The 115,031-nt window shown below is 71.0% G+C and carries 95 protein-coding genes, 2 pseudogenes and 1 riboswitch (2 of these 98 running past the window's edge); of the genes and pseudogenes, 32 read left to right on the plus strand and 65 right to left on the minus strand.

The window, feature by feature from the left end; genetic code table 11:
• Positions 1-796, plus strand: the 3' portion of a protein-coding gene (locus tag ABT057_RS07650; RefSeq protein ID WP_352341546.1) for a phosphotransferase. The gene continues 47 nt to the left of window position 1, outside the view; 796 of the gene's 843 nt are visible here — the last part of the coding sequence; its start codon lies beyond the left edge, outside the window; the stop codon is at positions 794-796.
• Between the two features lie 364 nt (positions 797-1,160).
• Here ABT057_RS07650 and ABT057_RS07655 read toward each other — a convergent pair whose 3' ends face one another.
• On the minus strand, positions 1,161-2,027 hold the full coding sequence (locus ABT057_RS07655) for a helix-turn-helix domain-containing protein (protein WP_352341547.1): 867 nt from the start codon (positions 2,025-2,027) through the stop codon (positions 1,161-1,163).
• A 364-nt stretch (positions 2,028-2,391) separates the two neighbouring features.
• Here ABT057_RS07655 and ABT057_RS07660 point away from each other — a divergent pair.
• The 3 genes and pseudogenes from ABT057_RS07660 to ABT057_RS07670 form a co-directional block, all read left to right on the plus strand.
• Positions 2,392-2,670, plus strand: a pseudogene (locus ABT057_RS07660) (ABC transporter ATP-binding protein); the annotation flags it as partial.
• 23 nt (positions 2,671-2,693) lie between these two features.
• Entirely contained in the window at positions 2,694-4,835 is a 2,142-nt protein-coding gene (fxlM, locus tag ABT057_RS07665; protein WP_352341548.1) for a methyltransferase, FxLD system, read from the plus strand.
• Between the two features lie 162 nt (positions 4,836-4,997).
• Positions 4,998-5,588 carry a hypothetical protein gene (locus ABT057_RS07670; protein WP_352341549.1) on the plus strand — a complete coding sequence of 197 codons (591 nt, stop codon included), beginning with the start codon at positions 4,998-5,000 and terminating at the stop codon, positions 5,586-5,588.
• Here the strand turns inward: ABT057_RS07670 and ABT057_RS07675 are convergent.
• Positions 5,585-5,941 (minus strand): ArsR/SmtB family transcription factor, encoded by a 357-nt coding sequence (locus ABT057_RS07675; RefSeq protein WP_352341550.1) that lies wholly within the window; start codon positions 5,939-5,941, stop codon positions 5,585-5,587. The two genes, ABT057_RS07670 and ABT057_RS07675, sit on opposite strands and share 4 nt — an antisense overlap.
• A 182-nt stretch (positions 5,942-6,123) precedes the next feature.
• On the opposite strand from ABT057_RS07675, the gene ABT057_RS07680 reads away from it, so the two are divergent.
• The gene (locus ABT057_RS07680; protein WP_352341551.1) at positions 6,124-7,572 is read left to right on the plus strand and encodes an MFS transporter; all 1,449 of its coding nucleotides are present in this window, start codon (positions 6,124-6,126) and stop codon (positions 7,570-7,572) included.
• Positions 7,573-7,593: 21 nt separating this feature from the next.
• Positions 7,594-7,761: pseudogene (locus tag ABT057_RS07685) on the plus strand (SDR family oxidoreductase); the annotation flags it as partial.
• 338 nt (positions 7,762-8,099) lie between these two features.
• Here ABT057_RS07685 and ABT057_RS07690 read toward each other — a convergent pair.
• Together ABT057_RS07690 and ABT057_RS07695 are read right to left on the minus strand one after the other, a co-directional pair.
• A complete protein-coding gene (locus tag ABT057_RS07690) occupies positions 8,100-9,428 on the minus strand; it encodes a class I SAM-dependent RNA methyltransferase (protein WP_352341552.1) in 1,329 nt (442 codons plus the stop codon).
• Positions 9,429-9,526: 98 nt separating this feature from the next.
• The gene (locus ABT057_RS07695) at positions 9,527-11,599 is read right to left on the minus strand and encodes an APC family permease (protein ID WP_352341553.1); all 2,073 of its coding nucleotides are present in this window, start codon (positions 11,597-11,599) and stop codon (positions 9,527-9,529) included.
• Positions 11,600-12,014: 415 nt separating this feature from the next.
• Between ABT057_RS07695 and ABT057_RS07700 the strand changes: the two genes are divergently transcribed.
• Positions 12,015-12,683 (plus strand): potassium channel family protein, encoded by a 669-nt coding sequence (locus ABT057_RS07700; protein ID WP_352341554.1) that lies wholly within the window; start codon positions 12,015-12,017, stop codon positions 12,681-12,683.
• The gene (locus ABT057_RS07705; protein WP_352341555.1) at positions 12,683-13,360 is read left to right on the plus strand and encodes a potassium channel family protein; all 678 of its coding nucleotides are present in this window, start codon (positions 12,683-12,685) and stop codon (positions 13,358-13,360) included. The genes ABT057_RS07700 and ABT057_RS07705 overlap by 1 nt, the downstream gene beginning before the upstream one ends.
• A 101-nt stretch (positions 13,361-13,461) precedes the next feature.
• On the opposite strand, the gene ABT057_RS07710 is transcribed toward ABT057_RS07705, so the two are convergent.
• The 7 genes from ABT057_RS07710 to ABT057_RS07740 form a co-directional block, all read right to left on the minus strand.
• Entirely contained in the window at positions 13,462-14,217 is a 756-nt protein-coding gene (locus ABT057_RS07710; protein ID WP_352341556.1) for a DUF3159 domain-containing protein, read from the minus strand.
• Positions 14,218-14,220: 3 nt separating this feature from the next.
• Positions 14,221-14,619, minus strand: a complete 399-nt coding sequence (locus ABT057_RS07715; RefSeq protein ID WP_352341557.1) for an OB-fold nucleic acid binding domain-containing protein — start codon at positions 14,617-14,619, stop codon at positions 14,221-14,223.
• A gap of 88 nt (positions 14,620-14,707) precedes the next feature.
• Complete coding sequence (locus ABT057_RS07720; protein WP_352341558.1) at positions 14,708-15,424, minus strand: response regulator; 717 nt, start codon at positions 15,422-15,424, stop codon at positions 14,708-14,710.
• A complete protein-coding gene (locus tag ABT057_RS07725; RefSeq protein ID WP_352341559.1) occupies positions 15,418-18,006 on the minus strand; it encodes an ATP-binding protein in 2,589 nt (862 codons plus the stop codon). The genes ABT057_RS07720 and ABT057_RS07725 overlap by 7 nt, the downstream gene beginning before the upstream one ends.
• Positions 18,007-18,210: 204 nt before the next feature.
• The gene (locus ABT057_RS07730; RefSeq protein WP_352341560.1) at positions 18,211-18,978 is read right to left on the minus strand and encodes a DUF3710 domain-containing protein; all 768 of its coding nucleotides are present in this window, start codon (positions 18,976-18,978) and stop codon (positions 18,211-18,213) included.
• Position 18,979: 1 nt separating this feature from the next.
• A complete protein-coding gene (dut, locus tag ABT057_RS07735; protein ID WP_352341561.1) occupies positions 18,980-19,531 on the minus strand; it encodes a dUTP diphosphatase in 552 nt (183 codons plus the stop codon).
• The gene (locus tag ABT057_RS07740; RefSeq protein WP_352341562.1) at positions 19,528-20,112 is read right to left on the minus strand and encodes a PaaI family thioesterase; all 585 of its coding nucleotides are present in this window, start codon (positions 20,110-20,112) and stop codon (positions 19,528-19,530) included. The genes dut and ABT057_RS07740 overlap by 4 nt, the downstream gene beginning before the upstream one ends.
• Positions 20,113-20,170: 58 nt before the next feature.
• Here ABT057_RS07740 and ABT057_RS07745 point away from each other — a divergent pair, with 58 nt between their 5' ends.
• Positions 20,171-20,635 (plus strand): DUF3093 domain-containing protein, encoded by a 465-nt coding sequence (locus ABT057_RS07745; protein ID WP_352341563.1) that lies wholly within the window; start codon positions 20,171-20,173, stop codon positions 20,633-20,635.
• Between the two features lie 15 nt (positions 20,636-20,650).
• Here the strand turns inward: ABT057_RS07745 and ABT057_RS07750 are convergent, their stop codons facing one another.
• From ABT057_RS07750 to ABT057_RS07765, 4 genes are all read right to left on the minus strand, one after another.
• Entirely contained in the window at positions 20,651-21,598 is a 948-nt protein-coding gene (locus ABT057_RS07750; protein ID WP_352341564.1) for a hypothetical protein, read from the minus strand.
• A gap of 13 nt (positions 21,599-21,611) precedes the next feature.
• On the minus strand, positions 21,612-21,908 hold the full coding sequence (locus ABT057_RS07755) for a DUF4193 domain-containing protein (protein ID WP_003993510.1): 297 nt from the start codon (positions 21,906-21,908) through the stop codon (positions 21,612-21,614).
• Between the two features lie 396 nt (positions 21,909-22,304).
• Complete coding sequence (locus ABT057_RS07760) at positions 22,305-23,552, minus strand: sensor histidine kinase (RefSeq protein WP_352341565.1); 1,248 nt, start codon at positions 23,550-23,552, stop codon at positions 22,305-22,307.
• A gap of 5 nt (positions 23,553-23,557) precedes the next feature.
• Positions 23,558-24,211: a response regulator transcription factor gene (locus tag ABT057_RS07765; RefSeq protein WP_003993508.1), complete on the minus strand. Its 654-nt coding sequence runs from the start codon at positions 24,209-24,211 to the stop codon at positions 23,558-23,560.
• A gap of 416 nt (positions 24,212-24,627) precedes the next feature.
• Here ABT057_RS07765 and ABT057_RS07770 point away from each other — a divergent pair, with 416 nt between their 5' ends.
• Positions 24,628-24,801 (plus strand): hypothetical protein, encoded by a 174-nt coding sequence (locus tag ABT057_RS07770; protein ID WP_352341566.1) that lies wholly within the window; start codon positions 24,628-24,630, stop codon positions 24,799-24,801.
• A 75-nt stretch (positions 24,802-24,876) separates the two neighbouring features.
• Here the strand turns inward: ABT057_RS07770 and ABT057_RS07775 are convergent, their stop codons facing one another.
• A complete protein-coding gene (locus ABT057_RS07775; protein ID WP_352341567.1) occupies positions 24,877-25,692 on the minus strand; it encodes an inositol monophosphatase family protein in 816 nt (271 codons plus the stop codon).
• An 8-nt stretch (positions 25,693-25,700) separates the two neighbouring features.
• Positions 25,701-26,828, minus strand: coding sequence for a ferrochelatase (locus ABT057_RS07780; RefSeq protein ID WP_352341568.1), 1,128 nt, complete (start codon positions 26,826-26,828; stop codon positions 25,701-25,703).
• Between the two features lie 222 nt (positions 26,829-27,050).
• Here ABT057_RS07780 and ABT057_RS07785 point away from each other — a divergent pair, with 222 nt between their 5' ends.
• The 3 genes from ABT057_RS07785 (at position 27,051) to sepH (ending at position 31,046) form a co-directional block, all read left to right on the plus strand.
• Positions 27,051-28,289 carry an MFS transporter gene (locus ABT057_RS07785; RefSeq protein WP_352341668.1) on the plus strand — a complete coding sequence of 413 codons (1,239 nt, stop codon included), beginning with the start codon at positions 27,051-27,053 and terminating at the stop codon, positions 28,287-28,289.
• Positions 28,249-29,568 (plus strand): D-arabinono-1,4-lactone oxidase, encoded by a 1,320-nt coding sequence (locus ABT057_RS07790; protein ID WP_352341569.1) that lies wholly within the window; start codon positions 28,249-28,251, stop codon positions 29,566-29,568. The genes ABT057_RS07785 and ABT057_RS07790 overlap by 41 nt, the downstream gene beginning before the upstream one ends.
• A gap of 437 nt (positions 29,569-30,005) precedes the next feature.
• Positions 30,006-31,046: a septation protein SepH gene (gene sepH, locus ABT057_RS07795; RefSeq protein WP_352341570.1), complete on the plus strand. Its 1,041-nt coding sequence runs from the start codon at positions 30,006-30,008 to the stop codon at positions 31,044-31,046.
• A 128-nt stretch (positions 31,047-31,174) separates the two neighbouring features.
• Here the strand turns inward: sepH and ABT057_RS07800 are convergent, their stop codons facing one another.
• Complete coding sequence (locus tag ABT057_RS07800) at positions 31,175-32,026, minus strand: sulfurtransferase (protein ID WP_352341571.1); 852 nt, start codon at positions 32,024-32,026, stop codon at positions 31,175-31,177.
• 220 nt (positions 32,027-32,246) lie between these two features.
• Between ABT057_RS07800 and ABT057_RS07805 the strand changes: the two genes are divergently transcribed.
• A complete protein-coding gene (locus ABT057_RS07805; RefSeq protein WP_352341572.1) occupies positions 32,247-33,050 on the plus strand; it encodes a VOC family protein in 804 nt (267 codons plus the stop codon).
• Between the two features lie 52 nt (positions 33,051-33,102).
• On the opposite strand, the gene ABT057_RS07810 is transcribed toward ABT057_RS07805, so the two are convergent.
• The 4 genes from ABT057_RS07810 to ABT057_RS07825 form a co-directional block, all read right to left on the minus strand.
• Positions 33,103-33,744 carry a thymidine kinase gene (locus ABT057_RS07810; RefSeq protein ID WP_352341573.1) on the minus strand — a complete coding sequence of 214 codons (642 nt, stop codon included), beginning with the start codon at positions 33,742-33,744 and terminating at the stop codon, positions 33,103-33,105.
• Between the two features lie 80 nt (positions 33,745-33,824).
• A complete protein-coding gene (locus tag ABT057_RS07815) occupies positions 33,825-35,012 on the minus strand; it encodes an alkaline phosphatase family protein (protein WP_352341574.1) in 1,188 nt (395 codons plus the stop codon).
• Entirely contained in the window at positions 35,012-35,608 is a 597-nt protein-coding gene (locus tag ABT057_RS07820) for a DUF5998 family protein (RefSeq protein ID WP_352341575.1), read from the minus strand. The genes ABT057_RS07815 and ABT057_RS07820 overlap by 1 nt, the downstream gene beginning before the upstream one ends.
• Positions 35,609-35,696: 88 nt before the next feature.
• Positions 35,697-38,516 (minus strand): bifunctional acetate--CoA ligase family protein/GNAT family N-acetyltransferase, encoded by a 2,820-nt coding sequence (locus ABT057_RS07825; RefSeq protein WP_352341576.1) that lies wholly within the window; start codon positions 38,514-38,516, stop codon positions 35,697-35,699.
• 177 nt (positions 38,517-38,693) lie between these two features.
• On the opposite strand from ABT057_RS07825, the gene ABT057_RS07830 reads away from it, so the two are divergent.
• Entirely contained in the window at positions 38,694-38,975 is a 282-nt protein-coding gene (locus ABT057_RS07830) for an HPr family phosphocarrier protein (RefSeq protein ID WP_053655224.1), read from the plus strand.
• A 217-nt stretch (positions 38,976-39,192) separates the two neighbouring features.
• Here ABT057_RS07830 and ABT057_RS07835 read toward each other — a convergent pair whose 3' ends face one another.
• The 4 genes from ABT057_RS07835 to ABT057_RS07850 form a co-directional block, all read right to left on the minus strand.
• On the minus strand, positions 39,193-39,888 hold the full coding sequence (locus tag ABT057_RS07835) for a GntR family transcriptional regulator (protein WP_352341577.1): 696 nt from the start codon (positions 39,886-39,888) through the stop codon (positions 39,193-39,195).
• Positions 39,889-40,075: 187 nt separating this feature from the next.
• Positions 40,076-40,819 carry a M23 family metallopeptidase gene (locus ABT057_RS07840; RefSeq protein ID WP_352341578.1) on the minus strand — a complete coding sequence of 248 codons (744 nt, stop codon included), beginning with the start codon at positions 40,817-40,819 and terminating at the stop codon, positions 40,076-40,078.
• A 13-nt stretch (positions 40,820-40,832) separates the two neighbouring features.
• Positions 40,833-41,032, minus strand: a riboswitch (cyclic di-AMP (ydaO/yuaA leader).
• A 200-nt stretch (positions 41,033-41,232) separates the two neighbouring features.
• Positions 41,233-42,621, minus strand: coding sequence for a M16 family metallopeptidase (locus ABT057_RS07845; protein ID WP_352341579.1), 1,389 nt, complete (start codon positions 42,619-42,621; stop codon positions 41,233-41,235).
• Positions 42,618-43,967, minus strand: coding sequence for a M16 family metallopeptidase (locus ABT057_RS07850; protein WP_352341580.1), 1,350 nt, complete (start codon positions 43,965-43,967; stop codon positions 42,618-42,620). The genes ABT057_RS07845 and ABT057_RS07850 overlap by 4 nt, the downstream gene beginning before the upstream one ends.
• 324 nt (positions 43,968-44,291) lie before the next feature.
• Here ABT057_RS07850 and ABT057_RS07855 point away from each other — a divergent pair, with 324 nt between their 5' ends.
• Positions 44,292-46,748 carry a DNA gyrase/topoisomerase IV subunit A gene (locus ABT057_RS07855; protein WP_352341581.1) on the plus strand — a complete coding sequence of 819 codons (2,457 nt, stop codon included), beginning with the start codon at positions 44,292-44,294 and terminating at the stop codon, positions 46,746-46,748.
• Between the two features lie 173 nt (positions 46,749-46,921).
• On the opposite strand, the gene ABT057_RS07860 is transcribed toward ABT057_RS07855, so the two are convergent.
• Complete coding sequence (locus ABT057_RS07860) at positions 46,922-48,025, minus strand: CobW family GTP-binding protein (RefSeq protein ID WP_352341582.1); 1,104 nt, start codon at positions 48,023-48,025, stop codon at positions 46,922-46,924.
• Positions 48,026-48,349: 324 nt separating this feature from the next.
• Between ABT057_RS07860 and ABT057_RS07865 the strand changes: the two genes are divergently transcribed.
• The gene (locus ABT057_RS07865) at positions 48,350-48,907 is read left to right on the plus strand and encodes a DUF6082 family protein (RefSeq protein ID WP_352341583.1); all 558 of its coding nucleotides are present in this window, start codon (positions 48,350-48,352) and stop codon (positions 48,905-48,907) included.
• A gap of 244 nt (positions 48,908-49,151) precedes the next feature.
• The gene (locus tag ABT057_RS07870) at positions 49,152-49,391 is read left to right on the plus strand and encodes a hypothetical protein (protein WP_352341584.1); all 240 of its coding nucleotides are present in this window, start codon (positions 49,152-49,154) and stop codon (positions 49,389-49,391) included.
• Between the two features lie 110 nt (positions 49,392-49,501).
• On the opposite strand, the gene ABT057_RS07875 is transcribed toward ABT057_RS07870, so the two are convergent.
• Positions 49,502-50,692 carry a citrate synthase/methylcitrate synthase gene (locus ABT057_RS07875; RefSeq protein ID WP_352341585.1) on the minus strand — a complete coding sequence of 397 codons (1,191 nt, stop codon included), beginning with the start codon at positions 50,690-50,692 and terminating at the stop codon, positions 49,502-49,504.
• A 98-nt stretch (positions 50,693-50,790) separates the two neighbouring features.
• Between ABT057_RS07875 and ABT057_RS07880 the strand changes: the two genes are divergently transcribed.
• The 4 genes from ABT057_RS07880 to ABT057_RS07895 all read left to right on the plus strand — a co-directional run bounded on the left by ABT057_RS07880 (position 50,791) and on the right by ABT057_RS07895 (position 55,622).
• Complete coding sequence (locus tag ABT057_RS07880; RefSeq protein WP_352341586.1) at positions 50,791-52,047, plus strand: citrate/2-methylcitrate synthase; 1,257 nt, start codon at positions 50,791-50,793, stop codon at positions 52,045-52,047.
• Between the two features lie 143 nt (positions 52,048-52,190).
• A complete protein-coding gene (locus ABT057_RS07885; RefSeq protein ID WP_352341587.1) occupies positions 52,191-53,132 on the plus strand; it encodes a ferredoxin family protein in 942 nt (313 codons plus the stop codon).
• Between the two features lie 130 nt (positions 53,133-53,262).
• Positions 53,263-54,945: an ATP-binding protein gene (locus ABT057_RS07890; RefSeq protein ID WP_352341588.1), complete on the plus strand. Its 1,683-nt coding sequence runs from the start codon at positions 53,263-53,265 to the stop codon at positions 54,943-54,945.
• Complete coding sequence (locus tag ABT057_RS07895; RefSeq protein ID WP_352341589.1) at positions 54,942-55,622, plus strand: response regulator; 681 nt, start codon at positions 54,942-54,944, stop codon at positions 55,620-55,622. The genes ABT057_RS07890 and ABT057_RS07895 overlap by 4 nt, the downstream gene beginning before the upstream one ends.
• 21 nt (positions 55,623-55,643) lie before the next feature.
• Here ABT057_RS07895 and ABT057_RS07900 read toward each other — a convergent pair whose 3' ends face one another.
• Genes ABT057_RS07900 through ABT057_RS07910 form a run of 3 tightly spaced genes read right to left on the minus strand, consistent with a single transcriptional unit; the run spans position 55,644 to position 58,428 of the window.
• Positions 55,644-56,699, minus strand: a complete 1,056-nt coding sequence (locus tag ABT057_RS07900) for an ABC transporter substrate-binding protein (RefSeq protein ID WP_352341590.1) — start codon at positions 56,697-56,699, stop codon at positions 55,644-55,646.
• Positions 56,700-56,759: 60 nt separating this feature from the next.
• Positions 56,760-57,623 (minus strand): ABC transporter permease, encoded by an 864-nt coding sequence (locus ABT057_RS07905; RefSeq protein WP_352341591.1) that lies wholly within the window; start codon positions 57,621-57,623, stop codon positions 56,760-56,762.
• Positions 57,613-58,428, minus strand: coding sequence for an ABC transporter ATP-binding protein (locus tag ABT057_RS07910; protein WP_352341592.1), 816 nt, complete (start codon positions 58,426-58,428; stop codon positions 57,613-57,615). Before ABT057_RS07910 ends, ABT057_RS07905 begins: the two co-directional genes overlap by 11 nt.
• Positions 58,429-58,589: 161 nt before the next feature.
• Here ABT057_RS07910 and ABT057_RS07915 point away from each other — a divergent pair, with 161 nt between their 5' ends.
• Positions 58,590-59,282 carry a response regulator gene (locus tag ABT057_RS07915; protein ID WP_352341593.1) on the plus strand — a complete coding sequence of 231 codons (693 nt, stop codon included), beginning with the start codon at positions 58,590-58,592 and terminating at the stop codon, positions 59,280-59,282.
• 112 nt (positions 59,283-59,394) lie between these two features.
• Here the strand turns inward: ABT057_RS07915 and ABT057_RS07920 are convergent, their stop codons facing one another.
• From ABT057_RS07920 to ABT057_RS07945, 6 genes are all read right to left on the minus strand, one after another.
• On the minus strand, positions 59,395-60,987 hold the full coding sequence (locus tag ABT057_RS07920) for a monocarboxylic acid transporter (RefSeq protein ID WP_352341594.1): 1,593 nt from the start codon (positions 60,985-60,987) through the stop codon (positions 59,395-59,397).
• Positions 60,984-61,544 (minus strand): DUF485 domain-containing protein, encoded by a 561-nt coding sequence (locus ABT057_RS07925; RefSeq protein WP_502973817.1) that lies wholly within the window; start codon positions 61,542-61,544, stop codon positions 60,984-60,986. The genes ABT057_RS07920 and ABT057_RS07925 overlap by 4 nt, the downstream gene beginning before the upstream one ends.
• Positions 61,545-61,626: 82 nt before the next feature.
• On the minus strand, positions 61,627-62,316 hold the full coding sequence (locus tag ABT057_RS07930) for a response regulator transcription factor (protein ID WP_352341595.1): 690 nt from the start codon (positions 62,314-62,316) through the stop codon (positions 61,627-61,629).
• A complete protein-coding gene (locus ABT057_RS07935) occupies positions 62,313-63,470 on the minus strand; it encodes a sensor histidine kinase (RefSeq protein ID WP_352341596.1) in 1,158 nt (385 codons plus the stop codon). Before ABT057_RS07935 ends, ABT057_RS07930 begins: the two co-directional genes overlap by 4 nt.
• Entirely contained in the window at positions 63,467-63,991 is a 525-nt protein-coding gene (locus ABT057_RS07940) for a DUF1453 domain-containing protein (RefSeq protein WP_352341597.1), read from the minus strand. The genes ABT057_RS07935 and ABT057_RS07940 overlap by 4 nt, the downstream gene beginning before the upstream one ends.
• A 283-nt stretch (positions 63,992-64,274) precedes the next feature.
• On the minus strand, positions 64,275-66,398 hold the full coding sequence (locus ABT057_RS07945; RefSeq protein ID WP_352341598.1) for a DNA gyrase/topoisomerase IV subunit B: 2,124 nt from the start codon (positions 66,396-66,398) through the stop codon (positions 64,275-64,277).
• Positions 66,399-66,842: 444 nt separating this feature from the next.
• Here ABT057_RS07945 and ABT057_RS07950 point away from each other — a divergent pair, with 444 nt between their 5' ends.
• Positions 66,843-67,067 carry a DUF7455 domain-containing protein gene (locus ABT057_RS07950; RefSeq protein WP_352341599.1) on the plus strand — a complete coding sequence of 75 codons (225 nt, stop codon included), beginning with the start codon at positions 66,843-66,845 and terminating at the stop codon, positions 67,065-67,067.
• A gap of 126 nt (positions 67,068-67,193) precedes the next feature.
• Here ABT057_RS07950 and ABT057_RS07955 read toward each other — a convergent pair whose 3' ends face one another.
• From ABT057_RS07955 to ABT057_RS07985, 7 genes are all read right to left on the minus strand, one after another.
• The gene (locus ABT057_RS07955; protein WP_352341600.1) at positions 67,194-68,057 is read right to left on the minus strand and encodes a serine protease; all 864 of its coding nucleotides are present in this window, start codon (positions 68,055-68,057) and stop codon (positions 67,194-67,196) included.
• 172 nt (positions 68,058-68,229) lie between these two features.
• A complete protein-coding gene (locus ABT057_RS07960; protein ID WP_352341601.1) occupies positions 68,230-69,783 on the minus strand; it encodes an RNA polymerase sigma factor in 1,554 nt (517 codons plus the stop codon).
• A gap of 428 nt (positions 69,784-70,211) precedes the next feature.
• Positions 70,212-71,099, minus strand: coding sequence for a FadR/GntR family transcriptional regulator (locus tag ABT057_RS07965; protein ID WP_352341602.1), 888 nt, complete (start codon positions 71,097-71,099; stop codon positions 70,212-70,214).
• 162 nt (positions 71,100-71,261) lie between these two features.
• Positions 71,262-73,586, minus strand: coding sequence for an ATP-binding cassette domain-containing protein (locus ABT057_RS07970; RefSeq protein ID WP_352341603.1), 2,325 nt, complete (start codon positions 73,584-73,586; stop codon positions 71,262-71,264).
• 143 nt (positions 73,587-73,729) lie between these two features.
• A complete protein-coding gene (locus tag ABT057_RS07975; protein WP_352341604.1) occupies positions 73,730-74,488 on the minus strand; it encodes an NUDIX hydrolase in 759 nt (252 codons plus the stop codon).
• Positions 74,489-74,685: 197 nt separating this feature from the next.
• Positions 74,686-76,605, minus strand: a complete 1,920-nt coding sequence (locus ABT057_RS07980) for a glycogen debranching N-terminal domain-containing protein (protein ID WP_352341670.1) — start codon at positions 76,603-76,605, stop codon at positions 74,686-74,688.
• Positions 76,606-77,238: 633 nt separating this feature from the next.
• Entirely contained in the window at positions 77,239-78,963 is a 1,725-nt protein-coding gene (locus ABT057_RS07985) for a DUF4192 domain-containing protein (RefSeq protein ID WP_352341605.1), read from the minus strand.
• A 140-nt stretch (positions 78,964-79,103) separates the two neighbouring features.
• On the opposite strand from ABT057_RS07985, the gene ABT057_RS07990 reads away from it, so the two are divergent.
• Positions 79,104-79,499: a TOBE domain-containing protein gene (locus ABT057_RS07990; protein WP_352341606.1), complete on the plus strand. Its 396-nt coding sequence runs from the start codon at positions 79,104-79,106 to the stop codon at positions 79,497-79,499.
• A 91-nt stretch (positions 79,500-79,590) separates the two neighbouring features.
• Here ABT057_RS07990 and ABT057_RS07995 read toward each other — a convergent pair whose 3' ends face one another.
• Positions 79,591-81,750, minus strand: a complete 2,160-nt coding sequence (locus ABT057_RS07995; RefSeq protein ID WP_352341607.1) for a RecQ family ATP-dependent DNA helicase — start codon at positions 81,748-81,750, stop codon at positions 79,591-79,593.
• 379 nt (positions 81,751-82,129) lie between these two features.
• On the opposite strand from ABT057_RS07995, the gene ABT057_RS08000 reads away from it, so the two are divergent.
• Positions 82,130-82,750, plus strand: a complete 621-nt coding sequence (locus tag ABT057_RS08000) for a hypothetical protein (RefSeq protein WP_352341608.1) — start codon at positions 82,130-82,132, stop codon at positions 82,748-82,750.
• Positions 82,751-83,236: 486 nt separating this feature from the next.
• Here the strand turns inward: ABT057_RS08000 and ABT057_RS08005 are convergent, their stop codons facing one another.
• The 3 genes from ABT057_RS08005 to ABT057_RS08015 form a co-directional block, all read right to left on the minus strand.
• Entirely contained in the window at positions 83,237-83,857 is a 621-nt protein-coding gene (locus ABT057_RS08005; RefSeq protein WP_352341609.1) for a hypothetical protein, read from the minus strand.
• Between the two features lie 68 nt (positions 83,858-83,925).
• Complete coding sequence (gene rnhB, locus ABT057_RS08010) at positions 83,926-84,627, minus strand: ribonuclease HII (protein WP_352341610.1); 702 nt, start codon at positions 84,625-84,627, stop codon at positions 83,926-83,928.
• Between the two features lie 92 nt (positions 84,628-84,719).
• The gene (locus ABT057_RS08015; protein ID WP_352341611.1) at positions 84,720-85,343 is read right to left on the minus strand and encodes a TetR/AcrR family transcriptional regulator; all 624 of its coding nucleotides are present in this window, start codon (positions 85,341-85,343) and stop codon (positions 84,720-84,722) included.
• Between the two features lie 188 nt (positions 85,344-85,531).
• Here ABT057_RS08015 and ABT057_RS08020 point away from each other — a divergent pair, with 188 nt between their 5' ends.
• A complete protein-coding gene (locus tag ABT057_RS08020; protein WP_352341612.1) occupies positions 85,532-87,079 on the plus strand; it encodes an MFS transporter in 1,548 nt (515 codons plus the stop codon).
• 423 nt (positions 87,080-87,502) lie between these two features.
• Here the strand turns inward: ABT057_RS08020 and ABT057_RS08025 are convergent, their stop codons facing one another.
• From ABT057_RS08025 to ABT057_RS08035, 3 genes are all read right to left on the minus strand, one after another.
• Positions 87,503-88,408, minus strand: coding sequence for an ADP-ribosylglycohydrolase family protein (locus tag ABT057_RS08025; protein ID WP_352341613.1), 906 nt, complete (start codon positions 88,406-88,408; stop codon positions 87,503-87,505).
• 222 nt (positions 88,409-88,630) lie between these two features.
• Positions 88,631-89,290: a histidine phosphatase family protein gene (locus ABT057_RS08030; protein ID WP_352341614.1), complete on the minus strand. Its 660-nt coding sequence runs from the start codon at positions 89,288-89,290 to the stop codon at positions 88,631-88,633.
• 149 nt (positions 89,291-89,439) lie between these two features.
• Complete coding sequence (locus tag ABT057_RS08035) at positions 89,440-90,045, minus strand: YdbC family protein (protein WP_352341615.1); 606 nt, start codon at positions 90,043-90,045, stop codon at positions 89,440-89,442.
• A gap of 163 nt (positions 90,046-90,208) precedes the next feature.
• Between ABT057_RS08035 and ABT057_RS08040 the strand changes: the two genes are divergently transcribed.
• Positions 90,209-90,742, plus strand: coding sequence for a TerD family protein (locus tag ABT057_RS08040; RefSeq protein WP_352341616.1), 534 nt, complete (start codon positions 90,209-90,211; stop codon positions 90,740-90,742).
• Between the two features lie 219 nt (positions 90,743-90,961).
• On the opposite strand, the gene ABT057_RS08045 is transcribed toward ABT057_RS08040, so the two are convergent.
• Positions 90,962-93,880: a vitamin B12-dependent ribonucleotide reductase gene (locus tag ABT057_RS08045; RefSeq protein WP_352341617.1), complete on the minus strand. Its 2,919-nt coding sequence runs from the start codon at positions 93,878-93,880 to the stop codon at positions 90,962-90,964.
• 165 nt (positions 93,881-94,045) lie between these two features.
• Positions 94,046-94,621, minus strand: coding sequence for a transcriptional regulator NrdR (gene nrdR / locus ABT057_RS08050; protein ID WP_352341618.1), 576 nt, complete (start codon positions 94,619-94,621; stop codon positions 94,046-94,048).
• 584 nt (positions 94,622-95,205) lie between these two features.
• Between nrdR and lexA the strand changes: the two genes are divergently transcribed.
• On the plus strand, positions 95,206-95,985 hold the full coding sequence (lexA, locus tag ABT057_RS08055) for a transcriptional repressor LexA (RefSeq protein WP_057575372.1): 780 nt from the start codon (positions 95,206-95,208) through the stop codon (positions 95,983-95,985).
• A 152-nt stretch (positions 95,986-96,137) separates the two neighbouring features.
• Here the strand turns inward: lexA and ABT057_RS08060 are convergent, their stop codons facing one another.
• The 4 genes from ABT057_RS08060 to ABT057_RS08075 all read right to left on the minus strand — a co-directional run bounded on the left by ABT057_RS08060 (position 96,138) and on the right by ABT057_RS08075 (position 102,775).
• On the minus strand, positions 96,138-98,132 hold the full coding sequence (locus ABT057_RS08060) for an ATP-dependent DNA helicase (RefSeq protein ID WP_352341619.1): 1,995 nt from the start codon (positions 98,130-98,132) through the stop codon (positions 96,138-96,140).
• A gap of 274 nt (positions 98,133-98,406) precedes the next feature.
• Positions 98,407-99,204, minus strand: a complete 798-nt coding sequence (locus ABT057_RS08065) for a GNAT family N-acetyltransferase (RefSeq protein ID WP_352341671.1) — start codon at positions 99,202-99,204, stop codon at positions 98,407-98,409.
• Positions 99,099-101,105, minus strand: coding sequence for an IucA/IucC family protein (locus tag ABT057_RS08070; RefSeq protein WP_502973818.1), 2,007 nt, complete (start codon positions 101,103-101,105; stop codon positions 99,099-99,101). Before ABT057_RS08070 ends, ABT057_RS08065 begins: the two co-directional genes overlap by 106 nt.
• A 149-nt stretch (positions 101,106-101,254) precedes the next feature.
• Positions 101,255-102,775: a diaminobutyrate--2-oxoglutarate transaminase family protein gene (locus ABT057_RS08075; RefSeq protein WP_352341620.1), complete on the minus strand. Its 1,521-nt coding sequence runs from the start codon at positions 102,773-102,775 to the stop codon at positions 101,255-101,257.
• Positions 102,776-103,055: 280 nt separating this feature from the next.
• On the opposite strand from ABT057_RS08075, the gene ABT057_RS08080 reads away from it, so the two are divergent.
• A complete protein-coding gene (locus ABT057_RS08080) occupies positions 103,056-104,279 on the plus strand; it encodes a trypsin-like serine peptidase (protein ID WP_352341621.1) in 1,224 nt (407 codons plus the stop codon).
• An 80-nt stretch (positions 104,280-104,359) separates the two neighbouring features.
• On the opposite strand, the gene hflX is transcribed toward ABT057_RS08080, so the two are convergent.
• The 6 genes from hflX to miaA all read right to left on the minus strand — a co-directional run bounded on the left by hflX (position 104,360) and on the right by miaA (position 112,704).
• Positions 104,360-105,853 carry a GTPase HflX gene (gene hflX / locus ABT057_RS08085; RefSeq protein ID WP_352341622.1) on the minus strand — a complete coding sequence of 498 codons (1,494 nt, stop codon included), beginning with the start codon at positions 105,851-105,853 and terminating at the stop codon, positions 104,360-104,362.
• A gap of 137 nt (positions 105,854-105,990) precedes the next feature.
• On the minus strand, positions 105,991-107,502 hold the full coding sequence (locus ABT057_RS08090) for a M1 family metallopeptidase (protein WP_352341623.1): 1,512 nt from the start codon (positions 107,500-107,502) through the stop codon (positions 105,991-105,993).
• A 107-nt stretch (positions 107,503-107,609) separates the two neighbouring features.
• A complete protein-coding gene (locus ABT057_RS08095; RefSeq protein WP_352341624.1) occupies positions 107,610-109,835 on the minus strand; it encodes a RelA/SpoT family protein in 2,226 nt (741 codons plus the stop codon).
• Positions 109,836-110,134: 299 nt separating this feature from the next.
• Complete coding sequence (gene dapF / locus ABT057_RS08100) at positions 110,135-111,004, minus strand: diaminopimelate epimerase (RefSeq protein ID WP_352341625.1); 870 nt, start codon at positions 111,002-111,004, stop codon at positions 110,135-110,137.
• A 110-nt stretch (positions 111,005-111,114) separates the two neighbouring features.
• On the minus strand, positions 111,115-111,657 hold the full coding sequence (locus ABT057_RS08105; protein ID WP_352341673.1) for a hypothetical protein: 543 nt from the start codon (positions 111,655-111,657) through the stop codon (positions 111,115-111,117).
• Positions 111,658-111,765: 108 nt separating this feature from the next.
• The gene (miaA, locus tag ABT057_RS08110; RefSeq protein WP_352341626.1) at positions 111,766-112,704 is read right to left on the minus strand and encodes a tRNA (adenosine(37)-N6)-dimethylallyltransferase MiaA; all 939 of its coding nucleotides are present in this window, start codon (positions 112,702-112,704) and stop codon (positions 111,766-111,768) included.
• A gap of 182 nt (positions 112,705-112,886) precedes the next feature.
• Here miaA and ABT057_RS08115 point away from each other — a divergent pair, with 182 nt between their 5' ends.
• Complete coding sequence (locus ABT057_RS08115; RefSeq protein WP_352341627.1) at positions 112,887-113,219, plus strand: hypothetical protein; 333 nt, start codon at positions 112,887-112,889, stop codon at positions 113,217-113,219.
• Positions 113,220-113,243: 24 nt separating this feature from the next.
• The gene (locus ABT057_RS08120; RefSeq protein ID WP_352341628.1) at positions 113,244-113,516 is read left to right on the plus strand and encodes an antitoxin; all 273 of its coding nucleotides are present in this window, start codon (positions 113,244-113,246) and stop codon (positions 113,514-113,516) included.
• 170 nt (positions 113,517-113,686) lie between these two features.
• On the opposite strand, the gene ABT057_RS08125 is transcribed toward ABT057_RS08120, so the two are convergent.
• Entirely contained in the window at positions 113,687-114,403 is a 717-nt protein-coding gene (locus ABT057_RS08125; RefSeq protein WP_352341629.1) for a class III extradiol dioxygenase subunit B-like domain-containing protein, read from the minus strand.
• Between the two features lie 145 nt (positions 114,404-114,548).
• Positions 114,549-115,031: the 3' end of a tRNA (N6-isopentenyl adenosine(37)-C2)-methylthiotransferase MiaB gene (gene miaB / locus ABT057_RS08130; RefSeq protein WP_352341630.1), read on the minus strand. 1,047 nt of this gene lie beyond the right edge of the window; the window shows 483 of its 1,530 coding nt (coding positions 1,048-1,530); the start codon falls outside the window, past its right edge — the gene reads right to left on this strand; its stop codon occupies positions 114,549-114,551.

The following is a 115,031-nucleotide window of genomic DNA, read 5'->3' on the forward strand; positions in this document are numbered from 1 at the left end:
CGCTTCTGAGCTGGGTCTTCAGGTCGACGACGTGATCGTCGTCCACAACTCGGATCGCGTCGCGCTGCGCCTGGTCCCTTGCGAAGTTCTGGCTCGGGTCGCACCTGTGGGGCATCTGGCTGGTTCCGAGTTCGAAGTAGCGGTTGCTCGCCGTCTTGCCGACGTCGACGCTCCGGTGGCCGAGCTCGATCCTCGGGTGGAACCGCGCGTCTTTCTGCGTGACGCCTTCGCCGTCTCGCTCTGGACCTACTACGAACCTGCGGAATCAGAGATCGCGCCGGCCGAGTACGCAGACGTGTTCCTGCGGCATCATGCCGCCCTGCGGCAGATCGATCTGGACGCACCGCATTTCACCGATCGAGTCGCCGTGGCACTCGGAGAGGTGCACGACCCGGAGCGGTCCCCCGAGCTGACCGAGTCCGACCGGGAACTCCTCAGCGGCACACTCCATGGATTGAGCGCCGCGATCAGCACCGAGAACGCCAACGACCAGCTGTTGCACGGCGAGCCGCATCCCGGCAACCTCCTCAACACGCGGAGAGGGCCGCTCTTCGTAGACCTCGCTACGTGTTGCCGCGGGCCGATCGAGTTCGACCTCGCCCATGCGCCCGAAGAAGTGGGGAAGCACTACGAGGGGGCCGACCACGGCCTGATTCACCAGTGCCGCGCCCTGAACTGGGCGATGTTCTCGGCCTGGCGCTGGCGCCAGGCCGACCAGATGCCTGACCGGGACCACTGGAGAGTGGCGGGGCTCAACCATGTTCGCGCTGCACTCGATCGCTGCGGGCCGGGCTGAACTCGAGACAGAGGACTGCTGATTCCCGATCCGCTGCACCGGTGCAGCATCCCGGCACGGTGCGGCGGTCGAGCGCGGCGTCGTGCGGGGTGCCGCGTCCGATGGACCAAGGTGGCCTGCACCCGGTCGGTGAAGGCCAGTTCATACTTCGGCCCGGCTCCCCGGTGCCGTCACGGGCGCCCCGGCGCCGCCCGTGACGTCCGGACTCACAGCGAGCCTGCCGGCGTGGCGCGCGTTCTTCGAAGAACCCGCACGGTCCTCCTCATGTCACGGCCGAACCGCGATCAATCGCGGGGCCGTAAGCAGAACAAGCGGCTGTACGCATACGGCGGGCTGCTCCGCAAGCCGTAGCCGGCGTAGGGGTTCAGCCGCCGACCCGCTCCACCGGAATCCACACCTCCGCGTCCGCGTGCGTACCGTCCGCGGACACCCGCGTGCGCGAGAGCGACGGACCCGGCCGGCTCCGGTACGGGTTCGACGGGAACCACTGCGTGTACACATCCCGCCAGAGGTACTGGACCGCCAGCGGAAACTCGCCCGAGGACTCGAACACCGCCCACATCCCCGGCTCGACGTCGAGGCTCTCCGAAGCCCCGGGCACCTCCGCGTCGCTCACCACCCCGTGGAAGTAGTCGAGTTCGGTGCCTTCCGCATCGTCCGCGGAGTGGTTGCTGACGGCGGCCACGACACCGCCGGGCTCCCCGGCCATATTCTCCTCCCAGCGCTTCAGCGTCTCCTTGCCGATGCTTTTGACGAACTCCACGATGGCCGGGTTCATCCCTTCGTAGACCAGCGGGACCCGTGTCCCCCTGCCCACGAGCCTGAACCTGTCCTTCTCCACTACCCGGTACCGCATGCTGCTGCTCCCTTCGACAATCAGCCGGAAGGACATCCGCGGCTGGGAGTGCAGCGCGGCACCCGTCCGCCGCGCCTCGCCGGGACCGACCCCGTGCACGGCGCGAAAAGCACGCGCGAACGCCTCGCCCGAGCTGTACCCGTACCGCACCGCGACATCGAGCAGCGTCCGCTCGCCGGCGAGCACTTCGGCCCCGGAGAGCGTCAGTCGCCGGCGGCGGATGTACTCGGAGAGCGGGATGCCCGCCAGCGCGGAGAACATCCGCCGGAAGTGGTACTCCGACGTCATGGCGATACGGGCCAGCTCGGCCGCGTCGATGGGCTCATCGAGGTGGTCCTCGATGTAGTCCATGGCCTGATTCAGCCGCTCCAGCACTCCTGGCCGTCCTTCCTTTACCGATCTCCACGCTAGGGAAGTCCCACTGTGCCGGACCCGACATCCTGTGCCCGGTGCGGTCGGGTCGGCTCGCCGCCTGTGTGTCCCGCGCGTCCTCATCACGCAGCGCCAGAGGGCCGAGGTCACGCAGGCCCGACGGCTCCGGCTCCGGCTTTGTCGTCGTCGGTGCCGGGGTGGCCGACGCCACAACCGCCCTCACGCTGCGGGCCGAGGGTCCCACCGGCCGGCTCACGCTGATCGGGGCCGACGACGAGGCGCCGTACCGGGGTCCGCCCCGCGATCAATCGCGGGGCAGGTCGTTAGGCCAGTGACCTGCGCATGAGCTTGACAACACTGGATGGAGATGGACCTTGAAGCCGAGATCGAAGACTTCGACCGCATCCGCCGCCTCACCACCCCGAACCGGGCCGTCGTCCTGGTCACCCACCGCAAGTCCGGCGTCCGTCACGCCGACCGCGTCTACGTCCTCAACCATGGGCGCCTCGCCGAACACGGCACCCACGACGAACTCATGACCGCCCGGGGCCGCTACGCCGCCATGTTCGACGCGCGGGCAGCCCAGTACGCCCCCAACACCGGCGTCCCGAAACCCGCCGCGCCCACCGTCGGGGATCCCGCATGACCCGATCGACCGGAAGGCCCGCCGTGACGACACCTCCCACCACCGAACTCGACGAGGCAGGCGCCCTGCGCCACCGGCTGGCCGACCAGCTCGTCGACTCCGGCCACATTCGCACCCCCGCGGTCGAAGACGCCATGCGCACCGTGCCACGGCACGCCTTCGCCCCCGAGGTACCGGCCGAGAAGGCGTACGCCAACGACGTCATCGTCACCCGACATACCGACGACGGCCGCGTCACCAGCTCCATCTCCGCACCCTGGCTGCAGGCCGACATGCTCGAAGCAGCCCGCATCCAGCCCGGCCACCGTGTCCTGGAGATCGGCTCCGGCGGCTACAACGCCGCCCTGATCGCCGAACTCGTCGGCCCCATGGGCAGCGTCACCACCGTCGACATCGATCCGGACGTCACCGACCGTGCCACCCGCTTCCTGACCCGGTCCGGATACGCCCGCGTTCGCGTGGTCACCGCGGATGCCGAGCACCTGCCCGCCGACATCGTCCCGGACGGCGGCTTCGACGCCATCGTGGTCACCGTCGACACCTGGGACCTACCGTGGATCGGCGCCCTCGCCGACGGCGGACGCCTCGTAGCTCCCCTGCGCCTGCACCAGTACACCTGGGCCATCGGCTTCACCGAGCGCGATGGTGCCCTCCACAGCGACGAGCCGCTCATCGTCTGCGGCTTCGTCCCCATGCAGGGCGCCGGTGCCCGGGACGCGAACCGCCGCACCGTCCCAGGCACCGGCGTCCACCTCATTTGGGAGGACGGCACCCCGCTGCCCGTCGACCGGCTCGGCCCCGCCCTCACCCGCGAGCCGTTCGTGGCTCATACCCACGTGACCGTCGGAGGTCAGGAACCTTTCGACGCCCTCACCCTCTACCTGGCCGGCGCCCTGCCCGGCTTCTGCCGCCCTTCAGTCGACCCCGACGGCGACAGCGGGATCCTGAAGCCGCCGCCCCGGCACTGGCCCGGCGCCGCCATCGTGCGCGGCACCTCCCTCGCGCGGCTGACCACCGAGCGCATCGCAGACGGCGACGACGGCAACGGCGTGTACGAGCTGGTCGTCCACGGCTACGGTGCCACGGGCCACCTGGCCGCCCAGGAGATGGCCGACCAGGTCCAGCACTGGCAGCGCAACCACCGCGCCGCTCTCTGCCCACGGATCAGCATCGAGCCCCTGTCCGACGGTGCCCCCGCCCCCGACGTCCGCGCTGCGCACGTCCTCGTAAAGAAGCACACCCGTATCACGATCGACTGGCCGGTCGTTCCCGGCACGGCTGCCCTCCTCACGGACGACGAAGGCCGCTACCTGCTCCACCTGCGCTCCGCGAACAAACCGATCTGGCGACCGGGACAGTGGGCCCTCCTCGGCGGCAGCACCGAAAAGGGCGAGACGTGCGACGAGGCGATCGTCAGAGAACTCGCCGAAGAGATCGGGCTCACCGTCCCGGACCTGACCGGCTTCGTCACCCTGGACACCCTCGACGCGAACGGGTCCTTCAAGGACCGCGTCCGTGTCTACCAGGGCACGCTGAACGTGCCCGCGCACGAGATCGAACTGCGCGAGGGCATTCAGCTGCGCTGGACCCGGATCGAGGAGACAGCGGAGATGACCATGGACCCCGGCACCGCCTCGGTCCTCCAAGCCCATCAGAACGCTCCGCACCCGAGCCACAGCCGCAACAGCACGCTGCCCACCGTGGAAGTACGGGAGCCGAGCGATCACCGCGGCCGCAGTATCGTCGGCGCCCACCTGGTCCTCATCCGCGACGGGGCCGTCCTCCTGGGCAAACGCCACCCGCGCTGTGCCTTCGCGCCCTCGACCTGGCACCTTCCCGCCGGCCACCGAGAGGACATGGAAGCCGCCGTCTCCTGCATGGTCCGGGAGGCGGAGGAAGAGACCGGACTCGCCCTCGCCGAGAACGACTTGTCGCTCGTCCACGTCATCGACCTGCTCGACCCGGGCAGCACGATCCCGCGTATCGGGTTCTTCTTCGCCCCCTCCCGCTGGGAGGGCGAGCCATCCGTCCGCGAACCGGAGCGCTGCACCGAATGGCGCTGGTGGCCGCTGGACGCACTGCCCGAGCCGATCGTGGACTACACCCGCGCTGCCCTGGAGGCCATGTCCCGCGGCACCCTCTACACCTCGATGGGCTGGACCTGAAACCGCCGCCCCCGGAGCCGGCCGGATCCGCACGTGCCGTCGCCCGGGCCGCTGCCGTTCGCGGCCCACCGGCCGTGGAGCGAGCGGATGGCGGACTTCGTCCCCCTGACCCTCGGCCGAGCGGAGAGCCATTCCCTCAAGTCCTGGTGCAGGAGGAACGGATTGACGGTGAATCAATTCTTCGCGGCGGCGCTGGCCGAATCGTTCGCCGAGGTCACCGGGCATTCGGAAGTCTCCCTGTTCACCGCCGTGTCGCTGAGGCGGCGGTACGCGGAGAGCCCCTCGCTGCCGGACGTGGGCTGTTTCATCGACGTACTGAACGTGCCCCTTCGTCTGGACCGGGACGACCTGCCCGGCCACGCGCGCGACTACGCGGCGGCACTGGCCCGGATCGACGCCGCGTGGCGGCCGCCGGTCCGGGAGCACGCCGCGATCCGCTGGGCGGTCGAGGAAGCCGCGGCGGCCCGGTCGGCCCCCGGGATCTGCATCACCGACGTCGGGGTCGCCGACCCGGCGCTCGGCCCGCACGCGGACCCGGTCACCGGTTACCGGACGGTGGTCAACCGGACGGGAGCCAACTACGGCGTGGTTCTCCATCTCGGCAGCCTCGGTGGGACGTTCAGGACTGCCCTCGCTTTCGGCGCCCCGAGCACGGATCGAGCCACCGTGCGAGCGGTGGCGAAAGCCCTGCACGACCGGGCCGTACGCCCCGGCGTGACCCGGCCGAGGGCCGCCATGGCCGACCGCACCTAGGCGGTCTCGTCGTGGCGCAGGACCAGGTCGAGAAGGCCCGGGAAACGGGCGTCGAACTCGGCCCGCCGCAAGCGGTTGAGCCGCCTGGGTCCGGCGTCACGCTGCTCCAGGAGGCCGGCCTCGCGCAGTACCGCGAAGTGACGGCTGAGGGTCGCCTTGGTCACCGGCACGTCGAAGCTGCCGCACGGGCGTTCCCAGTCACCGGCCCCCGCCAACTCCCGTACCAGGGACTGCCGGACCGGGTCGGCGAGGGCGAGCAGCGCCTTCTCGAGCGACACGTCACCGGGATTCGTGTGGACCGGCGGGGTGCGGTGGCTCGCAGTCGCCGTCTGTTGCTGGGTCTGTGCCGCCATGGCTGGATGCTCCGTCCCGCTGGCTGGTCCGTGACAGGTACTCGCGCACGGATTGCCGAGTGTTCGATGATCTGCGTACACTCGGAGTGTTCGTTCTCTGACGAACACTCTACCGGAGTCGGTGGCGCATCGCCCGGCTCCCCTCCCCCCACCTGCCTCCGGCACCCATGGAAGGAAGACCCGTGCCACAGAACCAACCCCACAAGGCCCGGCCGGGACTGACTCTGTTAGCGGCCTGCCTCGGCTTCGTGGTCGTCATCCTGGACGTCAGCGTCGTCAACGTCGCCACCAAGGCGCTCGCTGCGGAATTCGGGGGCAGCCTGTCCGGCCTGGAGTGGGTGATCAACGGCTACACACTCACCTTCGCCGCCTTCGTCCTGACCGCCGGCGCCATGGGGGACCGCTACGATCCCAAGCAGATCTTCATGCTGGGCTTCGCGCTCTTCGCCGTGACATCCCTGGCTTGCGGTGCCGCGCCCTCACTGGTCACCCTGATCGCGGCCCGCGTCGTCCAAGGCCTCGGCGCAGCCATGATCGTGCCGTCATCCCTGTCGATCGTGAACACCAACTTCCCCGATCCCGCGGAGCGCACCCGCGCCGTGAGCCTGTGGGCGGCCGCCGGTGGACTCGCCCTCGCGCTCGGCCCGGTCGTGGGCGGCCTCCTGGTGGACTCGCTCGGCTGGCGCTCGATCTTCTACGTCAACGTCCCGATCGCCGCCGTCGGCATCGTCCTCGTACGGGCCTACGCCCGCCCCGTCCCCGCCCGCGACACCTCGGTCCGCCGCTCGCTCGACCTGCCCGGCCAGCTGCTGGCCGTCGTCGGCCTGGGTGCCCTTACCGGAGCGATCGTCGAGGCGAACGCGCAGGGCTGGACCTCCGCCACCGTCCTCACCTGCCTGGCCGTCTTCCTGATCGCACTCGTCGGCTTCATCGCCGCGGAGCGGCGCAGCACCGACCCCATGCTGCCCCTCCAACTCTTCGGTCGGAGGGCGTTCACCTCCACGTCCCTGATCGGCGTGCTGCTCAACTTCTCCTTCTACGGCCTGATCTTTGTCTTCAGTCTCTTCTTCCAGCAGGTCTGGGACTACTCACCCATCGTCGCCGGCCTCGCGTTCCTGCCGATGACGGCTGCCATCATGATCGCCAACCTGTCGTGCGGCCCGCTGGTCAAGCGCCACGGCGCCCGTCCGGTGCTGATCACCGGCAACAGCCTGGCGGCCGTCGGCTACCTCGCCACCGTGCCGGTCGTCGGCTCCGGGTCCTATGTGCAGATGGCCGTCCAGTTCGTCGTCGCCGGCTTCGGCATCGGCCTGGTCGTCCCGTCCATGACGAACGCCATGCTCGGCTCGGTGGACCCGGCCAACGCCGGCATCGCCTCCGGTGTCCTCAACGCCTCCCGTCAGCTGGGCGGGCTCATCGGCGTAGCGGTGATGGGTCTGCTCGTCGGTCAGGCATCCTCGGACCACTTCCTGTCCGGACTGCGCTCCGCTCTGGTCTGGGCCGTCGCCGCTCTCCTGATCAGCGTGGTGCTGAGCGCGATCGGTCTGCGCAGGCCCAAGGCGTCCCCCGAACCGTCACCCGCCGCCGCACATCGGACCGTACCCACCCCGAGCGCCGCCGACGCGAGCTGACCACGTCCGACCAGGACCGCGACCACAACCGCCGACCGCGAGCGCATGTACGAGGCGGCCACGAAACGCTTGCCCGTGAAGCGTGTTGGGGAGGCTGTCGACATCGCGCAGGCGGTGCTCTTCCTCACGGGCAACGCCTATACGACGGGCACCACCGTGTATGTCGACGGCGGAGGGACCATCGCCTGAAGGGCCGGGCGGCGCTCCGCGTTCTCCTCTGTTCCGGCCGTGCCGACGCTGTTGGCTGGTTCGGGGTGCCGGACTCTTCCTCGTAGCCTGGTGGCGCCGCCCATCGGTCGCATCGCCGGGCCAGGTGCTGGTACGGCCCTGGCCGGGCGGTGTCGCTGATCCCCCGACTTGGGACGGGTCCGCCGCGGCTGCCTCACCCACAGGACCATGCCCGTCTCCGCCCGGGTCCGGACCGCCCCCTCACGGAACTCCGGATCGGGCATCCGACGCTTCTCCGCCATGACGCTCGGCTTCCCCTGCAGTCACGGTCTTCACGCTACGAGGGGAGGGACAGCAGGTCAGGCGCCCTTTGCCGCAGGCTCAAGGATCGCGACGCACTCCACATGATGCGTCATCGGAAACAGATCGAACGCCCGCAACGTCCGCACCCGGTACCCCCCGTCCCGGAAGTACCCCAGGTCCCGCGCCAGCGCGGCCGGGTCGCAGGCGACGTAGGCGATCCGGCGGGCCCCCAGCGAGGTCAGGTGTGCGACGGTCCCGCGCCCCGCGCCCGCCCGCGGCGGATCCAGGACGATCAGGTCGACCTCCGTGATGCCGGTGCGCGGGAGGACCGCCTCGACCTTGCCCTGCTCGATGCGCACCCGGTCGAAGTCGGCCAGGTTGTGCCGGGCGTCCTCGACCGCCCGCTTGCCGGACTCGATGCCGAGCACCGCGCCCTTCTCGCCGAGCCGGTCGGCGAGCGCGCCCGCGAACAGGCCGACGCCGCAGTACAGGTCGAGCGCCATGTCTCCCTTGCGCGGCAGCAGCCCCTGCATGACGGCGGTCACCAGGGTGTCCGCGGCCTTGGGGTGGACCTGCCAGAAGCCGCCGCTGCCGACCCGGTGCGTACGGCCGTCCGCGCGCTCGCGCACGAAGGGGCGCCCGTGGACGCGGTGCACGCCCCCGTCCTTCTCCTCGACCCTCATCACGGACACCGGCCGGTCCAGTTCCACGATCGGCAGGCGGGCGCCCGGACGCGGGGACAGGATGACCTGACGGTCCTGCGAGCCCGTCGCGGCGATCGCCTCGACGGACGCCATCCCGCTCCAGTCGCGCTTCTCGACACCCAGTTCGGTGACCCCGGCAGCCGCGATCATGCAGTGGTCCACCGGCTCGACCTCGTGCGAACGGTGCCGGCGCAGTCCGGCCCGGCCCGAGTCGTCGACGGCGTACTGCACACGCGTACGCCACTGCGGTACCTGCCCGGCGGGCAGCTTGTCGCCCTCGGCCGGCATCACGGTGCCGTCCCAGCCGGCCTCCTCGGGGGTGAGGCCCGCGAGCCGCTGAAGCTGCTCGGCGATCACCTCGCCCTTGAGCCGGCGCTGTGCGCCCGGCTTGGCGTGCTGCCAGTCGCAGCCGCCGCAGCGGCCCGGACCGGCGTAGGGACAAGGCGCCTCGACCCGGTCCTTGGAGGCCTCGAGCACCTCCACCGCGTCCGCGCGCAGGAACCGCGCGCCTTCCTCGCCCTCGGTCACCCGCGCCACGACCCGCTCACCGGGCAGCGCGTGCCGGACGAACAGCACCTGGCCCTCGTCGGTACGGGCAATGCAGTGCCCGCCGTGCGCGACGGGCCCGATCTCCACCTCGAACTCGGACCCCACCAGTGTCTTCTTCGGTTCTGCCTGCATGGCGGGGAGACTCCACAACGTCGAACGAGGTACGGCCGGACAACAGCCCACCAGTCTACGTGGCTGCCGTCCGGCCGTTCACCACCGGCCGCCGGCTGCTACGAGCCCGAGGGCCGGGACGTCGGGGAGCCCGAGGACTCCTTGTGCCGCCCCTGCTCCGCCGGGCCCCGCCGCACCGAACCCGGCGCGTTCCACTCCTGCCGCTTGCGGGCCCGCATCCGGGCCACCTCGGAGGACTCCAGCTGGTACGGCACGGACGTGACCATGACGCCCGGCGTGAACAGCAGCCGGCCCTTCAGCCGCAGGGCGCTCTGGTTGTGCAGCAGATGCTCGTACCAGTGGCCGACCACGTACTCGGGGATGATCACCGACACCGCGTCGCGCGGCGACTCCTTGCGCAGTCCCTTGACGTACTCGATGATCGGCCGCGTGATCTCGCGGTACGGCGAGTCAAGGACCTTCAGCGGTACGTCGATCCCGCGCCGCTCCCACTCCTCGCGCAGCACCTTCGTCTCCGCCGCGTCGACGTTGACGGTGAGCGCCTCCAGGCTGTCGGAGCGCATCAGCTTGGCGTAGGCCAGGGCGCGCAGCGTGGGCCGGTGGATCTTGGAGATCAGGACGACGGAGTGGACACGGGACGGCCGTACGCTGTCGTCGCTCGGGCCCTCGGGCGCCGCGATCTCCGCGGCGACGCGGTCGTAGTGCTTACGGATGGCCGTCATCGTCGCGTAGAAGATCACCATGCCGAGCAGGGCGACCCAGGCGCCGTGGGTGAACTTGGTGACGAGGACGACGACCAGGACCAGGCCGGTGAAGAAGGCGCCGAAGGTGTTGATCGCGCGGGAGCGGACCATGTGCCGGCGCTTGGCCGGGTCGGTCTCGGTGGCCAGGTGGCGGTTCCAGTGGCGGACCATGCCGGTCTGGCTGAGCGTGAAGGACACGAACACGCCGACGATGTACAGCTGGATCAGGCGGGTGGAGTCGGCGCCGTAGATGATGATCAGGAAGGTGGCCGCGCCGGCCAGGAGCACGATGCCGTTGGAGAAGGCGAGGCGGTCGCCGCGGGTGTGCAGCTGGCGGGGCAGGTAGCGGTCCTGGGCGAGGATCGAGCCGAGCACCGGGAAGCCGTTGTAGGCGGTGTTGGCGGCGAGGAACAGCACCAGGGCGGTGGCCGCCGCGAGGACGACGAAGAGGAAGCTGCCCTTGCCGAAGACCGCCTCGGCGACCTGGGTGATCACCGGGTTCTGGACGTAGCCCTCGCCGACGCCGACGCCGTTCTTCAGCAGGTCGGTGGCCGGGTTCTCGGCCATGCGGACGTCGGTGGTCAGGGCGAGCACGATGATGCCGCAGAACATGGTGACGGCCAGCAGGCCCATCGCCGCCAGCGTGGTCGCCGCGTTCTTCGACTTGGGCTTGCGAAAGGCGGGGACGCCGTTGGAGATCGCCTCGACACCCGTGAGGGCGGCGCAGCCGGAGGAGAAGGCGCGGAGCATCAGGAAGACCAGTGCGAAACCGGCCAGCCCCTGGTGCTCGGCCTTGATCGTGTACTGGGCGGTGGGTGCCCGCATCTGGTCGTCCATGACCAGGCCCCGGAACGCACCCCACGCGATCATGATGAAGACGCCCGCGACGAACACGTAGGTCGGGATCGCGAAGAGCTTGCCGGACTCCTTCACGCCCCGCAGGTTCATCAGCGTGAGCAGGACGACGACTGCGACCGCGCAGGCCACCTTGTGCTCGACGACGAAGGGGACCGCGGAGCCGAGGTTCTCGATGCCGGAGGCGATGGACACGGCGACCGTGAGGACGTAGTCCACGAGCAGGGCGCTCGCCACGGTCAGTCCCGCCCTGGGGCCGAGGTTGGTGGTGGCGACCTCGTAGTCGCCGCCGCCGCTGGGGTAGGCGTGGACGTTCTGCCGGTAGGAGGCCACCACCGTGAACATCAGCACGACGACCGCGAGAGCGATCCAAGGGCTGAAGTGGTATGCCGACACGCCCGCGATGGAGAGGACCAGCAGCACCTCCCCGGGCGCGTAGGCCACGGAGGACAGCGGGTCGGAAGCGAAGACGGGCAGGGCGATGCGCTTCGGCAGGAGCGTTTCCCCGAGCCGATCACTGCGCAATGCGCGCCCGATCAGGATCCGCTTGGGCACGTCGGTCAGTTTGGACACAACAGAGGATCGTAGGCCTTCGAACACGAGGTCGCCCACCCTCCCCCGGCCCCGACTCGCCGCGTCTGCCTCACGGGTGAAATCGGCCACGCCGCGGCTGCGGATCCAGCGGCCCCGCCGGCCGTCGTGCCTGGATGGCAGCCCCCGCCCCGTCGCCGTCCACCGGAGGTTCCATGCACGCCACCGCGGAACTGATCGGCGCCGTCGGAACCCTTGTCTGCGTTGGAATCCTTACCTTTCTCAGTTTCCGGAGCATCAGCCGTCGCTGATCGCGCAAACCGCGTACAGGGGGTGCCCGACGAGGACCGCGCATGTGTAGCTTGGGCGACGGTCTGAGACCCTGTTCAAGGCCGAGCTTCTGGGCAAAGCCAGAAAACTTATCGATTTCTTGACTTCTTGACCTCGGAAGGACGTCGTGCACATCGTCATCATGGGCTGCGGCAGAGTGGGTTCCGCTCTCGCCCAGACCCTGGAGCAACAGGGTCACACGGTCGCCGTGATCGACCAGGACCCCACAGCCTTCCGACGACTGGGCTCCGGTTTCGGCGGCCGTCGTGTCACCGGGGTCGGCTTCGACCAGGACACCCTGCGCGAGGCGGGCATCGAGGAGGCGGGTGCCTTCGCCGCCGTCTCCAGCGGCGACAACTCCAACATCATCGCCGCCCGGGTGGCCCGCGAGATGTTCGGCATCGAGAACGTCGCCGCCCGCATCTACGACCCCCGCCGCGCCGAGGTCTACCAGCGCCTGGGCATCCCCACCGTCGCCACCGTCCGCTGGACGGCCGACCAGATGCTGCGCCGGCTGCTGCCCTCGGGCGCCGAGCCGCTGTGGCGCGACCCCACCGGCGGCGTCCAGCTCGCCGAGGTGCACGCCGCCCCCTCCTGGGTCGGCCACAAGATCAGCAAGCTGCAGGAGGAGACGGGCGTCCGGGTGGCGTTCCTGACCCGCCTCGGCGAGGCGATGCTGCCCACCTCGCAGACGGTTCTGCAGGAGGGCGATCTGGTGCACGTGATGATGCGCACCGACGAGGTGGAGAAGGTCGAGGCGTCGTTCTCCGAAGGCCCGAAGGAGGACGGTCACTGATGAGAGTCGCCATTGCCGGAGCAGGCGCCGTCGGCCGCTCGATCGCGGGCGAGCTGCTGGAGAACGGCCACGAGGTCCTGCTCGTCGACAAGGCGCCGACCGCCATCTCGGTCGAGCGCGTCCCGCAGGCGGAGTGGCTGCTCGCCGACGCCTGCGAGATCACCTCCCTCGACGAGGCGGCCCTGCAGCGCTGCAACGTCGTCATCGCCGCCACGGGCGACGACAAGGTCAACCTGGTCGTCTCCCTCCTCGCGAAGACCGAGTACGGCGTCCCGCGGGTCGTGGCCCGGGTCAACAACCCCAAGAACGAGTGGCTCTTCAACGAGTCCTGGGGCGTCGACGTGGCCGTCTCCACCCCGCGCCTGATGTCCGCCCTGGTCGAGGAGGCGGTGAGCGTCGGCGACCTGGTCCGCCTGCTCCGCTTCAGCCATGGCGACGCCAACCTCGTCGAGCTCACCCTCCCCGAGGAGTCGGCCCTCGCCGGTACCCAGGTCGGCGACGTGGAGTGGCCGGAGGACACCTCCCTGGTCACCATCATCCGCGGCACCCGGGTCCTCACCCCGACCCGCGAGGACTCCCTGGAACCGGGCGACGAGCTGCTGTTCGTGGCGGCTCAGGCGCGGGAGGAGCAGCTGGAGGACCTGCTGTCGGTACGGCGCGAGGACACGGCGGGGTGACCTCCTCAGGCCCGGGCAGGCGGATCCAGCCCGTCCGGGCTTGAGGCCAAGGCCTGGTTCAGGGCCGGAGCGGGGTCTGGGGGCGACAGCCCCCAGCAACCTCAGCTGTCCCGACGGTGCCGCCCACCGACCTCAGCGGCAGCCTTCCGCTCCTCCTCGGCCTTCTCTTCGGCCTCCATCTCCGCGAACACGTCGATGGGCGCGGGCGCCTTCGCCAGGAACACCCACGTCAGCCATACGGCCAGCAGGAACGGCGGGATCTTCAGGGCGATCAGCACCCAGCCCAGCTGCGCGGTGTTCGCCCACCAGTACAGCGGGAAGAGGATCGCGCACTTGGCGAGCAGGATCAGCCCCCACGCCCAGCTGGCCTTGGCGTACGCCTTCTTGCGGCCGGGGTTCCGCTTGCGCCAGGAGAGGTTCTCCTTGAAGACCGGGCCGAGGATCAGACCGATCAGCGGGACCCCGCACAGGGTCGTGACGATGTAGGCCAGCGCCAGGCCCAGCGTGTAGAGCATGCCGGGGAGGTAGAAGTCCTTGGCGTTGCCGGTCATCATCGCGAAGACGACGCCGAAGGCGACGCCGAAGACCCCGCTGAACGCGTGCTTGACCGTGGTCTTCTTCGTCAGCCGCACCACGACCAGGACCAGCGACACCGCGAGCGCGGCGATCGCGGACATGCGCAGGTCCTTGTTGATCGTGAAGATGGTGACGAAGAGCAGGCCGGGCATCACGGTCTCGACCATGCCCCGTACCCCGCCGAACGCCTCGAGCAGCGCGGCCTCGGTCACCGCCCGGGCGTCGTCCGCGGCCGTGTCCTCCGCGATCGTGTCTTCGGTCGGCTTGTCGAGCGACGTCACCGGCTACTCCCTACCGAGGGGTCTCAGTTCGTATTTCGGGTTGAACAGCACGCGGCGGCCCCGGCTCATGGAGACGCGGCCCGACGCTATGAGTCTGCGCCCCGGTTCTATCCCGACGATGGAGCGCCGGCCCAGCCACACCACGTCCAGCGCGGCGGTGCCGTCGAACAGCTCGGCCTCTAGGGCCGGGACCCCGGCGCGCGGGCGCAGGGTGACCGTGCGCAAGGTACCAGTAACCGTGACGACCTGCCGGTCCTGACAGTCACCGATCCGGACACAGCCGGCCGTCTCGGTGTCCTCCCTCAGCTCCTCGGACTCCAGGTCCTCCTGGGACGAGGAGAGCCGGTCGAGCATGCGCCGGAACCGGCCGGCCGGCTTTTCGGAACGAGGAACAGCACTCATATCTGAAGCGTACCGGGGCTCACCGACACAGCCGTACCCTTCGCACTGGCGCTCGAATCGACAGCCCGTCCCCGGCCGTTCCCACGGCTCACCTCTCGAACCGATAACCCATCCCCGGCTCAGTGATGAAGTGCTTCGGATGCGAGGGGTCCGCCTCGAGCTTGCGTCTGAGCTGTGCCATGTACACCCGCAGATAGTTCGTCTCCGTCCCGTAGGACGGCCCCCACACCTCCTGCAACAGCTGCTTCTGGCCGACCAGACGCCCGGTGTTGCGCACCAGCACCTCCAGCAGGTGCCACTCCGTGGGCGTCAGCCGTACGTCCTTCCCGGCCCGGTGGACCTTCTTCGCGGCCAGGTCGACGGTGAACTCGTCGGTCTCCACCAGGACCTCCTCCTCATCGCCCCCGGCCGGCTCGGCCCGGCGCACGGCGGCCCGCAGCCGCGCGAGCAGCTCGTCCATGCCGAACGGCTTGGTGACGTAGTCGTCGGCGCCCGCGTCCAGCGCCTCGACCTTCTCGTCGGACGAGTGCCGCGCGGACAGCACCAGGATCGGCACCCGGGTCCAGCCGCGCAGCCCCCTGATCACCTCGACGCCGTCCATGTCGGGCAGCCCCAGGTCGAGGACGACCACGTCCGGATGGCGGGCGGCGGCGAGTTCGAGGGCGGTGGCGCCGTCGTGCGCGGCGTCGACCTCGTACTTGCGCGCCCTGAGGTTGATCACGAGGGCTCGCACGATCTGCGGCTCGTCGTCGATCACGAGCACCCTCGTGGCGGTCTGGGGGATCCCCCCAGCAGGGCTCACCATGAAGCCTGCCTTTCCGGTTCCACTGACTGTTCCTCCGCCGCGGCCCGGGCCGCGGCGCCCTCGGCGGGCGGCCCCGGCAGCGGTCCCGCCGCGCGGAGCGTGAGGACCATGGTGAGGCCGCCACCGGGCGTGTCCTCGGCGTTCAGCGTGCCGCCCATGGCCTCGGCGAAGCCCCGCGCCACGGCGAGGCCCAGCCCCACCCCGGCGCCGCGCGGTGCGTCGCCGTACCGCTGGAACGGCTCGAAGATCCGCTCCTTGGCCTCGTCGGGGACGCCGGGCCCGCGGTCCACCACCCGTACCTCGACCCGGTCGGACATCGCGCTCGCCGAGACCAGCACGGGTTCATCCGCCGGGCTGTACTTGACCGCGTTCTCCACGAGGTTGGCCACCGACCGCTCCAGCAGCCCCGCGTCGACGGCGACCATGGGCAGCGTCTCGGGGATGTCCAGTTCGACGCTCTCCTCCGGCTCCGGGACCCCGCCGAGCGCCATCGGCACCACCTCGTCGAGGTCGATGTCCCGGATGATCGCCGTGACCGTCCCGGTCTGGAGGCGGGACATGTCGAGCAGGTTGCCCACCAGGTGGTCGAGCCGGTCCGCGCCCTCCTCGATGCCCTCCAGCAGCTCCGCCCGGTCCTCCTCGGACCAGGCCACGTCGTCGGACCTCAGACTGGAGACCGCGGCCTTGATCCCGGCCAGCGGGGTGCGCAGGTCGTGGCTGACGGCGGCCAGCAGCGCCGTGCGGATGCGGTTGCCCTCGGCCAGCGCGCGGGACCGGTCGGCCTCCTCCTGGAGCCGTCTGCGGTCCAGCACGACGACGGCCTGCGCGGCGAACGCCGCCAGCACCCGCCGGTCCTCGGCGGGCAGCACCCGGCCCGTGAGCGCCAGCGCCATGCGGTCGCCGACCGGCACGTCGACGTCCGCCTCCTCCGGCCGGCCGACCGGCCGGCCCGGACCGACGCGGCCCGCGCAGGTCCACGGCGCGTGGTCGTCCGCCCGCTCCAGCAGCGCCGCCGACTCCATGCCGAAGGTCTCCCGGACCCGCTCCAGGAGTGCCTCCAGGCTGGTCTCGCCGCGCAGCACGTTGCCCGCGAGGTAGGAGAGGATCTCCGACTCGGCTCTCAGCCGGGCCGCCTGGTGCGTGCGCCGGGCCGCCAGGTCCACCACCGAGGCCACCGACACCCCGACACCGACGAAGATCACGATGGCGACGATGTTCTTCGGGTCCGCGATCGTCCACCGGTGCAGAGGCGGGGTGTAGTAGTAGTTCAGCAGCAGCGAGCCCAGCGCCGCCGAGACCAGCGCCGGCAGCAGTCCGCCGAGCAGCGCCGCCGCCACCGTCACCGCCAGGAACAGCAGCATGTCGTTGGCGAGCCCGAGGTGGACGGAGTTCAGCAGCACCGCCAGGATCGCCGGGCCGGCCAGGCCGACCAGCCACCCCCAGATGATCCGGGCCCGCCCGAGCCGGGCGCCCCGGGCCACCGGCAGCCCCCGGCCCTTGGCGGCCTCCTCGTGGGTGACGATGTGCACGTCGAGGTCGGGCCCCGACTCCCGGGCGACCGTCGCGCCGACACCGGGCCCGAAGACGTACTGCCAGGCCTTGCGGCGCGAGGAGCCGAGGACGATCTGCGTGGCGTTGGCCCCGCGGGCGAAGGCGAGCAGCGCGGCCGGTATGTCGTCGCCGACGACGTGGTGGAAGGTGCCGCCCAGGTCCTCCACGAGGGTGCGCTGGACCGCCAGCTCCTTGGGCGAGGCCGAGGTCAGCCCGTCGCTGCGCGCTATGTACACGGCGAGTACCTCTCCTCCGGCGCCCTTCTCCGCCAGCCGCGTAGCCCGCCGGATGAGCGTGCGCCCCTCGGGGCCGCCGGTCAGACCGACCACGATCCGCTCCCTGGAGCCCCAGATCGCCGACACCCGGTGCTCGCTGCGGTACTGCTTCAGGTACTCGTCGACCCGGTCGGCCACCCAGAGCAGGGCCAGTTCGCGCAGCGCGGTGAGGTTGCCCGGCCGGAAGTAGTTCGACAGGGCGGCGTCGACCTTGTCCGGCTGGTAGATGTTGCCGTGCGCCATCCGGCGCCGCAGCGCCTGCGGGGACATGTCCACCAGCTCGACCTGGTCGGCCCGCCGGACGAACTCGTCGGGCACGGTCTCCTGCTGCCGCACCCCGGTGATGGACTCCACGACGTCCCCGAGGGACTCCAGGTGCTGGATGTTGACGCTCGCGACGACGTCGGTGCCGGCCGCCAGCAGTTCCTCCACGTCCTGCCAGCGCTTGGCGTTGCGTGAGCCGGGGATGTTGGTGTGGGCCAGTTCGTCCACCAGGGCGACCTGGGGGTGGCGGGCGAGGACGGCGTCCACGTCCATCTCGGTGAAGACCGCGCCGCGGTACTCCAGCTCGCGGCGCGGGACCTGCTCCAGGCCGTGCAGCATCACTTCGGTACGGCGGCGCCCGTGGTGCTCGACGAACGCGACCACGCAGTCCGTGCCCCGCTCCACCCGGCGGTGCGCCTCGGACAGCATCGCGTACGTCTTGCCCACGCCCGGTGCCGCACCGAGGTAGATCCGAAGCTTGCCGCGTGCCATGGCCTCATTCTCTTCCCGTGACTCCTGCGTACGCAGCGTCGACCTTACGACCGGCGGCCCTGGCGAAGGGGACGAGCGGTGCGGCGGGAGACGCCTTTGACACAACCCTGACGCGCAAGGGAGCACGCACACGAAAGAGCCGCCCCCCGAAGGGTGCGGCTCTCTGTCGGTTCTCCCGTCACCACGGGCTCTCGCCCTGAAGACCTAGCGGACCTCGGTGATCTCCGGTCCGCGCTGCAGCTGGCCCATGCCGCCGGAGAAGCGGGAACCCTCCTCCTGCTGCTGGACGCCCTCGGGGACCATCTGCGCGTCGTTCGGCAGCTTGAGGACGATCGGGTCGCGGGGCGCCATCGGGCCCTCGCCGCGGACCACGACCGTGTCCCGGAAGATCTGCTCGAGCAGTCCGGCGGCCTGCGGCTGTACCGCGCCCTGGCCGGAGATCACTCCGCGCAGGAACCAGCGGGGACCGTCCACGCCGACGAACCGCACGACGTGGAAGCCGCCCGTCCCGTCCGGCAGTTGCACCGGCACCTGGGCGCGCAGCTCCCAGCCGAGCGGGCCCTCGACCTCGTCGATGATGCCACCCTGCTGGGTGATGCCCGAGCCGATCTCCTCGCGCACCTCGCCCCAGATGCCCTCGCGCTTGGGCGCGGCGAAGGCCTGCAGCTGGATGGCGCTGTCGCGCAGCACGACGGTCGCCGCGACGATCGCGTCACCCGCGACCTCGACCCGCAGCTCCATGCCGTCGACACCCGGCACGAACAGACCGCCCAGGTCCACCCGGCCCTCGGCCGGGTCGCGGACCTCGGAGCTGTCCCAGGGTCCGTCGGGCCGCGGCTCCGGCTCGAGCCGGACGCGCTCACGCTCGCCCGTTACCTCTTCGTCCGCCTCAGTGTCGACACTGTCGACGACCTGCTCGGCCTCGCCGGCCGCGTCCTCGGCGGCACCCTTCTTCTTGCGACGTCCGAACACGTCACTGTCCTTCCCGGTCGGATACGACCGAAGCGTATCGATACCCACCCACACTGCCGCCCACGGCGGCCTGACCGCTTGCATCGCCCACCGCGGCATGCCCGCCGGTGGACCCGAAGCCCCCCGCGGCCCGTGCCGATTCGGGAAGTTCCGCGACCTCCTGGAAGCGGACCCTCTCGACCTGCTGGACGACCAGTTGGGCAATCCGGTCGAAGCGCTCGAACCGCACGGACTCGCGCGGGTCGAGATTCACCACGATCACCTTGATCTCCCCACGGTACCCGGCATCAACCGTCCCCGGGGCATTCACGAGGGCGACGCCGCACCGGGCGGCCAGCCCCGACCGCGGGTGCACGAAGGCGGCGTACCCCTCCGGCAGTGCGATCGACACCCCCGTGGGCAGTACGGCCCGTTCCCCCGGCGCCAGTTCACAGCTCTCGGTGGTGCGCAGATCGGCCCCCGCGTCACCGGGGTGTTCGTACGCCGGAAGCGGTACGTCGGGGTCGACGAGCCGGATGAGCACGGCGAGCTCGGGACGGGGCGCGCGGCTCACGGGTTCACCTCGAAGGCGCGGGCGCGCCGGAGCCGGTCCGGGTCGCTCATGGCGGCCTGGATCTCTTCCTCACGGCCGTTCCGCACGAAGTGCTCCACCGCGACCTCGATGAACAGCGCGTCGGCGCGGACGGCGACCGGTCCGCCGGGGCCGCCGATCCGGCCGGTGGCAGTCGAGTAGATCTTCCGGCCGGCCACCGCGGTCACCTCGGCCTCGAGGTGCAGCGTGGTGCCGACGGGCACGGGCCGGACGAAGTCCGTCTCCAGCCGTCCGGTCACGGCGATGGTCCGCAGCAGCCAGTTCAGCGAGCCGAGCGTCTCGTCGAGGGCGGTGGCGAGGACACCGCCGTGCGCGAGGCCGGGCGCCCCCTGGTGGGCGGGCTGCACGGTGAACTCGGCGGTGACGGCCACGCCCTCACCGGCCCGCGCCGCCAGGTGCAGCCCGTGCGCCTGCCCGCCGCCGCATCCGAAACACTGTTCGTAGTGGGCACCGAGGAGCTCGCCGGGCGCGGGAGCATCGGGGTGCCGCACCGGTTTCACGGCGTCGGCCGGGGGTCGAAGAGCTGCGGAAGTACCACTCACAGCCGCAGACCTTACCCGCGCGTCGGGGAATACCGGACACCATGCCAAGCTTGGCCGCATGCAGCCCTCCGCCACCCCCTACGAAGAACGTCTCACCGCCCCCCGCACCTGGTGGCTGATCTCGTTCCTCGTGGGTGTCTCCTTCGCCCTGATCCTGCTGCCCTTCGGCACCCTGCCCCTGCTGGGCGGTCTGGTGGGCGGCACCGCGGCCGCGGCGGTCGTCGCCAGCTCGTACGGCTCGGTGCGCATCCGGGTGGTGGGCGACGCGCTGATCGCCGGGGAGGCGAAGATCCCGGTGACGGCCCTGGGCGAGGCGGAGGTCCTGGACCCGGAGGAGGCGCGCGCCTGGCGCACGTACAAGGCCGACACCCGGGCCTTCCTGCTTCTGCGCGCCTACATCCCCACCGCGCTGAAGGTGCCGGTCACCGACCCGGACGACCCGACGCCCTACCTGTACCTGTCGACGCGGGAGCCGGAGCGGCTGGCGCAGGCGCTGCGGACCGCCCGGGGGGCCACGGCCTAGCCCGGAACTCTGCCCTCAGGACCCGAGCTCCCTGGGCTTCCCGGGGAGCTCTCCCATGTCCAGGGGGTCCACCGGTTTCTCCAGCGGGGGCAGCTCCGGCAGGGCGTCCCACGGCACCTGTGCCCTGCGCAGATCGGCGCGGATCTTCGCGGCCAGCTTCTTGGTGTCGCGCCGGTTCATGACGGCGCCGACCGCGGCGCCCACCAGGAACGGCATCAGCATCGGCAGGTCGCGGACCGTCCGTTTCATGATCTGCTGGCGCAGTTCGCGTTTCATCTGGCCGCCGAGCGCGGAGTTGACCGAGGACGGCTTGAGCGGGTCCACGCCGCGTTCGCCCGACCAGGCGCGCAGATAGGCGGTGCTGCGGTCCTTGAGGTTGCCGGGTGGCCGTACGCCGTACACCTCGTGCAGTTCGGCGATCAGCTTCAGTTCGATAGCCGCGACCCCGGTGATCTCCGCGGCGAGTTCGGTCGGCATCGCGGGGGGAACGGGCAGCATCGCCGCCGCGCCGACGCCCGCTCCGACGGTGGCCGAGGCGCTCGCTGCGCCCGCCACGAGTTTGTCCGCGAGTTGCTCCGGTCCGAGGCCGGGGAACTGTCCGCGGAGCGTCCCGAGGTCCCGTACGGGGATTCTCGGGGCGATGTCGATGATCCGGTCGGCGAGATACGCCAGGCCGGCCCTGGCGCGGTCCCCGCCCTTGCGGACGCCTTCCCGGGCCAGGCCGGCGGCCTTGTCCCGGACCGCCACCGCCCGCCGCTTGGCGACGGGCGCGGGGTCCTGCGTCGGCGCCGGGAGGTCAGCCCCGTCGCCGGTCGCTGCGAGCGAGGCCGATCCCGCCGGGACCACTCCCGTACCGGATGAGCCTCGCTCGTCGTCACGCACGCCGTGAGAGCCGTCGGACGGCCCTTTGTCCGCTCCCCGCCGGGAGAAGCGGCGCTTCCGATGGGGGGTCGAGCCAGTCACGGCCGACCCCGCCTCAGTCGCAGTCGCGGCAGATCGGCTGGCCGTTCTTCTCCCGGGCCAGCTGGCTGCGGTGGTGCACCAGGAAGCAGCTCATGCAGGTGAACTCGTCCTGCTGCTTCGGCAGCACGCGGACGGCCAACTCCTCGTTGGAGAGGTCGGCCCCAGGGAGCTCCAGGCCTTCCGCGGCCTCGAACTCGTCCACGTCCACGGCGGAGGCGGACTTGTCGTTCCGCCTGGCCTTCAGCTCCTCAAGGCTGTCGGAGTCGACATCGTCATCGGTCTTGCGTGGGGTGTCGTAATCGGTTGCCATTTCGCCTCTCCCCCTCTGGGTTTCTGCGGTGTCTCCAGCGCACGTAACGCGTGAGAGGCCGGACTTGTGCCCGCCTCGAGGCGGAGATTTTGCCTCACATCAAGGTCTGTTACTCAATCGACACCCAACCGGACTCCTCACGAGTGATCGGCTTGGATGGCGATCGGGACCGTACACGGTCCGGTTGCCGCACTTCAAAGGCGTCTCACCGTGTACTTCCCGTGATCACGACCCTCGAAAACCCGGATTTTCCGGGCTTTACGGGGGTTGCCATGATCACGGAGAGTAGATGGCCGGAAATTCGCCCTTGTGATCGATCACACATGGGAGTGCTGGGCCGAGGCCCTGAAAATTCCGCGCAAAGCGAACATCCCCTCGTGTGTCGGCGACATGATCTCAGACGGGCAGAGTGACCCGCATCACGAGGCCTCCCCCCTCACGCGGCTGGGCCGTGATGTGCCCGCCGTGCGCCCGGGCCACGGACCGCACGATGGACAGCCCGAGCCCCACCCCCTTGTCGCTGCCCGTGCGCTCGGTACGCAACCGCCGGAACGGCTCGAAGAGGTTGTCGATCTCGTACGCCGGCACGACCGGCCCGGTGTTGGACACGACCAGGACCGCCTGGCCGTGCTGGACCTCGGTGGTGACCTCGACCCAGCCACCCTCCGAAACGTTGTAGCGCACGGCATTCTGCACCAGGTTCAGCGCGATGCGCTCCAGAAGGACGCCGTTGCCCTGGACGATCGCCGGTTTCTGTTCGCCGCGGATCGCCACGCCCTTGGCCTCCGCCTCGGCATGCACCTGATCGACGGCCTGCTCGGCGACCTCGGCGAGGTCCACGGGCTTGCGCTCGACTATCTGGTTGTCACTGCGGGCGAGCAGCAGGAGACCCTCCACGAGCTGCTCACTGCGTTCGTTGGTGGCCAGCAGGGTCTTGCCGAGCTGTTGCAGCTCCACGGGTGCCCCCGGGTCGGAGAGGTGCACCTCGAGCAGTGTGCGGTTGATCGCCAGCGGAGTCCTCAGCTCGTGCGAGGCGTTGCCGACGAAGCGCTGCTGGGCGGTGAAGGCTCTCTGGAGGCGCTCCAGCATGTCGTCGAAGGTGTCGGCCAGTTCCTTGATCTCGTCGTCCGGGCCGTCCAGCTCGATACGGCGGGACAGGTCGGAGCCCGCCACCGCGCGCGCGGTGCGCAGGATCCGGCCGAGCGGCGACAGGACGCGGCCGGCCATCGCGTACCCGAAGGCGAAGGCGATCACCGCGAGTCCCAGCAGGGCGAGCAGCGACCGGCTGAGGAGATTGTCCAGGGCGACCTGGCGCTGGTGGTCCATGCACTGGCTGATCGCGGTGTTGAACTCCGACAGCTGCAGGTCGCCGGTGGTGATTCCCGGGCAGTCGGTGCTGGTGACCTTGAGGCCGTTGACCCCGACGATCTTGAAAAGCGGCTCGTTGCCCGTGTTGATGGCCTGCGCGGCCAGCAGGTAGATGATCGACAGCAACAGGATGCCGGCGATCAGGAACATCCCGCCGTACAGCAGCGTCAGGCGTATGCGGATGGTCGGGCGCAGCCACGGAAACGGGGTCTGCGCCCTCCTGGGGTCCCAGGTGGGTTTCGGGGGCGCCTGGGGAGGCGCGGGTGCGGCGGCCACGGGTATCAGATCCGGTAGCCGGAGCCGGGCACGGTGACGATCACCGGGGGTTCGCCCAGCTTGCGGCGGAGCGTCATGACCGTCACCCGCACGACGTTGGTGAACGGGTCGGTGTTCTCGTCCCACGCCTTCTCCAGCAGCTGCTCGGCGGAGACGACGGCGCCCTCACTGCGCATGAGCACCTCCAGGACGGCGAACTCCTTGGGCGCGAGCTGGACCTCCTTGCCGTCGCGGAAGACCTCGCGGCGGTTGGGGTCGAGCTTGATGCCGGCGCGCTCCAGGACGGGCGGCAGGGGCACGCTGGTGCGCCGGCCGAGGGCACGCACGCGTGCGATGAGCTCGCTGAAGGCGAAGGGCTTGGGGAGATAGTCGTCGGCGCCGATCTCCAGGCCCTCGACGCGGTCGCTGACGTCGCCGGAGGCCGTGAGCATCAGCACGCGCGTCGGCATGCCCAGCTCGACGATCTTGCGGCAGACGTCGTCGCCGTGGACGAGCGGGAGGTCTCGGTCGAGGACGACCACGTCGTAGTCGTTGACGCCGATGCGTTCCAGGGCGGCCGCACCGTCGTACACGACGTCGACGGCCATGGCCTCCCGGCGCAGTCCGGTGGCCACCGCATCGGCGAGCAGTTGCTCGTCCTCGACGACGAGTACGCGCACGTCGCTTGTCCTTCCTGTGTCCACCCGCGTAGCGCTCCGTGAGCGCACGCGAGCAGGGGTACCGGTGAGTGTGTGCCTCCATCCTGCCCTTTTCGGCCATAAGTCGGCGGTAAGACGGTGAGTGGACGATGAAGGACGGGTGTGAAGCCCGGGAATGCGAGATTTTCTCGTCGGGTTGAGGTTTCCGTGGAAGGAAGCGGGGGGAGGACGGCTTTACACCCCGCGATCACGCTCTGCATGTGCCACAACACCATGTGGTACTCAGCAGTCCGCTTGCCGCAGAGCGGGCGTGGGTGTCCGGCACCGTCGCCGCCCAGCAGGGCAGCGCTGGGCACCTATCGAGACGTGATCGCCCCTTCCCGAATCGGCACACCCCCGTGCCACCGACCCACGACCCAAGGACGAGGGGGCGCAGCATGGACGCATTCACCGCAGGACTTCTGCAGCGCATAAGGGCGACCGAGTCCGATCTGACCAGGGCTCGTGACGAGGGCGACGACTTCCTCGCCGAGGTGGAGCAGGCAGAGCTCGACGACCTGCGCCGCCTCGCCGCCGAACACGGTGTGGAGGTCGGCGCGTCAAGCGTCTGAGCGGTTCGTAACGCGTTGACGGAAGGGCCCCGGCGAATCCAGCGCCGGGGCCCCTTCGCGTGCGTCCGCCGCCGGTCAGTCGTGCCAGGCGCCGAAGTCCTCCAGGAGGCGCTGGAGGGGCTCGAAGACGGCCGGGGTGGCCGCGACCGCCAGCTCGTGCGAGGGGCGCTCTGCGGGGCGTCCACCGGTCAGCGCGCCCGCCTCCCGGGCGATCAGGTCGCCCGCCGCGAGGTCCCAGGGGTGCAGTCCGCGCTCGTAGTAGCCGTCGAGACGCCCGGCCGCCACGTCGGCGAGGTCGACCGCGGCCGAACCGCTGCGCCGGATGTCCCGCAGGAGCGGGATGAGTCTCTGCGCGACCTCGGCCTGGTGGGTGCGGACCGCGGTGACGTAGTTGAAGCCGGTGGAGACCAGTGCCTGGTCCAGGGGCGCGGGCGGGCGGCACGCCAGCTCCCGCTCGCCCTCCCACGCGCCCGTCGCCCGGGCTCCGCCGCCGCGCACCGCGTGGTACGACTCGCCGCGCATCGGGATCTCGACGACACCGACGACGGTCTCGCCGTCCTGCTCGGCGGCGATGGAGACGGCCCAGGTGGGCAGCCCGTAGAGGTAGTTGACCGTGCCGTCGAGCGGGTCGATCACCCAGCGGATGCCGGTGCTGCCCGCGCTGGAGGCGCCCTCCTCGCCGAGGAAGCCGTCGTCGGGCCGCTGCTCGGCGATCAGACCGGTGATCAGCTTCTCGGCGGCGATGTCCATCTCGGTGACCACGTCGATCGGGCTCGACTTGGTGGCGGCGACCGCGAGGTCGGCCGGGCGTCCGTCGCGCAGCAGCTCACCGGCCCGGCGGGCGGCCTCCTGGGCCAGCGCGAGCAGGTCGGAGTGCAGGGGGTCGGTCACGGGGCTCCTCACGCGTAGGGGCTGTCGGCGCCCGCGGCGGCGGGGCGGGGCGCACGGGCCGGGCAGCACCCGACGGGACAGAGGTCGTGGCTCGCGCCCAGGGCGCCGAGGGCGCACGGGGCGACCTGCCGGCCGCTCTCGCGGGCGGCGCGCTCCAGGACGAGGTCGCGGACCGCCGCGGCGAAGCGCGGGTCGGCCCCCACGGTGGCCGAGCGGCGCACCGGGAGCCCCAGCTCGGCCGCCCTGGCCTTCGCCTCGGTGTCGAGGTCGTAGAGGACCTCCATGTGGTCGGAGACGAAGCCGATGGGGGCCATCACGACGGCCGGAGCGCCGGCCGCGTGCCGCTCGTCCAGGTGGTCGCAGATGTCGGGCTCCAGCCACGGGATGTGCGGGGCGCCGGAGCGGGACTGGTAGACGAGCTGCCAGGGGTGTTCGACGCCGGTGCGTTCGCGGACGGCGTCGGCGATCAGCCGGGCCACGTCCAGGTGCTGCCGCACGTAGGCACCGCCGTCGCCGTGGTCCTCGACCGGGCCGGAGGTGTCGGCCGAGGCGGTCGGGATCGAGTGGGTGGTGAAGGCGAGGTGGGCGCCGTCGCGGACGTCCTCCGGAAGGCCCGCGAGGGACTCGATCACACCGTCGATCATGGGCTCCAGGAAGCCCGGGTGGTTGAAGTAGTGCCGCAGCTTGTCGATCCGCGGCGGCTCCAGGCCCTCGGCCCGCAGGGCGGCCAGCGAGTCGGCGAGGTTCTCCCGGTACTGGCGGCAGCCCGAGTAGGAGGCGTAGGCGCTGGTGGCGAGGACGAGGACGCGGCGGCGGCCGTCGGCGGTCATCTCGCGCAGGGTGTCCGTGAGATACGGCGCCCAGTTGCGGTTGCCCCAGTAGACCGGCAGGTCCATACCGTGTTCGGCGAAGTCCTTGCGCAGGGCGTCGAGGAGGGCGCGGTTCTGGCCGTTGATGGGGCTGACCCCGCCGAAGAGGAAGTAGTGCTGCCCGACTTCCTTGAGGCGTTCCTTGGGGATGCCGCGCCCGCGCGTCACGTTCTCCAGGAACGGGACCACGTCGTCCGGGCCTTCCGGGCCTCCGAAGGAGAGCAGGAGCAGGGCGTCGTAGGGGGTGGCATCGAGCGCGTCTGGCATGGGTCGATCCTGCCACCCGCCTCCGACGGCCGGGAAAGGGCGGGGTGCCGCGCCGGAGGTGCCTGCCGCGGAGGCTCGCGCGCCGGTGCATTAGGGTGACCTCACTCGTAAGCTGTATGGGCTGCCTACGCGCCTTACCAGGCGTGGCCGGGCACCGACGAGCCTTTTCCTCCCGCCGCGCGGAGTCGCCACGCGCGCGTGACCGGACCACCGGAGACCCCCGTGCCCAGCCCCTACCGCGCCCTGTTCGCAGCCCCCGGCTCCAAGGGCTTCTCCGCCGCGGGCTTCGTCGGCCGGATGCCGCTGTCGATGATGGGCATCGGCGTGGTCACGATGGTCTCCCAGCTGACCGGGCGCTACGGCCTCGCGGGCGCCCTGTCGGCGGCCATCGCGCTGGCGGCCGCGCTGATCGGGCCGCAGATCTCGCGCCTGGTGGACCAGCACGGGCAGCGCAGGGTGCTGCGCCCCGCGACACTGGTCGCGCTGGCGGCCTCGGCCGGCCTGCTGGCGGCCGCGCATTTCGGATGGCCCGACTGGGTGCTGTTCGTCTGCGCCGCGGGCATCGGTTCGGTGCCGAGTCTGGGCGCGATGATCCGGGCCCGCTGGGCGGCCCTGTACCGGGGCACACCGCAGTTGCACACCGCGTACTCCTTCGAGTCCGTGGTCGACGAGGTGTGCTTCATCTTCGGGCCGATCATCTCGATCGGCCTGTCCACCGCCTGGTTCCCGGAGGCGGGCCCGCTGCTCGCCGCCTGTTTCCTCGCCGTCGGTGTCTTCTGGCTGACCTCCCAGCGGGCCACCGAGCCCGAGCCGCACCCGCGCGAGCGGCGCGGCGTCGGATCGGCGCTGCGCTCGCCCGGCCTGCAGGTCCTGGTGACCACCTTCGTGGCGACCGGCGCGATCTTCGGGGCGGTCGACGTGGTGACCGTCGCCTTCGCCGACGAACGGGGCCACAAGGGGGCGGCCAGCGTCGTCCTGGCGCTCTACGCGGCCGGTTCCTGCCTCGCCGGGCTCGTCTTCGGACTGCTGCGGCTCAAGAGGGCCCCGGAACTGCGCTGGCTGCTGGGCGTGCTCATGATGGCCGTGAGTATGATCCCCCTCCTACTGGTCGGAAACTTGCCGTTTCTGGCCGTGGCGCTGTTCCTTGCGGGCCTGGCCATCGCTCCCACGATGATCACCACCATGTCCCTCATCGAAGAGCACGTACCACGCGCACAACTGACCGAGGGCATGACCTGGATCAGCACCGGGCTCGCGGTCGGGGTCGCGCTCGGCTCCTCCATCGCCGGCTGGGTCATCGACGCGGCCGGTGCGCAGGCCGGGTACGGGGTTCCGGCGGTGTCCGGAGCCGTCGCGGCCGCGGTCGGTTTCCTGGGGTACCGCCGGCTCAGCAGGCCGGCTCCGGGTCGGGGAGGCACCGTTGAGCACCACAGCGAGCGGGAAGAACGCCACGTGGCGTAACTGGGGCGGCAATGTGACCGCACGCCCCGCGCGGGAGGTCACGCCCGCCTCCGTCGACGAACTGGCCGCGGCGGTGCGCCGGGCCGCCGAGGACGGACTGAAGGTGAAGGCGGTCGGCACCGGTCACTCCTTCACGTCGATCGCCGCCACCGACGGCATGTTGATCCGCCCTCAGCTCTTGACGGGCATCCGCAACATTGATCGCGACAACATGACCGTCACGGTCGAGGCCGGCACACCGCTCAAGAGACTCAACATGGCCCTCGCGCGCGAGGGCCTCTCGCTCACCAACATGGGCGACATCATGGAACAGACGGTCTCCGGGGCCACCAGCACCGGCACCCACGGAACGGGCCGCGAGTCCGCCTCGATCGCCGCCCAGATCAGGGGGCTGGAGCTCGTCACCGCCGACGGTTCGGTGCTCGCCTGCTCCGAGAAGGAGAATCCGGAGGTCTTCGCGGCCGCCCGGATCGGCCTCGGCGCCCTCGGCATCGTCACCGCCATCACCTTCGCCGTGGAGCCGGTCTTCCTGCTCACCGCGCGCGAGGAGCCGATGCCGTTCGACAAGGTCCTCGCCGACTTCGACGAGCTGTGGGCCGAGAACGAGCACTTCGAGTTCTACTGGTTCCCGCACACCGGCAGCACCAACACCAAGCGCAACAACCGCAGTGCGGGCCCCCGCCGGCCGGTGAGCCAGGTCTCGGGCTGGATCGAGGACGAGTTCCTGTCCAACGGCGTCTTCCAGGTGGCCCAGTGGGTCGGCCGCGCGGCGCCCGCCACGATCCCGACGATCGCGCAGGTCTCCAGCAGGGCGCTGTCCGCGCGCACCTACACCGACATTCCCTACAAGGTCTTCACGTCCCCGCGCCGGGTGCGCTTCGTGGAGATGGAGTACGCCGTCCCGCGCGCGGCCGCGACCGAGGTGCTGCGCGAGCTCAGGACGATGGTCGACCGCTCGGACCTGCGGATCAGCTTCCCCGTGGAGGTGCGCACGGCGCCCGCCGACGACATCACGCTCTCCACCGCCTCCGGCCGCGACAGCGCGTACATCGCCGTCCACATGGTCAAGGGGACGCCGTACCAGGCGTACTTCACCGCCGCGGAGCGCATCCTCACCGCGCACGAGGGCCGGCCGCACTGGGGCAAGGTGCACACGCGCGACGCGGAGTACTTCGCCCAGGTGTACCCGCGCTTCGGCGAGTTCACCGCGCTGCGCGACCGCCTGGACCCCGAACACCTGTTCCAGAATGACTACTTGCGGAGGATTCTGGGCGCCTGACGCGCCACCGCCGTTCCGGAAGGGTTCGAACCGAAGTCGGCGGCTCCATTTCCGCAGATCACGTGAAACACGCCACTTACAAGATCACAGAAGCCGTGTAACGGACGGCCGAGTCCCACTCGTTGCCAGAAGTTGGGCGGCGTGCCAATCCACGCACGTGGCCCAAATGGAGTACTGTTGCGAGCCCTGGGCCCGGCCTCCCTACAGGGTGTCCGGGGCCTTGCTGGACCGCCAGGAGGGGCTAGTTGCACAGGGTGACAGCGTTGGTCACTTAGCGTGGCGAATAGGTAACCGTGCCATAACGGCGATCAAGGGCCTGTGCCCGACACGCCGGGCAACTCGGCAAGGTTGTGGCAGGCTGCACCCGGGCAGGCCACACTCGTCTAGCGGAAGCAGCGACGCACGTGACGTCGGCAGGCACCACCCGGGAGGTCCCCATGCCCGAACTGCGTGTCGTGGCCGTCTCCAATGACGGCACACGGCTGGTGCTGAAGGCTGCGGACAGCACGGAGTACACGCTTCCGATCGATGAGCGTCTGCGCGCCGCCGTTCGCGGCGACCGTCCCCGCCTCGGCCAGATCGAGATCGAGGTGGAGAGCCATCTCCGCCCCCGCGACATCCAGGCGCGGATACGAGCCGGTGCGACCGCGGAAGAGGTCGCCCAGATGGCGGGTATCCCCGTCGACCGTGTGCGCCGCTTCGAGGGCCCCGTGCTGGCCGAGCGCGCCTTCATGGCCGAGCGGGCCCGCAAGACGCCCGTCCGCCGGCCCGGTGAGAACGCCGCGGGCCCCCAGCTCGGCGAGGCCGTCCAGGAGCGTCTGCTGCTGCGCGGCGCCGAGAAGGACACCGTCCAGTGGGACTCCTGGCGCCGCGACGACGGCACCTGGGAGGTCCTGCTCGTCTACCGGGTCGCGGGCGAACCGCACTCGGCGAGCTGGACGTACGACCCGCCCCGGCGGCTCGTCCAGGCCGTCGACGAGGAGGCGCGCTCGCTGATCGGCGAGTCCGACGACCTCGCCGCGCCGGAGCCCAGCTTTCCGTTCGTTCCGCGGATCGCCCGGCTGCCGCGCGACCGCGGGATGGACCGCGCCCTCGATCGTCCGAGCCTGCCCGCCCAGCCGTCCGAGCCGGCCGAGGAGAGCACCGGCGAGCGGGAGCGGGACTCCCTGACCAGCCTGCTGGAGGCGGTACCGAGCTTCCGCGGCGACCTGGTCGTCCCGGAGCGCCCGCCGGAGCCCCCCGCGGAGGAGCCGGACGAGCAGGAGCCGGTCGCCGAGGAGCCCCCGGCGCCCGCCGCCTCCGCCGGTTCCGCCTACGCGGACGTCCTCATGCCGCGTTCCGTCGGCAGCCACCGCGACCGGTTGATCGGCGCCACCGACCGGCAGGCCGAGGCGGACGGCGTCCGGCCGGGCCGCCGGGCCGCGGTGCCGAGCTGGGACGAGATCGTGTTCGGGACCCGGCGCAAGAAGCAGGAGTAACGCGCCGTCCGGCACACCTGCCGGGTGGCCCGCCACTTCGCATAAGTCGGTTCGCACGCCGGTTCATACGTACGGGAGGGCCGCACCTGCTCGGTGCGGCCCTCCCGTACGTCCCGATGCGACGGAGGTCACTGCGGGTCGGGGCCCACCGCGACCGGCCTCGACGGATCCGAGGACCACTCCGACCACGAGCCCACGTACAGGGCCGCCGGGATGCCGGCGACCGCCAGGGCCAGCACTTCGTGGGCGCCGGAGACGCCAGAACCGCAGTACACGCCGACCTCGGTGCCGTCGGAGGCCCCCAGTGCCTTGAAGCGGTCGTGGAGCTCCTCGGCGGGCAGGAAACGGCCGTCGGGACCGACGTTGTCGGTGGTGGGCGCGGAGACCGCGCCGGGGATGTGCCCGCCGACCCGGTCGATCGGCTCGACCTCGCCCCGGTAGCGCTCCCCCGCGCGCGCGTCGAACAGCACCCCCGAGCGCGCCAGTTCGGCGGCGGCGTCCGCGTCGAGCAGGCCCGCGGCGCCCGGCACCGGCTCGAAGTCGCCCTCCACGCGCGCGGGGACGTCGACCGAGAGCTCGCCGCTCCACTGCGGCAACCCGCCGTCCAGGACCCGCACGTCCGGGTGACCCGTCCAGCGCAGCATCCACCACGCGCGGGCCGCCGCCCAGCCCTGTCCGCCGTCGTACACCACCACCGGCCGGGTGGCCGAGACGCCGGCCCGGCGCATCGCCGCTCCGAACTCCGCGGGGTCGGGGAGCGGATGCCGGCCGGCGACGCCCGCCGCTCCGGCGAGTTCCCGGTCCAGGTCGACGTAGACCGCCGTGGGCACGTGTCCGGCCGCGTAGGCCGCCCGCCCGTCGAAGGGCGGCTCCCCGGCCGCCCTGGCCACGGAGAGCTGCCAGCGGACGTCGAGGACCACGGGCGGGTTCTCCCCCGCCAGGTCGCCGACGAGTTCGGTTGCGGTGATGATGGCGTTCATGGCCACCATCCTCGCGCACGGGGTGGCCCCGTCCTCCATGTCCGGCTAATCTGCTCGGCCGGACACCGCTGATCACCAGGCGTGCGGGATCGAGCACATCCCGTACACGCGATCGACATAGGGCGACAACCGCGCGTAAACCATTGAGAAACCCCCCGTCAGGCATCCTCCGAGGGCGGAAGCGACACGGCCACCATCAGGGGCCGGGGAGAGAGGGACGATGACCGAGGCACGTGGGTCGGCCGGCCCCGGCGGCACAGCACACGCCCGGTACACGCCCGGTACACCCTGCTGGGTGAGTCTGATGGTGCACGGATTGACGGCGACCCAGGACTTCTACAGCGAGCTGTTCGGTTGGGAATTCCAACCCGGCCCGCACCAGCTCGGACCGTACGTGCGGGCCCTGCTGGACGGCCGCGAGGTGGCCGGAATCGGCCAACTCCCGCCGGACCGCCACCTCCCGGTCGCCTGGACGCCCTACCTCGCCTCCGACGACGTGGACGCGAGTGCCGAAACGGTACGGCTGTGCGGCGGCACGATCGGGGTCGGCCCGCTGGACGCCGCAGAAGCCGGCCGCCTGGCGATCGGCTCCGACCCGTCCGGCGCCGTCTTCGGCATCTGGCAGGCGGCCGGGCACCGCGGCACGAACATCGCAGGAGTGCCCGGCACCCCCGCCTGGAACGAACTGCTGACCTACGAGACGGTGAGCGTCGGCAAGTTCTACGAGACGGTGTTCGGCTACGACGAGGAGGCGGAGGTGTCCGCCGGCTTCGACTACGTGACCCTGCACGTCGACGGGCGCGCGGTGGCCGGCATCCACGGCGTGGGCACCGCGCTGCCCCGCGACCGGGGGCCGCACTGGGTGACCTACTTCGAGGTGGCCGACGCGGACGCCGCACTCGCCCTCGTCACCGGCCTCGGCGGACATGTCGTCAGACCGGCCCGCGACAGCGCACACGGGCGCGTGGCCACCGTCGCGGACCCCGAGGGAGCCCGCTTCGCCCTGATCCAGGACCCTCGCTGAGGACGCCCCGCCGAGGACGGTCCTGCCGGGTGCCCCGGCCCGGTCCCCGCACCTACTGCACCGGCAGCACGTCCGGCGACAGGGCCGCCGCCCGGGCCGACGCCGAGGTCATACGGCGCCGGTGGTGGCGCCGGCACAGCACCTCGTACCCCACGGTGTCCGCCTGGTTCACATCTCCAACGACGACCTGCGCGCCCTCGACGACCATGACACCGCCCACCGTGCGGGCGTTGTGCGTGGCACGGGCTCCGCACCAGCACAGGGCCTCGACCTGGAGGACCTCCACCCGGTCGGCGAGTTCGACCAGCCGCTGGGAGCCGGGGAACAGCTTGGAGCGGAAGTCGGTGGTGATACCGAAGGCATAGACGTCAATGCCGAGATCGTCGACCACGCGCGCGAGCTGGTCGATCTGTTCCTCGGCCAGGAACTGCGCCTCGTCCGCGATCACATAGTCCGCGCGGCCGCCCTGGGAGAGGTGGTCGACGAGGTACGCGTACAGGTCCTGGCCGTCCTCGACCTCGACTGCGTCGGTGACCAGGCCGAGACGGGAGGACAGCTTGCCCTCGCCCGCCCGGTCGTCGCGGGTGAAGATCATGCCCTGCAGCCCGCGCGCGGAGCGGTTGTGCTCGATCTGCAGAGCCAGCGTCGACTTCCCGCAGTCCATGGTTCCGGAGAAGAACACCAGCTCGGGCATGAGAAGTTGAGCACCTTTCGGCGAAGAAGGCGGAGACGAAGGGGACGGGGACGACGGAGAGGCCCGGGAGGACCGGGACGTCAGGAGCGTACTTCGAGCAGGGGGACGAGTTGTTCGGCAGGGGTCATCGAACCGTGGTTGCCGACCATGGCCGACTCCTTGGGCTCCCGCTCGGAGGCGATGATCAGGACGTCATCCCGGGCGGCCGCGATCACGTCGCCGAGACGGCGGTACACCCGCTCGTCGACCTGCGGACCGAACCAGCCCGCGGCGATCGCCTCATCCCTCGAGGCCACCCAGAACTGCTCGCCGAGCACCTCGCGCCAGCAGGTCAGCACGTCGTCCTCGGCGCCCTGGACCGCGTACACATGGCGGGCACGGCCCTCGCCGCCGAACAGGGCGACACCGGCGCGCAGCTCCCAGTCCTCGTCGAAGTCGATGCGGTGCTGCTCGTCGAAGGGCACGTCGAGCATGCCATGGTCGGCGGTGACGTAGAGCGCGCTGCGCGGGGGCAGTTGCTCGGCCAGGCGCTGGACCAGCCGGTCGACGTACATGAGCTGGCCGCGCCAGGTGTCGGACGCGATGCCGTAGCGGTGGCCCGCGCCGTCCAGTTCGGCGTAGTACGTGTAGACGAGGGAACGGTCGCCGGCGGCGAGCTGCTCGGCGGCGAGGTCCATGCGCTCCTCGCCGGTCAGCCGCCCGTGGAACGTTCCGCCGCTGAGCGCGACCTTCGTCAGCGGGGTGTTCTGGAACGCGGGCGACGACACCTGCGCGGCGTGCACACCGGCCTTGTCGGCGAGCTGGAAGACGGTCGGGTACGGCTGCCAGGCGCCGGGTGGGCTCCACGGCTGCCAGCGGAGCTGGTTCATCAGCTCGCCCGTGGCCGGGTTGCGCACGGTGTAGCCGGGCAGGCCGTGGGCGCCCGGCGGGAGGCCGGTGCCGACGGAGGCGAGGGAGGTCGCGGTGGTCGCCGGGTATCCGGCGGTGAGCGGGCGCCCGGTACCGCCGCGCGAGCTGCCGAGGAGGGCGTGCAGATAGGGCGCCTCGTCCGGGTGGGCCTTGATCTGCTCCCAGCCGAGACCGTCGATCAGGAAGACGCAGTTGCGGTCGGCCGGGGTCAGCTCCGGGATGGCCGCGGCCATGCCGGGTACGCCCAGGCCCGCGGCCAGGGTGGGCAGCAGGTCGGCGAGGGAGCCGGAGCCGTACTCGGGGACGGGGGCGGAGGAGACGGCGAGCGGTTCGGGGTGGTCCCAGACTGGCTGTGCCATCAGCGCGCGATGTCCGCGGTGGCCTCGGAGAGCGCCTGCGCGAAGGCGAGCGCCTGGCGCACCGTCTCCGGGCCGTCGCCCGCCTCGCTGACGCGCAGGCTGAGGTCGTCCGCCGTCGAGTTGCCCGTGTAGCCGTGATCGGCGTCGCAGTTGGGGTCGCCGCACGCGGCCGGCTCCAGGTCGATGCGGGAGACGGCGCCCCAGCCGATGGTCAGCACCACCTCGCGCGGCAGCGTGCCCGGCGCGTACGACTCGGGGTTCGCGACCACGCGGCTGACGACGACCGAGGAGATCCGGCCGATCTTCACCGACTCCGTGGACGTCGTGGCGTACGGCGTCGGAGAGGTGGTGTCGGCGGCCTGTTCGTCGGTGTGGCTGACGATGAAGCGGTTGCCGGTGAGCACCAGGACGGTCACATGCCGACGCACCTCGTTCTGGTCGAACGTGGTCTCCTGGTGGACCAGGTACGACCGGATGGGCTCGCCGCCCACAGCGGCCTCCACCGCCTCGGCCACGAGGGCCGGGTAGTAGCCGCTGCGCTCGATCGCCACGCGCAGCCCCTGGGTCGTCGTACTGGTCTTGGCCATGCCGTCCATCCTACGGGGACCCGCTGACTGCGAGGCACCGCTCGCGGGGGCTTCCGTGGGGTGGAAGCGCCCCGCCCGACGTGCCGGACGGCCCGCCTCAGTACACCGGGAGCGTCCGGGGGCCGAGGTCGTCGCGGGCCGGGGGCGGGGCGAGCCGGACCGAGGCGCCCAGGACGCTGAGGCCGTGCGGGGCGACGACGACCGGTTCCAGGGTGAGCCCGACGACCTCCGGGTGGTCGTCGACCAGACGGGACACCCTGAGCAGCAGTTCCTCGAGGGCGGGAGTGTCGACGGGCGTGGAGCCGCGCCAGCCGAAGAGGAGGGGGGCGGTGCGGATCGAGCGGATCAGGGAGGTCGCGTCACGGTCGGTGACCGGGACCAGCCGGTGGGCCGTGTCGTCGAGCAGCTGCGAGGCCGCCCCGGCGAGCCCGAAGGAGAGCACCGCTCCGGCCGCCGGGTCGATGACCGCGCGGACGACCGTGTCGACTCCGCGCGGAGCCATCGCCTGGACGACCGGGCGCAGCTCCTCGGGCCGGCCGAACAGCCCGGTCAGTTCGGCGTAGGCCCGCCGCAGTTGCTCCTCGTCGGCGAGGTCGAGGCGTACACCGCCCAGGTCGGCGCGGTGGCGCAGATGCGGGGCGGTGGCCTTGAGCGCGACCGGGTAGCCGAGATCGGCGGCGGCCCGCACCGCGTCCTCGGGGGTGGGCGCGGGGACGGCCCGTCGGGTGCGGATGCCGTAGTGGCCGAGCAGCTCGCAGGTCTCCTCGGCGCCGAGGGTGAGGCCCTGCCCGCGCGCGAGGAGCCCGTCGATCAGCCGGGCCGCGCCCTTCTCGTCGATGTCCTCGTACCCGGGCACCTTGCCGGGATCGGCTGCCTCGCGCCGCCACTGCGCGTACTTCACCGCTTCGGCGAGGGCCCGGACGGCCCGTTCGGCCGCGGGGTAGGCCGGGATGAGGTGCGCGCCCTCGGCGGGGGGAGCGACGGCTGCCGGCTGCTGCTGCGTCGCGCCGCCCGGCGCCGCCTCACGCGCGCGTACGACTGTTTCGGCGCGCGGTGCGGTGCTCGTCGCCGCGGACAGCGCCGCCGCGAGGCCGCCCAGCTCGACGTGGACGACGAGCACCGGCTTGGCGGGGGCCGCGGCGGCGGCCGAGCGCAGCGCCTGGGCGAGCTGCGCGTCGCTCGGTGAGGTCTCGCCGATGGCCGGGATCGCCGTCACCACCACGGCGTCGCACGTGTCGTCGGCCAGCGCCCGGGTGAGCGCCGCGTGGAAGTCCTCCGCGGAGGCCTCCGTCGTCAGGTCCAGCGGCGGCAGGGGCCGCAGCCCCTCTGAGAGACAGGCGTCGTACGTGAGCAGGCCCAGGGACTCGGAGTTGCCGAGGATCGCCACGCGCGGGCCGGTCGGCAGCGGCTGGCGGGCGAGCAGCAGGCCGGCGTCGACCAGTTCGGTGATGGTGTCGACGCGGATCACCCCGGCCTGGCGCAGCAACGCCGACACCGTGGCGTGCGGGAGACGGGTCGCGCGGACGGCGTGTCCCTGCGGGGCCGAGCCGGAGCCCTGGACGACGACCAGCGGTTTCGCCGCCGCCGTGCGCCGCGCGAGGCGGGTGAACTTGCGTGGGTTGCCGATGGACTCCAGGTACATGAGGGCGACATCGGTGTCGGGGTCGTCGTACCAGTACTGCAGGACGTCGTTGCCGGAGACGTCCGCGCGGTTGCCGGAGGAGACGAACGTGGAGACGCCGGTGTCGCCGGTGACACCTCCGCCGCGCCGGTGCAGCCGGGACAGCAGGGCGATGCCGATGGCGCCGGACTGGGCGAACAGGCCGATGCGGCCGGGGCGCGGCATCTCCGGGGCCAGCGAGGCGTTGAGCCGCACCTCGGGTGAGGTGTTGATGACGCCGAAGGCGTTGGGGCCGATGATCCGCATGCCGTACGCGCGTGCGTGCCGTACGAGGGCGCGCTGGCGCTCGCGACCGTCGGGGCCGCTCTCGGCGTATCCGGCGGAGAGGACGACGAGCCCCTGGACGCCGTGTTCGCCGCACTCGGTGACGACCTCGGGCACCTGCTCGGCGGGGACGGCGACGATCGCGAGGTCGACGGGGTCGGCGATGTCGCGCACGGAGCGGTGGGCCGGGACGCCGTCGAGTTCCTTCAGGTCCTCGGGGAAGGCCCGGTTCACGGCGTACAGGGGGCCGGTGAAGCCGGCCTCCCGCAGATTGCCGAGGACGCTGCGGCCGACGCCGCCGGGGGTGCGGCCGGTGCCGACGACGGCGACGGAGCCGGGTGCCAGCAGCCGCCCTACGGAGTGCGCCTCGGCACGCTGCTCCCGCGCGCGCTGCACGGCCAGGCTGCGTTCGGTGGGTTCGAGGTCGAACTCGAGGCGGACGACGCCGTCCTCGAAGCTGCGCTTCTGGGTGTAGCCGGCGTCCGTGAACACCTTGATCATCTTGGTGTTGGCGGGGAGCACCTCGGCGGCGAACCGGCGGATGCCGCGCTCGCGCGCGACGGCCGCGATGTGTTCGAGGAGCGTGGAGGCGACCCCGCGCCCCTGGTGGGCGTCCTGGACGAGGAAGGCGACCTCGGCCTCGTCGGCGGGCGCGGAGGCGGCCATGCCGTCGGCACCAATGCGGTCATAGCGTACGGTTGCGATGAACTCGCCGCCGATCGTGGCCGCGAGTCCCACCCTGTCCACAAAGTCGTGGTGCGTGAAGCGGTGGACGTCCTTTGCGGACAGGCGCGGGTAGGGCGCGAAGAAGCGGTAGTACTTCGACTCGTCCGAAACCTGCTCGTAGAAGCTGACCAGGCGCTCGGCGTCGTCGACGGTGATGGGTCGGATGCGCGCGGTGCCGCCGTCGCGCAGCACCACGTCGGCCTCCCAGTGGGCGGGGTACTCGTGCCGGTCCGAGGCGCTCTGCATGGGGCCCAGAGTACGGCTCGCGTCCGACGACGGCGCGAGGCAGTCTGTGGGGTCGGCAAGCCGGATCGAGGCCGCGATCCGGCTTGCCGCACGGGAACGGGACGTACGACCCGTTCCTCCCGCGCTTCACGTGTGGAACACTGGTCTAGACAACCTGAACCCGAAGGGCAGCAACACATGGCTGAGCGCCGCGTCAACGTCGGCTGGGCCGAGGGCCTCCACGCCCGCCCCGCCTCCATCTTCGTCCGAGCCGCCACGGCCGCAGGCGTCCCCGTGACGATCGCCAAGGCAGACGGCAACCCCGTCAACGCGGCCTCCATGCTGGCCGTCCTCGGCCTCGGCGCCCAGGGCGGCGAGGAGATCGTCCTCGCCTCCGACGCCGAGGGTGCGGACGTCGCCCTCGACCGGCTGGCGAAGCTGGTCGCCGAGGGCCTCGAGGAACTCCCCGAGACCGTCTGAGTCACGCGCGAAGCCGCGTCGTCCTCCCGGACGGCGCGGCTTCGTCGTTTTTGGCGCGAGGTGTCGCGGAGGTCTCCGTGAAATGACCGGAGGCATACCCGGAAAATCTTCGACGGGCATGCGAAGAGCGCGTCACCGAGAATTCCCGGCGCGCGCGAAAAAAGGCAGCGGAAATAGGTCTCCGCTGAATATCTCCTCTTTGTATACGGCCCCGGTGTTAATGCCGCAGACCCGTCATGTTTACGGGAGGTTGCGAAGTCCTCACACGGTCGCCGCGCTCGGCGGGGCCGGCGAACCGCAGCCGGTGTGCGACCGTCGCGCGCTCCGTGTGCAGCGCCGTGACCGCCCGCGCGCGCTCGCCGTCGCCACGCGCCACCGCGTCCACGATCGCGCCGTGCTCGGCCCACGACTCCACGGGGTTGGCCGGCGCGTCCACCGCGTACATCCAGGCGATCTTGTGGCGCAGCTGGGTGAGCATCGACGTCAGGGCATGGCTTCCGGAGGCCTGAGCGAGCGTCTCGTGGAACCAGCCGCCCAGGGAGCGCAGATCCTCGCTGTTGCCCCTCCTGGCGCGCTCCTGGCCCAGCCGGACGAGGCCGCGCAGCACCTTCAGATGGGCCTCGGTGCGCCGCTGGGCGGCCCGGGCCGCACCGAGCGGCTCGAGGAGCATCCGCATCTCCAGCAGGTCGGCGGCCTCCTGCTCGGTCGGCTCCGCGACGCACGCGCCCGCGTGCCGCCGGGTGACGACGAAGCCCTCGGCCTCCAGGGTGCGCAGCGCCTCTCGGACGGGGACCCGGGAAACGCCGTAGCGGCGGGCGAGGAGTTCCTCGGTGAGACGGCTGCCACGCTCGTAGACACCCGCGACGATGTCGTCCCGGATGGCCGTGCACACCGAGTGCGCCGGAATACGCATGACCGACCTCCGCCTTAATCCCCGTGAAACGTCGACGATTGACGTGTGTTCCGTGACTCTATTGCAGCGGGACGGAATTTCCGATGGCAGGCCGGAATCCGGGGATATTTTTTGGACAGTGACGTGCCGAAAACGGCGAAAGCCCCGGCCGAGGGGGCCGGGGCCGACGATCTGTCGCCGTGTGTCGTCAGACGTTCACGCCGTGCTTGCGGAGGTAGGCGACCGGGTCGATGTCCGAGCCGTACTCCGCGGTGGTGCGCGCCTCGAAGTGCAGATGCGGGCCGGTGACGTTGCCCGTCGCGCCCGACAGGCCGATCTGCTGCCCCGGCGTGACCTGCTGGCCCACCGAGACCCCGATGGACGACAGGTGGCCGTACTGGGTGTAGGTGCCGTCGTTCATCTTGATGACGATCTGGTTGCCGTACGACCCTCCCCAGCCGGTCTCGACGACGGTGCCCAGACCGACCGCGTGCACGGTGGTGCCGCTGGCGGCGTGGAAGTCGATGCCGGTGTGGCTGCCGGAGGACCACAGGGAACTGCTGGCGTGGTAGCCGGTGGAGATGTAGGAGCCGGTGATCGGCAGCACGAAGGTGTTCAGCCGCTTGCGCTGGGCCTCGCGGGCCGCACGCACGCGTGCCTCGCGTTCCTCCACGGCCTTCTTGGCGGCCGCCTCGCGCGCGGCCTCCTCGTAGGCGGCCTTCTTCTGCACGGCGACCTGGTCGTCGATCTGCTCGGCGACGGCCTCGCCCGCGGTGACGACGGGGATCAGCCCGGTCTGCTCAGGGGTGGGCTCCGCGGCGAAAGCCGGACTGGAGGCGACGGTGGCCATGACACCGGTGGTGGCGAGCGCCGCGACACCCGCGGCGCGCGCGGTGTTGCGCTGCATCCGGCTGGGGCGACGGTGCTTCCCGGGGGCGCAGGTGAACGCCATGTAGATGAGCGGTCCTTTCCTTCCCTCTCGCCTACCGGGTTAGCTGACGGGTTCGGAGCAGGAAGGTCTCCTACGGGCCCCCTCGCGTCACCGCGCGGGCGTCCGATTCACCCCAGGGACTTCTGGGCCCCTCCAGCCGCGAAGCCGGCGACAGGAGGGAGGGTCCCCGGCTCCCCTGGCTCGCGCCGTACGGGGACTCGGCGATGACTGTCCGGTGCCGCGGATGCGGCGCACTGCCTGACGAACAGCCCGCATGAAGCTACGTGCGGCGGCTCTCAATCCTCAAACAGATCAAGGTTTTTGTAGCGCATCCCACAGGGCAGACAGGCAACCTCCGCCGTAATTCGGACATCTTGAGGCCCTGGTGACGCTTCCGTCGCCCAGGGCCCCAACGCGCGTGTGCCTGTTGGCCGCTACTCGGCGGCGACGACCTTCACCTCGCCGATGCCGAGCGCCTCGACCGGCTCCTTGATCTGCGCGGCGTCGCCCACGAGGACGGTCACCAGGCGGTCCACCGGGAAGGCGCTCACGGCCGCCGCGGTGGCCTCGACCGTGCCGGTGGCGGCGAGCTGCTGGTACAGCGTGGCCTGGTAGTCGTCGGGCAGGTGCTGCTCGACCTGGTCGGCCAGGGTGCCCGCGACGGCCGCCGCGGTCTCGTACTTCAGCGGCGCGACCCCGACGAGGTTCTGCACGGCGACGTCCCGCTCGGCGTCTGTCAGGCCCTCGGCGGCGAGGGTGCGCAGCACCTTCCACAGGTCGTCCAGCGCGGGGCCGGTGTTCGGGGTGTCGACGGAACCGCTGATGGCGAGCATCGCGGCGCCGGAGCCGTCCGGGGCGGACCGGAGGACCTGCCCGAAGGCGCGCACGCCGTAGGTGTAGCCCTTCTCCTCGCGCAGGACCCGGTCCAGCCGGGAGGTCAGGGTGCCGCCGAGGCAGTAGGTGCCGAGGACCTGTGCGGCCCACACGCGCGCGTGCCGGTCGGCGCCGATCCGCCCGATGAGCAACTGCGTCTGGACGGCGCCGGGGCGGTCCACGATCACGACCCGGCCGGTGTCGTCGGCGGTCACCGGCGGGACGGGCCGAAGCCGGGCGGCGGAGCCCGTCCAGGCGCCCAGGGTGTCGCCGAGGAGCGAGGCCAGGTCGACGCCCGTGAGGTCGCCGACGACCACGGCGGTCGCCGTGGCGGGCCTGACGTGCCTCTCGTAGAAGGCCCGTACGGCCGCGGAGTCGATCTTCTCGACGGTGTCCGCGGTGCCCTGGCGCGGGCGGGACATGCGCGCGGTCTCCGGGAAGAGCTCCTTGGAGAGCTCCTTGGCGGCGCGGCGGGAGGGGTTGGCCAGCTCGTGCGGGATCTCGTCCAGCCGGTTGCGGACCAGACGCTCGACCTCGCTGTCGGCGAAAGCGGGTGCGCGCAGGGCGTCGGCCACCAGACCCAGCGCCTTGGCCAGCCGGGAGGCGGGCACCTCCAGGCTCAGACGGACGCCGGGGTGGTCCGCGTGTGCGTCGAGAGTGGCGCCGGCACGCTCCAGCTCGGCCGCGAACTCCTCGGCGGAGTGCTTGTCGGTGCCCTCGGAGAAGGCGCGCGCCATGATCGTGGCGACGCCGTCCAGGCCGGCCGGTTCGGCGTCCAGGGGCGCGTCGAGGAGGATCTCGACGGCGACGACCTGCTGACCGGGGCGGTGGCAGTGCAGGACGGTCAGGCCGTTGCCCAGCGCGGTGCGCTCGGGTGCCGGGAACGCCCACGGCTTGGCCTCGCCCGCCGGGGGCTGGGGGTGGAAGTCCATCGTGGCGAGCTCGGTCACCGGGCCGCCTCCTCGTTCTCGTCCTGGTCGGCGGGGGCTTCGGGGGCGGTCGGCTCGTACACGAGGACCGCGCGGTTGTCGGGGCGCAGGCGGGCCTTCGCGACCTCCCGCACCTCCTCGGGCGTGATGTCGAGCACGCGCTGGACGGCGGTCAGGGCGAGCTGCGGATCGCCGAACAGGACGGCGAACCGGCACAGTTCGTCCGCGCGGCCGGCGACCGTGCCGAGCCGGTCGAGCCACTCGCGCTCCAACTGGGCCTGGGCACGCTCCATTTCCTCGGCCGTGGGGCCCTCCGCGGCGAACCGGGCGAGCTCCTCGTCGATGGCGGCCTCGATCACGGGCACCTCGACGTCCCCGGACGTCTTCACGTCCAGCCAGCCCAGGGAGGGCGCACCGGCGAGCCTCAGCAGCCCGAAACCGGCCGCCACGGCCGTCCGGTCCCTGCGCACCAGCCGGTTGTAGAGACGGGAGGACTCGCCGCCGCCGAGGACGGTGAGCGCCAGGTCGACCGCGTCGCACGCACGCGTGCCGTCGTTCGGCAGGCGGTAGGCGGCCATCAGGGCACGGGCCGGCACCTCCTCCTCGACGACCTCGCGCAGCTGCTCGCCGATGACGTCGGGCAGCGAGCCGTCCCGCGGTTCGGGCTTGCCGTCGTGGCCCGGGATGGAGCCGAAGTACTTCTCGACCCAGGCGAGCGTCTGCGCGGGGTCGATGTCGCCGACGACCGACAGGACGGCGTTGTTGGGCGCGTAGTAGGTGCGGAAGAACGAGCGCGCATCCTCCAGGGTCGCCGCGTCCAGGTCGGCCATCGAGCCGATCGGCGTGTGGTGGTAGGGGTGGCCGTCCGGGTAGGCGAGTGCGGTGAGCTTCTCGAACGCGGTGCCGTAGGGGACGTTGTCGTAACGCTGGCGGCGTTCGTTCTTCACCACGTCGCGCTGGTTCTCCATGGACTCGTCGTCCAGGGCGGCCAGCAGGGAGCCCATGCGGTCGGCCTCCAGCCAGAGGGCGAGCTCCAGCTGGTGGGTGGGCATGGTCTCGAAGTAGTTGGTGCGCTCGAAGCTGGTGGTGCCGTTGAGCGAGCCGCCGGCGCCCTGGATCAGCTCGAAGTGGCCGTTGCCCTTGACCTGGGCAGAGCCCTGGAACATGAGGTGCTCGAAAAGGTGAGCCAGGCCGGTACGGCCCTTGACTTCGTGGCGCGAGCCGACGTCGTACCAGAGACACACCGCCGCGACGGGGGTCAGGTGGTCCTCGGAGAGCACCACGCGCAGGCCGTTGGCCAGGCGGTGCTCGGTCGCTGTCAGGCCCCCGGTGCCTGCCTGGTCTGTGGCCGTGTGACCCATGGGCATGTACGTCCTTCCGATCGCGGACGCGGTCGTGGAAACCGCGTGTTCCCTGCCGGTCCTGTCACTGTATGCAAGCGTGCGGTCGGTCGGCGAAGTTCCCGGAGGTCGTACGCCGAGAGCGAGAAACCGGGACGCCGGACGGGGCAGGGACATGGCGTACCCTGCGGGCAATCATGAGAGGTCCCGGGTCCTGGGCCCGTCCTTGTCAGTGCCACGGTCCACAATGGACCGCGTCAGATCCCGTCAACACGCTTCAGCACGAGCGAGCCGCAGGGGGACGTCAGCGCCCCGAAGGCGAGCGACCAGATACAGGAGGAGCCGGCAGCGATGGCCCGCCGCAGCACGAAGACCCCGCCGCCCGACGACTCGTACGAGGAGCGGATCCTCGACATCGACGTCGTCGACGAGATGCAGGGCTCCTTCCTCGAGTACGCGTACTCGGTCATCTACTCCCGAGCCCTGCCGGACGCCCGCGACGGCCTCAAGCCGGTCCACCGCCGCATCGTCTACCAGATGAACGAGATGGGCCTGCGCCCCGACCGCGGCTACGTGAAGTGCGCGCGCGTGGTCGGCGAGGTCATGGGCAAACTGCACCCGCACGGCGACGCGTCGATCTACGACGCGCTCGTACGCATGGCGCAGCCGTTCTCCATGCGCGTGCCGCTGGTGGACGGCCACGGCAACTTCGGCTCGCTGGGCAACGACGACCCGCCGGCCGCCATGCGGTACACCGAGTGCCGTCAGGCCGAGGCGACAAGCCTGATGACGGAGTCGATCGACGAGGACACGGTCGACTTCGCGCCCAACTACGACGGCCAGGAACAGGAACCGGTGGCGCTGCCCGCCGCCTTCCCGAATCTGCTGGTCAACGGCGCGTCCGGGATCGCGGTCGGCATGGCCACCAACATGCCGCCGCACAACCTGGGCGAGGTCATCGCGGCCGCCCGCCACCTGATCCGCTACCCGAACGCGGATCTCGAAACACTGATGAGGCACGTCCCGGGCCCGGACCTGCCCACCGGCGGCCGGATCGTCGGCCTCTCCGGAATCCGGGACGCCTACGAGACGGGCCGCGGGACCTTCAAGATCCGCGCCACGGTGTCGGTGGAGACGGTGACCGCTCGCCGTAAGGGGCTGGTCATCACCGAACTGCCCTTCACCGTCGGTCCCGAGAAGGTCATCGCCAAGATCAAGGACCTGGTCGGTTCGAAGAAGATCCAGGGCATCGCCGACGTCAAGGACCTCACCGACCGCGCGCACGGTCTGCGCCTGGTCATCGAGATCAAGAACGGCTTCGTGCCGGAAGCGGTCCTGGAGCAGCTCTACAAGCTGACGCCGATGGAGGAGTCCTTCGGCATCAACAACGTGGCGCTGGTGGACGGCCAGCCGCTCACGCTGGGCCTGAAGGAACTCCTGGAGGTCTACCTCGACCACCGCTTCACCGTGGTGCGCCGGCGCAGCGAGTTCCGCCGCGGCAAGCGCCGCGACCGCCTGCACCTGGTCGAGGGTCTGCTCACGGCCCTCGTAGACATCGACGAGGTCATCCGTCTGATCCGCTCCAGCGAGAACAGCGCGGAGGCCAAGCAGCGCCTGATGGAGCGTTTCTCGCTCTCGGAGATCCAGACGCAGTACATCCTCGACACGCCGCTGCGCCGCCTCACCAAGTTCGACCGGATCGAGCTGGAGGCGGAGAAGGAGAAGCTCAACGCGGAGATCGCGGAGCTGACCCGGATCCTGGACTCGGACGCCGAGCTGCGCAAGCTGGTCTCGGCCGAACTGGCCGCGGTGGCCAAGAAGTTCGGCACCGATCGGCGTACGGTCCTGCTGGAGTCCTCGGGCGCCCCGGCCGCCGCCGTACCGCTGCAGGTCGCGGACGACCCGTGCCGGGTCCTGCTCTCCTCCACCGGCCTGCTGGCGCGCACGGCGAACGGCGAGCCGTTCGCCGACGACGAGGACGGCAAGCGCACCAAGCACGACGTGATCGTCTCCGCGGTGCCGGCCACCGCGCGCGGGGAGATCGGCGCGGTCACCTCGACGGGCCGGCTGCTGCGGATCAATGTCGTCGACCTGCCACAGCTCCCGGACACGGCCTCGGCGCCGAACCTCTCGGGCGGCGCCCCGCTGACGGAGTTCGTCTCCCTCGAGGGCGACGAGACGGTGGTCTGTCTGATCACGCTCGACGAGTCCTCGCCCGGTCTGGCGCTCGGCACGGAACAGGGCGTGGTCAAGCGGGTGGTGCCGGACTATCCGTCCAACAAGGGGGAGCTGGAGGTCATCACCCTCAAGGAGGGCGACCGGATCGTCGGCGCGATCGAGCTGCGCACCGGAGAGGAGGACCTGGTCTTCATCACCGACGACGCGCAGCTGCTGCGTTACCAGGCCTCGCAGGTGCGCCCGCAGGGCCGGCCGGCGGGCGGCATGGCGGGCGTCAAGCTCACCGAGGGGGCGAAGGTCATCTCGTTCACTGCCGTGGACCCCGCGGCGGACGCGGTGGTCTTCACGGTCGCGGGCTCGCGCGGCACGCTGGACGACTCGGTCCAGACGACGGCCAAGCTGACCCCGTTCGACCAGTACCCGCGCAAGGGGCGCGCCACCGGCGGTGTGCGCTGCCAGCGGTTCCTGAAGGGCGAGGACTGCCTGTCCTTCGCCTGGGCGGGCGCCGTCCCCGCGAAGGCCGCGCAGAAGAACGGCCTGCCCGCGGAACTCCCGGAGATCGACCCGCGCCGCGACGGCTCGGGCGTCTCGCTGGCGAAGACGGTGGGCGTGGTGGCAGGACCGGTCTAGGGCGTGTTTCGAAAGTGGCGTCGTCTGCCCGAAGGGCAGGCCTGGCGGCGTCTGGTGCGTGCGATCGCAAGGCGGAGGGTCGCCCCGACACTGGATGTATCGGGGCGCGCCCGACAACGCGGCGAGCGGGCGTGCCAGGCGTCGCCAGGCAGGCGGGACTTTCGAAACACGCCCTAGGGGCGAAACACCCAGGCCTCTTCCCCGGGATCCATGGCGGCCTGCGGACTCCGGTCGTCCGGATCCTGTACGTAGCGCAGGACGCCCCACATGCCGTGCTCGTCGGCGTGCGGGGCGTCGCTCACGCACGTCTGCAGCTCTTTGCCGAGGGCCTCGGCGTCGATGCCGGAGCCGATCAGCACGAGCTGGGTGAGACGGTCCCCGGCAGGCCCCCACCGCTCCGGATAGAAGCGCAGGAACCGGCCGACCGCGTGCACGGCGTACCGGTTGGCGGGATCGTGCGGGCCGAAGTCGACGTACCCCTTGATCCGGTACAGCCCCTCGGGCCTGCTGTCGAGGAAGGCCATCAACCGGCGTGGGTCCATGGGCGATCCGGAGGTGAAGGAAAGGCTGTCGTAGGCGGTGTGCAGATGCTCGGCGTGGGCTTCGCCCAGGTCGCCCTCGTCGTGCTCGTGCAGGTCGTCGAAGGACAGCTGGCCGACGCGTTCCTCGCTCGGCCTGCAGTCGAAGAGGAACTCGGGATCGATACGGCCGTAGGAGGCGGGCACCACGGCGGCACGGTCGACGAGGGACCCGACGAGCCCGAGGATCCGGTCGCCGTCGTCGGCGCGGTCGAGCTTGTTGACGACGACGAGGTCCGCGAGGGCCAGGTGCCGGTCGATCTCGGGGTGCCTGGCCCGGGTCTCGTCGAACTCGGCGGCGTCGACGACCTCGACGAGCCCGCCGTACACGATCCCCGGGTGTTCGCTGGCGAGCACCATACGCACCAGTTCCTGGGGTTCGGCGAGACCGCTGGCCTCGACCACGATGACGTCGATCCCGGTGCCGGGCCGGGCGAGCCGTTCGAGGTAGAGGTCCAGTTCACTGGCGTCCACGGCACAGCACAGGCAGCCGTTGCCGAGCGAGACGGTGGAGTCGCCGAGCGCTCCGGCCACGGCCATGGCGTCGATCTCGATGGCCCCGAAGTCGTTGACGATCGCGCCGATCCGGCTGCCTCCGCTGCGGTGGAGGAGATGGTTGAGCAGGGTCGTCTTGCCGGAGCCGAGGAATCCGGCGAGTACGACGACCGGGATCTGCTGCGGACTGCGGCTCTGCGTCACCGTGCGACCTCTCTGACACCTGCGCGTACTCCGGCTCACGGCCGCGGAGCGCACCCGGGAAGGGAACGCGCCCCAGGATACGAGTCATGGGAAACCCGGCTGAAGTGAACGATTGTTAGCCGGACTTGTGGGGCAGACGTCTGGCAAGGCGCCCTGGCGTGCGACCCTCGCTTCCCTCCGTGCGCCTCCCCTCCGCCTCCCCCGCCGATCAGAGCGGCTCGGCACCCTGGGAGACGGCAAGCGCCGCCCACCGCTCGCCGGTCCCCGTCACAGCCCACCCGCACCCCGACGACCGGCGCACGGCCGCCTGATTCGGGGGTTGACATGGCCACACGGAAGTTTCGGATACGGGGGCTCGGCCCCGTTACGGCAGCGGGCCTCGGCATGGTCGCCGGGGCCCTTGCCACGCTGACCGTACAGCGGAACACGCTCAACGCCCTGCGTCTGCGGCTCGAGCACCTGGAGCGCGCGGTCGCCACACCGCTGCACGCCAACCTGGCCCACCAGCAGCGGCTGCACTGGGAACTGCTGAGCAAGGCGATCGACAGTCCCGAACTGGCCGAGGTGCTGGACATCTTCGAGGTTCCGGCGTCCCCGCAGAAGCGGCGCCAGTATCTGTTCGCGAACGCGCTCTACACGAACCTGCTCTTCTACCACCGCATCGGCAACCTCACCCGTGAGGAGTTCCACGGCCGGATGCGGGGCCTGTTGCAGAATCCGGTCGTGCGCGAGTACTGGTACGCGACCCAGGGACAGCGGGCGACGCTCCCCGACGACTCGGAGGAGGCCGCGCTGGGGCGCATGGTCGACGAGTTGCTGCGCCAGCTCGAAGAGGCCGACATCGACGAGTGGTGGGTGGTGGGCGAGACACCGGGCGAGTAGCGGGCGCGTGCCCGGAGGTTCACGCCGTCGGCCCATAACGAACGGGTGAAGTCCCGCGTTGTCCCAGGCGCGGCTGGGGTTGACTCACACGTGATCGCGTAGGGCGACTCCATAAGACCGTCGTTCACGCCGCCGGATGGCGAATCGCGCCCCACAGGGCCGCTTTCTCGCCCCGCGGCCGCCGTGCGCCACCTCTTCACCCTTGTTCAGCCTGTTCAGCCTTGAAAGTCAGAGGGAACCAACAGTGAGTCAGATCATCCGTCGGATCGGTGTGCCCCCCAGCGAGCGGGGGAGCACGGGAGGGGGCAACTGCCCTGACATCTTCGAGTTGTCCGACGGGAACTTCGCCGTCATCGGCACGGACGCCACGGAAGCGCTCGACGCCGGGCTGCCCTCCGACGCCTCTCGCGCGGACTACGAACGCATCGTCGTCGTCAGCCGCGAAACGTTGATCCGCGCGAAGGCGGACATCCCGGACGCCTGAGACGGCCGGGGGACCACGCTCTCCCCACGCAAGGGGCCCGGATCGCCGCGCGCGATGCCGGGCCCGTACGGTGTCGCACCCTCCGTCGGCCGGTGTGCGCCCGCTCCCTGTCAGGCGACCGCGGGCACCGCCACCGGCGCCCCCGGTCCCACGTACCGTGCGACGGGGCGGATGATCTTCGAATCCTCGGCCTGCTCCAGGATGTTGGCACTCCAGCCCACCATCCGTGCCGCCGCGAACGTCGGAGTGAACATCTCCCGGGGCAGCCCGCACAGTTCCATGACCACGCCGGCGTAGAACTCCACATTGGTGTGCAGCTCACGGCCCGGCTTCAGCTCGGCGAGGATCGCCTCGACATGTCGCTCCACCTCCACGGCGAACTCGACGCGCGGGCCCCCGAACCGCAGCGCGGTCTCCCGGAGCATGCGGGAGCGCGGGTCCTCAGTGCGGTAGACGGCATGGCCGAAGCCCATGATCCGCTCACCGGCGAGAACACGCTCCCGGATCCAGGGGTCGATGCGGTCGGGGGTGCCGATCGCGTCCAGGGTGTCCAGCGCCCGGCTGGGCGCACCACCGTGCAGTGGCCCCGACAGCGCGCCCACCGCCCCCACCAGACACGCGGCCACGTCCGCACCGGTCGAGGCGATCACCCTGGCGGTGAAGGTTGACGCATTGAAGCCGTGGTCAATGGTTGAGATCAGGTACTGCTCGACCGCCCTGGTCCGTTCGGCGTCGGGCTCGGTACCGGTGAGCATGTAGAGGTAGTTCGCCGCGTACGACAGGTCCTCCCGCGGCTCGACGGGATCCATCCCCTTGCTCAGCCGGTACAGCGCGGTGAGGAGCGTCGGCACGGCCGCGGTCGCCTCGACGGTGTCCGCGCGGCGCCGGTCCGGGTCGATGTCGTACACGGGCCGGAACCCCTTCGCCGCGCCGAGCAGCGACAGCGCGGTCCGCATCCCGGCGAGCGGGTCGGCCCGTCCGCCCGCCGCCGCGAGGGCGGGGAGCACCGCGGCGACCGGCTCGGGGAGCCGCCGCAGGGCCGCGGTCCCGGCGGCGAAGGCGGCGCCGCGCCGCGCGTCCGGCAGGTCGCCGTGGACCAGCAGGTGCCACACGTCCTCGAAGCGGCGGGTGTGCGCGAGGTCGACGGCCGAGTACTGGCGGTAGTGGTAGAAGCCTTCGCGTCCGCGGACGTCACCGACCTGCGTCTCGGCGACGACGACGCCCGCGAGTCCGCGCGGTACGTCGAGGAACGCGGGGGCGGACGGGTTGACGGACTGGGCGGCGGACGTGGTGACAGCCATGACTACCTCCTTGATATTGATTCGACTGTCTACTCTTGATTAACCCGTGTCAATATTGACTGAATCAATATTCGTTCTCTGCGGATACGGTGACCCCCATGCGCGACCACGCCCCCTCCCCCGCCCATCCGGAACGACGGCTGAGCACCAAGGAGGCCGCCGAACTGCTCGGCGTGAAACCCGAGACCGTGTACGCGTACGTGAGCCGCGGTCAGCTGAACAGCAGCCGCACGCCCGGAGGCCGGGGCAGCACCTTCGACGCCAAGGAGGTCGAGGCGCTCGCGCGGCGCAACAGGCGGGAGAGCAACGGGAGTCCGGGCTCCGGCGGCGACCTGTCGGTCCGTACCCGGCTCACGTTCATCGACAAGGACCGCTACTACTTCCGGGGCGTCGACGCGACCGAACTGGCCGCCCGGCACTCCTACGAAGAGGTCGCCGAGTGGCTGTGGACCGGCCGGATGCGTCCCGGCACCACCTTCACCGCGCCCGCCGCGTCCGTGGAGGCCGCCCGCCGCGCGGTCGACGCGCTGCCCGGACACAGCGGGCCCACCGACCGGTTGCGGGTCGCCGCCGTGGCGGCGGCGACCGCGGACCCGCTGCGGTTCGACCTCGCCGAGGAGGCCGTCCTCGGCACCGCGCGCACCCTGATCCCCACCCTGGTCGCCGCCCTGCCTCCCAAGCGGGCCACGCACCGCGACGAGGGACCCCTCGCGCAGCGGTTGTGGGGGCGGCTCACCGGGCACCCCGCCGAGAAGACGAAGCTGCGTGTCCTGGACACGGCGCTCGCCCTGCTCGTCGACCACGACCTGGCCGCCTCGACACTCGCGGTACGGGTCGCCGCCTCGGCAAGGGCGCACGCCTACGCGGCCGTCTCGGCCGGGCTCGGCGTCATCGAGGGCCCGCTGCACGGCGCGGCGAGCGGCCTCGCCCACCGGCTGCTGCTGGAGATCCTGGACGTCGGCGACGCCGCCCCCGTCATCGCCCAGGAACTGCGGGAGGGCCGTCGCATCCCGGGCCTCGGACACCGCCTCTACCCCGGCGAGGACCCACGCGCGCGTGCGCTGTTCGCCCTGCTGGAAGAGCTTCCCGACGCAGCGCCGGCCCTCGCCGCGGCCCGTGACGTCGTCGCCACCGCCGCCCGGCACGCTCCGCTGCACGCCAACGTCGACCTGGCGCTCGCCGTCCTCACCGCCTCCAGCGGCATGGAGTCCTCCGCCGGCGAAACGATCTTCGCCGTCGCGCGGACGGCGGGCTGGATCGCCCATGCCCTGGAGGAGTACGGCGAACGGCCCCTGCGGATGCGGCCCAGCGGGCACTACGTCGGGCCGAAGCCGCCCCGGCAGCTCCCCGAGTAGGAGCCCCGGCAGCGTCACGCGGGAGTCCGCACCGCCCGCGGCCTTCGGTGCGGCCACGGCCCACAGTCGCCGGCCGGCAACTCACAGCGATCCACAGGCGGCGCAGGAAGCAGGGCGCGTCAAGTCAGGTTAGGCTCACCTCTGTGAGTACGTGCTCGACCGACTCGCGGAACCTTGGCGAGCCCATGCCCGGAACCGCGGCCACCGCCTCGACCTGGCTTCTGCTGGAGCAGCCCGGTCCGTGGGGTGCCAAGGCGCTCACCTCGAGCCACCTGGACCCCGCGCTGGGCCGTGCCCTGGAAACCGCCGCCCGGGAGACGGGCGTACGCGTCGCCCTCATCCGCCGTCCCGGCCGGCACGCCGACCCCGGCATGCCGCCTCCCGTACGGCACGTGTACGCGGCGCACACCGTGCCCGGGAACGTCTGGGTGCGCACCGCCACGACCACCGACCCGGGGCGGTTGCTCGACGTCGACTTCGCGGCGCTCGGGCGGGGTGACCACCGCGCCTTCGACACCGCGCTGCGGGGCGGTCCCCACACGGGTGACCCGCTCGCCCTCGTGTGCACCAACGGCAAGCGCGACCGCTGCTGCGCCCTTCTCGGCCGTCCGCTGGCGGCCGAGCTGGCCGCGTCCGGGGTGCAGGGCGTGTGGGAGGTCACTCATCTGGGCGGTCATCGCTTCTCCCCCACGGTCCTCGTCCTGCCTCATGGCTACGCCTACGGCCGCGCCGAGGCGCACACCGTCAAGGAGGTCCTGCACGGCCTCCGGGAGGGGCGGATCGTCATGGACGGATGTCGTGGACGTTCGTCGTGGGAGCGGCCCGGCCAGGCGGCGGAGCTGGCCGTGCGCGAGGCCGTCGGCGAGGAGGGCGCGGAGGCCCTCAGCGTCGTCCTGACCACCGGCGGCGCGCCGCGCTGGGAGGTGACCGTCGCACACACCGACGGCCGGCACTGGCGGGTCGAGGTGGCCCAGGGCGCGTCCCTGCCGTCCCGTCCGGAGAGCTGCGGGGCGTCGGTCCTCGGTTCACCCGCGCGGATGGACGTGGTGGCGGTGCGCGAACTGGTGGCGGTCAGGGCCGGCTGAAACAGCCACGGCCAGGATGGCTGTGGCCGGCTTCCCGGACCAGGATGAACCGTTTCCTCTTGAGTCGATCAAGAGATCCACACCACACACCCCTACGGCTGCACCGGCCCGCCCACGTACCTTCTTGGGTATGAGCCCCTCTCCCCCCACCCGCCGCCTGCGCCTCGGCATGCCGAAGCGCGTGTTCTCGCAGGTGCTGCTGATGCAGCTGGCGATCGCCGCGGGAGTCGTGGTGCTCGCGACAGGCCTGTTCCTCGCCCCGCTCGGCGACCAGCTGGACGATCAGGCGATGCGCCGCGCGCTCGCCATCGCCCAGACCACGGCCGCCGTCCCGCAGATCGCCGAGGACCTGCAGACCACACCGCCCACGGTCGGCGGACCGGTGCAGCGCGAGGCGGAGCGGATCCGCAAGGCCAGCGGCGCGGAGTACGTGGTCGTGATGGACCTCCATGGCACGCGCTGGTCGCACCCCGAGCGCAAAGAGGTCGGCGGACATGTCTCGACATCCCCGGACAAGGCCCTGGCCGGCCAGGACGTCATGGAGATCGACAGCGGCACCCTGGGCCGCTCGGCGCGTGGCAAGGTGCCCCTGCGCGACAGCGACGGCAAGATCATCGGGGCGGTCTCGGTCGGTATCGAGTACGACAGCGTGCGGGCCCGGCTGATCCATGCGATCCCCGGTCTGTTCGCCTACGCGGGCGGCGCGCTCGCGGTGGGCGCGCTGGCCGCCTGGCTGATCTCCCGGAGAGTGCAGCGGCAGACCCGCGACCTGGCCTTCTCCGACATCTCGGCGCTGCTCGCGGAGCGCGAGGCGATGCTGCACGGCATCCGTGAGGGTGTGGTCGCACTGGACCGGGCCGGCCGCGTCCGGCTGCTGAACGACGAGGCGCAGCGCCTGCTGGGCATCGGCGACGAGGCGGTGGGCGACTCGCCCGACGACGCGCTCGGTGCGGGACGTACTGCCGATGTGCTGGCCGGACGGGTGACCGGCACCGACCTGATCGCCGTACGCGGACAGCGCGTCCTGGTCGTCAACCGGATGCCCACCGATGACGGCGGTGCCGTGGCGACCCTGCGCGACCGCACCGAACTGGAACAACTCGGCCGCGAACTGGACTCCACGCACGGTCTGATCGACGCCCTGCGCGCCCAGGACCACGAGCACGCCAACCGCATGCACACGCTCCTCGGGCTGCTCGAACTGGAGATGTACGACGACGCCGTCGAGTTCGTGGGAGAGGTGGTCGGCGACCACCGGGCCACCTCGGAGCAGGTGACGGAGAAGATCGAGGACCCGCTGCTCGCCGCGCTGCTGGTCGGCAAGGCGACCGTCGCGGCCGAGCGCGGTGTCGCCCTGTGGGTCTCCGACGGCACCCGGCTCCCGGACCGGCTGGTCGACCCGCGCGGGCTGGTCACGGTCGTGGGCAACCTGGTGGACAACGCGCTCGACGCCGTCGCGGGCAAGCCGCACGCGCGCGTGGAGGTCGAACTGCGCGCCGACGGCCGTACCGCTGTCCTGCGGGTACGCGACACCGGCCCCGGAATCCCGGCCGATCGGCGCGAGTTGGTGTTCACCGAGGGCTGGTCCACGAAGAAGCCTCCTGCGCACGGGAAGCGCGGCATCGGGCTCTCCCTGGTCCGCAGGCTCGCCGAACGGCAGGGCGGCAGCGCGTCCGTCGGGGAGGCGGTCGGCGGGGGCGCCGAGTTCACCGTCGTCCTGCCCGAGGCGCTGGCCGGGCCCGACCTGGAAGCCGATCCTGAACCCGCCCTGGCCGTAACAGCGCAGAGCACCGCCGAGGAGGAGTCGCGATGATCGAGGTTCTGGTGGTGGACGACGACACCAGGGTCGCCCGGGTCAACTCCGCCTACGTCGAGAAGGTGCCGGGCTTCCATGTGGCCGGCGAGGCCCACAGCGCGGCCGAGGCGCTGCACCGGCTGGAGTTGCCGCCGCGGCCGGACCTGGTCCTGCTGGACCACTACCTGCCCGACGAGACGGGCCTGGAGGTCGTCCAGGAGATGCGCCGACGCGGCCACCAGACCGACGTGATCATGGTGACCGCCGCTCGGGACATCTCCACCGTGCAGGCCGCGATGCGGCAGGGTGCCCTGCAGTACCTGGTGAAGCCGTTCAACTTCGCCGGTCTGCGCGCCAAGCTGGAGGCGTACGCCGATCTGCGCCGCACGCTCGACGGCGGCGGCGAGGCCGAACAGGCCGACGTCGACCGTATCTTCGGCGCGCTGTCCGCTCCCGCGGAGCCCGGGCTGCCCAAGGGGCACTCCCCCACCACCGCCGAACTGGTCCGCCAGTCCCTGATGGGCGCCGACGGGCCACTGTCGGCCCAGGAGATCGCCGACCGGACCGGGGTGAGCCGCCAGACCGCCCAGCGTTATCTGAAGCTCCTGGAGCGCACGGGCCGGGCCCGGCTGACCCTGAAGTACGGCGACGCGGGCCGCCCGGAACACCGTTACGTGTGGGCGACCCGCGCCTGAGGGCACGGTGTTGCGCGACCGTCAGCCCGCCACCTTCTCGACGAACTCCGTCGTGTAGGTCTTGCTCAGGTCGACGTCGGCGTTCTGGATGTTCGGGTTGAACGCCTTGAGGACCTTCTCCACGGTCTCGGGGCCCTCCTGGGGCATCACGCCGTCGTCGGTGAACATCGGCAGCGTGCTCTTGATGGCGACGGCGTACAGCGTCTTGTTGCCCTGCGAGTAGTCGGCCGGCATCTTGTCGGCGATCTCGCTGGCGCTGTGGGTCGACATCCACTTGAGCGTCTTGACGAATGCATTGGCCAACTTCTGGACGGTGTCCTTGTGACTGTTGACCCAGTCCGTCTGCATGTACAGGCTCGACGAGGGATACGGTCCCCCGAGCGCCTCCTCCGAGCCCTGCGGGGTGCGCATGTCCAGGAGGATCTTGCCGGCCTTCTTGTCCAGGATCGTCGCGACGGTCGGGTCGGTGGTCATGCCGCCGTCGATGGCCCCCTTCTGGAGCGCCGAGATGAAGGTCGGCCCCGCCCCGACGGCGACCGGCGTGAACTCGCTGACCTTCACGCCGTTCTTGACGGCGAGGTACTTGGTGAGGAAGTCGGTCGAGGAGCCGAGGCCGGTGACACCGAGCTTCTTGCCCTTGAAGTCCTTGGGCGAGGTGATGTCCCCCTCGGCCTTGGTGGAGACGATCTCCACCTCGCCGGGCGCGTGCGAGAACTGCACCACGGACTCGACCGCCTTGCCCTTCACCTGGAGGTCGAGCGTGTGGTCGTAGAAGCCGACGGCTCCCTGCACCTGGCCGGAGACGAGCGCGGTCTCGGCCTGCACCCCGGCGGGCTCGCTCAGCAGTTCGACGTCCAGTCCCTCGGCGTCGAAGTAGCCCAGCCGCTGGGTGAGCATCGCGGGCAGGTAGATGACCTTGTCGAGACCGCCGACCATGATCTTGACCTTGGTCCCCTTGCCGTCCCCGCCGGAGCCGGTGGACGCGGTGCTCGCGGCGTCGTTGGCGCAGGCGGTGAGGGAGGAGAGGGCGAGCAGGCCGGCAGCGGCCAGGGCGGCGTGTCTGGCGGAGAAACGCATGGCTGGTTCACGTCCTTGTGAGAGGGGCGGTGCGGGGGGGGAGGAGGCGGTACGGCGGGGTCAGCTGTCGGAATCCGACGGCTTCCAGCGGAAGATGCGGCGCTCGGCGAAGGTCAGCAGGCCCTCCGCGACGAGGGCGACGACGGCGAGGATGACCATCGCCGCGTACACGCCGGCCGCGTTGAACGTGCCCTGGGACTGTGCGACGAGCAGGCCGATGCCCTTGGTGGCGCCGATGTACTCACCGACGATCGCGCCGATGAGGGCGAAGCCGAAGCTGACATGGAGGCTGGTGAAGATCCATGAGGTGGCCGAGGGAATGACGACCTGAAGTGTCACCCTGCGGTCGCTCGCACCGAGGATGCGGGCGTTGGCGACGAGGTTGCGGTCGACCTCGCGTGCGCCTTGGAAGGCGTTGAAGAAGACCGGGAAGAACACCAGGACGACGGCCGAGGCCACCTTTGAGGCCGGGCCGAGCCCGAACCAGATCACGAAGATCGGCGCCAGGACGATACGGGGTATCGAGTTGAGCACCTTGATGTATGGACCAAGGACATCGGCGAGGAAGGTGATCCGGCCGAGCGCGATACCGCACACCACACCGGCGACCACACCGAAGACCCAGCCGAGCAGCGCCTCGTAGAGCGTGTACCAGATCTGCTCTCCGAGGGAGCCGAGAGCGGTCCCGTGCGTCATCCAGGTCCAGATCTGGTCCCAGATCTTGGAGGGCATCGAGAAGTTGAACGGATCGATCGCCTTCGCGCGGGACAGCGCCTCCCACAGGCCGAGCACGGCCACCAGGAGCAGAACCCGGGAGGCGGAGACGACGATCTTGCGTCGGCGTGCGGCACGCGCGCGTGAGTGCGCTCGGTCCGGCGCCTTGACCGTGTCGACGACCGGTGTGCTGAGAACTTCAGGCGACATGGGCGGCACCTCTTTCGCGGGTGATGCGGACCTCTTCGCCGAGGGACTCCCAGATCTCGCGGTAGATCTCGATGAACCGCGGCTCCAGGCGCACCGACTCGACCTTGCGCGGCCGCGGCAGGTCGATGTCGAAGACCTGCTTCACGGTCGCCGGTCCGGCGGTCATCACCACGACCTTGTCGGCCAGCGCGATGGACTCCTCCAGGTCATGGGTGACGAAGACAACGGAGGCGCCCGTGCCCTCCCACAGCTCAAGCAGTTCGTCGGACATCAGGGCCCGGGTCTGCACGTCGAGCGCCGAGAACGGCTCGTCCATGAGCAGGATCTCGGGGTCGTTGACGAAGGTCGCGGCGAGCGCGACGCGCTTGCGCTGGCCACCGGAGAGCTGGTGCGGGTAGCGGTCCTCGAAAGCGGCGAGGCCGACCCGGGCCAGCCACTCACGCGCTTTCCGCTTCGCCTCCGCCTTGGGCACACCACGGAAGCGGGGGCCGGCCATGACGTTCGACAGGACCGTGCGCCAGGGGAACGTCGCATCCTGCTGGAAGACGAAGCCGACCTTGTCGCCGACCCCGCGCACCGGCTGCCCGGCGACCAGAACCTCGCCCCCGGACGGCTCTTCCAGGCCGCTGACCAGGGTCAGCGTGGTCGACTTGCCACAGCCGGTCGGTCCGACGACGGCCACGAACTCACCATGCCCGACGGTGAGGTCGAGATCCCGGACGGCCGTGTGCAGGCCCCCCGAGGGGGTCCTGAAGACCTTGCTCGCGCCCCGCAGCTCGATGGCGGGGCTGGTGTGTGCGCTCATGGCCGGGGACGGTAGATGTGAGCCGGGACACGGCATCAGTCTTGTGACCGCATGCGCTTCTTTTGCTTGCAAGAGACTGTTGTGCTCGTTTTGCGCGCGCTACAACAGCGGAGCCGAAACACGGGCGTAATGCCCGTAAGGCCTTGACGGAGAGAGGCCCGATGATTGACGTCCTGGTCGTGGACGACGACTTCCGTGTCGCCGAGATAAACGCCAAGTACGTGGGAAAGGTTCCCGGTTTCCGGGTGGCCGCCCGCGCGCACAGCGCCGCCCAGGCGCTGGCCGCCGTGCAGCGTGGAACCATCGACCTGGTCCTGCTCGACCACTATCTGCCCGACGGGACGGGCCTCGACCTCGTGCACCGCATGCGGGATCAGGGCCATGGCACCGACGTCATCATGATCACGGCGGCGGGCGACGTCAGCACCGTGCAGACAGCGATGCGCCTGGGTGCGCTGCACTACCTGGTGAAACCGTTCACCTTCGCGGCCCTGCGTACGCGTCTCGACTCCTACGCCGCGCTGCGCCGCACGGTGGACCGGGTCGGTGGGAGGGGCATCGCCGGGCAGGAACAGGTCGACCGGATCTTCAGCGCCCTGCGTACCACCCCGGCGCCCTCCGCCCTCGGGCTGCCCACCGGCCACTCGGAGCCCACCACGGACCTGATCTGTGCGGTGCTTCACCACGCCGACCACCCCCTCTCGGCCCACGAGGTCGCCGCCGAGACCGGCCTGAGCCGTTCCACCGCCCAGCGCTACCTCCGTCACCTGGAACAGGCCGGCCGTCTGCGCCTCTCCCTCAAGTACGGCGACACGGGGCGCCCGGAACACCGCTACGCGTGGGTGGCGCCATGACCGACCCTCGGCGCCCCGTCGCCGTACGCCGGAAGGTCGTCTAGGCGCGTTTCGAAAGTGGCGTCGTCGGCCCTGAGGGCGGGCCAGACAGGCGGGACTTTCGAAACACGCCCTAGACGGCACCCGCTCCCGTCAGGGACCGCACCTCCGTCTCCGCGTGCTTGGCCTCGTCGGCGATCTCGGCCGAGGTGACCGTGCCGAGCCAGCCGGCGAGGAAGCCCAGCGGGATCGAGACCAGGCCGGGGTTCTGCAGCGGAAAGTACTGGAAGTCCACACCCGGGAAGAGCGATTCGGGACTGCCCGAGACCACCGGCGACAGCACCACCAGCACCAGGGCAGGCACCAGCCCGCCGTAGACCGCCCACACGGCGCCCCGCGTGGTGAAGTCCCGCCAGAACAGTGAGTACAGCAGGACCGGCAGGTTTGCGGACGCGGCGACTGCAAAGGCCAGACCGACCAGGAAGGCGACGTTGAGATCGCGGGCCAGCAGACCGAGGGCGATCGCGATCACCCCGATACCGACGGCGGCCACCCGGGCCACCGCCACTTCGCTGCGGGGTTTCGCCTTCCTGCGGCGCAACGAGCCGTACAGATCGTGCGCCACCGACGCCGAGGAGGCCAGCGTGATCCCGGCGACGACCGCGAGGATCGTGGCGAACGCGACCGCCGCCACGATCGCGAACAGCACCGTGCCGCCCGTGGAGTCCGCTCCGCCGCCCAGGTCGAGCGCCAGAAGCGGAACCGCCGTGTTCCCGGCCGCGTTCGAGCCGCGTACGGCCTCCGGGCCGACGATCGCCGCCGCTCCGAAGCCAAGCACGATCGTCATCAGATAGAAGCCGCCGATGAGCCCGATCGACCAGACGACGGACCGCCGGGCGGCCTGCGCGGTGGGCACGGTGTAGAAACGCGACAGGATGTGCGGCAGCCCGGCCGTGCCCAGTACCAGCGCGAGCCCGAGGCTCATGAAGTCGAGCCGCGCGGTCCAGTCCCCGCCGTACTTCAGCCCGGGTGCCAGGAACGCCGCCCCGTGCCCACTGCGGTCGGCCGCCGTCAGCAGCAGCCGGTCGAAGTCACCGTGGAAGCGCACCAGGACGAGCACCGTGAGCGCGATCGTGCCGCAGAGCAGCAGCACCGCCTTCACGATCTGAATCCATGTGGTGGCCCGCATCCCTCCCAACGACACATAGATCACCATGAGCGCGCCGACCCCGATGACGGCCCACATCCGCGCCGCCTCGCCGGTGTTTCCCAGCAGCAGCGCGACCAGGCTGCCGGCTCCCACCATCTGCGCCACCAGATAGAGAACGGACACGGTGACCGAGGAGGTTCCCGCCGCGATCCGCACCGGCCGCTCGCTCATCCGCGCCGCCACCACGTCGGCGAGCGTGAACCGACCGCAGTTGCGCACCAGCTCGGCGACCAGGAACAACACCACCAGCCAGGCCACGAGGAAACCGACCGAATACAGCAGTCCGTCGTAGCCGAAGAGCGCGATGAGCCCCGAGATACCGAGGAACGAAGCGGCCGACATGTAGTCACCCGCGATGGCAAAGCCGTTCTCCATCGGGGAGAACAGCCGCCCGCCGGCATAGAACTCCTCCGCAGATCCCCGCCGGCCCCGGCTCACCCAGGTCGTGATCCCCAGCGTGACCGCGACGAAGGCGCTGAACAGCAGCAACGCCAGCGTCTGATGGCTGCTCGTCACGCGACACCGCCCCTCGCCCCGCGCGTCAGCTCCTGGGTGTCCCAGCGCAGTTCGAGCGCCGCACGGTCCCGGCGCAGCCGCGCATGCCGGGCGTAGGCCCAGGTGAGCAGGAAGGTGCTGAGGAACTGGCCGAGCCCCGCAAGCAACGCCACGTTCACCGCGCCCGCCACAGGCCGCGCCATGAGCCCGGGAGCGGCCGTCGCGGCCACGACGTACCCCACGTACCAGAGGAAGAAGCCCACGACCGCAGGCACCACGAACCGCCGGTACCGGCTGCGCACCCCCTGAAAAGCGGCACTGCGCTGCACCTCGAGGTAGACCTGGGCCGCCGCCACGGCCTCGTCCTCCCGCTCCCGGCGGACCGCCGGTACCTCGGCCAGGTGCGTGCCCGCCGGACCCGGTTCGCCCCACCCCGAAGCGAGCGCGTCGTACCACGGGTCCTCGTAGCGCACCTCGCCCGGTGCTTCGACGAACTCCGGGCCTCCGCTCTGGTGGTGTTCGCCCGGTCTCCCGGGTCGGTCCCCGTCGGCGGGGGCACGGTCATTGCTTGACTGCATGCCCAAGGATGGACAGAACAGGAAGTTCTCTCACTCTTTTTCCCTGTCTACTTCACCCCATCAGGTGACCAACAGGCCGATTTCATCCCGCCGGTGGCCGAACCAGCCCCTTTCGATACGCGTAACGCACCGCTTGGGCACGGTCCTTGAGGCCGGTCTTGGTGAACAGATTGTTGATGTGCGTCTTCACCGTCGCCGTGGACACATGCAGCCGTCGGGCGATCTCTTGGTTGGTGAGACCCTCGGCGATCAGGATGAGCACCTCCGCCTCCCGGCTGGTCAGCCCGTCCGGCGGATCGGCCGGACCGGGCCGCGCCGGTTCGGGTCCGGGTGCCGACAGACGTTCCAGCAGCCGCCGCTGGACGCTCGGCGACAGTCCCGCATCACCGGACAGGACGCTGTGCACGGCCCGCACGATCTCGTCCCCGCCGGCGTCCTTGGTGAGGTAGCCGCGCGCCCCCGCTCTCAGCGCCGGAAACAGGGATTCGTCGTCCGCGTAGGTCGTGAGCACCACGACCTGCGTCGCGGGATGCTCCGCCCTGATGCGTCTGGTCGCCTCCACCCCGTCGCAGCGGGGCATGCGCAGGTCCATCAGCACCACGTCCGGGGCGAGTTCGGCGACGAGCCGCACCGCCTCCTCGCCGTCCCCGGCGGAGCCCACGACCTCGACTCCCGGCAGCAGCCCGAGCAGCATCACGATGCCCTCCCGGACGACGGTCTGGTCGTCCGCGACCACGACCCTGGCCGGCTTCTCCTCCGCCTCCGGCGTCATACCGGTACCTTCAGCGTCACCACAAACCCTTCGTCGTCCGGCCCTGCGTCCAGCGACCCGCCCAGAAGTTCGGCCCGCTCACGCATCCCCAGCAGACCGTACCCGCCGCCGGACCCGGCGAGTTCACCCGGCGAGCCACCCGAGTCCCTCACGTCCAGGGTGACTTCACGAGGGCCGTACTCCAGTCTCACCTGCACCTTCGCGCCCGGAGCGTGCTTGCGGGCGTTCGTCAGCGCCTCCTGGGCGACCCTGCGCACGGCCTGCGACGCCTCGGCTCGCAGCGCTCTGCGTTCACCTCCGAAGGTGACCTCGGCGCCGTCGGCCGCGCGGACGAGATCGGTCAGGAAGTCCTCCAGCGGCGTCATCTCTCCGCGCAGCGCGGACAGCGCCTGCCGGGTCTCGTCGAGACCGTCACGGGCCATCCCCCGTGCCGCCACGACCCGGTCCAGGATCTGCCCGCGGTCCGCGCCCCTCTCGATCAGGAGCCGGGCGGCCTCCAGGTGCACGAGCTGCGCAGAGAGACTGTGCGCGAGCACGTCGTGGATCTCCCGGGCGATCCGGGCCCGCTCCGCGAGCGCGGCCGTCTCCGTCTCGGCGGCCCGCGCCGCACGCTCCTGGGCGAGCAGGCGCTGGGCGCTGCCCCGGGCCTCGGCGTCCAGGCGCAAGGCGTAGCCGCCCAGGGCCATTCCCCCGACGACGGCGGCCGTGGTCTGCCACGCATCGCCGTTGCCCTGGGCGAAGGCGGCGAACCCGACCGCTGCCACCGGCAGCCCGGCGCCCAGGGGCAGCCGCTCCAGCGCGGCAATCGCGCAGCCGCACCACAGAACCACGGCCGGAGAGTCGAAGCCCGCGGTCTGCGCGCCGACCCCCAGCCCCAGCAGCAGGGCCACGAGCGCCAGGGAGGGCCACAGCCGGTGCTCGAGCGTCGTCCGGAAGAAACACCAGACCAGGACTCCCGCCACGAGGACTCCGACGCCCCCGACGACCACTGCCCACCCGTGGATGCGGCCGTCGTGGAACGCGCTCCACAGCAGGGCGCTCACCGCCACCAGCCGGATGCCCCAGGCCAGCAGCCGCCTGGGCCGCGTGGTGTCCCTGCGCCCCAGCGCCTCCCGGGACGGCCAGCGTCCCCAGACGTTCTCCGTCGCCGTCACACGCGCTCCTTCCACGTGGTCCGGGCCGAATGCTCACCGTACGCCGTGCCGTAGGACGGAGTGCGGCCCAGGTTCTGCGCACGCCACATCAGGATTCCGGAGCGGACCAGCAGAGTGCCCGCCAGTGCCGGCATCAGGGCCGAGCCGTCCTGGTGGACACCGAGCGCGGCGCCGAAGGCGAAGAGGCCCACACGCAGGCCTATGCCGACGATCCAGACGCCCAAGCTCGCTGTGGTGCTCTTGCTCCACACCGCACCGTCGGGTTCCGCCCAGACGCGGGTGGTCCAGGCCCAGCCGGCGCCCATGACCACGCCGACGATCAGCTGGGCGCCGAGAAGCAGGGCTGCCCAGGTGTGGTGGTGGGCATCGAGCAGATCGGGCTCCCGCAGTGCCGTGACGGCCAGGATCCCGGGCAGAAGCCACCACCGCCGGTCCGTGTCGATCCGGCTCGCGCGGAACTGCCGCGTGATCACCAGCACCACCACGGCCACGATCACCAGCGCGTTGACCAGCCCGGACATCACTGCCTCCATGAGCGGGAAGGGGATGCCGACAGCGAATACCGCCGACGCCTTCGACGCTACGGACTCACGTCGGCCGACAGATCGGAGCCAGGGTGGATCGTGGGTGGATCCGGGCAGGTCAGAGCCTCCACCCACGGGTGGAGAACCCTGCGGAACGCCGCTGGTCGCACGCCGACCGGGCCGATCTCGGCGGACCGAGGACCCGGCACAGGCCGAAGACCCGGTTTCACGCCGCAGCGCGCCCCGGCCGAGGCGTGGGCCACGGCCGGGGCGCAGCGGTTTACGCGTCGATGCGGGAGCGGTCCAGGGTCGCCGCCGAGCTGGAGATGAACTCCTTGCGCGGTGCCACGTCGTTCCCCATGAGCAGGTCGAACACCTGCTCGGCCGACTCCAGATCGGAGAGGTTGATGCGGCGCAGGGTGCGATGGCGCGGGTCCATGGTCGTCTCGGCCAGCTGGTCGGCGTCCATCTCACCGAGACCCTTGTAGCGCTGGATGGAGTCCTTGTACCGCACACCCTTGCTCTGGAACTCCATGAGCTTGTCGCGCAGCTCACGGTCCGAGTACGTGTACACGTACTTGTCCTGGCCCCGCTTGGGCTGGACCAGTTCGATGCGGTGCAGCGGCGGGACCGCGGCGAACACCCGGCCGGACTCGACCATGGGCCGCATGTAGCGATGGAACAGCGTCAGCAGCAGGGTCCGGATATGGGAGCCGTCGACATCGGCGTCGGTCATCATGATGATCTTGCCGTAGCGGGCTGCGTCGATGTCGAAGGTCCGCCCCGAGCCGGCCCCTATGACCTGGATGATCGCCCCGCACTCGGCGTTCTTGAGCATGTCGGTCACGGACGACTTCTGGACGTTGAGGATCTTGCCTCGGATTGGCAGCAGGGCCTGGAACTCGGAGTTCCGGGCCAGCTTCGCGGTACCGAGCGCGGAGTCGCCCTCGACGATGAACAGCTCGCTGCGGTCGACGTCGTCACTGCGGCAGTCGGCGAGCTTGGCGGGCAGCGAGGAGGACTCGAGAGCGGTCTTCCTGCGCTGCGCGTCCTTGTGCTGACGGGCCGCGATGCGGGTACGAGCGGCGGCGACCGCCTTCTCCATGACCACGCGGGCCTGGGCCGCGGCGTCACGCTTGGTGGAGGTCAGGAACGCCTTGAGTTCCTTGGAGATCACCGTGCTCACGATGCGCCGGGCCGCCGAGGTGCCGAGGACCTCCTTGGTCTGGCCCTCGAACTGGGGCTCGGCGAGGCGGACGGTGACGACCGCGGTGAGGCCCTCGAGGGCGTCGTCCTTGACGATGTCGTCCTCGGCGACGCGCAGCAGCTTCTTGGCGCGCAGCACCTCGTTCATCGTGCTTGCCACGGCCTGCTCGAAGCCCGCCACGTGAGTGCCGCCCTTGGGGGTGGCGATGATGTTCACGAACGACTTCAGAGTGGTGTCGTAGCCCGTGCCCCAGCGCATCGCGACGTCGACGTCCAGTTCCCGCGTGACCTGGGTGGGGGTCATCTGGCCGTGCTCGTCCAGGACCGGGACGGTCTCCTTGAAGGTGCCCTGCCCGGAGAAACGGAGGACGTCGCAGATGGCCTTGTCGGTGGCCAGGTACTCGCAGAACTCACTGATGCCGCCGTCGAAGCGGAAGGACTCCTCGCCCTTGCTGCCACCCGCGCCCAGGCCGTACTCGTCACGGACGACGATGGTCAGGCCGGGCACCAGGAACGCGGTCTGGCGGGCACGCTGATGAAGGTTCTCGAGAGAGAGTTTGGCGTCCTTGAGGAAGATCTGGCGGTCGGCCCAGTAACGCACACGCGTGCCGGTGCGGGTCCTGGCGATCTTCTTGGCCTTGCGCAGGCCGCTCTTGGCCTCGAACTTGGCCTCGGAGCCGTCCGCGAGGAAGGCTCCCGGCACACCGCGCCGGAAGCTGATGGCGTGCGTGTGGCCGCCGCGGTCCACCTCCACGTCGAGGCGGGCCGAGAGGGCGTTGACGACGGAGGCACCGACGCCGTGCAGACCGCCGGAGGCGGCGTAGGAGCCGCCGCCGAACTTGCCGCCGGCGTGCAGCTTGGTCATGACGACCTCGACCCCGGAGAGTCCGGTCTTGGGTTCGACGTCGACCGGGATGCCTCGGCCGTTGTCACGCACCTCGACCGAGGCGTCGTCGTGGAGGATCACCTCGATGTGGTCGCAGTAGCCCCCGAGGGCCTCGTCGACGGCATTGTCGATGATCTCCCACAGACAGTGCATCAGGCCACGACTGTCGGTCGAGCCGATGTACATACCCGGGCGCTTCCGCACGGCCTCGAGGCCTTCGAGGACGAGCAGGTGCCGCGCGGTGTAGTTGGAACCGTCCCGGTCTGCTCCTGCCAGCAGCGCTGTGGACGGCACGGACGTATCGGCGGTCACGCGGTTCGCTCCTCGCTGAATTTCAGGTGGGGCCCTTCTGGGTAAGGGCGCGGCTTCGTTCGCCGTCAAGAGGGTACCGAGGCCTGGTAGAGCCGTTGTAACACCACCCTCGTATGAACTCACAGTAGTCCAGCGTCGCATGAGTGTTCGATCCCTCGATGGAGTGAAGTACACATCACGTTCCCTTCGAGGCATGAACCATTTAGGCTCCGGGCACGTCCTCATGAACAAACCGGCAACCCAGCCGGGGGGACCGAGACCATGACCGACAGCGCGAAACCGTAAGCACGACAGATACGCAATACGGCACATTCGCCGCCAAACCGGCAGCAGACGGCCACCTCGAAAGATTTTTTTCGAGGAGAAGCCACGAGCGGGAACGTTTTGGGGCTGGTTGGATGTTGACCCTGGTACGACAGCTCGTCGAGCTAGAGAAGAGGCGACGTGACTACTGTTCTGACCCCCGCGAGCCCGCTGACGGCCGCTGACCGCTGCGACCGCTGCGGCGCCCAGGCGTACGTGCGCGTCGTCCTGCTCAGCGGCGGAGAACTGCTCTTCTGCGCCCACCACGGCCGCAAGTTCGAGCCGGAACTCAAGAAGATCGCCGCTGAGATACAGGACGAGACGGAGCGGCTGACGACCGCCCCTGCATCCGCCTCCGACGAATAGCACGGATCCCGCGCGTCACGACGAGCCGAACCGGCACAGGCCGGTGCACGGGCGGCGGCCCCTGGCAACAGGGCCCGCCGCCCGTTGTCGTGCTCCGGGGCCGGGCGGACGGGCGGGAAATGCTCGTCAGGCGCCCCCAGGAGCCGCTTCGGCGCCCTGCGGGGCGGCACCGTGGCTCAGGGTCCGGACGATGTCCGAGACGCGCGTGTAGACCCCTGGGCTCCCCGGCCGGCCACAGCCGCTCCCCCATGACACGAGTCCGATCAGGCGGCCCTGGGCGACCAGTGGTCCTCCGCTGTCGCCCTGGCAGGCGTCCCGGCCGCCCAGCGCCTCTCCGGCGCACACCATGCTCCCGGCGACGTAGGTGCCGTCGGACGAGCCGGGATAGGCACGCTCGCAGAGCGCGTCGGACAGCACATGGATGCGGGCGGCCCACAGTCTCTGCGGATAGGCGCCGAAGCCCGTGGTGTCGCCCCATCCCGTGATCACGGCCTCCGTCCCGGGCTCGTACGCCGCGTCGCCCGGATTGGCCAGCCCGATGGCCGACGCCGCCGGGAGGGCCTCGGCGAGGGTGAGCACGGCGAAGTCGCCGGCGTTGCTGCCCCGGTTGTACCCCGGATTCACCCAGACCTCGCGTACGGCGACCTCCCGCCCTTCGGACGAGTGCAGGTCCGTACGGCCCGCGATGACCGTCAGATCGCGCGTCCGGCCCGGCGGCGTCCCCAGGACGTCCTGGGCCATGCAGTGGGCCGCCGTGAGCACCATGGTCGGGCCCACCACCACACCGCCGCAGAACTGCCCCGAACGCATACCCCCGAACCGGTCACGGCTGGACAGCGCGACGGTCCACGGGCTCTGGGCGGCCTCGATGGGGAATCCGCCCAGGACGACGTCGGAGGCCGCGGGAGCGGCGGAGACCAGCGGTATGGCCACCGCCGCGGCCACCAGAGCCAACGGCCGGGTCAGCGCCCGGACAAAGGAACGACGCATGCCCACTCCTCACTCCGAAGTGATCGATGAACACCCAGAGTGATTCAGTGTGCCGCGCCGCGCACCCGCGCGCCCACGCCGAAGGCCCGGCTCCCTGAGCGGAAACCGGGCCTTCGACGTCGTGACCCCGCGGCCGGACTCCCGACCGGTATCCGGTCGGGGCGGTCGCGACCTAGTCGAGGTAGTCGCGCAGGACCTGCGAACGCGAGGGGTGGCGCAGCTTCGACATGGTCTTGGACTCGATCTGACGGATACGCTCGCGCGTGACCCCGTACACCTTGCCGATCTCGTCGAGGGTCTTCGGCTGACCGTCGGTGAGACCGAAGCGCATCGAGACGACGCCCGCCTCGCGCTCGGACAGGGTGTCGAGGACGGAGTGCAGCTGCTCCTGCAGGAGCGTGAAGCTGACCGCGTCGGCCGGGACAACAGCCTCGGAGTCCTCGATGAGGTCACCGAACTCGCTGTCGCCGTCCTCGCCCAGCGGGGTGTGCAGCGAGATGGGCTCACGGCCGTACTTCTGGACCTCGATGACCTTCTCCGGGGTCATGTCGAGTTCCTTGGCCAGCTCTTCCGGGGTGGGCTCACGGCCCAGGTCCTGAAGCATCTGGCGCTGCACGCGCGCGAGCTTGTTGATGACCTCGACCATGTGCACCGGGATACGGATGGTGCGGGCCTGGTCGGCCATGGCGCGGGTGATCGCCTGACGGATCCACCAGGTGGCGTACGTGGAGAACTTGTAGCCCTTGGTGTAGTCGAACTTCTCGACCGCGCGGATCAGACCGAGGTTGCCCTCCTGGATGAGGTCCAGGAACAGCATGCCGCGGCCGGTGTAGCGCTTGGCCAGGGAGACCACCAGGCGGAGGTTGGCCTCCAGGAGGTGGTTCTTGGCGCGGCGGCCGTCCTCGGCGATGATCTCCAGCTCACGCTTGAGCTTCGGGGCGAGCTTGTCGGCGTTGGCCAGCTTGTCCTCGGCGAACAGACCGGCCTCGATACGCTTGGCGAGTTCGACCTCCTGCTCGGCGTTGAGCAGGGGGACCTTGCCGATCTGCTTGAGGTAGTCCTTGACCGGGTCGGCCGTGGCACCGGCGGCCGCGACCTGCTGCGCGGGCGCGTCGTCCTCGTCCTCGTCGGAGAGGACGAAGCCGGCGTTCTCGGTGCCCTCGGGCTCGTCGCCGCCCTTGGGGGCGTCCTCGAGGACCTCTTCCTCGACGAGTTCGGCGTCGTCCTTCTTGGTGGTGGTCTTCTTCGCGGCCGCCGCGGTCTTCTTGGTGGCGACGGTCTTCTTCGCGACCGCCTTCTTCGTGGCGGTCGTGGTCTTCTTGGCAGCCGCCTTCTTGGCGGGGGCGGCTTCCTCTGCGGGGTCGTCCACAGCGGGTGCGGCCGGGGCGGCAGGCGTGGTGGCGGTGGCCTTCCTCGTGGTCACCGTCTTCGCCGCCACCGTCTTTGTGGCGGTGCGCTTGGCCGGACTCTTCGCTGCGACGCTCTTTCGGGTGCGCTTGGGCTCCGCGGCACTGACCATCAGCGTCACACCCTCTTCCTCGAGGATCTGGTTGAGGCTGCGCAGTACGTTCTTCCACTGAGTGGCCGGAATCTGGTCAGCTTCGAAGGCCCGACGCACATCGTCGCCGGCGATCTGCCCCTCAGCCTTTCCCCGCTCAATGAGCGCCATGACAGAGACGGACTCGGCGATCTCCGGCGGGAGCGTACGGGATGTGCTGGCCGACACGAACAACCTCTCGGAACGTTGGAAAACGGCTTCCGGCCCCGTCCGTGACGGACAGGAGCCGACCACCGGCCTGGGGGTGGGCCGACGGCGCGGGCGGGGGCCGGGAAGATGCACAGCGCCTTGAACGGCGTCCGTATTCCCTCCGCGGCAGTCACCTCTTAGGTCATCGCGTTGTTCCCACAAGCGTTACGCCCAATCTTCGTGGCCCGAGTCACACCCCGTAAGCGATCAAAAGCGGTCAGATACGGGCAGACAAGGTCACCCGCCATACCCGCGGAAGCCCTGCCGCCGATCTGGCCGGATCACGCCGTCGGGCCCCGCGGATCCCCTGACGGGTTCCACGGGGCCCGGCGGAGAAACGGGGAGCCGACCGAGAATGACGCAGAAAGGGGAAAACGTCCCCAGGCCGTACCTCCCGCGCTGTGCTGTCAGTGTTCGCGCGGCGCCGGCACGACGCGCTCCACCTCGGGGTGCACGGTGAGCAACTGGCGCATGGCCGACTCGGCCGCCCCTCCATCGCCCGCGGCCAGGGCGTCGACGATCCTGCCGTGGTGCGCCAGCGATGCTTCGGTCGGCCGGTCACAGCCCGTGACCGGGCCCCCGGAGACCTGCAGGGCGGCCGACACGATCCCCGAGAGGTGCTCCAGCATGCGGTTGCCGGCGATCTGGATGAGCAGCGTGTGGAACTCCGCGTCGGCCCGGGAGTACGTGAGCGCGTCCCCCTGCCCCATGGCGTGTCCCATGATCTCGACCATGTCGCCGAGCCGCTGTTGCACATCGTCGCGCCCGTGCCCGGCAGCGAGGCGGGCGGCCAGTGGTTCGATCGTCCAGCGCAGCTCGCTCAGCTCTCGGCGCTGGTCGTCGCGCTGCGGTCCGAAGGCCCGCCACTCGATGATGTCCGGGTCGAGCAGGTTCCAGTCACTGACGGGACGGACGCGCGTGCCGACGTTCGGCCGGGCGCTGACCAGGCCCTTGGCCTCCAGGACACGGAGCGACTCGCGGACGACGGTACGGGAGACCTCGAAGCGCTGGCCGATCTCCTCGGGCACCAGCGGGCGGTCGGCGCCCAGGTCGCCCGAGACGATCATCTGGCCCAGCTGCTGGACGAGTTGGCCGTGCAGCCCGCGTCCGCGGCTGCCCGCGCTACGCCGGCCCACACGGCCCAGCTCGGGATCCGCGCCCTCCCAGACGGGGGCTCCCACGCGGTCGACGGCAGGGGCCTCCGCGTAGGGGTAGCGGTCGAGTTCGCCCGGGCCGGACAGACCGGAGTCGGCGGAGCGGGCGGCGGTCATCATGGTGTGCGCAAGGGTACTCACGGATCCTTTGTCGGCGCCGCCTCCAACTCCCTTGAGGTCTTTGGTGAAAAGCACACGAAAGGGTGATCGCTCACCCCGTCGCAATTGACGTCTTATCGAAAAGAAATGGGCTTTCTCCGGGGAGTTGCGCACACTCCAGGACAGAAGGGGCACGGGTGGCTGTCATCGAACCCTGCTCCGCAGGGTCGTGAGCAGATACGCGCACAACAGCGCGGTGAGCGACAACGCCAGTGCGCCGCCGACAGGTTGGGCGATGACCCGGGCCGCGACGGACAGATAGCGCTCCCCACCGAAAGGCCACTGGACGAGCAACACCTCGCGCAACCTGAGCGAGAACCCGGCCGCCGTCCGCACGGACGCGCTCTCCGCGGCCTTTTGTGCGACGGGAACGGCGGCCACCGGGACGGCGAGAACGGCCGCGAGGCCGGCCGTGGTCGAACGGAAGACGCCCGCGGCCAGCACGCCGGCCCAGGCACACCCGACCACGAGCCCGAGCCAACTCGCACTCAGCGTGAGCCAGTCCGCGGGAACTTGCACGAACTCTCGACCGTAGAGGAGATAGAGCACTTCGGCGTCGCAGCCCACGGCGAGGAAAGCCAGCATCAGCGCGGTGAGCCCGGCGACGAGGAGTTTGGCGGTGAGCAGCCCGAGCCTGCGGGGCACGGTGCCTCGGTCCGCGGCCAGGGCGGGGTGGCGGAACTCGTCTCCGAAGGCGAGCGCACCGAGCAGTCCGGCACCGAGCGCCGCCGGCGGCAGCGGCAGTTCCACGGGCCACGCGGTCAGCAGCCGCGCCTGCGAGCTGTGTCCCGCGCGAGCCAGGAGTACGGCGATGAGGGCGGAGGCGAGGAGTACGGCGGCACCTGTGAGGAAGCTGGTGCCGATTCCTGCGGCGCGGCGGAGTTCGTAGCGCAGGGGGCGAAGCGGACTGGGTGCCGAGCGGACGGAGATGGGGGGCGGCAGGGCGGACAGCGACTCGAAGGGCAGACCGCCGGGTGCCGGCGCGGGCTCGGGAGGACACGGCGGCCCGGCCACGGCGAGGGGCTGATCAAGCGGCACGGGCTCAGGCAGGGGCCGAGGAGTTCCCTCCGGCGCCGGCGGCAGGCCTGACGGGGCCTCGGACTCGCCCCCGGCGGGGTCACCGGACGTGGGCGGGGTGTCGTTCGAGGCGCCGCTGTCGTACGTTGCGTCGATCGTCCCGTCGAGCCTGGGGCGGGCCACGTGATCGGGCATGGGTGGCGCGTCGTCGGAGACGGATCGCCCGCTGCCGGAGACCGGTCCGTCCCCTTCCTCCTGTTCCTCCTGCAGGGAGAGCGGCCCTTCTCCGAAGGCCCACTCGTCCCTGTAGGCCCACTCGTCCCCGTGGGCCCATTCGTCCTCGTAGGGCGACTCGCCACCAGCGAGCGCCGCGCCCACGGAGGGCACGCGCAGGCCGTGCGAGGTGTGCGCGCCGCCGCCGGGGGCCGGTGGGAGTGGTGCCTCGGCTCCACCCTCGCTCTCGATTCCGGTCCCGCCCCCGGACTCGGCCTCCGGCCCGGTCCTGGTCGGGGTGACCGACTCCGCTCGTCCACCGGGACGCGTCTGCTCCGGAATCCCGGCTCCCGTAGCCGACCCCGGTCCCATGTCACCTGTCTCGTCGGCGAGTTGGTGGACGAGGATTCCGTGGCGGAAGGCCGTCTCGCCGACCTCGGCGCACGTACTGCCGTACACACAGAGCCGGTTGCCGTCCTCCTGGACCACCTCGACGGAGCGTCGGCCGGTGCGCGCCTCTCTGGCGAGCAGGGCGGCCAGGCGGGCGGCGTGCGGGCTGCGGACGACGACCCTGGGACGCAGCCGGGTGCGGGCGAAGTCGGCGGCCTCCTGATCCGCGACGAGTCTGCCCTTGTCCAGGGTGACGACCCGGTCAGCCGTGCGAGCGGCCTCCTTGGGGTCGGACGTGGTCACCAGAACCGTGCCGCCGTGGGCCGCGTGAGCGCGCAGCATGCCGTGCAGCCAACGGTTTTCACGGCCGGAGAGCCCTGCGGTCGGCTCGTCGAGCACCAGGGTGTGCGGGTCCGCGAGGAGGGCGCAGGCCAGGCCCAGCCGCCGGTCCATGCCACGAGAGAGGGCGCTGAGGCGTTCGTCCCGAAGGCTGATGAGGCCGACCACTTCCAGGACTTCGTCGGCCCGGCGGACCGGAACGCCGGCGGCCGCGCAGAGCATGCGCAGATGACCACGGACGGTGCGGGCCGGGTGCCCCGGCACATCGCCGAGGAGGACGCCCACCTCGCGCGAAGGGTGGGCGATGCGGTGCAGGGGGCGGCCTCTGAAGTGGGTGAGGCCACGGCCCTGTTGGAGTTCGAGCATGAGTCTCAGCGCCGTGCTCTTGCCCGCGCCCGTAGCTCCGAGCAGCACGGTGACGCGGCCCGCACGCGCCTCGAGGGAGACGTCGTCGACGGCGGGCGGAAGCTCCTTGCGGGAGTCGCTGGTCAGTCCGAAGGCCTGGATCACCTGTAGCAAGATAGCGCGCTATGTCCTGTTTTTCCGGTCACAGCACGGCCGATGACACCGACGTGATCGTCTTCTCCGGTCTCTCTTCACCCCGCGCTCGGGGCGAACTCCCCAGGAGCGTCGGCCATTGCGGCCGCGAGACGTCACACCTCGGGCCGCAGCATCGGCGGGTTGAGCAGCGTCGCGCCGCCGGCGCGGAAGAGCTGGGCCGGCCGGCCGCCCTGACGTGTGGTGGTGCCGCCGACGGGGACCAGGAAGCCAGGGGTGCCCGTGACCTTGCGGTGGAAGTTGCGCGGGTCGAGGGCGACTCCCCACACCGCCTCGTAGACCCGGCGCAGCTCGCCGACCGTGAAATCGGTGGGGCAGAAGGCGGTCGCCAGCGAGGAGTACTCGATCTTGGAGCGGGCGCGTTCCACTCCGTCCGCCAGGATCTGGGCGTGGTCGAAGGCGAGGGGGGCGACGGGTTCTCCGTCACGGCCGTAGCCGCCCTGCTGCAGCAGTTCCTCCACCGGCGCCCAGCGCGCGTTGCTTGCGTCGCCGCCCGCTCGGGGGGCGGGCAGGTCCGGGGCGAGGGCGAGATGGGCGACACTGACGACGCGCATCCTGGGGTCCCGCTTGGGGTCACCGTACGTGGCGAGCTGCTCCAGGTGGGCACCGTTGTCCTGCGCGGGGGCAGCGGGATCGTGGGCGCGCAGCCCGGTCTCCTCGGCCAGCTCGCGCGCCGCGGCCTGGGAGAGGTCCTCGTCGTCCCGCACGAAGCCGCCCGGCAGCGCCCACCGCCCCTGGAACGGCGCCTCGCCCCGCCGCACCGCCAACGCGCACAGGGCATGGCGGCGTACGGTCAGCACGACCAGGTCCACTGTGACGGCGAAGGGTGGAAAGGCTGACGGGTCGTAGGGCATGTGGTGATCATAGTCGTCTTCCTGACGATAAACACACCCTTCGCCGGACGCATCGATGGCTGATCCACTTCGGTTCGGCCCCATGGTCGCGGTGCCGGCGCCCCCGGCGTCCGCGTCGCGGCCCCGGCTCCCCTGCGGCTCCGCTCCGGTTTCTGCGTCGTACGGCGCCGCACGTCTCCGCACCGCGTCGTACGACGTCACACGCCCAATTGCACTCCGTCGACCGCTTCCTCGACCATTGCGAGACCGAGGCGGCTGACCCGGACGGAGAAAGGGCCGCCCGCGACGTTCAGGCCGGTCAGTCCGATCTCGCCGAGGGGTGCGCTGTGCAGCGGGCGCAAGGTGATCGTCCCGGCAGGCGCGTCGGGCCGGATGCCGGCCGGTGTGGTCAGCAGCAGGACCGCGGCGGCCGCCGCGGTGGCGGCGGGGCGGCATGCGGCCGGGTGCGGCAGCGGGGCGCTCCCCTCGGTTCGCCGCTCCCCCGCGTACATCTCCGGCAACCTGTGGCCGAAGGTCTCGGCCGCCGCCAGGGCTCCGCGCAGCAGGCCCCCGGCCTCTTTCTCGTAGCCCGCGGCGGCCAGCCCCGCCACCGCGACCGCCGTCTCATGCACCCGTACGGCCCCGCTGCGATGGCCGAACGGGTTGTAGCCCGCTTCCTTCGCGCCGAGCCCCCGCAGTCCCCAGCCCGAGTCCATCACGGGACTTCCGAGCAGCCGGGCCAGGTTCTCGGTCTGCACCTTGTCGAGCAGACCGGGGGCCAAGGCGCCGCCGCCCAGCAGTCCGGTGTCGAGGAGGTGGGCGGCCGTGGCACCGAGGTGGGGCACCGGCCGCCCTTCCGGGGCGAGGGCGGCGGCGGGCCGGCCACCTCCTCGGTCATCGAGCCAGAAGTCCCGGCGGAAGGCGGTGCGCAGCATCCGCGCCCACTCCCTCAACTCGTTGCCGCCCGGTCTGCGGAAGGCGTCCAGCAGATCGGCGCCGAGCAGCGCCGCCCGGTGGGCATGGGCCTGGGTCTCGCAGCGGACGGGTCCGCCGGGCTGTGGGTCGCACAGGTAAGGTCCTCCGCGCGCGGCCGCGAGCAGCCAGGTCAGGCAGCGCTCGGCGGTCGGCAGCAGTTCCTCGGTGTCCTGCTCGGGCAGCCCCCAGCGGCGGGCCTCCGCGAGGAGCGCCGGGAACAGCAGGGTGGCCTCCGTCCCGGTGCAGCCCGGCGCCAGGAGTGCGCCCGCGTCCCGCCGCGGACCGGGAATCATGCCGTACCGGAGCCCCCGCTGTGCGACCTGGGTACGGGCGAGGGTGCGCAGTGTGCCCGCGGCCAGCCGGGTGCCGAGGGGCAGGACCATGCGGGCCGCGGCGAGCGCCTCGGCCGGGGCCAGACCGCAGCGCCACGGCGCGCCCGCCGCGAGATGGGTGTCCGCGGGGTGGGCGGCGTCGCGTACCAGAAGGGCCTGGAGATCCTCGATGCTCGCGGCCAGCAGAGCGGGGACGCGCGGATCGTCGCCCGTCGCCCGCGCGGGTGCCACAGGGCTCGTGGCCGCGCGGCCCACGGCCCGGACCGGGCCCGCGCCTTCGAGGCGGACCTTCAGGTCCACCCGGACACTGCCGCCGGGAGGCACGTCGAAGTCCCAGCGCAGGAGCCCCGCGGAGGCGATCGCGTCGGCGGGCGGCGGGTCGGCGGTGACGCACGAGGTTCCCCTCGGGGACGACCAGCGCAATCCCGCATCACGGACGCTGGCCCGCAGTTCGGGGCCCACGGCTCCGGACGCGATCGCCCCGAGGTCGGCCAGGTCCGCGCCGAGCGCCACCTCGACCGGCAGCCGCAACGGGCGTGTGGCGGCGCTGCGCAGCGTGATCCGCTCCGTGCCGTCCGCGCAGCGGGTCCGTTCGACGACGACGTCCGGATCAGGGCCGCCGTGCGGGGTGACGCGCAGGGTGCCGGTGAAGCGAGCCCGGTCGGAGGCGATCATCTGTGCTTGGACCACCAGCGGCTCGCGTCCCGCCACACGTACTTGGCAGCGCGACAGGATGCGTCGCCCGGACCGGTAGAAACCTTCCAGTCCGCGCCCCGTCAGCTGCCCCTGTTCGGTGGAGATGGCAAGGCCCGGCAGGGCCACACAGATCATCGCGGTGTGGGCGGCCGGCAGGTCACCGGGGTGCCGCGGCGCCGTCGGTGCGGCCGTGGGCGTGGCGGTTCCGGGCGGGCGTGGTGAGGGGCGCCGCGGTGCGGCGAAGGGCGGTGAGGGAGGCGGGGCGGAGGGGGTACCGCTCGAGCCCCGATCCTCGGAGGCGCCCGCACCATCTGGTGCCTCGGCCAGGGGCGGCGTCCGGGCCGAGGGCGGGGGCGGTGTCCCGGCCGAACGTGGTGTCGACTGACCGACGGCCGGTCCGTGGAGCGGCACCGAGGTGCCGGAGCCGGAGCGTTCGTCGGCGGCGGAGGGCGGGGTCTGCTGATGCATGCGGTGCCTTCTTCTGCTCTCTGTGCGCCTCGGACGGGGTCGAGGCCGTGTGAAGGGCTCCGGCGGGGCGAGTACGTTGTGGCGGCACGGCCCCTGCGGGCGTTCCGCCACACAGGTGAACGGGGCGGGACTCCCCCGGGTCACGCCCTTGACGACCGGCCCCACCGAATGGCGGCGGGGCCGGGACGGAGTCGTGGTCGGGAGAGGAACGCCGCTCTGAGCGGCAGCGACGCACCGGTCGCCCGGCGCCGCGTGCGCGGCAGCGGCACACCGATCACCCGGCAGCACGTGCGTCGGGGTTCAGCCCTCCCCCTTCGGGTCGGCACCGTCGCCCCGCACGCCTTCGGGGCGGGCACCTCGGCGCGGCGCGGAGGACTTGCGAGAGGTGCGGGGGCGGTTTGTGCCTCGACTCGCGGCGCTGGGACGCGTGGTCGGCGTGCGCGGGCGTCCGCCCCGCGTACCCGGTGCAACCTGTCCGGGCTCGTACTCCTCCATTGCCCCGTGTGTCCCTGCGGCCACTGTTCGCGAACAACCGTCCTCTGCGGCCGCTCGTGAGTGACCGTCGAGGCCATCCGTCGCGCACCCAGGGGTCTCGCGCGACTCGCGCCCCTCGCGCCTCTCGCGCTCGGACCGCAGACAGCGGCGTACCGACTCCGGGTCGAGGCCCTCGTTGCAGGCCTGGTGCAACAGGCGGGCGAACAGATATCCCGGGTCCGCGCCCAGGGCCATCGCGAGGGCCTCCCTGGCTTCGAGTTCGTCGCCGCTGGACCAGGCGACCCAGCCGGCGAGGGTGAGCGGAGCCGCCGCGTGCTCGCCGTACGGGCCGACGCAGCGACGGGCGAGTGCTCGCCACAGGCGCAGGGCGGGTGCCGCCTCGTCGCCCTCCATCCACTCCGCGGCGCGGTCTCGCGTCACCCGGTCCTGGAGGCCGAGGATCAGGGTGGCGGCCTCGTCGAAACCGAGCAGTTCGTCGTCCCTCCGGTCCGCCATGGCGGTGCCGGACACCACGGGTGCCTCGGCGAAGCGCCGCATGACCCGTCCGGCCAGTTCGACCGTCTCCTCGGCGACCGCCGCACGGCTCGCGTCCTCGAGGATCCTCGGGACCAACGCCATGCCCGCGGTGTCCAGGGCGACTTCCTGCTCCACCACGACGCCCGTCTCCAGGGGCTGCAGACGGGTTCGCAGCTCGCGCAGGGTGCCGCGGACCTGGATGCCGGCGTAGGTCGCGGCCGCGGCCAGCACGGAGGTGCCGGGCAGGCCCATCGACGTGCCCTCGACCGGACAGCAGCCCGGGCGGGCACAGCAGTACGACCAGAAGCGGCCGTCGGAGATGCACAGCGCCTCGATCACCGGCGCGCCGAGGTTCCCGCAGGCCTCACGCAGGTGTCGGGCCAGCGGCTCCAGCCGCTCCATGACCTGGCGGCCCTTCTCGCCCTTCGCCGGATCCTGGCAGAGGTACGCGACCATCTGGGCGGGGCGGGCACCTCGGCGTGCGCTCCCCTTCACGAGCCCCGCCGCCAACTGCTGGGCGACGGCGGGCCAGTCGTCGGGGTGGGCGGGAATGCCGAGCCTGGCCCGGCCCCCGAAACGCCCCCGCCCGCCCCGGTCGCTCAGCGCGACCAGCACGATGCTGTCCTCCGGCCGGTAGCCGAGCAGGTAGGGCAGGGCGTCGGCGAGCTCGGCGGGGGTGCGGAGGGTGACGTGGTGGGCGGCGGAGTCCGCGTCGTAGCCGGTGCACGCGTCGTACGCGGCGTTCCGGTCGTACGGGGTGTGGCCGATGTACGCAGTCGGCCCGTCGCAGGGCAGCTCCTCCGGGTACGCGGAGCCGCCCTCGTGCGCGGATCCGCCTGGGTACCCGGCACCGCCGTGGCTGGCCGGGCCACGCCCATGTGCGGGGGCGTCCCCCTGGGCGGCCCGACCGGCGCACGGCTCGGAGCTGTCGAGCCCATTGAGCCCGTTGAGCCCGTCGCGTCCGGTGATGTCACCGTTTTCGGAGGAGCCTGTCGTTTCGCTGTGATTCGTCATGTGCCGACGATCTCGCGGATCGCCGGCTTCCGTTTTGCCCTGTGGATAAGTCCGACCAGGGACACGTCACGCGATGGAACCTGGCGCTGTCCGGCTGCGGGGGCACGGGCACGTCTTCGGATGGGCATATCTTGGCGCGCATGCAGTCTTACACGATCGGCCAGGCGGCCCGGCTGCTCGGGGTGAGTCCGGACACCGCTCGGCGGTGGGCGGACGCGGGCCGGGTGGCGACCCATCGCGACGAGGGCGGACGGCGGCTCGTCGACGGGAAGGACCTGGCCGCCTTCTCCGTGGAGCTCGCCCGCAACGGTGGCGGGGACGAGGGCGCCTCGTACACCTCGGTGCGCAACGCGTTCCCGGGAATCGTCACCGCGATCAAGCTGGGTGACGTGGCGGCCCAGGTGGAGATCCAGGCGGGCCCGCACCGCCTGGTGTCGTTGCTGACCCGGGAGGCCGTGGAGGAGCTGGGTCTGGAGGTCGGCATGGAGGCCACCGCGCGGGTGAAGTCGACGAACGTCCACATCGACCGGGTCTGAACGGGAGCGGTCGGCGCATACGCGCCGGGCTCCCGAAACCGTCCGCGAGCCGGTCCACCGGCGATGACACCCTGCGTCTGCGGCAGAGTGCTCACCCCGCCGCCGCGAGGACCAGCGGAAGCACCTGATCGCTGCCGGCCCTTCGGAGCAGACGGCCGGCGACTGCGAGGGTCCAGCCGGAGTCGGTGTAGTCGTCCACGAGGAGGACGGGGCCCGGAGAGCGTGCCAGGGCGGCGGCCAGTTCACCGGAGACGGTGAGGGCACCGGAGAGTGCCTTGAGGCGTTGGGCGGAGTTGCTGCGGCGCGCCGTATGGGCGCCGTCCGGACCGGTGTGGGTCAGGGTGCCGAGGAAGGGAAGGCGGCCGATGTTCGCGATTCCCTCGGCCAGGGAGCCGACCAGCTGCGGGCGGGTGAGGGACGGTACTGCGACGATGCCCACCGGACGGGAGGCCGGGTCCGGGGCGTTCGCCGCCCAGCCGCCAGGGGAGCGCGCCCAATCTGCGAGGACGGAGACCGCGGCGCGCAGAACATCGTCGGGGACCGGACCGTCCGGCGCGTTCTCGGCCAGCAACGGGCGCAGCCGGTTGCCCCAGCCGATGTCGGAGAGCCGTCCCAGGGCACGCCCGGTGGAGCACTGCTCGCCTGCCGGGATGCGGCCCTTGAGGTCGATGCCGAGTGCGGACATCCCTGTCGGCCACATCCGGCGCGGCTCGACTTCCACCCCGGGACGATCCAGTTCCTTCGTCGCCCCTGTCAGGGTCTCGGACGAGACGGCGGAATCCACCCAGGCCCCCGCACAGTTGTCGCAGCGGCCACACGGGGTCGCGCCCTCGTCGTCCAGTTGCCTGCGCAGGAACTCCATCCGGCATCCGGACGTGCTGACGTAGTCGCGCATGGCCTGCTGCTCGGCCGCGCGCTGCCGGGCGACCCAGGCGTACCGCTCGGAGTCGTAGACCCATGGTTCGCCGGTGGAGATCCAGCCGCCCTTCACGCGCTTGACGGCCCCGTCCACGTCGAGGACCTTGAGCATGGTCTCCAGGCGTGTGCGCCGGAGGTCGACCAGCGCCTCCAGGGCCGGCACCGACAGCGGTCGTCCCGCGCCGGCGAGGGCCGAGAGGGTCTGGCGGACCTGCGTCTCGGGTGGGAAGGCGGTGTCGGCGAAGTAGCGCCAGATCGCCTCGTCCTCCTTGCCCGGCAGCAACAGCACATCGGCGTGTGCCACCCCGCGCCCGGCGCGCCCCACCTGCTGGTAGTAGCCGATCGGCGAGGACGGCGAGCCGAGATGGACCACGAAGCCCAGGTCCGGCTTGTCGAAGCCCATCCCGAGCGCCGATGTCGCGACCAGCGCCTTCACCCGGTTCTCCTGAAGGTCGGCCTCGGCCTGCAGCCGGTCGGCGTTCTCCGTGCGTCCCGAGTAGGAGGCGACCCGGAAGCCGCGCTGCCGCAGGAAGGCGGTCGTCTCCTCGGCCGCGGCCACCGTCAGCGTGTAGATGATCCCGGAGCCCGACAGGTCGTCCAGGTGTTCGGCGAGCCAGGCCAGCCGGTGCGCGGCGTCCGGCAGCCGGACCACACCCAGCCGCAGGCTCTCCCGCTCCAGCGGGCCGCGCAGCACGAGGGCCTCGCCCGCGCCGGTGCCCAACTGCTCGGCCACGTCCGCGGTGACCCGCGCGTTCGCGGTCGCTGTGGTGGCCAGCACCGGCACGCCGGGCGCGAGCTCGGCGAGCATCGCCCGCAGCCTGCGGTAGTCGGGGCGGAAGTCATGCCCCCAGTCGGAGATGCAGTGCGCCTCGTCGACCACCAGCAGACCGGTCGTGGCCGCGAGTTTGGGCAGCAGCAGTTCGCGAAAATCCACCGAGTTGAGGCGCTCCGGGCTGACGAGGAGGACATCGGTCTCGCCGCGCTCCACCTCTTCGTGAATGGTGTCCCACTCCTCCGGGTTGGCCGAGTTGATCGTGCGGGCCCGGATGCCGGCCCGCGCCGCGGACTCGACCTGGTTGCGCATCAGCGCCAGCAACGGCGAGACGATCACCGTAGGACCCGAGCCGCGCCGGCGCAGCAGAGCGGTGGCGACGAAGTACACCGCCGACTTGCCCCAGCCCGTGCGCTGCACGACCAGGGCGCGGCGGCGCTCCTCCACGAGGGCCGCCACCGCCTGCCACTGGTCCTCCCGCAGCCGCGCCGGGCCTCCCGGGGCACCGACGAGCTCGGCAAGGACGGCATCGGCTTCGGCGCGCAACTCCAGATCCTTCATGTCCCCATGCAACCCGACAGCACTGACAATCGGCCACTTCACCCAGCGTGACGGATCACTCATGGTCCGTACGAATGGTTCGGCCGGCGGTCGTCTCCGCGGTCCTCCCCCAGCGACGAGCGTGCGGGGCGGGCCTCAAAGAGGCGCGAAGCGCACGCTCACGCGTTCACTGCCGAATCACGGGGTAGGGATATATGACACACACCTGCATATAACGGTCGGTGGCCCCAATTGCTCGTTGCCGCATCCAAGTTCGACAGGAAGAATTGAAGTCCGCTCCCCGCACGGCCCGGTCCGTAGTCCGGTAGGGCTCTGCTGCGGCGTGCGCTCCCCCGAATCCGACCCGCCCGCAGTGTGGGCCGTAGCCGAAGGGAGGATCGTGACCTTCGGATTCGCTCCGTCCTCGGCAGCATCGTTGTCGTCGTCCACGTCCGCCGCTTCCGCCAGTCGTTTGCTCGAGCCCGCGGAATGGGCCGCGGCAGGCATCCCTCTGCTGCGCAACCCGCGCGAAATCGTCAGCGGGCTGCACTCACGGCACCGGCCCGGGCCGGCCACCGCGATCGTGGCGGTACTCGATCCGGACGAACGTGTGCGGGCCAGCGCCTCGTTCACACGGCGCCAGGCACAGGCCGACGGCTGGATGTTCCGCAACGCCCTGCTCGCCCAGCTACGCAGGGTCATCCCGCACGATCTGCGACGCCGGACCCCGGTGCGGACCGCCGTGCTGCTCTACTGCCGTGACGGCGACGCGCGTTGGACGGAGGAGGACGGGGCCTGGATGTGGGGCCTGCGGGACGCCTGCACACTGCATGGGCTGCGCTGCGGAGCGTACATCACGCTGACCCAGGACGGTTGGCAGGTCCTCGGCGAGGGGCGCGGTGGCCGCCGCCCCAACACGGACTCCACTCCGGAGCCCTTCGGTCTGTCCGAGGCCCCGCCCCCGCTGCCGCGAACCGGCGGCGCCGTCTCGGAGGTCCTGCGCCGCGTGGCCGCTCGCTGACCGGCAGGGGCAGGGGCACGAGGAGACCGAGCCGACGGCGACCGGTGCGCTGAGCCGAGTCACACGGCCCTGAAAGCCGTCCGGGGCCGACTCGCTGAGCCGTCGGCGGCTTCGGGGCCGCCGCGGAGGCGTCCGCCGAGACATGGACACAGGAGACGGGCACGTCGTCGGCGTCGGCCGACCACATGCCCTTGCACGGCAGGCGCCGCCCACCCCAGAAGGTCCGTGAGCTCTCGGCCGCCGGTCGGCCGGGCACGGGGACAGCGCTCACGCCGCATCGCGCCATCGACCCGCCGTCGGCCCGGTGCCGGGCACAGCCGCGTACACCGAGCCCGGCCGGGCGGTCGACCGGCACCGCAACACCGGGCCCCGGGCACGCCGAGCTGCACGCGCCGAGACTTCCGTCGTCCGCGCACGCGAAGGCACACCGTGGGGGCGCCGCGGCAACCCTGCGGGCCCGGCGCCTTTCGGCCTACCGGGACCGGCTCAGACGCCGGCGCCGAGCACCGCGTTGATCTGCTGCGGGTCCCCGCAGACGATCAACAGGGCACCGGCCCGAGCCTGCGCCACAGGCAGGGCGGTGGCGACCGCACCGCCGTTGACGGCGACCACGACGACGGGGCGCGGGGTGGCCCGGTCCGCGGCGCCGGCATCGGTGTAGAAGACGTCGTCCCCGGCATCGTGCTGCGCCCAGTAGGACGCCTCGCCGAAGGACAACTCGTGGGCGGCCCAGGGGTGCTGCTCTCCGGTGGTGATCACCAGGACGTCACCCGGGGCACGCCCCGAGTCAAGGAGCAGGTCCAGGGCCTCCTCCGCAGCGTCCAGCGCACCCTCGGCCGAGGCCGGGATCAGCTGGACCTGGGGGGCCGCCGGGGCGGGGACAGGCACGGCCGGGGCCGAGGGCCCGGGCTTGGGGGCGACGTCACGCGGGGTCCGCTGCACGGGCGGCGTGGGCCGGAGGGGGCCGTGACGACCGGGACGCGACGGAGCCGCGGAACGGGGGCCGGGTACGGGTCGAGGGGTCGGCGCTGTGCGGCCACTGGCCGGAGTGGCGCGGGGACCCTGGGCACTCTCGTGAATCTGAGGCTCCTCGGGAATGAGAGGCATGAGCTGTTATTTATCAAACGTTGGTGCGGCTCGCGCCAGTGGGTGGCACATCAGTGCGAGCGGAATCGTCAGAAGTCGAAGCCGAGTTGCCCCTCGATCTCCGGAACGCTTCCGTCCGCCCAGCTGCGGGCCTTCTTGAGATGCCGCCACTGGGGCAGCGCATCAAGATACGCCCACGACAACCGGTGGTACGGGGTGGGGCCCCGCTCCTCCAGTGCGGCCTTGTGCACGGGCGAGGGATACCCGGCGTTGTCCGCAAAACCGAAGTCTGCATGGTCGACACCCAGTTCGGCCATCATTTTGTCGCGCTGAACCTTGGCGATCACGGAGGCGGCCGCGACCGCCACGCACGACCGATCACCCTTGATCACCGTACGCACCCGCCACGGAGTGCCGAGGTAGTCGTGCTTCCCGTCGAGGATCACCGCGTCGGGGCGGACCGGGAGTGCCTCCAGCGCCCGCCCGGCCGCGAGCCGCAGTGCGGCGGTCATCCCCAGGGCGTCGATCTCCTCCGGGGAGGCGTGTCCCAGGGCGTACGACGTCACCCACTTCTCCAGCACCACGGCCAGTTCGGTGCGCCGCTTCAGCGTGAGCAGTTTCGAGTCGGTGAGACCTATGGGCGGGCGGCGCAGTCCGGTGACCGCCGCACAGACGGTGACGGGTCCGGCCCAGGCGCCGCGGCCCACCTCGTCGATACCGGCAATGACCTTGGCTCCGGTCGTGGCGCGGAGGGAGCGCTCGACGGTGTGGGTAGGTGGTTCGTACGGCATGGCGCACTTAGCGTACGCCGCCGGGATCCCCTCGCGACACCCCGGTTCACCTGGACCGCCCGCCTGCCGGCCCCGCCCCCTCCGGAACGCCGTCAGGATGCGTCCGGCCGCAGCAGGGGCAGCATCAGCTGGTCGATCATCTCGTCGAGGTCGGGGTCATTCCATTCACTGCCGCACACCTTGGAGCGGTACATCATCATGGCTGGAATGGCATCGAAGACATATCCGTTCGCCGCCCCGGAGCGCACCTCTCCCCTTTCGATGCCTCGGGCGATGACCTCATGCAGCAACCGGACGGTGGGCTCCACCACCCCTTCCAGGATCAGGGCCTGGAAGCGCTCCGCCCCTGACTGATCGCATTCGTGAATGACCGACCGGAGCGCGAGGCCGGGGCGGGAGAACATCGCGTCGCGCGCCGTGCGGCAGAGCGCCACCAGGTCCTCGCGCACACCCCCGAGGTCGGGCGCGGAGTCCAGTCGGGGCAGTCCGGTGCGCAGGGCCTCGACAACGAGGTCCTCCTTGGAGGGCCAGCGGCGATAGACGGCCGCCTTGCCGGTCTGCGCCACAGCAGCAACGCCCTCCATCGTGAGGCCGTTCCAGCCGACGGTGCCCAGTTGCTCCAGCGCGGCATCGAGGATCGCACGTTCGAGCACGGCGCCGCGCCGACGAGGAGAGGCCGTCGGAGCGGGGGCGGCCGTCCAGCGCGAAGTAACCATCTGAATGTCTCCAGCGAGCGGAAGTAGCGGGGAGTTCGGTGAGGAGTGAGACATCGCGCGGCGGCAAACGGGGACGTGCCGGCGAGGCGACCCGGAAAGTGAACGCTTGCGTTCACTACCTGGGACTCACTACCGTGGGCGCGACAGTGAACGCTGGCGTTCACTAACGCAGTTGTGGGGGACCCATAGTGACAACCTCTCAGTTGATTCAGAACCACAAACCAGGTGCGGCCCGCCGGGAAGGGCATCCCGGCATCGCGCTCACCGTCATCGCGGCCTGCCAACTCATGGTGGTGCTCGACGCGACGATTGTGAACATCGCACTCCCGCACATTCAAGAAGCGCTGGCGTTCAGCACCACCGATCTCACCTGGGTGGTCAGCGCCTACACGCTCACATTCGGCGGTCTGCTGCTGCTCGGCGCGCGAGCCGGTGACATCCTCGGCCGGCGCCGCGTGTTCATGACCGGAATCCTGCTCTTCACCTTGGCGTCGCTGCTGGGCGGGCTGGCCCAGGAACCATGGCAGTTGCTCGCGGCCCGCGCGCTGCAGGGCATGGGAGGCGCCATCGCCTCGCCCACCGCGCTGGCGCTCATCACCACGACGTTTCCCGAAGGCCCGGAACGCAACCGGGCCTTCGGCGTCTTCGCCGCTGTCTCCGCGGGTGGCGGTGCCATCGGTCTGCTCGCGGGCGGAATGCTCACGGAGTGGCTCGACTGGCGCTGGGTGCTGTTCGTCAACGTGCCCATCGGTCTGCTCATCGCCAGTCTCGCGCCGCTCTACATCAACGAGTCCGAACGGCACCCGGGGCGCTTCGACATCGCGGGCGCCCTGACGTCGACGGCGGGCATGGCATCCCTGGTCTACGCCTTCATCAGGGCGGCGGAGGAAGGCTGGCGGGACAGCCTGACCCTCGGGGCGTTCGCCGCCGCGGTGGTCCTGCTGATCGCCTTCGTGTTCACGGAGATGCGGGCCAAGGAGCCGATCACCCCGCTGAAGATGTTCGCCGACCGCAATCGCTCCGGCACGTACGTGATCATGCTGAGCCTGGCCGCCGCGATGTTCGGCATGTTCTTCTACATCGTCCTCTTCGTACAGAACGTGCTGGGATACAGCCCGATCAAGGCCGGCCTCGCCTTCCTGCCCGTGACAGGGGCGATCGCGATCGGCGCGGGGCTGTCGCAGCGTTTCCTTCCCGTGCTGGGCCCCAAGCCGTTCATGCTGGCGGGTTCCACGCTGGTGGTGATCGGGCTCACCTGGCAGAGCTTCATCAGCCCCGACAGCTCCTACGCGGGCGGGGTGCTCGGCCCCATGCTCGTGTTCGGTCTCGGCATGGGCCTGAACTTCGTCACGGTGACGGTCACCGCGGTCTCCGGTGTGGCCCCGCACGAGGCGGGCGCGGCCTCCGGTCTGCTCAACGCCACACAGCAGGTGGGGGGTTCGCTGGGACTGTCCATCCTCACGACCGTGTTCGGCACGGCCAGCAAGAACGAGGCGGAGAAACAGCTGCCGAAGTTCCTCGCGAACGGATCGGCGGAGCAGAAGGCGGAGTTCGCCAAGACGCACCAGCTGCCCGCCCCTTGGGGACACGATGTCCTCGCCCAGGGCATCTCCACCGCGTTCGTCCCCGCCGCGGCGATGGCCGTGCTCGCTCTGGTCACGGCCTGGCTGGTGATCCGGGTCCGCAAGAGCGATCTGGAGGCGCTGGCCGGAACGTCGGGTCCCGTGGCCGGCTGAAGGAGACGGAGGGCCGGATTCACGACCGGCCCCCGGGAGGGGTGACGAAGGCGGCGATTCGGCCGGCCGCCCTCGCCCCCGCTCTCGCCGTCGCCCTCGCTCTCTGCCCCACCTTCCTCCGGCCTCCGCGCCACGAGCCGACTGCCGCACCACAAGCCCACAGCCCGGCACGATCCGCATTGGCGCCGCCAGCGGGGACAAGACCAGCCGCATGAACACCGACACCACCCCCTGCGCCGCTCCCCGTCGAACCCGTCCGCACTCGCACACACGTCGCACAGCGGATGCCCGGACAACGCACACCGATCACGCAGAGTTCCCGACGCACACGGAGAGTTCTCATCGGCCAGTGCTGCCCCGTGAGTTCCGTGGAGCAGAACCCGGGGAACGGGACACGTTCCGGAACCGCCCCGCCCCGCCCCGTCACACGGCCGCGGTCATCCACTCCGGCAGCGCCTCCACCTGTTCCGCCCACGCGGCCGGAGGCGCTCCACCCCTTCCCGAGGCCAGGATTCCCCCCACGATGGCGCAGGTCGTGTCGACGTCGCCGCCGACCTGCGCGGTCGTCCAGAACGCCTCCGCGTAGTCGCCGAGGGAGCGGGCGGCCGACCAGAGGGCGAAGGGAACGGTGTCGTGGGCCGACGTACGCCGTCCGCAGCCGAGGACGGCGGCGACGGTGCCCGCGTCGGCGTAGTCGAGCATGTCCCGGGCCCGCCGCAGTCCGGCGCCGACAGCGCTCTTCGGCACGAGGGCGATGACGCCGTCCAGCAGTGCGGCCGGACCGGGCGGGCCGCCGGGCGCGGCCACCAACGCGGCGGCCGCGGCGACGGCCATCGCTCCGACCATGGCCTCTCGGTGCTGGTGCGTGGGATAGGACGAGATCTCCGCCTGGTGGGTCGCCTGCTCGGGGTCATCGGCGTACCAGGCGCCGAGAGGGGCGATCCGCATGGCGGCTCCGTTGCCCCAGGACCCCTGCCCGTTGAACAGTGCGGCCGCCAGTTCACGCCAGTCGGCGCCTTCCCGGACGAGCCTCAGCAGCCGGTTGACGGCGGGGCCGTAGCCGCGGTCGAAGTCGTGGTGTTCGGCGAAGGAGTGTGCGAGGGCGTCCTGGTCGATGCGGTGGTGGGTGGCGAGGACTGCCACGACGGAACAGGCCATCTCCGTGTCGTCGGTCCACTGCCAGGGACCGGGAGGCAGATCGCGGTTCTTCAGCAGCGGGTGGTTCACCGGCACGAAGAACTGTGAGCCCAGCGCATCCCCCACCGCGAGTCCGCGCAGGCTGGCGAGGGCGCGCTCCAAACGCCCGCCGGAAGAGAAGTCAACGGTCATCGTTCCGCCACTCTAATCGGCGACGGGTCCCGCAGCACCGACGTTTACCCGTGCGGCGCGCTGGTACCACGACCACGGCTGGTGAGGCGTCCCTCCTGGGACGACGGGCACGGCTCCAGGAGCGCTCCGCCAGAGCCGGAACACCCCGGCCTCGCTCCGGGTGATGCGCACGGCTCCCAAGCCTTCCAGCGCCCCTCTTGACGGCTTCCGGCCGTGCGGCGGCTATCCGGTGACCCCGTAGGGCTCCGGGTCCCTCCAGCGGTCGAAGGGCCGGTCGAGCGTGTACTTGTCGTCGTCTCCGAGAACGAGCATCCGCATCTCGGCGTTCCCCGGGTTGGACAGGGACTCGAACTCGGCGACCGTCCAGTGGAACCAGCGCATGCAGAAAAGGCGCATGGCGAGGCCGTGGGTCACGATGAGGACGTTCGGCGGGTGGTCGGGGTCCTCGAAACTGCGGAACAGACTCTCCAGGAAGCCGCCGACCCGGTCGTAGACGTCGGCTCCGCTCTCACCCTGCGCGAAGCGGTAGAAGAAGTGCCCGTACGCGTCCCGGTACGCCTTCTGCAGTCGTACGTCGTCCCGGTCCTGCCAGTTTCCCCAGTCCTGCTCGCGCAGCCGCGGTTCCTCGCGGACGCGTATGAGGTCGTTGTCGAGGTGGAAGGCCCGAAGGGTCTCGTGGGTCCGCCGGTACGGGGAGACGTACACGCTGACCCGCTCGCGGCCGAACACCTCCCGCAGCCTCGTCCCCGTCTCCTCGGCCTGCTGTCGGCCGCGTTCGGTCAGGGCCAGTGCGTGGTCGGGTTCACGCTCGTAGACGGTGTCATCAACATTGCCCGTTGACTCCCCGTGCCGGACAAGGACGATGCGCCGTGGTCGTGCCATGCCAAAACCCTAGATCGGTTGGCGGCAGATCGAATACTCGCACGGCCTCCATACGGCGTAGGTCACACGGATCCCGCACCTCGTGGCACGCGACCGCACACCGTCATCAGGGTCACCAGGCCCGTCCGCGGGTCGCGACGGGAGGTAGCTCAAACCGTCCAGGTCGTCTCCAGCTCCACGATGTCACCGGTGAGGGCGGAGACGTCCGCCTCCGTCTGAGCGCGCAGGGCGAGCCGCTCCACCCGCTCCGCGCGGTACTTCCCGTGCTCGGCCTCCGAACGCCACATCGACAGGACCATGAACTCGTGGCCCGGCGCCTCGGCGAACAGCCCTCTGATCATGCCGGGCGAACCGGCCATGGCGGGGTTCCAGACCTTCTCCTGCATCAGCGTGAAGTGCTCGGCACGCTCCTCGTGGACCCGGCACAGGGCCACCCTCAGCAGGTCGGCGTCGGTGAAACGGGGCTCGAAGCCGGTCTTCACGTCGAAGCGGTAGTCGAACAGCCGTACCTGGGCGTCCTTGAACGTGCCGGACTGGGCCGCCGCCAGTCTGTCGTGGGAGCGTGCCATGAAAGAGTCGTAGAAGGCGCGGCTCTCCCAGAAGGCGAAGACATGCGCGACGGAGGGCCGCCCCCTGCTCCAGCCCCCGCCCTGTCCCCGAAATCCCGGCTCCCCCAGAAGCCCCGCCCACTTTCGCTGTCCCCGTTCGAAACCGCGGCGGTCCACCACGGTGCAGCGAATCCACTTGACCAGCACCGCGCCATGGTAAGGCCCCAGGACGTGGCGTCGGTCACTCTCTGGCGCAGAGCAGTCGTACCGAGGGCCACACGCGCGTGGCAGGATGGACAACCGGCCCTGATGACCGGGCAGTTCGGGCAGTTCGGATGAGGACAGACGGGGAAACGGGGAAGGGGAGTCCGTGAACGGCCTCAACAAGGGGATCCGTAAGATCGAGATCGCGCTGAAGTGGGACCCCAGTGAGGCGGGGCAGCCGCCCACCGATCTGGACATCGTCGCCGCAACGTACCTCGCGAGCGATCCGCACGGGGCGCCCGCCTATGTGGTGCACTTCGACAGTCGGTCGCCCGACGGAACCATCTATCTCAACCGGGACAGCAAGGACGGCAAGGGCTTCGGCTGGGACGAGGTCATGACGCTGGAACTCGACCGCCTGGACACCCGGTACGCGCGCGTGGTGGTCGGTGTCGTCATACAGCAGCAGTCGACGCATCGCTCCTTCGTCAGCGTGCTCAACCCCGGCTTCAGGATCCGGGAGGGCTACACCGTCCTGGACGAGGACGACTTCGGCGGTGTCCTCGGGGCGACGGCGGCCACGATCGGGGAGTTCGTGCGCGAGCCGTCCGACGGGTGGTCGTTCCACTCGGGGGTCCAGGGCTTCGAGGACGACCCGGTGACCTTCACCAGGGTCATGGGCGGGCTGCGCGCGTCCTGAACAAAACACCGAAGGCGGTGAAAACCGAGAACCGGTTCCACCGCCTTCGACGGGCCGTTCAAGATCCGTCAGCCCGTTGCGGGCAACCTGTCGCTGCGCACCAAGGGAGGGGCGCCGGCCCAGGGCCGGCGCCCCTCCCTTCCGAAGATCACGCTTCGGGTTCACCTGGGCCGGATGTCACATCCGACGTGATCCGCTCGGTATCAACCGCGGCCTCCGTCAGCTGCAGCCGCTGGTGGAGCCGCAGCCCTCGCAGATGTAGCAGGAACCGGCCCGCTGCATCTTCGTGCCGCAGGAGAAGCACAGCGGGGCGTCGGCCTGGATGCCCAGCTGCATTTCCACCAGCTCGGCACTGGTGTGGGCCTGCTGGGGCGCGGCCTTGGCCGCCTCGACGCCGGCCTTCGGGGTGGCGACGGCCTTCAGGTCCGTCTGCCGCGGAGCCGACTGCCGCGGGGCCGACTGCGCCAGGCCCTCGACGTCGACGTCCTCCTCGGCCGGCTCGTACGAACCGGTCTCGAGGTGGCGCTGACGCTCCTCGGCGGAGTGGATGCCGAGCGCGGAGCGGGTCTCGAAGGGCAGGAAGTCGAGCGCCAGACGGCGGAAGATGTAGTCGACGATCGACTGCGCCATCCGCACGTCCGGGTCGTCCGTCATACCGGCCGGCTCGAAACGCATGTTGGTGAACTTCGAGACGTACGTCTCGAGCGGCACGCCGTACTGGAGGCCGACGGAGACCGCGATGGAGAACGCGTCCATCATGCCCGCGAGAGTCGAACCCTGCTTCGACATCTTCAGGAAGACCTCGCCGAGACCGTCGTCCGGGTAGGAGTTGGCGGTCATGTAACCCTCGGCGCCACCGACCGTGAAGGAGGTGGTGATGCCGGGACGGCCCTTGGGGAGGCGCTTGCGGACCGGACGGTACTCGACCACCTTCTCGACCGCGGCACGGATCGTGTCCTCGGCCTTCTCGGTGATCTCGGCCTTCTCCTGCTCCTTGGTGTCCTTCGTCTTCGCGGAGAGGGGCTGGCCGACCTTGCAGTTGTCGCGGTAGATCGCGAGCGCCTTGACGCCGAGCTTCCAGGCCTCGAAGTAGATCTCCTCGACCTCCTCGACGGTCGCCGTCTCCGGCATGTTGACCGTCTTGGAGATGGCACCGGAGATCCAGGGCTGGATCGCGGCCATCATGCGGACGTGGCCCATCGGGGAGATGGCGCGCTCGCCCATGGCGCAGTCGAACACCTCGTAGTGCTCGGGCTTGAGGCCGGGGGCGTCGATCACGTTGCCGTTGTCGGCGATGTGGGCGACGACCGCCTCGATCTGCTCCTCCTGGTAGCCCAGGCGGCGAAGGGCCTGCGGAACGGTGCCGTTGACGATCTGCATCGAGCCGCCGCCGACCAGCTTCTTGAACTTGACCAGGGCGAGGTCGGGCTCGACACCGGTGGTGTCGCAGGACATCGCGAGACCGATGGTGCCGGTCGGGGCCAGCACGGACGCCTGGGAGTTACGGAAACCGTTCTTCTCGCCGAGGCGCAGCACGTCCTGCCAGGCCTCCGTCGCGGCGGCCCAGACCGGGGTGTCGAGGTCGTCCATGCGCACGGCCGCGCCGTTGGCGTCGGAGTGCTGCTTCATGACGCGGTTGTGGGCGGCGGCGTTGCGGGCGTAGCCGTCGTACGGGCCGACGACCGAGGCCAGTTCGGCGGACCGGCGGTAGGCGGTGCCGGTCATCAGGGAGGTGATGGCACCGGCCAGGGCACGGCCGCCGTCGGAGTCGTAGGCGTGGCCCGTGGCCATCAGCAGGGCGCCGAGGTTGGCGTAGCCGATGCCGAGCTGGCGGAACGCGCGCGTGTTCTCACCGATCTTCGCCGTGGGGAAGTCGGCGAAGCAGATGGAGATGTCCATCGCGGTGATGACGAGCTCGACGACCTTCTGGAAGCGCTCGGCCTCGAAGGACTGGTTGCCCTTGCTGTCGTCCTTGAGGAACTTCATCAGGTTCAGCGAGGCCAGGTTGCAGGACGTGTTGTCCAGGTGCATGTACTCGCTGCACGGGTTCGACGCGGTGATCCGGCCGGACTCGGGGCAGGTGTGCCAGGTGTTGATGGTGTCGTCGTACTGGATGCCCGGGTCGGCGCAGGCCCAGGCGGCCTCGGCGATCTTGCGGAAGAGCGACTTGGCGTCGACCTCCTCGATCACGTCGCCGGTCATCCGCGCACGGAGGCCGAACTTGCCGCCCTGCTCGACGGACTTCATGAACTCGTCGTTCACGCGGACCGAGTTGTTGGCGTTCTGGTACTGGACGGACGTGATGTCGTCGCCGCCCAGGTCCATGTCGAAGCCCGCGTCGCGCAGGACCCGGATCTTCTCCTCTTCCTTGACCTTGGTCTCGATGAAGTCCTCGATGTCCGGGTGGTCCACGTCGAGAACGACCATCTTGGCCGCGCGGCGGGTGGCGCCACCGGACTTGATGGTGCCGGCGGAGGCGTCGGCGCCCCGCATGAAGGACACCGGGCCGGAGGCGTTGCCACCGGAGGACAGCAGCTCCTTGGAGGAGCGGATGCGGGAGAGGTTCAGGCCGGCGCCGGAGCCGCCCTTGAAGATCATGCCCTCTTCCTTGTACCAGTCGAGGATCGACTCCATGGAGTCGTCGACGGCCAGGATGAAGCAGGCGGAGACCTGCTGGGGCTGCGGGGTGCCGACGTTGAACCAGACGGGGCTGTTGAAGCTGAAGATCTGGTGCAGGAGGGCGTACGCCAGTTCGTGCTCGAAGATCTCGGCGTCGGCGGGTGAGGCGAAGTACTTGTGGTCCTCGCCGGCCGTCCGGTAGGTCTTCACGATGCGGTCGATCAGCTGCTTGAGGCTGACCTCGCGCTGGGGGGTGCCGACGGCACCGCGGAAGTACTTGCTGGTGACGATGTTGACCGCGTTCACCGACCAGAAGTCGGGGAACTCGACGCCACGCTGCTCGAAATTGACCGAGCCGTCGCGCCAGTTGGTCATGACGACGTCACGGCGCTCCCAGACCACCTCGTCGTACGGGTGCACGCCGGGGGTGGTGTGGATGCGCTCGATGCGCAGGCCCTTGGTGGTCTTGGCGCCCTTCGCTCGGGAACCTCGTGCCGGACCGCTCGCCGTCTCTGTCATGCCGCCTCCCTGTACAGGCAAAAACGCCCTGAAATGCCACGATGTTCCCGTGGCACGGTGTTGTGTCTGGTGCTGCGGGCATGCATTCGCCTGGCCCCCAGCAAGTCTTGGTCCGCCGCCGCCCCGGCCGGATCCGGGTCCGTCGGACCGGTTCCGGCCGCCGGGTCAGTCGGCGGCGTGGGCGGGCTCGAGGACCTGCGCAGTCCCTCCGGGCCCGCCGTCGTCTTCCCGGCCCCCCGTGACAGCGCCTGTGGCGCCTTCCGGGTACGCGCGGTCGTCGTCCGCGCCGGGAGGTCCCGCCTGGTCCCTGAGTTCCGCGATGGCGGCCTCGAAGTCCTCGAGCGAGTCGAACGCCCGGTAGACGGAGGCGAATCGCAGATAGGCGACGAGGTCGAGTTCCTGCAGCGGGCCGAGTATGGCCAGTCCCACGTCGTGGGTGGTCAGCTCGGCGCTTCCGGTGGCCCGCACCGCCTCCTCGACCCGCTGGCCGAGCTGGGCGAGCGCGTCCTCGGTGACGGGCCGTCCCTGGCATGCCTTGCGCACGCCGTTGATGACCTTGGTGCGGCTGAACGGCTCGGTGACTCCGGACCGCTTCACCACCATGAGTGAGCACGTCTCCACGGTGGTGAAACGACGGGCGCAGTCAGGGCACTGGCGGCGCCTGCGGATCGACGTGCCGTCGTCCGTCGTACGGCTGTCGACGACACGGCTGTCGGGGTGCCTGCAGAAGGGACAGTGCATGAACTCCAACCCTCCTCACAGCAGACTCAATGGCCTCGCCGGGCCTCATGGGCCCCTCGAAGCAGCCCCAAGCATAGGGGATCCATGAGCATCCGAAGACACGGGGGACCACAACTTCTGGGCTGCGAGCCTCATCCAACCACTACATGTGGGGATTGGCTCTTACACACACACCACGCCCGGCGTGTCGCAGTCGTACGGTCACAGCCCGTGCATCACGGACGGCACAACGACCTCGGGAACACTCCTCGCACGCGCGCGTGCGAGGTGTGGAGTCGCGGCACATACGGCGATACCGTGGGCGCCGCAGGGAGGTCGGGTGGGACTCTCGCACAGAGCGTGCCCGGCAACCGGTCGACCGGCGGCCGGATGGCAGACTGGGGCGACACCTCACAAGGGCGGCGACCCCGGCGGTGAAGGGTACAACAACGGACCCTTTTTCCCACCGGGCAGCACGTTAGCCATACACCCAGATACATGATCAAGTCAGGCTATCCACGCTTTTTCACTCGAACGTGTGTTTGGCGCAACCTTTCGAAAGCAACTACCGTTGTGCAGCAGGGAGACCATCGAGAGGGGCCGACGTGACCACCACCGCAGACAGTGCCACCATCACCGCCCAGGACCGCTCCCAGGGCCGACTCGAGCCGGTGCATGCGATGAACGAAGCCATGAACCCGGAGGGACACAAGCGTTCCCTGCCGGGCCGACCTCCAGGCATCCGGGCGGACAGCTCGGGCCTGACCGACCGGCAGCGCCGGGTGATCGAGGTCATCAGGGACTCCGTGCAGCGGCGCGGCTACCCGCCGTCCATGCGGGAGATCGGCCAGGCCGTCGGCCTGTCCAGCACCTCGTCTGTGGCGCACCAGCTGATGGCCCTGGAACGCAAGGGCTTCCTGCGCCGCGACCCGCACCGGCCGCGCGCGTACGAGGTGCGCGGTTCCGACCAGGCCGCATCCGTGCAGCCCACGGACACCGCCGGCAAGCCCGCCGCGTCGTACGTCCCGCTGGTCGGCCGGATCGCCGCCGGTGGCCCGATCCTCGCCGAGGAGTCCGTCGAGGACGTCTTCCCTCTCCCCCGGCAGCTCGTGGGCGACGGTGAGCTTTTCGTGCTGAAGGTCGTCGGCGACTCGATGATCGAGGCCGCGATCTGTGACGGCGACTGGGTCACCGTTCGCCGCCAGCCCGTCGCCGAGAACGGCGACATCGTGGCCGCCATGCTCGACGGCGAGGCGACCGTGAAGCGCTTCAAGCGTGAGGACGGCCATGTGTGGCTCCTCCCGCACAACGCGGCGTACGAGCCCATCCCCGGCGACGACGCGACCATCCTCGGCAAGGTGGTGGCCGTACTGCGGCGCGTCTGAGTGCGGCGGGCGGTCGACCTGCTCCGCCCCCTCCGACTGGGCCCCGGGATCCCTGCGCCGGTTCCGGGGCCCTGTGCTGCGCCCGCGGCCCTGCGTCGCAGAAGTGCCCCCTCCGGGGTCCGTCCCGACACCACGACGGACCCCTGTCTCGCTCACTCCTCCTCGGCCGGCTCCTCGGCCTGCCGGGCCGTCGCCGCCGCGTCGATCGCCGCGAGCGACTTGCGGACCTGGTCGCGGTCGGTGGTGTACCAGAAGTCCGGCATGGACGCCTTGAGATAACTGCCGTACCGGGCTGTCGCCAGCCGCTGGTCCAGTACGGCGACCACACCCCGGTCCCCCGACGCGCGCACGAGACGGCCCGCGCCCTGCGCCATCAGCAACGCCGCGTGTGTGGCGGCGACGGCCATGAAGCCGTTGCCCCCCGCATCCTCCACCGCCTTCTGACGGGCGCTCATCAGCGGGTCGTCCGGACGCGGGAACGGGATCTTGTCCATGACCACCAGCTGACAGCTGGGTCCGGGCACGTCCACGCCCTGCCAGAGCGACAACGTCCCGAAGAGACACGTCTTCGGGTCCGCCGCGAAGTTCTTGATCAGCTCGCCCAGGGTCTCCTCGCCCTGAAGGAGGATCGGGAACTCGGGAATGCGGCCCCGCAGTTCCTCGGCGGCGAGCTGGGCGGCCCGCATGGAGGAGAAGAGCCCGAGCGTGCGTCCACCGGCCGACTGGATCAGTTCGGTCAGCTCGTCCAGCATGTCCCCGCGGTCGCCGTCCCGCGCCGGGCGCGACAGGTGCTTGGCGACATAGAGGATGCCCTGCTTGCGGTAGTCGAAGGGGGAACCGACATCGATCCCCTTCCACTGGGGCAGGTCCTCGCCCTCCGTCCCCTCCGGGGCGAGCCCCAGCGAGGCGCCCACCCCGTTGAAGTCCCCGCCCAGCTTCAGGGTCGCCGAGGCCAGGGTCACGGACCGGTCCGCGAAGAGCTTCTCGCGCAGCAGCCCGGACACGGACATGGGAGCGACACGCAGGGAGGCACCGAAGCGGTCGTGCCGTTCGTACCAGACGACGTCGTACTCGGAGCCGCCCACGATCCGCTCCGCCACGTCGTGCACCGACTCCACCGACGCGAGCGCCTGCTTGCGGACCGCGTCCTCGTCCTGGACGGACTTGTCGCGGGTCGCGCCGATCGCGGAGATGACGGTGCGCGCAGCGTCGCGCAGTGCCATGAGGGCGTAGCCGAGGTCTTCCGGGATCTCCTCCAGACGGCCCGGCAGCGCCAGCTCCATCAGCCGCTCGAAGCCCTCGGCCGCGGTCTGCAACTGGTCGGCGGCCTTCTCGTTGACCAGCTTCGCCGCGCGCCGCACCGCGCGGTTGACCTGGCCCGGGGTGAGCTCCCCGGTGGCGACGCCGGTGACCCTCGAGACCAGTTCGTGCGCCTCGTCGACGATCAGCACCTCGTGCTGCGGGAGAACCGGGGCGCCCTCGATGGCGTCGATGGCCAGGAGGGCGTGGTTGGTGACGACGACCTCGGACAGCTTGGCGCGCTCACGCGCCATCTCGGCGAAGCACTCGGCGCCGTACGCGCACTTCGTCGCGCCCAGGCACTCCCGGGAGGACACCGACACCTGGGCCCAGGCCCGGTCGGAGACACCGGGGGTGAGGCCGTCGCGGTCGCCGGACTCGGTCTCGTCGGCCCAGTCACGCAGCCGCAGCAGGTCCTGGCCCAGCTTGCTGGTGGGCGCGGCCGCCTCGAACTGGTCGAAGAGGCCCTCCTCCTCGTCCTGCGGGACGCCTTCGTGCAGGCGGTGCAGGCACAGGTAGTTCGACCGGCCCTTCAGCATCGCGAACTCGGGGCGTCGGCGCAGGAGTGGATGCAGCGCCTCGACCGTGCGCGGCAGGTCCCGCTCCACGAGCTGGCGCTGCAGCGCGAGGGTGGCCGTCGCGACCACGACGCGCTCCCCGTGCGCGAGCGCCGGCACGAGGTAGCCCAGCGACTTACCGGTACCGGTGCCGGCCTGGACCAGCAGATGGGAACCGTCGTCGATGGCCTCCGCGACGGCTTCGGCCATGGTCACCTGGCCGGGGCGCTCCGTACCGCCGACTGCGGCGACGGCGGCATGCAGGAGTTCGGGGAGTGAGGGCTTCGTCATAGCGCGACCACCCTACGGCTCGGCACTGACAAACAGGTGATCGCGCAGGTGGCCGGGGAGGACGGCGAGGGCGGAGTCGGTGACGGAATCACGGTGCGGGCTTCTCGGAATCGGGGCCGGCGGGGCCTGGTGGGACAGTCGGCGGAGTCGGCGAGGTCTGCTGTTGGAACCGGGTGCGGGGCGGCCTCGGAAAAATCTTCGGGGATTCTCGGGTCGGCTGGGAACCGGCCCGGCACGCAAGGCGTTCTCTCTGTGACGGCACGAGCACGAAGCGTCACAGCAGATCGCAGGGATTCCTTTCCCTGATCATGAGGGCGGCCCGCTTGTCCGGCAGGTCGACCTCGGCAGAGAAGCGGAAACCGGCGGCGAGAAAGGCGGCGATGGAAGGGATGTTGCGCAGATCGGGTTCGGCGAGGACACGTGAGCATGCGGGTCTCCTGTCCAGTACGAGGTCGGCGACGGCCCTCAGCAGCCGGCCGCCCAGTCCTCGCCCGCGGGCGGTCGCGTCGCCGATGAGCAGATGGATGCCGATGTCGTGAGGTCGGGCCGGGTAGTGGCGGGCCAGAGGGCCGAGATCCGCCCGGTAGATCTCCCAGTAGCTCATCGGCGTGCCCTCCAGCAGGCCGAGACAGGGGACGCTGTGGTGGTCGGCGGTGAGCTGTCGGCGGAGGTGCCGCTCGGTGACGCTCCGGGGACCCGCCAGTTCCCAGTACACGGCTACGGCCGGGTCGTTCATCCACCGGCCGATGCGGGGAAGGTCCCGTTCGACCTGGACGGGGACGAGGTGGAAGGAACCCACGGGTGTGCCTGTGGGTCCCCAGTCGCCGACGCTGTCGGTCGGCGGGCGCGGCGGATTCTCGCCTCCGTCCGGACCCGCGGCGGGGGCGCTGCCGGCGACGGCGCACATGTCGACGACGGGGGGCACCCGTGGCTCCTCTCGATCCGGTATGGCGATGTGCGGACGATTCAGGAGTGAAGGGGGTTGGCGATGGTCACGTACACGGACTGGGTGTCCACCGGTCCGACGAGTTCGTCCAGGCCGTACAGCCGGGTCAGCAGATTGGCCTTGCAGCGCAGCACGGGTGAGTCGAGCAGACGGGCCGGCAGCGGGCTGCGCGACCGGCCGGGGCCGGAGGCCGCGGCGGCCAGGAAGCCGCGGAAGGCGGCGAGCAGCAGCTGTTCGTCGGCGAGATGCTGGGAGCCGAAGGCGCCGATGAGTCCGAGCACGTTGTTGATACCGAGGTAGTAGGCGAAGCGCTCGTCGGTGACCTCGTCGGGGACGAAGGTGTCGCTGTGCTCACCGATGCCGGGCAGCCGGGCTTCGAGCGCCGCGCGGTGGGAGTCACGGAAGTAGTAGCCCTGGTTGTCTCGGTAGCGGCCGCCCGTGGGCCAGCCGGCGGGATCCAGCAGGAGGAGCGTGTTCTGCTGGTGCGCCTCCAGAGCGATGCCCGCCTCACCGTCGAGCCAGAGGACGGGGCGTACGACGTGCTCCAGGTAGCGCAGGAACCACTCGGCGGCGACCGCCCCGAGCGGACGTCCTGTCCGCCGGGCGAGGCGGGTGACGACCGCGGCCAGCCGCGAGGTCTGGCCGGCAGCGGCCTCGGGGGCGGCCGGGAGCGTCCCGACCTGCGGGTCGTCTTGCGCGGTGGTCGCCTGGGGGGCTCGGGTGCAGGGCCGGGGTGAGACAAGGCCGGCGACGCAGGACACGTCGTCCGTCGGGGTGAACGGGTTGTGCCGGATCACCACGTCGAGTCCCGGTACCGGAAGTCCGTCCGCCGTGTCCACGGCGAGCCACGCCGGGTCGCGGACGATGTCGAAGCCGGGGTGGGCTGCCCGCCACTGTGTCGACAGGCCCGTCCGCAGCAGTCGGTGCATCTCGACGCCGCGGTGCAGTTCCTTGCGCAGGTTCTCCCGGCGGGAGTTGGTGATGCGCAGGCCCAGCGACAGTTTGAGCATCGCGGGGGCGCCGGTGCGGTGCACGGTGCGTACGGAGGAAGTGGGGTGCCACGGAAGGCCGTGCGCGCCGAGGTCCCGGAGCAGTCCGGCGTCGAGCAGGGCCGCGACCTCGGGGCGGTTCACGGCCTGGCGCAGCTGCCAGGGATGCAGCGGAAGGGCCGCGTAGCCGTCGGGCAACGGCAGGGCGGTCTCCGCGAGCCGGGAGGTCAGCCGGTCGGCGGCCACGGTACGGCCGCTTTCCGTCCAGGCGGAGTCGGTGGCGAGCAGGGAAGGAGCGACAGCCAGCCAGTGCAGGGGGAAGGAGCCGCGCGACTCGGGTGAGTACAGCCGGCCTTCGGCGTCCGAGAGGCCTTCCCGGCTTTTCGGGGTCGGATGCAGGGGGTGTCCGAGGACGAGAGCCTGCTCGGCGGAGAGGAACAGATCGGGTCCGTCGGCGGGGTGTTTCCGGCGTTCGCGGATGAACTCGGCGCTGCGGCGGACGGAGTCGGCGACACGGGCCACGAGGTCGGCGGATTCAGGGGCCGGGCCGTGTGCTCCGGGTGCCTCGCGGGACAGCAGCGCCGCAAGGGTGACGGCGTCGACGGGTGGGGACTGCTCGGGGGCGCCGGCCAGGCGCGGCGGGCCGAAACGGTGCCAGCCGGTGGGGGACCAGTAGCGGACCGGGGCGAGCAGGGCGGTGCCGCTGGTGGGCAGCGGCACTCGGAGGGTGCCGTTGTCGGGGGCGGGCAGGCCCGCCTCGCGGACCCAGCAGCGCAGCAGGTTCTCCGTGGCGGCGGCCGTGGCCGCGGTATGGGGGTCCGGGTGGTGCAGGAGGTCGGCCGGGCCGGTGTGCGGCGGTGCGGTCCGCTCGGCGGTGTCACGCAGTTGGCGGGGGACGGAAACGGTCGGTGGGCGGGGGCCCGAGGGAACGGAAGGGGCGGACGCAGGTGTGGAGGACACGGAGGAGGTGGACGCTGGTGCGCGGGATGCGGCGGAGGCGGGATCCGGGGCACCGACGGACTGGGGGGTGGTGTTCACGGTCGTTCCTCATGGGGTGGGGCGGGCCCGGTCTGCGGGGCGGCGGGCCGGGACGCGGGAGGGGGCGCGGTTTCGCGAGGGTGACGGGGGGTGCGGGCGTCGAGCGCGGGAGGCCGGTGGGCGAGCGGGGCCGCGGTCGGCGGCTCGGGTCATCCCGCCTGTTCGGCACGGCCACGCCGGTGCCGGTTTCGCCCGGGTGGTGGCTTCCGCCACTTGTCCTCGCCGTCGCGCGGGCGGTTCTCGTGGCCGCGGGCGGCCGACTCAATGGCGTCGGCCAGCCGGTCGAGTACGGCGGCCGCTTGTTCGTCGGTGATCGTCAGGGGCGGGAGCAGTCGTACGACGCCGGCGTGGCGGCCACCGAGTTCGACGATGAGTCCCCGCCGCAGGCACTCCCGCCGGACGGCGGCGGCCAGTTCGGGGGCGGCGGGGTGCGCGGCCCGAGCCGGGAAGCAGGTCTCGGTCGCCGGCTCCCCCTCCGGGTCGACCATCTCGATCCCGATCATCAGCCCGCGCCCCCGTACGTCCCCCATGCACGGGAAGTCCTCGGCGAGGCGCCGGAGCCGCTCCAACAGGTGGGCTCCCAGGGCGGCGGCGCGTTCGGCGAGGCGGTTCTCGCGGACGTGCGCGAGGGTGGCTGCGCCCGCGGCCATGGCGAGCTGGTTGCCGCGGAAGGTGCCGGCGTGGGCGCCGGGTTCCCAGACGTCGAGGTCGTCACGGTAGACGACGACGGCCAGGGTCAGGCTGCCCCCGATGGCCTTGGACAGGACCATCACATCGGGGATGACCCCGCTGTGTTCCACCGCCCAGAACGCGCCGGTGCGGCCCACGCCGGTCTGGACCTCGTCGGCGATGAGGGGGATGGAGCGGTCGGCCGTGATCTGCCGCATGCGCCGCATCCAGGCATCGGGAGCCGGGATCACCCCGCCCTCGCCCTGGACGGGTTCGAGGATCATGCCGGCGGGCCGCCGGACACCGGACTTGGGGTCGTCAAGGACGGATTCGGTCCAGCGGGCGGCGAGTTCGGCGCCGCGTTCGCCGCCGACGCCGAACGGACAGCGGTAGTCCTGTGGATAGGGCAGGCGCGCCACCCGGACGTCGGGTGCGCCGCCGGAGGCTTCGAGGGAGCCGCTGGTCATGCCGTGGTAGGCACCGGTGAAGGCCAGCACGCCCGGACGGCCGGTGGCGGCGCGGACCAGTTTGAGCGCGGCCTCCACGGCGTCGGTGCCCGCGGGGCCGCAGAACTGCACGCGCGCGTGCTCGGCGAGTCCGGGCGGCAGGGTGCGGAACAGTTCGGTGATGAAGGCGTCCTTGACCGGGGTGGCGAGGTCGAGCACGTGCAGGGGCGCGCCCGAGTCGAGGACCTTGCGGATGGCCTCCAGCACGACGGGATGGTTGTGGCCGAGGGCGAGGGTGCCGGCGCCGGAGAGACAGTCGAGGTAACGGCGGCCGTCCGCGCCCTCGATGGTCAGCCCCCGGGCCCGTACCGGCACGATGGGCAGCGCGCGGGCATAGGTGCGCGCCGCCGACTCGCGTGCCGACTGGCGCCTCAGGATCCCCTCATGGGCGGACCGCGCGCCCGTCTGTCTCCCGGCGGCGGACGCCCCGACGGGCGAAGTCGCGGTGGCACACCCGGAGGGGGTCTCCTCGGGCACTGGCTCGGTCACGGCCATGGCTCCCTGTCCTCCCGCTGTCCGGAGGGCCGGGCACAGGCAGCGGACCCCCATGGCTACCAACCCGGGACGGCCCGCCCGGTTACGGGTTGGTTCAAGATCCTTGCCGTGACGGAACCGTTGCCCTCCTGTCGGAAGTCCCCTACTGCGAGCGCATATCGTGTGAGGGCATTGCACACGGCCGTGAGACCCGCCTGAACTCGCTATGAGGTCGGGATGAGTTCCAGCTCGCGGGAGCGGCCGGGGCTCGAAATTCGTTGACAGCAGGGGGAGTCAGACCATGCATTCGATACGGCCGTCGTTCACCGCTCGCCGAGGGCGGACCGCGCGTCGCAGAACCTCCCCCGTGCTCGGTGCCGTCGCCCTCGCCTCGGTGCTGGTGCTCACCGCGACCGCCTGCGACTCGGGCGACACCGACGCGGGCAGCCAGGCCGGCGCGTCGGCCACGGCCGGCGGAGACGGAAAGATCACGATCCCGGACGACATCAAGGACCGTCTCAAGGACCACGGGATCGATCTCGACAAGTGGAAGAACGGCGCCTGGAAGAACTGGGACAAGGACGACTGGCTGCGCGAGGCGCAGGACTACATCAACCCGATCATCAAGGGACTGTGGGACCCGGACCGGATGCGGGAGGCCGAGGACCCGGACCGCGGCGTGGACGACAACGACCTCTCCGGTGACCAGGGCGTGACCGACCCGACGCCCGAGGCCGTGGACGCGCAGGCCGTGCCGACGACGTACCACGCCAACGCGCCCGAGGCGGGCAAGGTGTTCTTCGACGCGCCCGAGGGCACGATGGTGTGCTCGGCGACGGTCGTGGAGGACCCGGCGCACCCCGGCAAGTCCAACCTGGTGTGGACGGCGGGCCACTGTGTGCACGCGGGCAAGAAGGGCGGCTGGTACCGCAACATCGCGTTCGTGCCGTCGTACAACGACAAGGGCCTGTCGTCCGAGCAGATGCAGGCGGCCACCCGGGAGCAGGCTGCTCCGTACGGCGTCTGGTGGGGCGACTGGGTGAAGACCTCGGACCAGTGGATCGCACAGGGCGGGCAGACGGGCGGTGACGGTGCGCCGTACGACTTCGCCGTCATCCATGTGACGCCGGAGGCGGGCGGTTCCGGCAAGTCGCTGGAGGAGACGGTCGGTTCGGCGCTGCCGGTGGACTTCGACGCTCCGGCGGTGCCGAAGGTGGACAGCATCACCGCGACGGGCTACCCGGCGGCCGAGCCGTTCGACGGGCAGAAGCTCTACCAGTGCAAGGACAAGCCGGGGCGGCTGTCGTTCAGCGATTCGGACCCGACGATGTACCGCATCGGCTGCACGATGACCGGTGGTTCGTCCGGCGGCGGCTGGGTGGCCACGGGGTCGGACGGCAAGCCGGCGCTGGTGTCCAACACCTCGATCGGCCCGGTGAGTTCGGGGTGGCTCGCGGGACCGAGGCTGGGTGAGGTCGCCAAGGGCGTGTACGACTCGGTGAGCGACAAGTTCGCCGGGCAGTAGCCGGCGGCAGCGGCAGACGGAAGGCCCGCCCCCCGTGAGAAGCAGGGGGCGGGCCTTCGTGGTCCGCGCGACGTATGGGCTCAGGCCACCGGCGCCGGGACGTACGGCGCGAGGTCCGCCGCGAGTTCCTCGTGCACCCGCACCTTCAGCAGGGTGCCCTCCGCGGTGTGCTCGGCGGAGATGACCTCGCCCTCGGTGTGGGCACGGGCGACCAGCTTGCCGTGGGTGTACGGCACGAGCGCCTCGATCTCGACCGAGGGCCGCGGCAGTTCGTCGTCGATCAGCGCGAGCAGTTCCCTGATGCCCTTGCCGCTACGGGCCGAGACCGCGATGGAGCGCTTCTCGACCCGCATCAGCCGCTGAAGGGTCAGCGGGTCGGCCGCGTCCGCCTTGTTGATCACGACGATCTCGGGCACCTGGACGGCGCCCACGTCACGGATCACCTCGCGTACGGCTGCCAGCTGCTCCTCCGGGTTCGGGTGCGAGCCGTCCACCACGTGCAGGATCAGGTCGGACTCGCCGACCTCCTCCATGGTGGAGCGGAACGCCTCGACCAGGTGGTGCGGCAGGTGCCGGACGAACCCGACCGTGTCGGCCAGTGTGTACAGGCGGCCGCTCGGGGACTCGGCCCGGCGGACGGTGGGATCCAGGGTCGCGAACAGGGCGTTCTCGACCAGGACGCCCGCGCCGGTGAGGCGGTTGAGCAGCGAGGACTTGCCGGCGTTGGTGTAGCCCGCGATGGCGACGGAGGGCACCTTGTGGCGCTTTCGCTCCTTGCGCTTGATCTCGCGGCCGGTCTTCATCTCCGCGATCTCCCGGCGCATCTTCGCCATCTTCTCGCGGATCCGCCGCCGGTCCGTCTCGATCTTGGTCTCACCGGGACCACGGGTGGCGAGGCCGCCGCCCTTGCCGCCGCCCATCTGACGGGACAGCGACTGACCCCAGCCTCGCAGCCGCGGCAGCATGTACTGCATCTGCGCGAGCGCGACCTGCGCCTTGCCCTCTCGGGACTTGGCGTGCTGGGCGAAGATGTCGAGGATCAGGGCCGTACGGTCGATCACCTTGACCTTGACGACGTCCTCGAGGTGGATCAGCTGGCCCGGGCTGAGCTCACCGTCGCAGATGACGGTGTCCGCGCCCGTCTCGAGAACGATGTCGCGCAGTTCGTCGGCCTTGCCGGAGCCGATGTAGGTGGCCGCGTCGGGCTTGTCCCGGCGCTGGATCACGCCGTCGAGCACGAGTGCGCCCGCGGTCTCCGCGAGGGCGGCGAGCTCCGCGAGTGAGTTGTCCGCGTCCTGCGCGGTCCCCGAGGTCCAGACGCCCACGAGCACGACCCGCTCCAGGCGGAGCTGTCGGTACTCGACCTCGGTGACGTCCTCGAGCTCGGTGGAGAGGCCCGCGACGCGGCGCAGGGCCGCGCGCTCGGAGCGGTCGAACTGATCGCCGTCCCGCTCTCCGTCGATCTCGTGGCTCCAGGCGACGTCCTCTTCCATCAGGGCATCGGCCCGAAGACCTTCGGGATAGGTGTGCGCGAAGCGCTTGGTGTCCTGGGAAGGGGAAGAAGAGGAGGTCATTGGGTCCTTACGTCGTTGGGGATGCCGGTTCGGCGCTCTCGGTGATGAACAACGCCCGGGCACTCCGGGAGATTCCCGTGCCCCGTGCCGCGCCGACCCGACGATGGTCGCACGGTACGGCCCGTCTCGTCACGGCCTTATTTCTTCGCGCCCCGTGCCGCCGCGCGCCAGTCGGGGTGGCCGGGCATCGGCGGGGTCTTCTCGCCGTACAGCCAGCTCTGGAAGAAGGCTCCGAGGTCGCGGCCGGAGATCTCCTCCGCGAGCTGCCGGAAGTCGGCCGTACCGGCGACGGAGTCCCGGTGGTCGCGTACCCAGTCCCGTTCCAGCTGCTCGAACGCCTGTACGCCGATCTCCTGGCGCAGGGCGTACAGCACGAGAGCGGCGCCGTCGTAGACGTTCGGACGGAAGATGCCGATCTTCTGGCCGGGCTCGGGCGGATCGGGAAGCGCGGGCGGACCTCCGGCGGCGCGCCAGCGGTCGGATGCGGCGTACGCCGCTTTCATGCGCGCCTCGAGGGTGAGGCCCCCCTTGTCCTGCGCGTACAGGGCTTCGTACCAGGTGGCGTGCCCCTCGTTGAGCCACAGGTCGGACCAGGTGCGTGGGCTGACACTGTCGCCGAACCACTGGTGGGACAGCTCGTGCACCATGATCGACTCGAGGTACCACCTGGGGTAGCCCGGCTCGGTGAAGAGGCTCTTCTCGAAGAGGGAGAGGGTCTGCGTCTCGAGCTCGAAGCCCGTGGAGGCCTCCGCCATGAGCAGGCCGTACGTCTCGAAGGGGTAGGGGCCGACCCTGTCCTCCATCCAGGCGATCTGGTCGGGGGTCTTCGTCAGCCAGGGTTCGAGGATCTCGCGGTCCTTGGCGGGCACGACGTCCCGGACGGGCAGGCCGTGCGGGCCGTCGCGGTGCAGGACCGCGGAGCGGCCGATGGACACCTGGGTGAGCTCGGTGGCCATGGGGTGCCGGGTGCGGTACGTCCAGGTCGTCGTTGCGCCGTCCCCGCCGTCGCCGCGGTGCCGGTCGGCGCCGGCCGGGAGTCCGTTGGCGACGGCCGTGTAGTCGCTGGGGGCGGTGATCCGGATGGTGAACATCGCCTTGTCGGAGGGGTGGTCGTTGCACGGGAACACCAGGTGGGCGACATCGGCCTGGTTGGCCATGGCGAGGCCGTCCGCGGTGCGCACCCAGCCGCCGTCCCGGTCTGCGCCGCTCACCGGGTCGCTGGTGTGCCGCACGGTGATGCGCACCCGGCTGCCCGGCACCAGCGCGTCCCGCGGGGTCACGACCAGGTCGTCGCCTGTGCTCTCGAAGGCGGTGGGCCTGCCGTCGACCTCCACCGAGTCGACCTCGCCGTGGGCGAAGTCCAGGTTGATCCGCTCCAGGTCGGTGGTGGTCCAGGCGTCGATGGTGGTGACGGCCTGGAGCGCCTTGCTGTTGGACCCGGAGTAGGTGAAGGAGAGGTCGTACGACGTCACGTCGTAGCCGGGGTTGCCGAGATACGGGAAGAGGCGGTCGCCGACGCCCAGCGGAGTCGCCGGGGCGCTCGCGGCGACGAGGCAGACGGAGACCGCCGAGGCGAGCAGCGCGGACTTCAGCCGGCGGGAGGCGGCGGCGCGGGGCCGGTGGGGCCGGGAGCGGGGAGTGAGCGGCATGCACCACGGCTACCAGCGCGCACGGGTCCCGCAACGACGACTCGCGCCGGGCCACCCGAACGGGTTGCTCCCGAACGGGTTGCCCCGGCACGTGTGCGGTGCTCGGCTCAGGACGCCGACGCCGGGTGCTGGGCGCGGCTCACGTCGTAGACCCCCGGGACGTTGCGCATGGCGCGCATCAGGGTGGGGAGGTGGGCCGCGTCGGGGAGCTGGACGGTGTAGGTGTGGCGTACGCGCTGCTGGCTCGGGGGCTCCACGGTCGCGGCGACGATCTCGGCGCCCTCCAGGGCCATCGCCTCGGTGAGATCGGCGAGCAGATGGGGACGGCCGAACGATTCGGCGACCAGGGTGACCCGGCACTCGGTGGTGTCCCCCCAGCGCACGTCGATCGCCTCGCGCCCCGCCTCCGCCATGCGCGCCACTGCGGCGCACTCCACGCGGTGCACGGTCACCACTCCCCCGCGCACGGCGAAACCGGTGACCTCGTCGGCCGGTACGGGCGTGCAGCACCCGGCGAGCCGGACGCCGGCGTCGGGCCGGTCCACGACGGTGATCGCGGCGTCCGCCCGGGAGGGCGGGGCGTCGGCATCGGCGTCTTCGTCGGCGTCGGCGGAGTCCGGCGCCGGGGCGCCGGCCACGGGCCGTCCGAAGGGGTCGACGGCGCGGTCGGCAGCCTCGTCGGCCGGCCGGTCGAGCCCCTCCTCCGGGTCCGCCGGGGCGGGGTGTGTCGCCAGCCACCGCTGGATGGCGATCCGGGCGGCGGGGGTGTGGGCGTGCTCCAGCCACTCCCTGGAGGGCTCCGAAGCAGGGTCCTGGCCCATGAGGAGCTGGACGGTGTCGCCGTCCCGCAGGACCGTGCTGAGGGTCGCCAGGCGCCCGTTCACTCGGGCGCCGATGCAGGCGTGCGCGTCCTCGCCGTACTGCGCGTAGGCGGCGTCCACGCAGGTGGCTCCGTCGGGCAGGCCGAGGGCGCCGCCGTCGGGGCGGAAGACGGTGATCTCCCGGTCCTGGGCGAGGTCCTCGCGCAGGGTGGACCAGAAGGTGTCCGGGTCGGGTGCGGCCTCCTGCCAGTCGAGGAGGCGGGAGAGCCAGCCGGGCCGGGTGGGGTCGACGCGCTCCCCGTCGGCCGGGACCGCGCCGCCCGGTACCGCCTCCCCGGTCTGCTCCTCGGCCGGAGCGGCGTAGGGATTGCCGAGCGCGACGACGCCGGCCTCGGCGACCTTGTGCATCTGGTGGGTGCGGATGAGGACTTCGGCGACCTGGCCGTCCTCGCGGGCGACCGCGGTGTGCAGCGACTGGTACAGGTTGAACTTGGGTACGGCGATGAAGTCCTTGAACTCCGAGACGACCGGGGTCATACAGGTGTGCAGTTCGCCGAGGACCGCGTAGCAGTCCGCGTCCTCCTGCACCAGCACCAGCAGCCGGCCGAAGTCGCAGCCGCGCAGTGTGCCGCGCTTGCGGGAGACGCGGTGGACGGAGACGAAGTGGCGTGGCCGGATGAGGACTTCGGCCTGGATGCCGGCCTCCCGCAGGACCACGCGCATCGCGTCGGCGAACTCGGCGAGCGGGTCGTCCGCGCGTGAGGCGTTGTCGACGATCAGCTCGCGGGTGTGCTTGTACTCCTCGGGATGGAGGATCGCGAAGACGAGGTCCTCGAGTTCGGTCTTGAGGGCCTGGACGCCGAGGCGTTCGGCGAGCGGGATGAGGACGTCCTTGGTCACCTTGGCGATGCGCACCTGTTTCTCGGGGCGCATCACGCCGAGGGTGCGCATGTTGTGCAGCCGGTCGGCGAGTTTGATCGACATCACGCGGACGTCGCTGCCGGTGGCGACGAGCATCTTGCGGAAGGTCTCGGGTTCGGCGGCGGCGCCGTAGTCGACCTTCTCCAGCTTCGTGACGCCGTCGACGAGGTAGCGCACCTCCTCGCCGAACTGTTCCCGTACCTGCTCGAGCGTCACATCGGTGTCCTCGACGGTGTCGTGGAGCAGAGAGGCCGTCAAGGTGGTGGTCTCGGCGCCGAGTTCGGCGAGGATCAGGGTCACGGCGAGCGGGTGGGTGATGTACGGCTCGCCGCTCTTGCGCATCTGGCCGCGGTGCGAGGACTCGGCGAGCACGTACGCGCGGCGCAGGGGTTCGAGGTCGGCGTCGGGATGGTGGGCGCGGTGGGCCTCGACGACATGGCCGATCGCGTCGGGCAGCCTGCCGCGGGAGGCGGGGCCGAGCAGCGCGGCCCGCCCCAGGCGGCGCAGGTCGATCCGGGGACGGCTTCGTCTGCGGGCCGCGGCCGGTACTACCGGGCCTGGGGTCGCAGGGTTCGTTGCCTCCGCACTCATGGGCACCTCCGGCTGCGTGGACCGGCGGACGGGGTGTCCCAGGGCGGACACGGCTCAGGGGACTGGTGATGTCCCCCGTCCGGGCCGGTGCTTGATGCTACCGAGCCCATCACGTGCGACTGACCGCCTCTCGCCGAGCGTGAAACGGATCACCCATTCGAGCGACGGTTCGGAGGTTTACGGTTTTGCGCCACGGGAGTTGGGGCTGTTCGTCACTTCCAACCCGCGACCGGGCCCCTGAGGTGTGACTGTGCAGTCCAGGAGCACCATCGCCCTGAGATGCCCAAGCGGACGGGGCGTCAGCGAGAGGCGGTTTCCAGCCACTCCTGATCGATCTCGCCTGTGGCGACGATCACGGCCGGTCCGGTCATCTCGATCTCGCCGTCGGGCCGCTCGGTGATCACCAGGCGCCCGCCGGGGACGTCCACCGTGTAGGTGACGGGGGTGCCGGTGACGGCCGGGTCGGCGCCGTCCCGGCGGGCGGCGGCCACGGCGACGGCGCATGCGCCCGTGCCGCACGAGCGGGTCTCGCCCGCGCCGCGCTCGTGCACCCGCAGGGCGACGTGCCCGGGGCCGCGGTCGACGACGAACTCGACGTTGACCCCGTCGGGATAGGCGGAGGCGGGGCTGAAGGGCGGCGGGGAGTGCAGGTCGCCCGCGTGCGCGAGGTCGTCGACGAAGGCGACCGCGTGCGGGTTGCCCATGTTGACGTTGCGCGCGGGCCAGCTGCGCCCGCCGACGCTGACCGTGACCTCGCCCTCGGGCAGCCGGGCCCTGCCCATGCCGACGGTGACCTCGCCGTCCTTGGCGAGGTGCACGTTCTTCACGCCCCCGCGCGTGGCGATCTTCAGGTCGCCCTCGGTGACCAGACCGGCGCGCTGGAGGTAGCGCGCGAACACCCGCACGCCGTTGCCGCACATCTCGGCGATCGAGCCGTCGCCGTTGCGGTAGTCCATGAACCACTCCGCCTCGGCCGCCATGTCCTTCGCCTCGGGGTGCGCGGCGGACCGCACGACGTGCAGCAGTCCGTCGCCGCCGATGCCCGCGCGGCGGTCGCACAGGGTGGCCACGGCGGCCGGGGGGAGGTCGACGGTGTTCTCCGGGTCCGGGACGATCACGAAGTCGTTCTCGGTTCCGTGGCCCTTGAGGAAGGCGATCCGCGTGCTCATTCCTCGATCGTACGGGGTGGCCACGACACCCCGCACGCACGTGCGAGCAGCCTGCACGCGCGCGTACCCGCCTCGGCCACCCGGCACGCGCGCGTACCCGCCCGGCCGGTTCAGCGCAGTCGGGCGACCCGCCAGACGGCCAGGACGGCCACCACTGCGACCAGGACGGCGTACGCCAGGACGACCCGCCAGTCGGGGCGGCGGCCGGAGCCGCGTGCGGGCAGTCCGGGCCACGCATAACCCACGCGCCGCGCGGCCGTCATGCCCCAGCCTGCCGCGCAGGAGCAGATCAGCAGCCCCAGCATGGCGATCACGGCCCCGCTGTCGCCGAAGTCGAAGGCGAGCGGGAAGGCGAACATCAGGGAGCCGGTCGCGGACAGGGCGACGATGGGCGCGAGCTGCCAGAGCCGCAGCCGGCGCTGCGGGCGCAGCTCGACCTCGACCTCGGGCCCGCTCGCGAACATCTCCTCGGGCTCGGGACCGTCGTCGGTCACGCCCCCGCCCTGGGTGTCGTCCGCGACGTCGTCCGCGACGGCGTCCACCTGGTCCACCTCGTCGGGGCGTGCGGGCACCTGCCCGGACTGCTCCGGTTCCCCACGCTCTGGGGTGAGGTCCTCGGTACCTTGTGCGGTGTCACGAGGGCCGGCCTCCATCGCCACGCGCCCTCCCAACTCGGACTCCACTTGGTCGATCGAAGCTCGATGATGGCACGGCGTCGGAGGCCCGGATGACGGCCTGGGCGTCCCGATGCCATGACGTGATCAGGCTGTGACCGGTCGTTCGACCAACGCCAGCGCAAGCCGGGGAAGTTCCGTGAGATCCGCCTCGGCCCCACTCAACCAGTGCACCCGTGGGTCGCGCCTGAACCATGAATCCTGACGGCGCGCGAAGCGCTTGGTGGCACGGACGGTCTCGGCGCGCGCCTCGGCGTCGGTGCAGTCGCCGCTGAGGGCCGTGAGGACCTGCTGGTAGCCGAGCGCGCGCGACGCCGTACGCCCCTCGCGCAGGCCTTGCGCCTCCAGCGCGCGGACCTCGTCCACGAGCCCCGCGTCCCACATGCGGTCGACGCGGCGGGCGATGCGCTCGTCGAGTTCGGGGCGGGCCACGTCGACACCGATCTGGACGGTGTCGTAGACCGAGTCATGGCCCGGCAGATTGGCCGTGAAGGGCCTCCCGGTGATCTCGATCACCTCCAGCGCGCGGACGATACGGCGGCCGTTGCCGGGCAGGATCGCCTGCGCGGCCTCGGGGTCGGCGGCGGCCAGCCGGGCGTGCAGCGCGCCGGAGCCACGCAGGGCGAGCTCCTCCTCGAGGCGGGCGCGGACCTCGGGGTCGGTGCCGGGGAACTCTAGGTTGTCGACGGCGCCCCGGACGTAGAGCCCGGAACCGCCGACGAGAATCGGCCAGCGGCCCTCGGCGAGCAGTGCGTCGATCCGGGCGCGGGCCAGCCTCTGATACTCGGCGACGGAGGCGGTGACCGTGACGTCCCAGATGTCCAGGAGGTGGTGCGGGACCTCGCCTCGCTCGTCGGGCGTCAGCTTGGCGGTGCCGATGTCCATCCCTCGGTAGAGCTGCATGGAGTCGGCGTTGACGACCTCGCCGCCGAGCCGCTGGGCGAGGAAGACGCCCAGATCGGACTTTCCGGCCGCGGTGGGTCCGACGACGGCAATGACGCGGGGGGTGGGGGCTGCGCTGCTCACCGCCCCAGTCTCCCAAACCTCAGGGCCTGCCCTCGAACGAGTTACGTGACGGCGCCGGTCCGACGTCGTTGCCCGTGCGTGATTCCCGTCGCCCGTTCACGGGAGGCGGCGGTCCCGGCGGCGCGAACGGACGCACCGGGCCACGCGGGATTTCGCCCGCACGAGTACCGTATGGAGTTGATATGGGCGTTTTGGCGCGACTGTTCCGGAGGTCGAAGGCCACGGAGGAAGCGGCTGCGGAAACGGTCACGGAGCCCGCCGCCGAGGAGGAGGTGACGACCACCCCCGAGGCACCGGCCCGGACGCCGGAGGACGCCGCGGAGGCGGATCGGGCCGCGCCGGTCGCGTCGGCGACGGTGCCGGACGGGGCCGGGGAGAGCACGGAGTCGGAGACAGAGGCGGGAGCGGTTGCCCGGGGCGCCGGTGTCGCCGCCACCGACGGTGTGGAGATCCCCAGGCAGCAGTCCGCCGAGGAGGTGGCCGACAGCGAGGCCGGCGAGGGCGCCCGCACGTAACGGTTCCTCGAGGGAAGGTGACCCATGGGTCTGTTGGACAATCTGAAGGCCAGGCTCGGTCCGGCCAAGGGCAAGGTCTCGCACCTCGCGCAGGAGCACGGGGACAAGATCACACATGGTCTCGACAAGGCCGCCAAGGCGGTCGACGACAGGACCAAGGGCAAGTACAGCGACAGGATCCACACGGGCACCGACAAGGCCAGGGGCGCCATGGACCGGCTCGCGCACAAGGACGAGCCGCCGGCGGGCGGCGGCGACACCTTCACCCCGCCGCGCACACCTCCCCCGGCCTCCTGAGCCATCTCGCACAGCGCATCGTGGATGCGTCGCCGGCGCATCACCGGCGCATCGATCGGCGGACGGCCGTGAAGCGGAGACGCTCGCGGCCGTCCGCCGTTTCACCGGCCGAGCCGTCCTGGCCTGCCGGGGCCTGCCGGGCCGGGCCGGGCCGGGTGGCGCCTTCCGGTCTAGGACCAGGCGGCGACCAGGTATCCCACGCCGTACGGAGCGTCCTCGTAGAGCAGCGAGCCCCGAAGTCCGGCGTCCTCGGCGGCGCCCGCGAGGACCTGCCAGGGAGCCCGGCCCGCAGCCTTCAGTTCGTGCGCCAGCTCGGTGTCCAGCGCCTTGAGCGCCTCGATGTCGGCCTCGCCGAGCGCCCTTGCGACCTCCGCGTCGAAGGGGGCGGCACGCGGGTCGAGATAGCCGGGTGCCTTCAGCGTGCGGCAGGCGCTTGCGTCGCCCATGACCAGCAGGGCGACCCGTGCGGCCCGGGCGCCGATCTCCCTGCCGGCCTCGACGCACCGCTCGGCCGCGAGCGGCTCCCCCACGCCGAGCGCGTCGACCGGGGCCGCGGACCAGCCGGTCCGCTCCAGCAGCCAGGCGGCGACAGCGAGGGAGGACGGCAGCTCGCGCCCGGCGGGGTTCTCCGCGCCGGGCCCGCCGAGGCGTACGGCGAGATCCACCCCGAAGCCCCGGAAGGAACCCCGCGCGCCCTCCGGGTACGGGCCGCGCCCGGCCTTCTCGGCGGGGCCGACCACGACGAGCCGGTCCGGCCGGGCGGCCGCCAGTACGGCCAGCGCGTCGGAGCAGGCGGCACGCGCCGTGTCCAGCTCGGGTGCGGCGCCCGCGGCGACCTCGGGCACGAGGAGCGGCGGACAGGGACAGACGGCGGCGGCGACAAGCATGATCGGCAGGGTAACGCCGAGACCCTCCGGACGGGACGGCACCTGGCAGTCGTACGGCGGCGAAGCGGCACGGCGCCCGGTTCCCCGTGGCTGAGGGCGGACCCGGCGCCCGGGAGCGACCGGTCCTTCCGGGTGTGCCGGAGGGTCAGTCGCAGCCGCAGCCGCTGCCCGTGGCCACCGGGAGCGGTTCGGGGGCGCCGATCTTCGGCAGACCGAGCATCACACCCGCGGGCTTGTCGGCCTTCTCCGCGGTGCGCTTCTCCCAGGCGTCCCCCGCGCGCGTGCGGCGCACACCGAGGACGGCGCCCTCGGCGAGAAGGTGGTGCGGGGCGGCGTAGGTGATCTCTACCGTCACCACGTCGCCGGGACGTACCTCCTGGTCCGGCTTGGTGAAGTGGACCAGGCGGTTGTCGGGGGCGCGGCCGGAGAGGCGGTGGGTGGCGCCGTCCTTGCGGCCCTCGCCCTCGGCGACCATGAGTTCGAGGGTGCGGCCGACCTGCTTCTTGTTCTCCTCCCAGGAGATCTCCTCCTGGAGGGCGACGAGACGCTCGTAGCGCGCCTGGACGACCTCCTTGGGGATCTGGTTCTCCATGGTCGCGGCCGGGGTGCCGGGCCGCTTGGAGTACTG

It is taken from the genome of Streptomyces sp. NPDC002588, assembly GCF_040295925.1.
In the GTDB taxonomy this organism is placed as follows: domain Bacteria; phylum Actinomycetota; class Actinomycetes; order Streptomycetales; family Streptomycetaceae; genus Streptomyces.

What these genes read in the sequence shown, in the direction of transcription:
- ABT057_RS08075 (WP_352341620.1), bottom strand. Translation starts at nt 102,775, where the DNA reads ATGGCCGTGACCGAGCCAGTGCCCGAGGAGACCCCCTCCGGGTGTGCC.
- ABT057_RS07975 (WP_352341604.1), bottom strand. Translation starts at nt 74,488, where the DNA reads ATGCCCTACGACCCGTCAGCCTTTCCACCCTTCGCCGTCACAGTGGAC.
- ABT057_RS08005 (WP_352341609.1), bottom strand. Translation starts at nt 83,857, where the DNA reads ATGCCTCTCATTCCCGAGGAGCCTCAGATTCACGAGAGTGCCCAGGGT.
- ABT057_RS07755 (WP_003993510.1), bottom strand. Translation starts at nt 21,908, where the DNA reads ATGGCAACCGATTACGACACCCCACGCAAGACCGATGACGATGTCGAC.
- ABT057_RS07865 (WP_352341583.1), top strand. Translation starts at nt 48,350, where the DNA reads ATGGCCACACGGAAGTTTCGGATACGGGGGCTCGGCCCCGTTACGGCA.
- ABT057_RS07690 (WP_352341552.1), bottom strand. Translation starts at nt 9,428, where the DNA reads ATGCAGGCAGAACCGAAGAAGACACTGGTGGGGTCCGAGTTCGAGGTG.
- ABT057_RS07850 (WP_352341580.1), bottom strand. Translation starts at nt 43,967, where the DNA reads ATGCCCATGGGTCACACGGCCACAGACCAGGCAGGCACCGGGGGCCTG.
- nrdR (WP_352341618.1), bottom strand. Translation starts at nt 94,621, where the DNA reads ATGCACTGTCCCTTCTGCAGGCACCCCGACAGCCGTGTCGTCGACAGC.
- ABT057_RS08115 (WP_352341627.1), top strand. Translation starts at nt 112,887, where the DNA reads ATGGGCGTTTTGGCGCGACTGTTCCGGAGGTCGAAGGCCACGGAGGAA.
- ABT057_RS07715 (WP_352341557.1), bottom strand. Translation starts at nt 14,619, where the DNA reads ATGAGTGCTGTTCCTCGTTCCGAAAAGCCGGCCGGCCGGTTCCGGCGC.
- ABT057_RS07910 (WP_352341592.1), bottom strand. Translation starts at nt 58,428, where the DNA reads ATGAGCGCACACACCAGCCCCGCCATCGAGCTGCGGGGCGCGAGCAAG.
- sepH (WP_352341570.1), top strand. Translation starts at nt 30,006, where the DNA reads ATGCCCGAACTGCGTGTCGTGGCCGTCTCCAATGACGGCACACGGCTG.
- ABT057_RS08045 (WP_352341617.1), bottom strand. Translation starts at nt 93,880, where the DNA reads ATGACAGAGACGGCGAGCGGTCCGGCACGAGGTTCCCGAGCGAAGGGC.
- ABT057_RS08095 (WP_352341624.1), bottom strand. Translation starts at nt 109,835, where the DNA reads ATGAGTGCGGAGGCAACGAACCCTGCGACCCCAGGCCCGGTAGTACCG.
- ABT057_RS07940 (WP_352341597.1), bottom strand. Translation starts at nt 63,991, where the DNA reads ATGTCCGGGCTGGTCAACGCGCTGGTGATCGTGGCCGTGGTGGTGCTG.
- ABT057_RS07925 (WP_502973817.1), bottom strand. Translation starts at nt 61,544, where the DNA reads ATGCAGTCAAGCAATGACCGTGCCCCCGCCGACGGGGACCGACCCGGG.
- ABT057_RS08015 (WP_352341611.1), bottom strand. Translation starts at nt 85,343, where the DNA reads ATGGTTACTTCGCGCTGGACGGCCGCCCCCGCTCCGACGGCCTCTCCT.
- ABT057_RS08030 (WP_352341614.1), bottom strand. Translation starts at nt 89,290, where the DNA reads ATGGCACGACCACGGCGCATCGTCCTTGTCCGGCACGGGGAGTCAACG.
- ABT057_RS07985 (WP_352341605.1), bottom strand. Translation starts at nt 78,963, where the DNA reads ATGACGAATCACAGCGAAACGACAGGCTCCTCCGAAAACGGTGACATC.
- ABT057_RS08105 (WP_352341673.1), bottom strand. Translation starts at nt 111,657, where the DNA reads ATGGAGGCCGGCCCTCGTGACACCGCACAAGGTACCGAGGACCTCACC.
- ABT057_RS07810 (WP_352341573.1), bottom strand. Translation starts at nt 33,744, where the DNA reads ATGCCCGAGCTGGTGTTCTTCTCCGGAACCATGGACTGCGGGAAGTCG.
- rnhB (WP_352341610.1), bottom strand. Translation starts at nt 84,627, where the DNA reads ATGCCGTACGAACCACCTACCCACACCGTCGAGCGCTCCCTCCGCGCC.
- ABT057_RS07990 (WP_352341606.1), top strand. Translation starts at nt 79,104, where the DNA reads ATGCAGTCTTACACGATCGGCCAGGCGGCCCGGCTGCTCGGGGTGAGT.
- ABT057_RS07955 (WP_352341600.1), bottom strand. Translation starts at nt 68,057, where the DNA reads ATGCGTCGTTCCTTTGTCCGGGCGCTGACCCGGCCGTTGGCTCTGGTG.
- ABT057_RS07895 (WP_352341589.1), top strand. Translation starts at nt 54,942, where the DNA reads ATGATCGAGGTTCTGGTGGTGGACGACGACACCAGGGTCGCCCGGGTC.
- ABT057_RS07930 (WP_352341595.1), bottom strand. Translation starts at nt 62,316, where the DNA reads ATGACGCCGGAGGCGGAGGAGAAGCCGGCCAGGGTCGTGGTCGCGGAC.
- ABT057_RS07880 (WP_352341586.1), top strand. Translation starts at nt 50,791, where the DNA reads ATGCGCGACCACGCCCCCTCCCCCGCCCATCCGGAACGACGGCTGAGC.
- ABT057_RS07805 (WP_352341572.1), top strand. Translation starts at nt 32,247, where the DNA reads ATGACCGAGGCACGTGGGTCGGCCGGCCCCGGCGGCACAGCACACGCC.
- ABT057_RS07830 (WP_053655224.1), top strand. Translation starts at nt 38,694, where the DNA reads ATGGCTGAGCGCCGCGTCAACGTCGGCTGGGCCGAGGGCCTCCACGCC.
- ABT057_RS07675 (WP_352341550.1), bottom strand. Translation starts at nt 5,941, where the DNA reads ATGGCGGCACAGACCCAGCAACAGACGGCGACTGCGAGCCACCGCACC.
- ABT057_RS08125 (WP_352341629.1), bottom strand. Translation starts at nt 114,403, where the DNA reads ATGCTTGTCGCCGCCGCCGTCTGTCCCTGTCCGCCGCTCCTCGTGCCC.
- ABT057_RS07820 (WP_352341575.1), bottom strand. Translation starts at nt 35,608, where the DNA reads ATGGACGGCATGGCCAAGACCAGTACGACGACCCAGGGGCTGCGCGTG.
- ABT057_RS08025 (WP_352341613.1), bottom strand. Translation starts at nt 88,408, where the DNA reads ATGACCGTTGACTTCTCTTCCGGCGGGCGTTTGGAGCGCGCCCTCGCC.
- hflX (WP_352341622.1), bottom strand. Translation starts at nt 105,853, where the DNA reads ATGACCTCCTCTTCTTCCCCTTCCCAGGACACCAAGCGCTTCGCGCAC.
- ABT057_RS08060 (WP_352341619.1), bottom strand. Translation starts at nt 98,132, where the DNA reads ATGACGAAGCCCTCACTCCCCGAACTCCTGCATGCCGCCGTCGCCGCA.
- ABT057_RS07705 (WP_352341555.1), top strand. Translation starts at nt 12,683, where the DNA reads ATGAGAGTCGCCATTGCCGGAGCAGGCGCCGTCGGCCGCTCGATCGCG.
- ABT057_RS07815 (WP_352341574.1), bottom strand. Translation starts at nt 35,012, where the DNA reads ATGGCACAGCCAGTCTGGGACCACCCCGAACCGCTCGCCGTCTCCTCC.
- ABT057_RS07745 (WP_352341563.1), top strand. Translation starts at nt 20,171, where the DNA reads ATGCAGCCCTCCGCCACCCCCTACGAAGAACGTCTCACCGCCCCCCGC.
- ABT057_RS07915 (WP_352341593.1), top strand. Translation starts at nt 58,590, where the DNA reads ATGATTGACGTCCTGGTCGTGGACGACGACTTCCGTGTCGCCGAGATA.
- ABT057_RS07840 (WP_352341578.1), bottom strand. Translation starts at nt 40,819, where the DNA reads ATGGCGTTCACCTGCGCCCCCGGGAAGCACCGTCGCCCCAGCCGGATG.
- ABT057_RS07855 (WP_352341581.1), top strand. Translation starts at nt 44,292, where the DNA reads ATGGCCCGCCGCAGCACGAAGACCCCGCCGCCCGACGACTCGTACGAG.
- ABT057_RS07835 (WP_352341577.1), bottom strand. Translation starts at nt 39,888, where the DNA reads ATGCGTATTCCGGCGCACTCGGTGTGCACGGCCATCCGGGACGACATC.
- dapF (WP_352341625.1), bottom strand. Translation starts at nt 111,004, where the DNA reads ATGAGCACGCGGATCGCCTTCCTCAAGGGCCACGGAACCGAGAACGAC.
- ABT057_RS07905 (WP_352341591.1), bottom strand. Translation starts at nt 57,623, where the DNA reads ATGTCGCCTGAAGTTCTCAGCACACCGGTCGTCGACACGGTCAAGGCG.
- ABT057_RS07825 (WP_352341576.1), bottom strand. Translation starts at nt 38,516, where the DNA reads ATGCAGAGCGCCTCGGACCGGCACGAGTACCCCGCCCACTGGGAGGCC.
- ABT057_RS07875 (WP_352341585.1), bottom strand. Translation starts at nt 50,692, where the DNA reads ATGGCTGTCACCACGTCCGCCGCCCAGTCCGTCAACCCGTCCGCCCCC.
- ABT057_RS07890 (WP_352341588.1), top strand. Translation starts at nt 53,263, where the DNA reads ATGAGCCCCTCTCCCCCCACCCGCCGCCTGCGCCTCGGCATGCCGAAG.
- ABT057_RS07980 (WP_352341670.1), bottom strand. Translation starts at nt 76,605, where the DNA reads ATGATCTGTGTGGCCCTGCCGGGCCTTGCCATCTCCACCGAACAGGGG.
- ABT057_RS07900 (WP_352341590.1), bottom strand. Translation starts at nt 56,699, where the DNA reads ATGCGTTTCTCCGCCAGACACGCCGCCCTGGCCGCTGCCGGCCTGCTC.
- ABT057_RS07800 (WP_352341571.1), bottom strand. Translation starts at nt 32,026, where the DNA reads ATGAACGCCATCATCACCGCAACCGAACTCGTCGGCGACCTGGCGGGG.
- ABT057_RS07720 (WP_352341558.1), bottom strand. Translation starts at nt 15,424, where the DNA reads ATGGTGAGCCCTGCTGGGGGGATCCCCCAGACCGCCACGAGGGTGCTC.
- ABT057_RS07995 (WP_352341607.1), bottom strand. Translation starts at nt 81,750, where the DNA reads ATGAAGGATCTGGAGTTGCGCGCCGAAGCCGATGCCGTCCTTGCCGAG.
- ABT057_RS07780 (WP_352341568.1), bottom strand. Translation starts at nt 26,828, where the DNA reads ATGCCAGACGCGCTCGATGCCACCCCCTACGACGCCCTGCTCCTGCTC.
- ABT057_RS08090 (WP_352341623.1), bottom strand. Translation starts at nt 107,502, where the DNA reads ATGCCGCTCACTCCCCGCTCCCGGCCCCACCGGCCCCGCGCCGCCGCC.
- ABT057_RS07725 (WP_352341559.1), bottom strand. Translation starts at nt 18,006, where the DNA reads ATGGCACGCGGCAAGCTTCGGATCTACCTCGGTGCGGCACCGGGCGTG.
- ABT057_RS07770 (WP_352341566.1), top strand. Translation starts at nt 24,628, where the DNA reads ATGGACGCATTCACCGCAGGACTTCTGCAGCGCATAAGGGCGACCGAG.
- ABT057_RS08120 (WP_352341628.1), top strand. Translation starts at nt 113,244, where the DNA reads ATGGGTCTGTTGGACAATCTGAAGGCCAGGCTCGGTCCGGCCAAGGGC.
- ABT057_RS08080 (WP_352341621.1), top strand. Translation starts at nt 103,056, where the DNA reads ATGCATTCGATACGGCCGTCGTTCACCGCTCGCCGAGGGCGGACCGCG.